The following is a 115,343-nucleotide window of genomic DNA, read 5'->3' on the forward strand; positions in this document are numbered from 1 at the left end:
GTTCATGTGATGACTAACTATCCAAGCTGGTTGATCGATCGCCTGCAACAGAGTCAAGGAACTCATGTGGTAACGCTCAATGCAGAAATGACTATGCAAGCAGAGCGACACTCCCCCCTTGCTAAGGTTATTCAGAATGCCGATCTAGTCATTCCTGATGGAGCAGGGGTAGTTCTTTATTTGCAGTGGCTGTTGTGGCAGAATGTTCAAAGAATCCCAGGTATCGAACTAGCAGAAGCACTGTTGCGAGAACTTGGGAAAACGAACTCCAACGCAAAAGTATTTTTCTATGGTGGAGCACCTGGGGTAGCTGAGAAAGCGTCGGAATTTTGGACTTCTCAAATCCCAAATTTAAATATAGCAGGTAGTCATTGCGGCTTCCATTCACAAGAAGAGGAAGAACAGTTGCGGCAAACTCTTGCCCAACTACAGCCACAATTAATTTTTGTTGGTTTAGGAGTTCCGCGTCAAGAGTTGTGGATTGCTCAAAACCGCCATTTGTGTCCCAATGCATTATGGATTGGTGTTGGTGGCAGTTTGGATATTTGGTCGGGTTTGAAAACCCGCGCTCCTGCTTGGTTGGGAGATAACAATTTAGAATGGCTGTACCGACTCTACCAAGAACCTTGGCGCTGGCGGAGAATGTTAGCTTTGCCGGAATTTGCCATCAAAGCCTTCGTTTACAGGTTTTTTCGTTCATTAGTTAGTGGATAGTGGATAGTTGTTAGTTGTTAGTTGTTAGTTGTTAGTTGTCTACCAACCACTATCCACTATCCACTAACTAATTTAATTCTTTATTTTGATATTCCCAGGCAAAACCTGGGAATACTTATTTTGTACTGACTTCTATTGTTATCTTTATGAATCCTTTACGGCTTTATAAAACTGTAACCCTAGTAGATTACATAAAGTACCAATTTGAAGAAAGAATGCGACACATCTTTGAGTGAAATTAAGTCTCTGTAAGACTTTCACAATCTAAAATCCAAAATCTAAAATCCAAAATGGTATGAGGAGTGTTTGCGCTTCATGAAAACTGCTGTAACAACTAAAGAAACGACTGACCAATCTGTACAGGCTCAAGACAGCAAAACTCAACAGCCCAATGATACGACTGCGGTGGTAGTACAATTGCGATCTGTCTCAAAAACCTACACTAACGGCTGTCACGCTCTTGTAGACGTGAATTTAGAGATCAAAAAGGGAGAATTCTTATTCGTCACAGGATCTAGTGGTTCTGGTAAATCCACTCTTTTAAAAATGCTTTATGGCGATGAGAAACCCACACAAGGACGCGTGATTATTAATGGATGCGACGTAACAAATTTACGAGGCGATGGCTTATCAATAATTCGGCGTTGCATTGGCATTGTGTTTCAAGACTATAAATTGATTCCACAAAGAACAGTGGCGGAGAACATAACAGTTGTGTTACAAGCTCAGGGATATACCCGTAAAGAGATTCAACGACGTTTAGAACCTACTTTGAAAGTAGTGGGTTTGCTTTCCAAAGCAGACTGTTTTCCCGACCAACTTTCTGGAGGCGAGCAACAACGAGTTAGCATAGCCAGAGCAATAGTAGCAACGCCACCAATTATTCTGGCAGATGAGCCAACTGGAAACCTCGATCCGGATAATTCTTGGCAAGTTATGCAAATTCTCCAAAAATTAAATTCTTTTGGAGCCACGGTAATTGTCACAACTCATGACGAGCAGTTAGTGCGGCGATGCAACCGTCCTGTAGTTCAAGTTCAACATGGAAGATTATATAGAAAATGTTAGTGGTTAGTGGTTAGTGGTTATTTGTCTACCCACAACTAGCAACTAACAACTAACAACCAACAACTAACTAATAACAAAAACTAAAGTCATCAAGAGTAAATTGACCGTCGAAAGCGCTAAAAGTGACACGGTGAATGCCAGTGTCTGATACAGATAGTAAGGTATTGGGAGATGCAGTCTCATCAGAATTGGCAAGGTTAGCCCCAGGAAGTACTGTTTGAGTGAGCATTTGATTTTCGCGATCGTATGCTGACATTAAAAGCCGTTGTGAACTTGTGACAAAAGCACTTACAAAGTGAACGGGATGTAAAAAAGTGGCTTCTAAAAACCCGCTTTTAGGAGCTCCCATCAATACCATCAAACCAGAATGGGTGGGAAATGCTGGGTTTGATGGTTGTATTGCTATACAATTGTTAAATATGACGCCCCACTGCTCGTACTGCCGCTCTACAACTTCAAAACATCTTAAATCCTCCAAATTTAAATAGATACAGGTAGGTACATCAACTACCTCATTCTTTACAGTTGATTTTCTTTGACCCTGTGAAGTAGAGTCTACAATTTGATTTGGGAAATCAAAGTCGTTAATAGTAAATTTACGGTCTTCTAAACTCAGCTTTTGTTCTAAGTGAAGACTAGCCTGCTTTACCACGACACCCCGCCTTGTCATTTTTTAGAGAACAGTTAGATTATTAATTACATAGAATGTCATCTGAAGAATGAAGTGAAAAGTATGAAATATGAAATCAAGGCAAAGCTTTGGACTATAAACGATGAAGTCTTCATCTGTTAGACTTTACCTTTTCTTTATCTACTTCCTTCAATCAGTGACCAATGACCAGTGACCAGTGACCAATGACCAGTGACCAATGACCAATTTAAACAACCATTTACATTATCTAGGACGTACACGAATATCAGTAATGTTTCTGAAAGGCTAACACAAAAAGTTACTGACTAACTTCAACCTTAAGTTTCATGTGCTACCAGTATATAGATTGATATAATAGAGTTTGTTGACTTAAAAACCTTTCTAGGTAGAAAAAATAAATATTAGTTATAAGTAATATGGTGTATAGATTTTATAGATGTATTTTAGATTCCAATAAGTAGTAGGTAGATTGCATCTTCCTAAAGAGGTAGGTCAGAGTTGAGATCGGAATGAAACACTAGAAGTAAGTTAGTTGTTAGTGGTTAATAGTTCCCACTAACAACTAACAACTAACAACTAACCAAAATTTATGTATCAACCACTGGGATTTGAGCAACGTTCTACAATGACTTCATTAGGTATAATGACTTACTATACTAATGAAGGTAAGCCTTGGGAAAATAACACGGAAAAGGAAACTTTAGTGTTTTTGCACGGTTTTGGCGGTGGATCTTCTGCCTATGAGTGGTCAAAAGTTTACCCAGCATTTGCAGCTGAGTATCGAATCATTGCACCAGATTTGATAGGTTGGGGCAGATCGGAACATCCGGCACAAAGTTATAGAATTGAGAACTATTTAGATACTATCCGGGAATTTTTACAAAAAACTTGCGCTCGCGCCGTAACAGTCATCGCTTCTTCTCTGACGGCAGGGTTTACAATCAGAGTTGCGATCGCTCATCCTGAATTATTCAAATCCCTCATTCTTACGACACCTGCAGGACTTGCTGACTTTGGTGAAGATTATTCCCGCAGTATCTTTGCCCAGATAGTCAGTATCCCTATAGTTGACACATTGCTTTACAACACGGGAATTGCAACAAGTGGAGGTATTCGCAGTTTCTTAGAGAGAAGGCAATTTGCCCAACCAAATCGGGTATATGAGGAAATTGTTAATGCTTACTTGGAATCCGCACAGCAACCCAATGCAGCGTATGCAGCCCTGTCTTTTGTGCGTGGGGATTTATCCTTTGATTTATCACTCTACATTCAACAACTAACAACTCCGAGTGCAATTATTTGGGGGCGAAAGTCTGAATTTACAGGTCCTGAAATTGGTCGGCGCTTTGCCCAAATGAATCCGAAAGCCATTCGGATTTTTCAACAACTAGATGATGTGGGATTGACACCGCAGTTAGAACTACCTGCAGTGACAATTGGTTTAATCCGAAAATTTTTGCCAGTTTTAGACCAGTCATCGGTTTAAGGACAATTTAATATGCAAGTTTAAGGCTTACATAACGATTTAAGCTAACATTTTCCTCTGCTGCTTCTATAGCTAATCTACGATGAAGCTCTGGAGGAATACGAACTTGAAATTTACCACTGTAGTTTTTTTCTGCAATAGGTTCTGGAATCCTCTCGTCATTTGCTTCCATATCAGCTACTACATCTTTTACCAAGTTTATAATACCTTCGATAGCAGTAGTCCGATTTTCATGGAGATAAGATAGACTAGGAAATTCAGCACACAGTCCTACAAATTCTTGATCCTCGGTTGACCAAGTAACTCTATATGTGTAGTGGTCGCAGTTAACCATCTTTCATTTCCTCCATTTTTTCAATCGCGGCTAAAACCTGTTTAACTTGATAAGCCTTTGCTTTTCCATTCTTTTCTTGAATGTTAACGCGTGGATCTCCAGCCCAAGGTGTTTTATAGACACAATGACTTGTTCCTTGCTGTCTAGGTTCTCCAAAATAATGATTGCAAACTTTCACTAAATCGGTAAAGTTTACATTCTTAGGATTATTCTTTAACTGAGCAAGGAGTTTTTCTATTTGTGCCATACGTTTATACCAAGTTGTAGTAAAAAAAGTAGAAGTTTCTACAAAATGACATATTAAAAAGCAACTTGGCATTAGTTTTCTCTTTATTATAGTATCAATATTGATACTATGTCAAGCGTTATGTTTTGAAAAATGTCGAAGACTGCAAAATCTCCACTGTATATAGGTTTCAGGCATTTTCTGCAAATTCTGCATCATAAAAAAAGAGCAATTACTACTCTCGTGCTGGTTCATCCCCGACCATTTAGCTAGTACGGTCATATAGTAATAATTTCGAATAATCGTAATATAATGCTTAAAAGCGATTATTCCGAAATTATGCCATATATTACACCTCAAGAAGCATCCAGAGTTACTGGGTTTCATGTAAAGAATGAGCGCTAATTGGGCAGATGAAGGCGTTGTCCTGTATCAAATCTGCTACAGGACATAGACGTTACGATCTAACCACTCTCAAAAAAATGATTGGAAAGGATGAGAGGGCGGTTGTTCTTTATGCGCTTAGTATCTACTCATTCTCAGAAAGATGATCTACAAACTCAAATTGACTTTCTGAGAATGAATCGTGCCGAGAGTGAATTAATATCTGAGATTGGTTCCGGATTAAATTTCAAACGTCGTAAATTACTATCAATACTAGAGCGAGTCATTAAAGGTGAAGTCAAGGAGTTAGTAGTAGCGTACCATGATAGACTTAGCCGATGCAGGATTTGATTTGATTGTTTGGCTATGCGCTCAATTTGATTGTCAAGTTACTGTATTAAATGAAACTAAATTATCCCCTAAGCTTGAATTAGTCCAAGACATTTTAACAAGATTGCATTCATGAGCACGCTAAACTTTATTTTTTGCGTAAATATGAGAAAAGCATCTCTTAGACTGTCGCCAAAGAGTCTACTAAAAATGAATATTTAATGAAGTTTGCCGAAAGTTACGAAAACACCGATTAGGTATTGTATATTATTAATATTTAAATAAAACTTAGGAGGTGATTGAACGAATGGCAAACAAGAAACAAAGGCGAAAGAAAGGATACATAGAGTCTCAAAAGACAATTAAATTGTGGGTAGTAGATAACGTGCAATATAAAGATAATGTTGCTAATTATATTATTCCTACTCGGGAAAAGTACGCAGAAGTTACTAACTTTTATGCAGATATTTTATTAGCTGATTTGGATTTACTTGAAACAAAAGCCGAGGACTTGTATGCCGTTCTAGAAGGATTAACGATTATTAACAAAAATAGGGTAGAGGTTCAATTTCCTTTACAAGGGGATGTTCCCTCTGACATGCGTCGGGCTTGTATTAAGAAAGCTTTTGGAGTTGTTAAATCCTGGTATTCTAATTACAAAAAATGGGAAGTTAAAAAACAGAAAAAGTTAGCGTTAGGAAAAAAGTTTAGCGATCAACCTCCAGTTCCACCTAGAGACTATAGTCAAATGCATCCTGTACTTTATTCTGGGATGTACAAAGACTTTGATGGTACATCCATTATACTGAAATTATGGACTGGTACATCATGGGCATGGATTAAACAACCTATTAACTTAAGGGGACAGTCTTTACCTGATGGTTGGGATTGGGGTTCACCAACTTTGATTTTAAAAGATAAACTTCATTTGCACTTTCCCATCATTAAACAGATATCAAATCCAGGAAAGATTAAAGAACAAGCACAGAATTCAGACGGAATTACTATTTGTTCAATTGATTTAAACCTTGATGGAACGATAGCCGTAGCAAGCATTATAAGTTCCGACGGTACAGGTAGTGTTCAGGAGTTAGCCACTCTGTTTGTAAACCGAAATGACACTATTCAACATCGTAGGAAGCGCGAACTTGGACGCATTGCTAGAGCTTATTCACGTACTAATAAAGGTTTTGGTACTAGTAAAAAGGGAGATTGTTCTAAGCGATTCAAGAAGATTAAAAATCGAGATGATTATGAATCTCATCGGATTAGTAAACGATTAGTTGAATTTGCACATAAGCATGGAGCGACAGTTATAGTATTTGAATGTCTGACTAATCTTAGACCAGAGCAAGCAAAATATAGTCGTCGTAGTAACCAAAAACGTGCTTATTGGTTAAAATCTAAAATCGTTAAACGAACTCGATACAAAGCTTTTCAATTGTATGGAATTCTTACCTCTTTAGTTAGTCCTAAAAATACTAGTAAGGAGTGCGCATATTGTCAGAGTAATGTTTCTAGAATTAGTGTGACAATTTCCGATGTATTTGCTGAAATAGTAAATCTAGCAATTATAAATTCTGACGGAAAAGTTTTTTATAATATTGGCACTCCTAATTACCTCTGTTCAAGCAACATTAAGCATAAAGGAAATGCTGACTTGAACGGTTCCAGAAATGTCGGGTTAAAGTTCTTACGTAGATACTTTGAAAACCCGAAAATAATGACGAAAAGCCTCGTGAATGGTACCTCCGGACAGGGAACCGTTCCATCGGTCGTCTGAAAAGGCGGGGTTGGGTTAAGATCCATCGTTGCAAGGTGGCTCCTTGCTTTGATTTTAATCCAGGGTTAGTGGCGCTACCCATTTGGTTCTAAAGAGTTGAAACCTCGTACTGGTAAAGAGCAAGTCTCTTGAATGCTAGGGATGGCGGATTCAAAGAGCCAGAGAAATGATGAGAAAGTAAGATTTAAGCCGATTTTTCGGAATTATCCCAATTTCCTGTGTCACAGAGATGCCATGACAATACTGCTCGGTTAAGAGAAACCGGGTTTCTCAACAACGGACTATCCATCAAAACAAAACAGGACTTACGCAAAAATTGCTAGAAACCTTGATTTATCGAACCGCCAAGACGCCAAGAGCGCCAAGAATTCGTAGAGCGTGCGTAGTCCTACAAAATTGACACTCTACTAGAGTGGTGATTGAGTAAACTTATAGCCGCCTGCTGTCACCTCAAGAGTACCTTGTTTCCAACCTTGATAAATTGGTATTTTCTTACCTTGAGCATTTTGATATACAGCGTAATGATTGCGCCAATCATGAAAATTTCCATTGCGCCAAACTTTTGGTAATCCTTGAGATTGATGCTGAAGTTTTACCTTTCCCAAAACACCTTTATATTCAACAGATTTATTGCCAATTTCACTTAAATCCAAGCGAGATTTATTTAGTACAGATTGTTGAAATTTATCCCAATTACCGTATGTTTCTTTCTCTCCTATTTCCAGAGCAAAACCGCTAAATTTGTTATTACCTATAGCAGTTAAAATTTGGTTATCGGGGTATTTTTTAAGAATTTTCTCAGTTGCTGTACTGCTAATTCCTTCTATATTAAGATGAATAGGTGTAAGTGCTAACCATGTTTTTTCATAGCCAATAAAAGTTATGCCTTTTTTGGTTTCTAATTTCACAGATTTAGGTAAAAAAAACTGAAATGGTGCTTTAGGTTTATCGTTAAGCCAAATGATTAAATTACGGTACTGGGCAATGCGATCGCCACCAATAGACGAAGAAGAGATTTGAGTCGGATCTGTCCCCGTTGCAGCAATAAAATAATCAACGCCACGCGTAGAATTAAACGCCATCATCTTAAAACCATTCCAGTCACCGCCAGAACCTTGAGCTAAAGTCCCTATTTGGAAGGTGTTTCCAAAATACAGAGTTTCGTGAAATTCAGGTGCAGCATCACCGCCCGGTTTCCAATTTTCATAGGTTGGTTTGGAATTAAGCAATTCGAGTGGCTTTTGAAATTGCTTTCGCGCTAGGGAAACAACTGCTGAAGGTGGACGATAGGTGCTAGTTATCAAATGCACCAAGTCAGGGGAAGGATTAGGATCTGCAAGAGGAGAATCACCAAAGTACAACCCCAACTCATGGGTAGCCAGAGAACACCAAACACAGTTACCCTGATTGTAATCGCGCTTGGAAGGCCCGCCAAATCCACCCCGCCAATATTTAACAGCACCAGACATCAAAAACCAATCCAAAGCGGATTTAGCAAGAGATTTTACCTCAGGGTCTTTGGCAAAATCGTAGAGATTGACATAAGTTGAGATCGCATGTCCCAAGTAATTTTCAGAATCCCATTCGCCCTGTCCTATCTGGTAGAGAGTGCGAACATTTCTTCTGATACGTTCTTTGTAAAGCTTGCGAGTCGCTTCATTTCTTGTTTCTTCGGCAAATAAGTACACAGATATTTCCCGCATTGCTTTTAAATTATCTGTGTTACGACAGTCTACCCAAGTGTCGCAATTGTCTGTGGAGTTTGCCCAAAACTGGCGACGGTTGGGAAAGCGTCGTGTAAGCGGATCTACCTCTGTCCAAACCTTCATTGCCCGTTTCATCCTCTGGCGGTAGGATGGGTCAAGATACTTGCCAAAGTAAAAGTATTTGCGGACTTGACCTTTGAGAGTAAAACCAGAGTAGAAATCAATCCCCAATGTATGAGCGTGACTTTTAGCATCCGCATCTTCAGATTGAAGAAAGGAAATAGCCTTTTCTCGGTTTCCTGCAAGAAAACCAATCATTGCTTTGGGGTAGGATCTTTTTTCACTCTCAAAAGATGTAGTGCCATATTTGCTGTCTGTAAATTTTGTCAGGACTTCCCTAGACCGCAACTGAAACTCCTTTTCCATTTGCGGCGTCCAGTGATTTTCTGCTTTAACCAGGGTGCAGCCAATGGAAAGACATATTAATGATATGGCAACGGCTTTGATAATGTTTATCATAATGGTTAGTGGATAGTGGTTAGTGGATAGTGGTTAGTGGTTAGTGGTTACCAGCAACTAACAACTAACAACCAACAACTAACAACCAACAACTAACCTATTTGTCTTGCAGTCTGACATCAATGACAGTGCTGTTAAAATTGTAGTTAAAGCCGTCTAACTCAATTGGCATACCAATTTTGACTTTACTGTTACCTAACACTGGTCCATCTGCTGTAACTTGGGCTTTGCCTTGTAAAGTCAAAAGCATATCCGTACTGAAATTATTAGATCTTGTATCTGGTAATTCTTTTACGGAACCGTCAGGTTGGGGAACCATAATAGTTCTTGGTAGTACTTGTATCGATTTAATATCAATCGTTCCGTAGGGTTGATTGCGGATAATCACTTTAGTCTTACCACCTTTTTCAAACCCTCGTGCGTATAATTGTTCCGGGTCGCGGACATTTAATCCCCGAACAACTAAGTCTACTTCGATAGGTACTGTTTTACTACCAACTTGAGCAACAGAACCAGAACCACCAGGGAATAGGAAGATGCCGAATATAACAAGCAGAATGACAAGTAAAGCACCGAAGTCGAGGATGCTAATTTTACCGAATAAACGACCTTTGGAATCTAAAATAGCCATAACAAGTTTTTCTAATAATGGTAGCAGTATGTCTTTAGTTAGAATGCAGCACTTTTATCTATTTTGCAGGACGAAAAGTTATTGAGTGCTGGAGATCGTGCAATAGTCTATCACAACTAGGGAGTGGAGAGTAGGGAGTAGGGGGTGGGGGTAGAGATTATAAGAATTTTCCATTCCCCATTCCCCATTCCCCACTCCCTATTCCCAATTTTTAATATGCAACTCATAGGGAGAGAAATTCGTCACATAGTTTTACTTCTACTCAAACTCTCTTGAAACCGGATCGTTATGAACAGGAACCGCTTTTCTACAAACTCTCGTTATTGGCGACGGAATTGGTTTTATCCGTTAATTTCCTTAACAGTATCTTTAATTTTGTGCTTAAGTACACCAGTAAAAACCTGGGCTGGTATTGAGCGCTGGATACCGACATTGATACAGGGCGTACAAGTCATTCAGCTTTCCAACATATCTCCTCGTCAAGAGGTTGAGCTTGGTAAGCAAATGAATCAACAATTAGGTCGTGAAGTCAAATTTTACCGTAACTCCGCAATTAGCGATTATGTGGAACAAATTGGTAGGCGGTTGGCTGCTAACAGCGATCGCAGCGAGCTTCCTTTTACCTTTCAAGTTGTTGACGATAACAGTATCAATGCTTTTGCCACAACTGGGGGATTTGTATACGTTAACACGGGCTTGCTAAAAGCTTCGGAAAATGAAGCGGAACTGGCAAGTGTGATGGCTCACGAAATTGGTCACATTACTGGGAAGCATTTGGTAAAACAAATGCGACAAAGAGCAATTGCAGGTGGTGTAGCATCAGCAGCAGGGTTAGATCGTTCTCAAGCAGTGGCGATAGGTGTAGATTTAGCCTTGAATCGTCCGCGCAGTCGTGAAGATGAATATGATGCAGACAAAAGAGGCTTGAGAACTTTAACACGCAGTGGTTATGCTCCATCTGGTATGGTTTCTTTCATGCAAAAACTTTTGAAAAAAGGTTCTGGAACTCCTTCATTTTTGAGCACTCACCCCGCAACAGGCGATCGCATTAAAGCACTGGAAAGTGCCATAGCCTCTCAATCTGGTAATAGCAGTGCTGGTTTGGATAAAGCCGCTTATCAAGCAAATATCAGAGCATTACGTTAGTTATCATATCGATTTTGGATTTTGGATTTTGGATTTTGGATTGCGACTAACAACTAACCACTAACCACTAACAACTAACTAATTACACTCTTCGCCCTCTGACATCTTGCAACCTCGAATCCGGCTGGATCGACAAATGCCAACCCTTCTTTTAGTGGTAGAGTGCGGAGACACTTGTTTAAGACATTGACTTGGTAGACCAACCAATTTGTGATGTCAAGGGCTGTCAACCAGCCACTTCGGGGATGATAAGCACCTGTATCTATATCCAACCATCCTTTGCCTTGTGCTAGCTGACCGGGCGTTACTCCTGGTAAAGTAAAGGTGATTGTATGACCGACAATAATTAATTTATCGGCAAAGTAGGGTTTGTCCATGCTGTGAAACTTGTCTCGCACCCAGCACATCTGATCGGCAGTTTGTTCTACAAGGGGGATTGAGGGATCGACTCCAGCATGAGCTAACAAAACATCTCCCAAGTCAAGATATGTGGGTAAAGCTTTGAGCCATTCGACATGGTCTTCTGGGATTGTGGCTTGTTTGTAACTAGCGACTGTTGCTTGACCGCCACTGCACAGCCATGCTTGTACTATTGACGTAGGAGCTTGTCCGCTAGTTAGAATATTTAATAGCATATGCTCGTGATTACCCAACACGCACTCGTAGTGGTTGTTCTTAACAAAATCCACAACTTGCGAGCTTTGCGGTCCACGGTCAATTAAATCTCCGAGAAAATATATTTTATCGTCTGATATGGGGGCGATCGCGTCTAACAAAGTCATCAAACTTTCGTAGTGACCATGCACATCCCCAATAATGATTCGGCGGTAATTAGTTGCGCTCATCAGCTCTGTGTTTTAATAACTTTGCCTAATACTTGTGCTACAGTTTAAGCTAAATTGATTTCGTAAAGACGAGTTACAAATAGCTTAAAAAATTATATTTAAGGTAATTATGCCCACATCCTGCTAGTATGTGTCACTATAGCAATTAATTTGTGACAATTTAGTAAGTTCAGAACCCCAACTTCTTCATGCAGTCCGGAGTTTTAACTTTTCACGAATGATTTAGGATTGCTATAGCCTCTGTGAGCAGGGGATCTGGAAGAACGATATCCAATATAATTTTCAAAAAAAAATATATATAGGAATTATAAATGATTTATGAAAAAAATCTTAGTACTGTAGGGAGGGCTATGCCGCACACATAAACCTTGTTTACGGCATAGCCCTCCCTACGTATATTTCAAAAATCAAATAGGAGTCCGATAGCTGTTAAATTATGCTCTTTATAAAACTAATTCATCTATATTGATCCGTGAAATTTGCTAGTGGTTAGTAGAGGCGCAAGGCTCTGCGCCCGTACATAGCTCACTACTCATCACTAACCGTCTTCATAAACAGCAATAAAGTATTAACTAATGTTTAACAGTCATGGGAAGGCGAACAACAAAAACAGATCCAACTCCTGGTTCACTTCTGACAACAATTTCACCACCCATCATTTGGCAAAAGTGACGGCTAATTGCTAACCCAAGTCCGGTTCCTCCATACTTTTTAGTGGTTGAGGCATCTCCCTGAGTAAAGGGTTGAAAGAGCTGCTGCTGTTGGTGGTATGTCATACCAATACCAGTATCTTCAACCGTAAAAGTGATAATTCTAGCAGATCCATTTTCACGCAAACCCTGCTTTTCTTTCTCTATCAAAAGCTTGACTTTACCATTTTTGGTGAATTTGGCAGCATTACTTAACAGGTTATACAGAACCTGTCTGAGTTTGGTCTGATCGGTATGCATCACACCAAGTTCTTCTTCAAAATAAACTTCTAGAACGTTGCTGTTTTTTTCTACTAACGGCTTCACTGTCATAACGATATTATTAAGCAATGTTGCTAGTTCAAATGTTTCAGGGTAAAAGGTCATTTTCCCCGCTTCAATTTTTGAAAGGTCGAGGATATCGTTGATCAGTGTTAGCAAATGCCTTCCTGCACCATTGATAGATTCTAGGTCACTGATAAAATCTTCTGCCATGCCAAAATCTGCAGCATCATCTTTGAGCAGTTGGCTCAAACCAATAATGGCATTTAATGGTGTGCGTAACTCGTGGCTAATATTAGCAAGAAATTGGCTTTTTGCCTTACTAGCTGCTTCTGCGAGTTCTTTTGCCTGTTGTAGTTCTTTAGTCCGTTCGGAGACTCTCTCAATTAAACGGTTCAGAGATTTGGCTAGTAATCCAATTTCATCCTCAGTGCTGACGGGTGCTCGCAAATCAAAGTTAGATTTCTTTGCCACCTGTTCGGCTACTTGCGTGACGAGGATGACTGGTTCGGCTATGGCTCTGGAAGTTCGCCAAGCTATAATTGCGGCGATCGCCACTGATAGCAGCATACTGACTATAACAATTAACCGCTCGACTCCTTTTGCCACCTCTACGTCTTTTGCTATTTCTTGCTCTTGTTCTTCCGCAGTCTGCAAAATATTACTCAATTGCAGGCGCAACTGATCGAGTCGGATAGCTGTTTCACCACCCATGATTTCTAGTAATTGCTCTCGCGCAAACGAAGTGCTCTGTGGCTGTTGAGGCTGCTTTTCAAGCTGTTGTAAAACAGCTTCTATTTGCCAAATGTAGGAATCTAAGTTACTTTCATAATCATGTATGACGGTTCGGAGAGTGCTTTCGGTAGCTGCTAACTTTCCTGGTTTGCTGTCTAAAAATTCTGTAATTTGTTGTTCTAGATGTTTAGCGTTGTCAAAATTCTTAAACAGGTCAAATCTTTTGTCGGAAAGCCGTTCTGAGTCTTCTAGGACAGTAATTATGTTCGAGCTGTGTAACTGTGCGCCTATTAAGGCATTCCTATAGGTAGCCAGCATTTGTGTCTGATACCGGGCGTGACTTAATTGCCCAGTCTCTATTCCTCGATAATAATTAGCAATAACCAGACCGGTCAGAGAGCCTAAAAAACCAATGCCAATCGCTAAAAAGTAGCCATAGCCAATCTTTTGATGGATTCGCCAAGAACTGGCTTTGAGTTTCCCTCGGGAGGGAAACTCAATAGTTGGGAGTTCGTCGGTAGAGGGCTGATCGGCTGACACTTGTTTTCTTTCTATATTGCTGTCAACAGAGGTTGGTTTTTGAGTTTGCATACCTCAAATTCTCCTTGCCCTCCCGCAAAAAACTGTGTATCTATACAGAGGTTGCAATTTTATTAATGAACTTGTGATTAACACCTACCACTTTATCTTCTTTTTTATCAAAATTAAGGTGGTTATCAACTTTAGAGATCGGGGGGAAATTTTTAAATAAAGACTAAGTTTTGAAGACTTATGATACATTTCTGATAAAGTGCCTTTATTCTCGCAGATGACAAACTATTCGTAAATTAGATCCATTCCACTTTTGTGGGCGGAGGATATGTAAACTTTTATGAAAAATTTACTTTGTTGTTTGCTTTTTTTTGCTAAATTTCAGCATTTAGCAAACTCTCCCACTTAATGGCAAGCCGTGCTTTTTCCCTGTAAGTATTTATTCCTTTCATGTCTGGTCACTATTATAGTTGGCATGTCCTCCATTATATGAGAGCGATCGGGATATGCACATTTTTAACAGTTGTTGAGTATAAACAAAAGACTTCTCAATAAAAAAATATCTAATTTGTCAGATGGGCATTCAAAAAATAAATGATCCGGGAAAGGCAGCTTTGCTGAGGGCAGAAGGGAAGAAAGTATTGAAGGTGATGGCAAATCCCTCTGAACCTGGCTGCCTCCTGCCCAAGGGGTCTAAAACCCCAGAATGTGGGACGGGCGTCCCCGCCCGTCCTGTATGAATTTAATTTTGGGACATTGTTTATTTGGAAGTCCCTTATGCAAGCGCAGCTGAAAGCAGATGATCGACAGCTTGCTTCAGCGTCTCTACCTTATCAAGACGCTCCCAAGGTAAGTCTAAATCGTTACGTCCCAAGTGACCGTAAGCCGCGACGTCCTGATAAAAACGTCCGCCTCGTTCGCTTGGTAAGTTACGTAGATTAAAGGTGTGGATAATACCTGCAGGACGCAGTTCAAAATGCTGTTTAACCAATTCTAGCAAGGTGTCGTCATCAACTTTACCTGTGCCAAAAGTATCCAACATAATACTTACGGGTCTTGCAACACCGATCGCATAGCTTAGTTGAACTTCGCATTTTTCTGCCAAACCAGCAGCGACAATGTTTTTCGCTACATAGCGACAAGCATAAGCAGCACTGCGATCTACCTTAGTGGGGTCTTTGCCAGAAAAAGCGCCACCACCATGACGAGAGTAACCGCCATAAGTATCAACAATGATTTTGCGTCCTGTCAGACCGGAGTCTCCCTGAGGACCGCCAACGACAAACTTACCTGTGGGGTTAACCAAAAAGCGAGTTTGGTCATCTGGCTGAACATCAATGTCTACAAAAACAGGCTCAACCACTGCTGACCACAGGTCTTCCTTGATCTTGGCTTGTACTTCTGTTTCATCTGTAATTTCACCGATAGTCGCCGAGTGCTGGGTAGAAATCAGAATGGTATCGATACCAACTGGTCGTCCATCCTCATAAGCGATGGTGACTTGTGTTTTTCCATCAGGGCGTAGGTATGGCAAAACACCTGTTTTGCGAACAGCAGCTAATCTGCGGGCGATACGGTGAGCAAGGCAAATAGGCAATGGCATGAATTCTGGGGTTTCGTTGCAAGCGAAACCAAACATAATCCCTTGGTCGCCAGCCCCAACCGTGTCAAAGAGTTCATCGCTACTTTGCTCGCGGGTTTCTTGAGCAGTGTTGACACCTTGAGCGATATCAGGTGACTGTTCGTCTAGAGCGACCATCACTGCACAGCTGTTAGCAGAAAATCCGTTATCGGCGTTAGTGTAGCCAATTTCCGCAATTTTCTCGCGAGCAACATTTACGTAGTTAACATTGGCTTTAGTGGTAATTTCTCCTGTAATTAAAACCAAGCCAGTGTTCACAACAACCTCAGCAGCAACACGGCTACTTGGGTCTTGAGAAAGCAGGGTATCTAGAATTGTATCGGAAATCTGATCGCAGATTTTGTCAGGATGACCTTCGGTCACTGACTCGGAGGTAAAGAGATAACGACGAGACAATGTAATTCCTCCTCAAGAAGGTAAGAAGAGCGGACTGAACTAATGTGCTCAATTCAACCGCTTTGATTTGCAATCATAACAAGATTTTCACAAACGGTAATTAGTTTTATACTACTTTTCTCAAAAACCTTACCTAAGTACGATTTTTTGAAAAGCGAGAAGAGCTACCCTACTTTGTTATCGTGGTTTATGAATTGAAAATTTATCGCTGTAAAGAATTTGACGGTTGGTGAAGTTAACTGAGATCCCCGACTTCTTTGAGAAGTCGGGGATCTAGAGCGCCAATACAGTAATGCAAAAAACCCGGTTTCTCCAAGAAACCGGGTTTTTGTTGTTCATCAAAACAAAACTGACACTCTACTAGACTTTAGCTGCCAGCTGTGCTTCTTTAGAGGTTAAACGCTCGTAAGCAGCACGCATTTTCAGACCAGTCAGGACTTGGAATAAACCAGTACCATTGTTAGAGCCAGGATACTCGCGGTGTTGGAGTAACAAGTGAGTCATCTCACCTTTGTACTTGGTGGAGGTCTTACTCAAATGAGTCTCAATGTAAATCACTTCTTCTAGATTGTCAAACTGACCATCTATCTCCAATACAGAAACATAGCGACCGTAGTATACATCTGAACCGTAGTACAGCTGCATACCGGGGTAAGAACAGGTCAGTTTGCGTCCGCAAGGAGTCCACTGAATGGTTGAGCCTTCATCAAACAAGTAGATTGGCTCAAACCCTTCCTTACCTTCTCGCTGGAGCATGCGTACCCGCAGAACTTTACGTTCTTTGTCATCTTTGATAAGATTGGTTGGCAAGACTTGTAGAACCACATCGGCAAACTCTCTTTGCGGTTCAATGTATTTTGTAAAGTCTGGCTTGCGGGAATTAATCTGAGCTAGGACATCTTCATAGCGGTGACCGCGTTCTGCCATATCACGCTGAATTTTCCAAGCAATCTTAACTTCATCGCTAATGTCAAAATAAACGCTAAAGTCAATCAGTGCTCGCACACGCTCGTCATAGAGAGGATGCAGACCCTCAACTACAATAATGTGGTTGGGAGCGATGTTCTCTGGTGGGTCGATAGCGCCGGTCTCGTGGTTGTAAATCGGCTTCATAATCGATTGACCTTCTTTGAGCGCTTTGATTTGCTCGTACATCAGGTCAAAGTTGTTTGCTCTTGGGTCAAGTGCAGTAATGCCTGTTTCTTTGCGCTGTTTGCGATCTAATGAGTGATAGTCATCCAAACAGATGACAGTCATCAAATCTTCACCGAATAAATCCATTAGGCGACGCAAAAACGTAGATTTACCGCACCCGGAGTCTCCGGCTACTCCAATTAACACCACGCGTTCCGGCTTACTAGTCATAAATCTCCTCTTGATACTAAATGATGAATCATTCAATAATTTTTTCGTTTCGTTTGAATTTCGTTTCAATCCTCGTTTCAATCCTCAAGCCAGGAGTATACCCCAATGGTCTATCCTGCGTCTTCGCCCTCCAACAACGCGTTAACAAATTTGACGGGGTTCAACCGTAGCAGTTTTTACCCGCCTAATATGACCAACTTTGTTGCTGGTAAGTATTTAATCCTAGTGTTAAATTGAATTGTAACAGAAGGGTGTTGTCTATACAAGGTTGATTAACCTTGATTTGATCTCCTAAATTTGTGAATTAAAGGAGATTGAAGTAAAAGTCAGATATCCACACCAGTTGGATATCGGTAAAAATACACTGCTTGTGAAGGTATACCTTTAAGTTTACTATGTGTCGTCTTAATGTGGCTTTTTGTTTTGGAGAATCTTGGAAGATTCAGCAACGTTCCAGACATCTCCAGCCAAAAATTATGGATTTTATTAAGGTGTGATAAAAATCACAAATTCTTGTCTTGTGACTTTAAAGTCTATGCCCAACAGGATTTTACGCGTTTTCCCTAGAAAGTAACAGTGGTTGACAGATTTTTAACATCAAGTAAAACTAAATTGTAGTTGTGTCTGCTGGGTCTACTTCTACCAGAATTTTGTTACTGAACTGACTCCGTGTTGTGGAATGCTCCCTAAGGGCGGATGTAAAATTCAGTAAATGGTGTTCTGCGGGAAAATCCTCAGTTAATTTCCGAGGAAACTGTAAGACACTGGTACTCAATTTTGGGGAAGTCAAATAAATGACAATTGTTTTTGATTTAGATTTTTCAAAAAGATTGGTAATTGATGTTTCCCAATATTGAATGCCTTTCGATCTGTGCTCCCAATGAATGACGAGAAGAGATCTCTCCTCTGTTGAGTGGTACTTCTCGAAAAAAACATTAAATTGACTCATTATTAACATTCTCTCAAGGACTTATCCTCTACCTTAGAAGGTCAGGGATTGTCGGAAATCCTGGTCTAAACAATCTATTAGGATAAAACCAAGAGATTGTTAGATCTTTAATCTGAACAGTATAAGTCCCTAGAGAACTCGTTCTTAACCCAGACACGGTGAACCGTCCCTACAGGAGAGTTTCTCGTTGCAGGCGATTGGAGAATCTAAAAGGGAAATGGCGGTAACGCCAACAATGAGGAAAACAGGACTATTCGTCCATAGCCCCTTCCCAACCATAAGAGAACTTCGCTCTCTAAAGGGAAGAATTTCGATAAACAGGTGTGTTTTGCGAGTCTGAGGTGAGTGTACGTAATAAGACATCGGCAAAGAAAGACCACTTTTCCCATTCCTGGAAAGCAATTGCTCCAACTCGCTAGAAGAGAGAGCACTGCACTGCTATTGTGGTGAAAAGGGTTTGTATGAGAATAGGTTAAGTAGAGATCGGAGTGGTAGAAGTAATGTACATCAAAGGTGCCGTTGAAGGTGCTGCCAACACAGAATTAGGTAGCCGCGTCTTCGTATACGAAGTGGTGGGTCTGCGTCAGAGCGAAGAAACTGACAACACGAACTACCCAATTCGTCAAAGTGGCAGTGTGTTCATCAGAGTGCCTTACAACCGCATGAACCAAGAAATGCGGCGTATTACTCGCCTTGGCGGCAAAATTGTTAGCATCCAGCCCGTAAATCTTTTACAAGAGCTGAATGGGCAAGCTCCCAATAGTAACGCCACATCTGGTGAGAATGCTAGCAGTGAAGCAAATGGTAAAGCCACACCTGTAGCTGAGCAACAGCCCAAGAGTAAGGACAACAAAGGCAAAACCATGACTCAAGCGAAAGCCAAAAAAGACGTCCACGCTGACGTTCCCGTAAACATTTACCGCCCCAACGCTCCTTATATCGGTAAAGTTATCTCTAATGAGCCGTTGGTTAAAGAAGGTGGTATTGGTCTTGTTCAGCATATTAAATTTGACATTTCTGGTGGCGATTTACGATACATAGAAGGTCAAAGTATCGGCATTATCCCTCCTGGTGTAGACAAGAACGGTAAACCAGAAAAGCTCAGACTGTACTCCATCGCTTCAACCCGTCATGGTGATGATGTAGATGACAAAACAGTCTCTCTTTGCGTGCGCCAGTTAGAATACAAGCACCCAGAATCCGGCGAAACAGTCTATGGTGTGTGCTCCACACACCTGTGCCACATTAAACCAGGAGATGATGTCAAAATCACAGGTCCGGTTGGTAAAGAAATGTTATTACCAGCAGACACTGATGCTAACGTCATCATGATGGCAACAGGAACAGGTATCGCGCCCATGCGTGCTTACCTGTGGCGGATGTTCAAGGATAACGAAAAAGCAGTTAACCCAGAATACCAATTCAAAGGTTTCTCTTGGTTGATTTTCGGTATTCCTACAAGCCCCAACATCCTTTACAAGGAAGAACTCGAAGAGATGCAGCAACAGTATCCCGATAACTTCCGCCTCACCTACGCTATCAGCCGCGAACAGAAAAATGCTCAAGGGGGTAGGATGTACATCCAAGACCGAGTAGCAGAACACGCTGATGAACTTTGGCAGTTAATTAAGAACGAAAAAACCCACACTTACATCTGCGGTTTGCGCGGAATGGAAGATGGAATCGACGCAGCCCTCAGTGCTGCGGCTGCTAAAGAAGGCGTAACCTGGAGCGACTACCAAAAAGAAATCAAGAAAGCAGGTCGCTGGCACGTTGAAACATACTAATTTAGTCATTGGTCATTAGTCATTAGGCTTTTGACAAAAGACTGTAGACCAAATAAGAAATATAATAAGTAGGTAGGGTTTATACCTTACCTACTATTATTTTTGTGTATTTAAACACACATTTTTAGCGCAAGCGAATCCATTATCCGCGTTCGTCTGCGTTCATCAGCGGTTTAAAATAAAAATTTGGTGAAAGCTTGTGGGTGTAAAGCTGGGAATACTGGGATTGGGAACTGTGGGGACAGGTACCGTGCAGCTATTGCAGGACGGTACTGGTCGTCATCCACTATTGCAAGAAATAGAAATATATAAAGTGGGAGTACGATCGCTTGATAAATCCCGTGCTGTCACTCTACCAAAATCAGTATTGATGACAGATTTAGACGCAATTGTCAACGATCCAAAAGTAGATATTATTGTCGAAGTCATGGGGGGATTGGAACCAGCGCGATCGCTCATCTTAAAAGCCATTGAAAATGGCAAGCATATCGTGACAGCAAACAAAGCAGTGATATCGCGATTTGGCGAAGAAATCTTCACATCAGCCAATAAAGCTGGGGTATACGTCATGCTAGAAGCAGCCGTAGGTGGAGGTATTCCGGTTATTCAACCCCTAAAACAATCATTAAGTGTTAACCGCATTCAAAGCGTTACAGGCATAGTCAACGGTACAACAAATTACATCCTGACACGGATGCAGCTAGAAGGCAGCAATTTCAGCGATGTTTTAGCTGATGCCCAAAAACTGGGTTACGCTGAAGCAGATCCTACCGCCGACGTAGAAGGCTTAGACGCAGCTGATAAAATCGCCATCCTCGCCTCACTCGCTTTTGATGGAAGAATCAAGCTAGAAGACGTTTACTGTGAAGGAATTAGGCAAGTCAGCAAAACAGATATTGCCTACGCCGAAAAACTGGGATTTGTCATAAAACTTTTAGCGATCGCTCAAACAGTCATCCCCCCCTCCTCAAATCCCCCCATTTCTGTAAGAGTTCATCCCACCTTAGTGCCAAAAAACCATCCCCTAGCAAGCATTAATGGTGTAAATAACGCCATTTTTATTGAAGGTGAACCCATAGGACAAGTGATGTTATTTGGTCCTGGGGCTGGGGCGGGTGCAACAGCCAGTTCTGTATCATCTGATATACTAAACTTAGTAGCATCACTGAAAACAAGTACAGCATTACCTAATCCACTTCTTGGTTGTAGGCATCAACATTACTGTCAAATTACACCAATGGCAGAACTCGTCACGCGGTTTTATGCTAGATTTTTAACAAGAGACCAATCGGGAGTCATTGGTAAAATAGGAACCTGCTTTGGCGATCGCGGAGTCAGTTTAGAGTCAGTCGTCCAAACTGGTTTTCAGGGAGAACTAGCAGAAATCGTTGTCGTCACCCATGATGTTCGAGAGGGAGACTTCCGACAAGCGCTCGCAGAAATTCACAGCCTCCCTGCCATAGATAGTATTCCTAGCGTGTTACGAGTTCTTTAAATGAAAAAGGGAGTGGGGAGTAGGGAATAGGGAGTAGGAAGAAGAAAAATTTTTATTTGTTTTGGTGTATGAAAGTACATGATAGCTACTTGTTTCATAATTCATAATTCCATGGATAGTGCAAAACGTATAGCAACTCTCAACCGCATTCGCAAACTCAGCCGCCTCATGGATACATCTTTACGTATCCCCGGTACTGGCTTTCGCATCGGACTAGATCCAATTATTGGATTAATTCCTGGTGCTGGCGATATCGTCAGTACAGGGTTTTCGGCTTACATCATTTTTTTAGCAGCTCGTTTTAACATACCCCCGAAAGATTTATCCCAAATGATTTTTAACATTGCTTTAGAAGCAGTGGTTGGTACAGTCCCTTTGGTTGGTGATTTATTTGATGCTTTTTACAAATCTAACATCCGTAATTTGGCAATTTTAGAAAAACATCTCGCGATCGTTGAACCAGAATTAGAAAAAGTTGCTTCTGAGTTTGAGGAGCTTGCTAGTTAAAGATATGCAACTTTCTGTTGTAAGGTCTTGCTCTTGATCCTTAACCTTGTGGGAATTCTCGCTCTTGTGGGATGGGCTTCTAGCCCGTCTCATAGAACGCAGGCGAGCGAGGAGGGAGTATCCCAATTTTGTCAAAATACCTAGCGAATAGAATTCGCGGCTATACAAACGAAGTCCGTCTTCGCGGACTAAATTATCAAGGGGTGTAAGACGCGGATTTAGTATTACGCATCAATTGAGATTATCTGGATTGCCGTAATTTTTACCCTGCTTGAGTTCGCGCCTGCTTTACCATCGCAATCAAAGTGTGATGAGCGTCTTCTGCGTCTGCTAAAACATGGTCAAATAGAATGCGGACTGGTACGGCTTCCCCATTTACCTGTGCTTTGAGATCCATACCTTCAGCGTCAATAGAAATCATTTCTGCTGCTGTTGCATCCGCTAAACTCCCAAAAGCTTGGGCATAAAGGGCTACAGCATTAGCATGATCTTCGTTCATATGATTGCAGATGCGCGAACTCACTTCTGAGGAAAACTGGAAAGACATGGCAAACTCCACGTTTGTGCTAGATTTTCTAGATTATTTTAGTCGATATACGTTTTTTTAAGACTCACGATATCCGCCCCGACGTTCAGCCAGTTCTTGTTCAATTTCTGCTTCGTTAAGTAATGTTAGCCCAGAAGCGATCGCTCGAGTACGAATTTCCCACAATTTCTTAGCTAAGGGTGTTTGTGGAGTATATTCTGATTTTGGTGCTGTTGCGTCTGATTCAAATTTCAGCGCTTCAACAAACTCAAAAATCTTTTGCTGCTTTTCGGGTGTGAGTTCTTGGCAACGTTCCAGTAATTCTTCTTCTTTCTCCATAATTCACCCCATTATAAGAGCAGTTGCTGAAAGCAAGCCATGGAATTCTCTGACTTGCAGTGTATGAAGTTTAAGATTATTGTACTTAAGCAGAAGGTAATTCCGGAAAGAGCTAGAAAGCTAGTGTTGCAAAATGATGTAACAGTTTTTTTACAGATGTCAACTGCAAATGAAGGATGGATTTTCATCCTCATGCTGAATAGTTACATAGATACCAAATTATAATGTAGAAAATACAGGTATCAATATGAAGGCTGTTTTTGGCAAAAGAGAATCTATTGGTAATAGTACCAGATTTAGGACAGACAAAGATTGGGAAATGTTAAAACTAGAATTAGACAATTTTTTCAAAAATGATGATGAATGGGTGAATGATTGTTGCACTCGCACTAACTTTAACGAGGATAATGTTTAGCTAAAAACTCCTCAGCCTCAGCGCGATCGCAAATTCTTCCATCCAAAGTTGCTGCTAGTAAATCATCCAGCATTTGTCGAAACTGTGGTCCTGGTTTGTAGCCAATTTTCTTTAAGTCATTACCATTAAGAATTGGCTGAACTCCCGACCAAACTGTTAAGTATTTCCAAATTTTTTGTCTTATAGATCGCGGACTTTGAACGGCAATTAAAATCAGCATAGGTAAATCGTATTGCCGTAACAATTGCACGACTTGACTGGGAGATATTTCTGCTTCTCCCCTTTCTGTTTTTGCAGAAAGAGTTTCCACATTTTCCTGCGCCTTTGCCAGATTCTCCAACCGAAGAATACTGTCATCTGGCAATTGAAGATTTTTTGCCACCAACCCCCTATGTTCTGGTAACAAATGAGCAATCAAAGCTGACATACGCATTTGCCAATGGATGAGAGTTTCTTGAGGATCGTACCGCCGCAAGCAGCGTTCCAACAGACGTAATTGCCGCAGGAGTTCTTCATCTAAATTCAGGGTATGATGAATGCACTTTAATGCTCCCAAGTCTCCCAACAACTGCAATGCTAATTTCCAATAGGGAGCTTCCAAAATATGCTTTAATTCTGCCTTAAGTCTGGTTTGCAATGCTGGTGCTTTGCTATTTTCTCGCGCAGTACGGTCATAAACACCACTGTTAATAGCGTAGCGGATATACTCGTCTGTTTGGGGTTCTAAGTGAAATCCCAGTCTGACGGCAAAACGCACGCCACGATAGATACGGGTAGGGTCTTCAATAAAACTGTTAGCGTGTAATACCCGAATTTGTTTTGCTTCTAAATCAAGCAACCCGCCAAAGAAATCGAGTAATTCACCAGAATTGGGAGATGTTAGCCGCAGTGCCATAGCGTTGATGGTAAAATCGCGACGATACAAATCTTGACGAATTGAACTTGCTTCAACTTCAGGGTTTGCGGCTGGATAAGGATAGAATTCTGTTCTAGAGGTGGCAATATCAACCCACAGTGAATCTAATTCTGGGTCTTTGTGCCACAATAAAGCTGCCGTTTGAAAAGCGCCATGAACTTCTAAACGTGCTGTTGTGTAAATTTGCTGGAGGGCTTTTGCCAATTCTACACCTGCACCCACGTCTGCTGCTTTGTGAAAACCATCAACCACCAAGTCAATATCTTTAATGAGCAGAGTCCCAGTCGCGTCTTTTGCTAAGAGTAAATCCCGGACTGCTCCCCCAACAAGATAGAGATGCCAACCGCGTTTTTCTGCTTCTTGTGATGCTTTTGTTAACAATTGCCACAGTTGAGGAGCAAGCCGCGATCTCAGTTCCTCTAAAGTAGGAGATTTAAGGTTCTTGTCTCCCCCTCTCCCCCTCTCCCCCTCTCCCTTTCTCCCTTCCTGGTGCAATTGCCGCAAAACATCAGTTCGAGTGACAATACCTACTATCTGCTCGGTTTCTAATACTGGTAAGCGTCCGATATCGTATGTTACCATCAAAGCTTCTATTTCAGGCAGTGTAGTATCTGGAATAATTGTTTTCATATTAATTGTCATGTATCCTTTGACAGGAGCATGACTAAAGCCGTGATGCAGGGCAATATCCAAATCCCGTCGAGAAAGAATACCTAACAGTTTTCCCCGATCATCAGCAACACACAAACCAGAGTGTCCGTAGCGCAATAAAGTGCGTTGTGCTTCCGCAATGGTGGTTTCTGGACGAATGGTACGCACTGGAGAGGACATTAAGTCCCTTGCAGTGGGTGGATGGGGGATTGTTGCTTTTAACTTTTCTAAAAGTTGGTTGAGTATTTCTTCGGTGTTTACGCCTCGCAGGTTCAGTGATGCTGCTTGGGAATGTCCGCCACCACCTAAAGGTTGAAATAATTCGTTGAGGTTGACACCTTTGATTTGGGAACGCCCAATGACTGTGAGGCGGGATTCACCTTCAGAAACAGGAGATTCATGACAAAGCAGCAAGGTGTCTATTTCTGTTAACTCTACTAATTGGGAAGCAAGACTTGACAAACCAGCTACAAAACTTTGTGTTTTTAAAGTCACCCAAGCAATTTTTTGTCCTCTAACATCTATTTTTTGTAATTTTTCCAGCGCTATCTTTAATAGATGTTGCAATTGAGGCGATAATCCAGGGTCTACATACTGGTTCAGGACTGATAAGCTAGCCCCTTGCTGCATTAACCAAGCTAAAGCTAGAGCATCTCGTGGTGTAGCATAATCAAATGTCAGGGAGCCAGTATCCACGTGAATCCCTAACGCCATCACAGTGGCTTCTGCAGTTGTTAAGTAAATTTGCTGTTGCTGCAATTGCTCTACGATGAGAGTTGTGGTAGCTCCTACAGGAGAGATATGTAACTCTGTAGCGGGAATATCTCCCTGTTGTTCTTTGTGATGATCGTAAATTTTTATTTCCTGAATGTGAGGCAAACCCAGCCACTCAGCAGTTTTACCCAGGCGATCGCGCTGTTGTGTATCGACCACAATCAAGGAACGAATTTTCTTTGGATTGACTGAACGCCGTTCAATCAACTGATACTCATCGCGATGTAATGCCAAAAAATCCCTAACGGGTGGATGCGATCCACCACTCAGCACAATTTTACTGCCCGGTAGCAAGCGTGACAACCCCACTGCTGCTCCTAAGGAGTCAAAATCTGCTGTTGTATGACAAAGAATTAAATCCATAGTCACTGGTCACTGGTCACCGCTCACTGGTCACTGGTCACTGGTCACTGGTCACTGAATTACTGATCAAAAGTGTTGCAATTTCTGCTAGTTTAACAAATAAGGAAAAACTGTCAGTGCTTGTCTGTACAATATTCTATCTTTAGTAATCTGCTGTTTTGGGAGAAGGGAAAATGACCATTATATTCCAAGTTGCGCTGCTGGCTCTAGTTGCTATGTCTTTTGTTCTAGTGATTGGCGTCCCTGTTGCTTATGCCACTCCACAGAACTGGAATGAATCTAAGAGACTTCTTTGGATTGGTTCTGGTGTTTGGATTGGTTTAGTGTTCTTGGTTGGCGCATTAAACTTTTTGGTGGTTTAATCGAGGACTGGGCTAGGGATTAGGGTTAGGGGTTAGGAGTTAGGAGTTAGGAACTGAACATAAAGCTCAATCCAAAATCCAAAATCTAAAATCCAAAATCCCTAATTCCCAATTCTGCTCCTATACTTGTATGCGAAGGATATTAATTGATGAATTAGAAGCTCATGGCAGTTTTCGAGGGAACTTTTACTCAGACGGAACCTTTGCGATTTGCATTGGTGATTGGTCGATTCAATGACCTAGTGACCGCTAAGTTACTAGAAGGCTGTCAAGATTGCTTGAAACGCCACGGCGTAGATCCCAATCCTCACGGCTCTCAAGTCGATTATGTTTGGGTACCGGGTAGTTTTGAAGTTCCGGTTGTGGCTCGTCAATTGGCACTCTCTGGTCGCTACGATGCAATAATTTGCCTGGGTGCTGTTATTAAAGGGCAAACTCCTCATTTTGATTACGTATCTTCTGAGGTTGCTAAAGGTATTGCTGCTGCTGCTTTTCAAACTGGCGTACCAGTGATTTTTGGGATTTTAACAACCGATACCATGCAACAAGCTCTAGAACGGGCTGGGATTAAAAGTAATCATGGCTGGGATTACGCCATGAGCGCTTTGGAAATGGCTAGTCTTATGCGACAGTTACGTTCTAACCTTGCAGAACCTTTTGGTGGTAATTCGCTATCCCCTGCATCTCTAAAGAGTGCTGCTGGGAGTTAGTTGTTAGTTGTTAGTTGTTAGTTGTTAGTTGTTAGTTGTTAGTCGAACCACTATCCACTATCGACTAACCACTAACTAATAACAAATTTCAAAAAAGGTGTTGACAACCCAAAGATAATCTGAAATACTAAATAAAGAATGAAGTTGCGGGTATAGCTCAGTGGTAGAGCGTCACCTTGCCAAGGTGAATGTCGCGCGTTCGAATCGCGTTACCCGCTTTGTAGAAAGGCTTGTTGTTTACACAGCAAGTTTTCTTCAGTTTTAAGAGGTATCTCTGAAACAAGAGAATCAACTTCTTGTCAACTGGACTTCTAGCCCGTTCTAGAGCGTCGGTTCAGCTAATGTCAAAAACCCGGTTTCTTGAAGAAACCGGGTTTTTTGCCTCCTTTTTGAATACTGTACCGGCGCTCTAGTAATGTGTTGCTTTCCCGACACTTTTAGCAATGCTTGATTTTTTTAACTGTACGTAATATAATTTATCAAATATTAAACCTCCTTAATAGAAAGTTCCATTAAGGAGGTTTTACAGCAGCAAAAGACTTGTACACCTGCTTTCCCCTAGAAATCGTCTAGAAACTGGCTAAGGCGGCTGATCACGGGGTCTACCTCTTCTAAAAGAGGGGGTGGGACAGCAGCATTAGCGGGGGGAGGAGTACGCTCGATAACTTCAACAACTTGTGCCGCTTGAGTTAGAGGCTGTACTGTTGAAACTTGATTCATCATGATTGCCAGCTGTGCAACTTGTTGACTGAGTTGTGTCAGATGGCGTTCCATTGTCTCCAATCGATGAGACTCTTTGGCAAAAAAACGTTCCTCAAGACCAACTATTTGATTCTGCATCTCGGCGATTTGTGTTTCAACCCCTAGTGGTGTTGCAGTTTGTATTGCTGTTGGTGCAGGGGGTAATGCCGTTGGTGTTGGTGTTGGTGTTGGTGTTGGTGTTGGTGTTGGTGGTGCTGTTGCTGCTGGTTTAGGGGTAGGTCGTACAGATTCCGGTACGCACAAAGATTGCCATAAAGCTTCTTTACAAAGATCGCTGAAAGTCTTTTCTGGATCTTTTTCCAATTGACTTTCGACGAGGGCTAATAAGCTCTCGTCAGCGACCCCTGGGTTGAACGTAACGGATTTAACTACCTTTTTTGACCATTGGAACATCAGTATTAAGCCCTAGCAGAGCGTGCAGAGGATAATTGTGCCTCTCCATAAATGTACTGCCCTAAAGCATTTGCCTGCCGTGATGGGGCAGCTAAATGTGCGTTGATTTTAGCCTCTTTCAGGAGGCGTTGAACATCTTCCCAGAAGAATTCTCCACCACCTCCAGTTAGGATAACATCGGTCACGCGTTCTGGCAGCCATGCTAACACGCGGCTGCAAATTTCGCGAGAAAACATCTCAATAAGGTTGGGCAGAAAATCATCTAGGTTAGTTGGCTTGCTCGAACCTCTTGGACGGTAAAAGCGATCGCCTTTTGGACGGTTAACTGCGGCAATCAGAGACAAAGATTGGCTATCTGCACCTTCAATTTCAGCTGCCACCAGTTCGTAAAACTTGCTCATTCCAAAATCTTCACTCTTGGAAGCACCTCGGGCAAATCGGAAGTTATCAACCATCAAACAATCAGTTGTTTGATGTCCAATGTCAACAATTGCCACCGAAACTTTCGTAAAATCAGGCATTACTGTACCAGTCTTTTTGGGTTGAGCTTCGCACCACAGCAAGCTGCCATAACCTTCTGGCATGACCCAAACCTTGGTAATGTTTAGGTTTACGGATTCACCGCGAAAGTTCATGATGTGAGGACCAGAAAGCTGGCTAATCAATTGAGCTTTTTCCCGTTCAAATTGCTCTTGAGAAAGGTAAGGTAGTCCCAGTACGACTGAGATTTCGTCCTTAAGTTTGAAGTAACCAGCCGCCGCTAGGACTTTTATGAGGGCGTCTTCTACCTTAGATTGACCGACACCTAAATTAGCCCCAAAATCCGCAGCTAACTGACCAACAGCATAGCCACTACCTTGGTACTCCAGCCAAAGATCCATTAAGGGATCGGTAGCACGGGCTTCAAAAACACCCCCGCGCACCTGTTCCATTGACATTTCTTTGACGTTAGCGGAGACAAACATTACATTATTGGGTTCGCGACTGACGCAAGTTTTTGTAGAAGTGCGTCCTAAGTCAACACTCAGAATCTTTTTCCCCGTGCTACTAGGGGTGGGTTGAGTTGGAGTTGCGTTGATGGGTGTAGTTGCTGAAACCCTGTTCATGGGGATAGCGGCAGCATTCATAGGGGTGGCGGCGGATGGTTGGTCTGTCATGAAAGCTCCTAGTCGTTTATTAGCTCTAACAAGTTATCATGCCCATCTTACAAAAATGCGTGCATCAGAAAACCCTGATTCTGCTTTAACTCGCTTGAACTCTGCCGAATACGAGAGAATAGTTGAGCAAAGATTCTGACACATAGCTTTCACAGATCCCCTAAAGTGAGAAAACAGTGAATTGAGATTGAGGGCTAGCTACGCTTGCTTTTGGGGAAACAACACATAACTGTTTTATAATTTTATGCAGACAAATGTGTTTACCGTCTCCTGTGTTTTTGCCTACGTTTCACTACCCAGGCAATAAATGCCACGATGAGAACCGCAAGAACAATTTTAGATACAGGAGCTAGGTACTTGTCCACAAGTTCATACTGGCTCCCCAACGCATATCCTGAGTATGTTAGCAAACCTACCCAGGCAGCGCTACCTAATGTAGAGTAAATTATGAAAGGTAGCAAGGGCATATTGCTAATACCAGCGGGAACGGAAATCAGTGTCCGAACTCCTGGTACGAGGCGACCAATCAAAACAGCTTTTGTACCTTGCCTATTAAACCAAACTTTAGCTTTAACAATATCTTTGCTCGATACACTCAACCATTTCCCGTATTTGTCTGCTAGGGCAAATAAGCGCTGTTCCCCCAGAAATTTCCCCGGATAATACCACACCAGCCCCCCCGCCACAGAACCGACCAGCCCTGCAAAAAATACACCAAGGACATTAAGCTTAGCCCCTGGCAGATTGGATGTGTATCCTGCCAAGGGCATAATCAGTTCCGAGGGAATAGGAGGAAATAAGTTTTCAAGAAACATCAGCAGGGCGATTCCCCAATAGCCTAGAGATTCGATAATCTCTTTTATCCAATCCGTCATCAAATTATTTCCTAAAGTTGCTTGGTGAGTGATTTTAAACTTATCGATTTTATACGTTCTGGTTTACGCAGTTCATGAGAACTACTTAAAAGACTATTGCAATAAGCGTATATTACCCCTGATATTAGTCAAGGTATCAAAAATAGTTGCATTGGGGCAAGGGGTTAGGAGTAGGGAGTAGGGAGTAGGGAGTAGAGAGTAGAGATCGGAGAAAGAACTTAATGACAAACTCTTCCCCTACGCCTGAACCCCTAACCCCCATTCCCCACTCCCCACTCCCTACTCCCTATACTATAGGAGTCAGTGATTGTACCCTTGATTCAGATTGCCAATCCAACGGATTCCAAACCCGCTCTTCTAGAGCCATTTGCTCAATTAAGCTTGCTAATCGCAAGGCTTTGAGCGCTTGTTCTCCTCCAACAGAGGGTTGATTGCCACCACGCACGCAATTGACGAAATGTTCTAATTCTGCCCCCAGCTTATCAGTATTGCTTGTGTAAACTTTTTCAATTACACCATCTTGCCTGTACAGCACTTGTCGATAATCATTCATTGCGTTGGCAGGGGTTTGCCTGTGGATCAAAATTTCATTTTTAAGAAAATCTGCCTCTGTAAATGAGTTTTTACAATGGGCGACAATGCGGCGGATTTTGCAATGAGTCACTTTACTTGCTGTCAAGGTAGCAACGATACCATTGGCAAAACCTAAATTGGCAGTGACATAATCCAGATAACCAGAATCTAAGGTACGATTACCGCTCGCTGTTAACTTAACAACTGGGGAAGAAGCTAATTCCAGAAGTAGGTCTATATCATGGATCATCAAATCCAAAACAACGGAAACATCATTTGCCCGAGTTGAGTAAGGACTCATGCGATGAGCTTCTAGCGCTAATACTTCCTCGGTTTTCAGCACCTTACTCAATTCTAAAAATGCTGGGCTGAATCGTTCAATATGTCCCACCTGAAGAATGCACCCAGTCTCAGCTGCGGCGTTGACTAAAGATTCTGCTTCAGATATGCTGGCTGCTATTGGTTTTTCGATCAGTACGTGAATTCCTGCTAACAAGCAATTGATGCCTACGGCGTAATGCAATCGGGTAGGAACAGCAATACAAACTGCATCCACAAGAGGTAGTAAGTCGCAGTAATCTTCAAAAAAACGTGCTTTGTATTTACTAGCAGTTTCTAAGCCTCGTTCTACGTTAATATCAGCCACACCCACCAGTTCAACATCTTTCATCGAACTCAGTATACGGGCGTGATGCTGTCCCATATTGCCCACACCGATCACGCCTATGCGGACCGAACGTGGGTAGTTGCGCTGTGCTTGACCATTGTGTTCTCCTGGCAACATACTTCTATTTTGCACTCTTATAATCTCCTCAACCACCAAATATAAAGACACTACGCTCATTGGCTCTCATACTAATTTGCCAATGATGAGTCGTCTAAAACCATCCAGATGGTAACATAGAGGTTCTTATTATGAAGAATTTCAAAGTTTCATGTGAGTTCCCGCACTTTGGGTTAGTTTTATGCATTGAGTTTAAAATGATGCTTTTTTGCTTTTTTGAATAATTATGAATAGCAAAAATCTATGACGTAAGTGAACTTCCTTAGGTTGCATTGAAACAATGAATTTTAGAGCCCATAGGCAATGGGCAATTGCGTATTGAATATTTTTAAACAATGCCCGATGCCCGATGCCGGATTCCCCATAGCCCCTTATCCCCATTCCCTAAAATGAAAGCTGTTATTCTATTATCAGGCGGATTAGACTCTTCCACTGTTCTGTACCAAGCCATGGCTGATGGTTGTGAATGCTATGCCCTGTCCTTTAATTATCGGCAGCGTCACCAACGAGAGTTACTATCCGCATCTGCGATCACTACCCGTGTTGGAGTCGTACAACATCAAGTGGTCACGTTCGATTTAAGTCAGTGGGGCGGTTCAGCACTGACAGATAGCTCTATCGATTTACCCCAGAAGCGATCGCTCTTGGAAATGTCTCAAAACATACCAATTACCTACGTCCCAGCCCGCAATACCATCTTTCTCAGCTTTGCCCTTGCCTATGCCGAAACTATAGCCGCCGAACGAGTTTATATTGGCGTTAATGCTTTGGATTACTCTGGATATCCTGACTGTCGTCCCGACTATCTTCAGGCAATGCAGGAGGTGTTTTGTTTAGGAACAAAGCAAGGGCGATTGGGACATCCTATCAATATCGTTGCACCCTTGATTGAACTGAAAAAAACCGAAATTATCCAACTTGGCAATCAGTTAGGAGTTCCGTGGGAACTAACTTGGTCTTGCTACGCAGGAGGTGAGGTGGCTTGCGGAGTTTGCGATTCTTGTCGCCTGCGTCTCGCTGCTTTTGCAGAATTGGAGCTAGTTGACCCTTTGAATTACTCTACCCGCCGTATCTGTACTTGATGCAGGCGAGGTCCGGTAACTGAGACTACCGTAAATTCAAGATTGTCATAGAGAAAGGTTTCGCCAAGAATCGGAATTTTTTGCAATTGGTAAAGCAAAAAACCTGCTAAAGTTTGATATTCTCTGTTCGCGGGCAAATGAAAATGCAAGACCTCATTGAGGTCTTCTAGATTGATTTGTGCCTGGACTAGAAATGTTTGTTCATCGACAATTTTGATGAGCAAGTCACTGGTATTTTCTGATTCGTCCGGTTCGCCAATAATCTGGGCTATGACATCATGAATGGTGAGCAGTCCCACGGTACCACCAAATTCATTCACTACGATCGCCATCGCTGGTTTTTCCTGTTGCATTACTGGCAAGAGTTCACTTAAGGGGGTGTATTCTGGTACAAATCTTGCGGGTCGTAACCAAGGTTGAATTTGCGTTTCTAAAGTCAGTTTTCCTACAGTTAAGGGTTTTATCAAGTCTTTGAAGTAGACAAGACCGCGAATATCATCCAAAGATTCTCCAGCCACTGGGTAGCAAGAGTGACCAGTGGCTATCATTCTTTGCAAAAAAGTAATGAATGTAGCATTTTTAGGTAGCGCTATAATGCTAGTACGGGGAATCATCACTGTTTGTACGGTCACCTCCCCAAATTCAAAGACGTTGTTCAACCATTCCCTCTCTTCCTCCTGCAAACCCGTGGATTCTCGTTCAGTAGAAATGATCAGTTGCAGTTCTTCGGATGTAACGGGGGATCGCCAGCTTTGTCCTGTGTATTGAATACCAAATAATCTCAATAACCACCGAGTTGATTGATTGAGTATCCAAATAAAGGGGCTAAAGAACCTCACAATTGCTCTAATAGATGGTCCTAAAAACTTGGCTAGCTGTTCTGAATAGAGCATGGCTATTGATTTGGGGCAAAGTTCCCCCAAAACTATTTGTAAGTAGGCTATGAGAACAAAAGCCGTTGGGATTGATAAAGAATGGGCAACAATGCGACTCATACCATCAGGTAAGGGCAAAGATAGCAGCCACAACTTAATCGGAGTGACAATCGTACTTTCCCCAATCCACCCAAGCGCCAAACTCGAAAGGGTTATGCCCAATTGCGTTGTAGATAACAATCGGTCAATGCTGCGTTGCAAACCCTCAACAGCGATCGCTTGTATATCCCCAGACTCAACTAGTTGACGGATACGCGATCGCCGCAATGTCACCATTGAAAACTCGGCTGTTACAAAGAATGCATTGATAGCAATTAGCAGCAGTACTGACAACAACCGCAGCCCTACATCTGTCCAACTTAAATTCGGAAAACCACTCACGCCCAAGCTCGTGTTAAACTGACGCCCCTAATGATAATTTTGGATTTTGGATTTTGGATGCGTGGATTAGCTCTTAAGTAATCCAAAATCTAAAATCTAAAATCCAAAATTCTTTTACCGATCCACAGGAATATTAGATACCTGTAGCTTCAGCCTTTGCTCCGGATAGTCCGTTAGAGAAAGTGAGATATTTTTCACATCGTCAAGCACAGCTGAAGGAATGCTTATCGTACCAGAATATGTTGGTCCGTTGGCAGGTAGTTCTGAGGGCAATCCCTCCGTACTAGCACTTAATGTGCGTCCTTTGTCGTCGGAAACATCTAGGAAACTGTACAAGAAGCGGACGGAGTCCTTACCCTTATTATGCATCTTCACTCTTAAAAGTAAGGCACCTCCAGAATAGCGAGCAGATTGTACTGACATACTGACACCTTCGCTTTCGGAATTTACTGGAAATCCTTGTTGTGGCTTTTCTTCAGCAACTTCTACAGGTTTTTGCTCTGGTTTGAGCCTATTACTTTTCGTTTCCTCGTTGTCTTTGTCTTGCTTTGCGATTTTAGTAGTTTTTTTGCCGTCAATTCGTGCCTTGACAACTTTTAGAATCTCATCTTCCCTAAGCAATGTGACCCCTGCTTGCTGTGCAGTAGCTGACTTACTGCTGGCGAACTTAGTAGTAGGACGGGCATCAGGTGTAGTCACACCTTTTAGAGCGGCGCTTCCCAAAGTAAAGCCCCAAAAGGCGCTTATCGAACCAGCCCCCAACATTAAGATTAACAAAATCAAAGTTAAAAGTACTGTAGAATTCAGTTTCATAAGATATAACTCAAGAATACTCGTATATTCCAAAATATTGAAGCTATTAACTTCAAGCTTAAAAGCACGCGATCGATATTAGTCTGCCCTATCCTACTGTTAAATTATTATGCAGTATCAAAATCTGATCTTGTTAAAATCTAATATGTTCCCTCTTAGTTGTCATGTTTTGTAGACATATGCTACACTGAATAAGATTTAACCAGGGTTGGCCGAGCGGTTGAGGCAGCGAACTCATAATTCGCCCCAGGCAGGTTCAACTCCTGCACCCTGGATTTAACAGTGACCAGTGACCAGTGACCAGTGACCAGTGACCAGTAACCAGTGACCAGTGACCAATGACCAGTGACCAGTGACCAGTGGCCGGAGAGCGATTCATTCTCGTTCCCAGGCTCCGCCTGGGAATGCCTTCGAAGAGGCTCAGCCTCCCGTTTTTTAGCCACACCAAGCAGAGCTTCATAGACCAAGTAACTTATCATTTTCAACCGTAACCAACATTTGGTCACTGGTCACTGGTCACTGGTCACTGATTATTGTTCAAATCGAAACTCAGTTCCCGTTCTGAGCTTGTTAGAGTTCAGTGCAGGAGACATGAGAATGGACGAAGTATAAGGATTTGGTAAATCTGGAGTCCGGATATAGGGGTCATGAGTTGCTTGCTGGTTGAGAGTATCGCGATACAGGATATTCATTAATTCAGCATCTCGCGCAATTTCGTGTTCTGGAAATGAATTGCGGAATAAAGACCCTTTACCCAGTATGAAGTCTATCTGACGCCAGATAGACTGGTTGCGATAAAAATTGGGATCGTTTTTGAAAAAAGCCCGTTCAAAGACATCGTTGGTTGATTCGTAGTTAGGTGTTTCAGTTTCGGCGGTGACAACAGCCGGAAAACTCATAGTAGCAAGTAACACCAATAGACCACCAAGGTATCTAAATTTTGTACTCATCATTCATCGCTCCTCAACATTTGCGCGAATTTTAACTTATGCTTAATTTCAGAACTCCTCAGAGTTCATCCTCTTGGTGTAGCATAATTTTTTACCTGCTGTCATGACTTATCAAGCCGAAACCCTTACCCAGTCATCTATCTGGGCTACTACTACTGATTTGGCAATCCTACGCCAACAGTTGCTCAATTTGTTCTGTCAACTGGCATATCAGGAGGGTGACTTTGTTCTGAGTTCCGGACAACAAAGTTCTTACTACATCAATGGCAAACAAGTTACGCTGCATCCTCATGGTGCATTGGCAATTGGTCGTATCCTTCTATCGCTTCTACCAATAGATACGCAAGCAGTTGCAGGTTTAACATTGGGGGCAGATCCAATTGTAAGTGCAGTGAGTGTTGTTTCTGCCTATGAAAATAGACCAATTCCAGCGCTCATAGTTCGCAAAGAAGCAAAAGGACACGGAACGAGAGCGTATATTGAGGGTCCCAATTTACCAGAAGGTGCCAAAGTCGTCGTTTTAGAAGATGTTGTAACCACAGGAAAATCTGCCATGAAAGCCGTCGAACGGCTTCAAGCGGCAGGTTATGCTGTTAATCGCGTGATTTCGTTGGTCGATCGCAAACAAGGTGGAGCAGAATTTTATCAATCTGTAGGGCTGCAATTTGAAGCCGTATTCTCAATTGAGGATATTCAACAGAGGTATCGGGAATTGGTTAGTGGTTAGTTGTTGGTCATTTGGGCCAAGCGACTTCCAAATAACAATTCAACTTTCTCTTATGGTGCGGGCTTCTAGCCTGCCAATAGCACTCTTGTGGTGCGGGCTTCTAGCCTGCCAATAGCACTCTTGTGGTGCGGGCTTCTAGCCTGCCAATAGCATAGGACGGGCGAGGACGCCCGTACCACAATCCATACTAACCACTAACCACAGCCTTATCCTTTGCCAAAAACTTCTCAAGTTCTGTGAGTGCATCAGCATCAACTTTGGTTTGCATGGGACAGAACTTGGGACCGCACATCGAGCAGAACTCAGCCGTTTTGTAGATGTCGGCTGGTAAAGTCTCGTCATGATATTCTTTGGCTCTGTCAGGATCGAGAGATAATTCAAACTGACGGTTCCAGTCAAAATTATAACGAGCATGGGACAATTGGTCGTCCCTGTCTCTCGCTCCGTGGCGGTGTCTGGCAATATCAGCTGCATGAGCTGCTATTTTATAGGCAATCAAACCGTTGCGTACATCTTCAGCATTGGGCAAACCTAAGTGTTCTTTTGGTGTAACATAGCATAGCATAGCTGTTCCGTACCAACCAGCCATTGCAGCCCCAATGGCGGAAGTAATGTGGTCGTAACCGGGGGCAATATCGGTTACCAATGGTCCCAATACGTAGAAGGGTGCTTCAGAACACTCTTCCATTTGCTTCTTGACATTAAACTCAATCTGATCCATGGGAACGTGTCCCGGACCTTCTACCATGACTTGTACGTCATGTTCCCAAGCTTTGCGAGTCAATTGTCCTAGGGTTTTTAGTTCTGCTAGTTGTGCTTCATCAGAAGCATCATGGAGACAACCAGGACGCAGTGAGTCACCTAAGCTAAATGACACATCGTATTTCTTAAAAATTTCAATGATGTGTTGGTAATGGGTGTAAAGCGGGTTTTGCTTGTGATGGTGCAGCATCCACCTCGCCAAAATACCACCACCGCGAGATACTATACCCGTGATGCGATTTTTTACCAAAGGCAGATGCTCAATTAAAATCCCGGCGTGGATAGTCATGTAATCGACTCCCTGCTGGGCGTGTTTTTCTATGACGTGGAGAAAGTCGTCTGGTGTTAAGTTCTCTATTTTACCATGGACACTTTCCAACGCCTGATACACTGGTACAGTTCCAATTGGTACTGGTGAAGCGTTAATAATGGCAGTGCGAATTTCGTCCAAATTACCGCCACCAGTGGATAAATCCATGACAGTATCAGCACCATACTTCACAGACAGATGCAACTTCGATAGCTCTTCTTCAATATTGGAAGAGTTAGGAGACGCGCCAATGTTAGCATTCACTTTACATTTGGAAGCAATGCCAATACACATTGGCTCCAAATTTGTGTGGTTAACGTTAGCTGGAATAATCATGCGTCCCCGTGCCACTTCGTCTTTAATGAGATCGACGGGAAGATTTTCCCGTTGAGCAACGTAGTGCATCTCTTCGGTGATGACACCCTGACGGGCATAGTGCATTTGTGTCACATTGCTATGCCCATGCCGCTTGGCAACCCATTCTGTCCGCATATATTTTGATTACCTCATAAACAGCTTCCCTCCGCCGGTATTACCCGGATTCAGGTTTTAAGGGTGTAATCTCAGCCTTTTCATGCAGGCACCCCCAGCTTGTGTAGAAGATTCTACCATGAGCAGTGAGCAGTGACCAGTAACCAGTGACCAGTAATTTCTAATATCAGTCAAAATTAAAAAAATGACTTAATTTTTGCTTGCGGGATGTTTCTCCGAACCTGTTTTGTGGAACGCGCGGGCGAGGACGCCCACCCCACAAGATAAAAAATTTAAGTAAGTCAGCAAGAAAAAACACAAATATGTAACTAAACTTAAAATTCAGCAAATTCCGTTTGTAGTTGAGCTTTAGCGCATGCATCTTACACTACAAACCAATAAGTAATGATTATTTGTGCCAACTTACCTATTTCTCGGAAATCCCTGAGTAGAGTTGATGCCATAATAATAGACATCAGAGAAATCGTCCTTTGAGTTCATGCTTTTATGGAAGATTCTGATATTCGCACAACTTTGAGTGGCAACAAATTTGTTACTCGTGCTTTACATCGTGAATTAGCTGCTCAAAAACGAGCAGAAATTGATGCTGCTTTTGCAAAAATGGCAGATGATGATGAATATCACACAGAATCACTTGCGATCGCATGCGAGTTTGCTAAATCTGACTGGGAAGCGTTTCAGATAGGTGAATCTTAAGGAGATGAGGTTGTGCGGACTTTCCGTGGCCTTGGCATTTTTCATTTTCAGTAAATTTACTAGCAGGTTCAGAAACATACAAGTTGCATAATATCTAAAGGTATAAGTAATGCTGTAAGAACTAGATTATGAATATTGATTGGACAACTTTGTTAAAATCTCAACAAACAAATTTTATAAATAGACTTCATGATGGAATAGAAAATTTACTGACATACGAAAAAGCAGGAATCTATGGTGAGATGAAGACAATAGCTGGCAAAGAGTTAGACGAGATTCGAACGTTTTGCTGGCAAATGGTTGCTAAATTTAGAGCTTTGAATAATTTTCCTCAAACAATATTTGTCAACCATATGAAGGGAAAGATAGGTGAAAAAATTGTAGAAAAGTGTTTAGGAGATTTAGTCAGTCGTGTTAGATATGACGTAATAGTAGAGACTGGTGATGGCAAGATAGATCTTACTTCAGATACTAATCACAACATTGGTATACAAGTTAAAACTCGCTATGCTAGTGTTAATGAAGTTGAATGGTGGATTAGTAACGAGGAATTAGAAATCAATCAAGCTATTGTATGTGTTTTAATTAATAAAGAATCTAAACCAGATGAACGCTTTGATGAGTTTAAATTGGAGTACACTCCAATTATGGCAGGTTTTTTACCTACAAATATAATAATAAATATGATTGGTAACAATACTCTTGAAACAGAAAGTAAAAATGGAGAATCTTTCGTTAAAATACCTATAAATAAATTATTTCATGGAAGTGGCTTACAAAATTATTTAGTATCTTTAACAAATGATGCAAGAACATTTGTGAATTTAGGTGACAATTATGCCAAAAATAATAATTTTGAACAAGCTATTGAAAACTATACTAAGGCTATTAATCTTGATACTGATTGTGCGGAGGCTTATCGGAAAAGAGGTATTGCTTATTGGAGATTAAAAGAAAAACAAAAATCAATTGACAATTTAGTGGAAGCTACTCAAAAATATTTAGCACAAGATAATGTTACTTCTGCACAAGAAGTACTTGAACTACTGAAAAATATTCAAATTGGAGACAATTATTCTTCTGCATCTTCTAATTTTATATGGAAATGTATACAGACTTTTGATAATTCTGCTCCAATTCTAACTCTTGCTGGTAGCAAAGATAGTCAAATTTTTGTAGGCGGTAGTACTGATGGCATTATCAAAGTATGGAATCAGCAAACAGGAGAACTCATACACACAATCTCTGCTCATACAAACAAAATAAACTCTGTTGTTATTAGCTCCGATAATGAAATGATTGTAAGCGGTAGCGCTGATAGAACCATGAAGGTATGGAATTTAAAAACAGGAGAACTCATACGCAAACTTCCTCATCCTCCAAACATAGTTTATGGAGTTTCTGTCAGTCCCGATTGTAAAATCATAGCTAACGGTAGTAGTAACGATAAAGTTTATCTATGGAATTTACAGAGTGATGAAGAACTGAATAGGTTTTCTGAACATAAAGGTCATGTTTACTCGGTTGCCTTTAGTTCTGATGGGAAAACTCTTGCTAGTTGCAGTAGCGATAGAACAATTATCATCCGAAGAATAAATAGTGATGAATATTTCCAAACTACTGCTGGTGAATATTGGATTCGGAATATTGTAATTAGCCCTGATGGACTCTTTTTAGCTAGTAGCAGCGATGATGGAAAAATTGAGATTTGGGATATAGATAACAATCAATTAAAATCCCGGTGTCCCTTAAAAGAAACTGTTGGCATTTCTCAGACAAATGGTACGAATCGTAACAGCGCTAGCCCAGCTATCGCTATTAGTCCAGATGGAAAGTTTCTCGCTGGTTGCGGTCAAGAAAAGAATATCCATTTATGGAACCTGAGTACAGGAGAACTCGTACATACTCTTTCTGAGCATTTAGGCAAAGTGACTTCTATTACCTTTATTGGTTCTGATAGTCGGACTATTGCTACTGCTAGTGATGACAACAAAATTAAAATTTGGCACTTAACTTAGGGACTTTTCAATAAAAAAATGTTCAATCTACTTCTTGTGAGGCAGGTATACTTGGGTATCCTTACCTACCTATTTTATAGGACGGGTTAAGAGCAACATCCCACAAGTTCTGAAACCCACGTAGGTGGGTTTTGTTTGTGTAGCCGCGAATTCTATTCGCCTTCGTCTTCTCAGATATACTCTTAAGCGCAATGCCTCATGCCCAATTCCCACCGATACATCATATTCAACAAACCCTACGGAGTCCTGTGCCAATTTACCCAAGACACGCCCGATCGCAGTACTCTAAAGGATTATATAGATATTCCCGACGTATATCCCGTGGGGCGTTTGGATTGGGATAGCGAGGGTTTATTGCTTTTAACCAGTCACGGGCAATTACAACACCGCCTTAGCGATCCTCGGTTTGGACACGAACGGACTTATTGGGTACAAGTGGAACGAATTCCTGATGCGGCGGCTTTGATTCAGCTTGAGGAGGGTGTGGTCATTCAAAACTACCGAACTCGTAGAGCTAAAGTCCGAATGTTGCTAGCAGAACCTGATTTACCAGAACGCAATCCACCTATTAGATTTCGTAAGAACGTGCCAACTGCTTGGTTGGAAATGACTTTGACGGAGGGCAAAAACCGCCAAGTCAGACGAATGACGGCGTTTATTGGCTTTCCAACATTACGGTTGGTTAGGGTGAGTATAAATCATCTAAATCTGGATGGGTTGCAACCCGGTCAGTGGAGGGATTTGACTTCAGATGAACTAAAAATTTTGTTAAACTCTGTGGTTAGATCTAACAAACCGCACAAGTAAAATATATAGCAATCTTATTTGGTATTTAAGAAAATACTGAGCCTCACCAAACCCGGTATCTCCAAGATACCAGGTTTCTTGCTATAGTACAATTTAGGCAAGCGATCGCAGCTAGTGTATATCTCTGGCTGAATTGCTAGGTGGTTTTGAGCAGTAAAAAGCTTGCCGTACTAGATAAATAAATATCTGTAAAAATAAGAACTGCTACAAAAATTCACTATATAAACCACAATATTTTGTAAGACTACTGTAGGCAGGGGCTGACAATTGTGGCACCTTGGATTGTAGCGGTCTGAAGCACCTTGGAACGGGAATGAAGGAACTTCCACAATGCTGATATGCCCTCAGTGTAACTTTGAGAACCCCAATACCAACAGATTTTGCCAAAATTGTGGCGATTCACTAACTCATCGGGTCTGTCCGGAGTGTAGTGCTGATGTTGCTTTGGATGCACAATACTGCGATAATTGCGGTGCCGAATGCGGAACAATTTTGTGGGCGATTGTTACTAAAGAAAAAACGGAGGATTGGGAACTGGGGACTGTAGGACAAGAGGACAAGGAGGTAAGGGGAGAAGAGGACATAGAAGATCCTCCCCCCTCTCCTTCTCCCCCTCTCTCCCCTTCTCTTCTCCCCGCCCGGTCTTATTTAGATGGTCAGCAGCGATATCAAATCTTAGAACCATCGCTCGTTCTGGAAGATATCCCCTTTAATACAGAAGTTGGTGTGAGAGTTTTAGATTGCCAACCTTACCAAAGGACTCTTCTGGAGGTGATACTGCTGAATGACGAACAGGGAGTGGGAACCTCATCCCTTGGGACTGGTGAAATTCCCAGCCTTGCTAGCCCTTATATCGTCTTACAACCTTTGTGTCATTTGGGTATACCGCCGATTCACGATACTTGGCAGCATGATGGCTTGCAGGTGATACTAGTTGAGGATCGATCGCATTGGCAGTCTTTACTTGATGTCTGGCATGAAGAAACAATAAGTTCATTGCAGATTGTAAACTTTTTTTACCAAATGACTCAACTTTGGCCAGTGTTAGAAAAAGTCAACTGCCGTCAAAGTCTTTTGAAATTGTCTAATTTGCGATTGGATGAAGATCAATCGCTGGCGCTACAGCAATTGTATATTGAACCAGTCCATGAATATATTACAGAGGTGCCATCAGAAGATGAAATAGCTTCAACAGGCGATGTGAAAGCACAACCGTTCTCAGTGCAAACTCTAGGGCGGATGTGGCAAGCTTTGTTTAGGGAATCTCAACGCACTCAGTTTGGTTCTATTTTGCATTTATTAGGAGATTTGGAACTGGGTAAAGTTCAGTCTCTAGAACAGTTACAATCGCGATTAGAAGCGATCTCTTCCGAATTGCAAGGTCTTTCTTCTACAAGTTCTTCTTCACCTACCCCTGAATTACCACAAAATACCGATTCACGGACTATCTTGCAATTGGAAGAGGAAGAAGACACTGACTCAAAAGTTGATGATATGCCAACAGTTGTTCTACCCATGCAATTAATGAGCTTGGATTATGCGGGGTTGACGGATGTCGGGCGTCAACGCGACCATAACGAAGATTACTTTGGCATCGAAACAGAGATTTATAAATTGGAGTTGCCAAATAACCGGACTTTACAAGCACGAGGTTTGTATGTTCTCTGTGATGGAATGGGGGGACATGCAGGCGGTGAGGTGGCTAGTGCTTTGGCTGTCAGCACCTTACGGCAATACTTTCAAACTCACTGGGCTTCTAACCAAATGCCACCAGAAGGTGATATTCGTCAAGCAGTGCGACAAGCGAACAAGGCGATTTACGATGTCAATCAAAAAGACTTCCGTTCTGGCGTTGGGCGCATGGGTACGACCCTAGTGATGGTGCTTGTTTATGATACTCAAGTGGCTGTCGCTCATGTGGGAGATAGCCGTCTCTATCGTGTAACTCGCAAAGGAGGATTGGAACAAATAACGGTAGACCATGAAGTGGGTCAACGGGAAATTTCTAGAGGAGTTGAGCCTAGCGTGGCTTATGCTCGCCCTGATGCTTATCAACTCACCCAAGCTCTGGGTCCTAGAGATGATAATTATATTATTCCTGATGTGAAGTTTTTAGAAATAAATGAGGATACCCTATTTATTCTGGCTTCCGATGGTTTGTCGGATAATAATTTACTCACATTACACTGGCAAACTCACTTACACCCTTTGCTCAGTTCTGGTGCCAATTTAGAACACGGTGTCAAAGCTCTGATCGATCTGGCAAACAATTACAATGGACATGATAATATCACTGCTGTTGTTATCCGGGCAAAGGTTCGACCAAATATGGAGCAACAGTAGTGGATTTCGGATTAGGTATTAGGGAATGAAATATCGCCTATGGTCACTCTGACCTTGTTAGAACCGCAACAAAAAACACCCCTCCAGCAGTGGGACTTTCAAGACAAAACTGTTATCCGGATTGGTCGTTCGGCTGAAAATGATATTGTTTTGAGCGATAATTTGGTTTCTAGATATCATCTGGAACTAAAGCGAACGAGTCTTACCCAGTCTAGCAATTCTCTTGATGGTTCTTGGCAAGTGACGAGTAAAGGCACAAATGGCACTTTTTTGAATGGTGTTTTGGTGACTCAGGCGTTGGTTCCCGATAACTCGTTGTTGCAATTGGCACAGGGAGGTCCTATTCTGAAATTCCAAATGAATGGGGATGCAAAACAAAGTTTTCAAGTCTCACCCCATAGTTGCACCCATGAAGGCAATTCTCCTAACAATTTATTTTGCATCCACTGCGGTCAGCCCCTCAATGTACTCCATACAATTCGCCAATATCAGGTATTGCGAATTCTAGGACAAGGGGGGATGGGGACGACTTATTTGGCTTGGGATTCTGTAGGAAAAGTTGCCGAGCGATCGCTCTTAGCGCCAGCTGTACCCGGCTTATCGCCACTGCTTGTATTGAAGCAGATGAATGCCGATATGGCAAAAATTGCTAAAGCTCAAGAATTATTTGAAAGAGAAGCACGCACTCTCCAATCCCTGAGCCATCCTGGCATTCCTAAGTATTATGATTTTTTTGTGGAAGGTGGGAAGAAGTATTTAGCCATGGAATTAGTCCACGGGATGGACTTGGAGAAACTGATCTATAAAAGAGGACCTGTGACACCAAGTCAAGCGATTGGTTGGATGATTCAAACCTGTGATATTTTGGACTACATTCACAGCCAAGAACCTCCTCTTATCCACCGCGATATTAAACCTGCGAACCTGATGGTACGCAATTCTAATAATCGTATTGTCGTACTGGATTTTGGCGCTGTTAAGGAAATTGGCACAGCACCAGGAACCCGCATTGGCGCGGAAGGTTACTGCGCCCCCGAACAAGAACGAGGACAACCCGTAACTCAATCGGATTTGTACGCCATCGGTCCGACGCTGATTTTTCTGCTAACTGGTGAAAGCCCTTTTAAATTCTACCGCCAAAAGGGGAGAACTTTTCGGTTTGATGTGGCAAGTATTCCCACGATTACTCCCAAATTAAGGGAATTTATTGACCGTGTTACCGAACCTTTACCACGCGATCGCTATCAAACAGCCAAAGAATTAGCAGCAGGGTTGTATGGGTGTCAATAATAGTTAGTGGTTAGTAGTTAGTGGTTCGGATTGCACAACTAACAACTAACAACTAACAACTAACCAATATTACTCTTCATCCCATGCTTCGACAGACAGCAATTCGCTCACTGGATCTTGCATGCTAAAGCCGTAGTCCAGCAGATCTTTTTTCCAATGCTGCCAGTCGTTGCCGAAGAGCAATGCGATTTTCCAAATGCTATCTGTGGGCTTGATAATTTTAGACTCCACAAGTGAATGCACATTACGTTGCAACTTCACCATTGGGTGAATAACTTGTTGCTTACTACTCATAACCTCGATTAGTTTCTGATTTGGTTTGGTAAATGCTTAATCAAAACTGCTTTCTGTTTTGGAATTATTCCGTCGCGTAGAGTTTCGTACTTTGGCAAAGCAAGTCTTAACCTTTTAACTATATCATAGCTTACCCTACTAAGGTGCGGTTTAATTCGGTTTTGTACGGTAATTACCACCAACTAGGTTAAATTTGCCTCTACTCCATCATAGGGGACGCCGGTTTAAAAAAATCCGTCTTCCTCTACTTGCACAGATAATTCGCTGTGGTATGACTTGCAAAACAGTATTTGCTTTTTTCACCATAATGTATGCAGTTTTTTCAAACCTATATATTAAGGGACTGTTCAGGCTTCTGGCGGGGGATTGAGAATTTTGCAACTAAGTTGGGGATATGCCCATTAATTCAGATGTTATCTAGAAGGATATCGCAAACATTTGAAATTGGATAGGACTAAAATAAAACTTTATAAAAATTTAATTTTGGGAATGGGGCATTAGGCATTGGGCATGGGGCATTGCCTGTTTTCATCAGTTTTGGGGTACGCATTTCATGATGGTTACATACTTAAGAAGATCTATCTCCGTACAACACTAGAACTGGGCTATAAAAAATTCAGTAGCAACAGCATCATTTGCATCTATCAATAGTGATATTATGAAAAGTATTTCAAAATTTTGTGTTTCTATGTCATCTTGCTCGCTACTAAGGACAGGCCTTGACGCCCATCCCACAATCGGGGACAATTCAATTCTTGGAAATTTCTAAGTTTGGTCAATGAAAATGCCTGCCAGATCCCCGACTTCTCAAAGGATACAGCTGGCGATTAGGGGGTGACACCCCCCAATGACGAGAAATAAGCTATTTCAGCGCTATTTCAGGACGCGATCGCATTCCGAGTATCGTCTCGAAACGCCTATAAAATCGTTGGGGTGAGGGGTCAAACCCATCATTCGCCAGCTGTATCCTCAAAGAAGTCGGGGATCTAGACCAGCTTAAACTATCCAAATTAATGTAGTAGACCAATAGTACTACAGTCAACAGAAAAACATAGCTTTCAAATTTTTCGCGAAAAATTCTGACTGAGATGTTAGTTTGTCTGTGGTGGTGGGTACTCTCATAACGGGAGGGTTGCGGTACTTAAGTATTAACCACCGCAGCAAATACGGAAAGCATGGCTAGTACAGGGGAAGAATACTTAATTACTCGCCAAAAGCAGATTGACCGAAGAAAAAGAATTGTAACATGGGTATCCATCATATCTTTTGCAGGTTCTGGGATGGCTGCAGTTGTTCCCGCATTGCAAAAGATAACTCAGAATGAAACACAGCAGAAAGTAGAATCACCAGAAGTATCATTGAAACAACAAGCGCAGGGTTTTGAGCTAGTTTTACAACGGGAACCTGAAAATGTAGTAGCGCTAGAGGGGTTGGTCAAACTGCGTATTCACTTTAAGGATGTTCGAGGGGCGATTCCACTCATGGAGAAACTCGTAAAATTACATCCCACTAGACAAGATTACAAAACTGCATTAGAGCAGTTAAAGAAAGAAGTGAGTAAGAGCAGTCATTAAACCAAAACCAAAATTTTTAAATTTCTAACGTTTAATTCTAATTTTACTTTATGTCACTATTTTTACCCTATTTGAAGAGAACTGGTTACTTAGACAATATTCATATTACAGTATGTATCATTGGTTCTCGTAAGTTAGTTAGCCAAGATGATTATGGAAGCCAGTCTTGGCAAATTTTTGCACCGAATCTGACCATATACGGTTTTGATGCTGACACAGATATATGCAGCGATGCAAATAACGATCTTACAGCAAGAAACATAAATTGGACTGAAAAGCATATACCCCTTGCTCTTTGGAACTGTACGGGTAAAGCGAAACTTTTTGTCACTCAATTTCCTGGTTGTAGTTCCTTATACCCTCCTAGCAATTCATACATTAAGCGTTTTGCTGGCAATTCAGAACTCATAAAACTAGTTTCTACTTCGGAAATTGAAACAACAACCTTAGATAATTTTTGTCATTCAGAAAATATTGGTGAAATTGATTTTATTCAACTTGATGTCCAAGGTGCAGAATTAGGAGTTTTAGAAGGGGCAACCAAAATTTTAGAAACTAGTACCTTGGGTATTATCACTGAAGTAGAATTCACAGAGATATATACAGGACAACCTTTATATAGTGATGTAGATATTTATCTCAGAAAGCAGGGTTTTAGTCTGTTCGATCTGAGCCACACACATCGTGATATTCGCAAAAATATACCTTTAGTATCACAAACACACCAAGGAGCGCTGATTTGGTCAGATGCTTTTTACTTTCGCGATTTAATAGGAGAAAACTTAACCACAAATCTTAAAACCCCTGAGAAAATTTTGAAATTAGCTTGTCTTGCTGATGTTCTGAGCTTTCCCGATTATGCGTTGGAACTACTAGTGCATTTAACACTACACTATGGGAAAGACGAAAAATATAACTTTGCTGACTGTATTATTGAAAGTTTAGCTTACGTTACAGGACTGACTAAGCAAAGTGAAAAACTTGCTTCTTTACCTATAATTAAAAAAAAATATGCGTATAGTAGTAGTTACAATTCTAAATTTATTGCTCCCAATTCTGAATCGTTCTCGAACTATCAATTTTTACAAAAAGGTGCCTATCAGTTTTTGCTTCTTGGAGAGTACAAGCAAGCAGCTAATCTGTACGAGCAGGCAATTGAGCTTGAACCTAATATAAAATCTAACTATTGGTATTTAGGATTATTGCTATTCCTCCAAGGTCAAGAAGAAGAAGCACAAGTAACTTGGTTTGTAGGATTTTCACAAGCTAAAACAGGAGACAGTGATGACTGCATAGCAGAATTAGTAGAAGTTTTAAAAACAGAAGTAAAACGACGTATTGCATTAAAAGATCGCTCTGTAGCTTTGGCTCTTGAAGAACAGATCAAAGCACTTGCACCTGAGTCTTCTCTAATTAATAGTAGTATAATCAAATACTCTCATTTGGATGAAGAAAGCATAATTAAAAAATATTTAAATACAATAAATTTTGTACGCGAGTATTGTGTAGATATAGCTGCATCTGACGGACTAACTATGTCGAATACCTATTTTCTTTTTGAAAAAGGTTGGTCGGGCTTGGCCGTAGAATGCGATCGCGAAAAATTTGCTGCGCTAGCTAGTAACTATATTGACTTTTCCAATGTTAATTTAAGTAAATTACTAGTCACCCCAGACAATATAGTGTCTTTACTAGAAGCCAATCAGATTCCCAAAGACTTTGGGTTGTTGAATCTTGATGTAGACGGATATGATTACTTTATTTTAGACAAACTTTTAACTGCATTTCGTCCTACTATTATCTGTGCTGAAATCAACGAAAAAATTCCACCTCCTTTAAAATTTACTGTTAATTGGGATTCTAGTTATGTTTGGGAAAATAATCATTTTTATGGACAAAGTATCTGTCAGTTGAATATTTTGTGCGATCGTTATGAATATGCACTTGTAGAATTGCATTATAACAATGCTTTTTTAATTCCAAAAGAGATTAGTCCTTATCCTTCAATTTCGCCAGAAGAAGCCTATAAAAAGGGTTATCTTGAGCGTTCAGATAGAAAACAAAAATTTCCTTGGAACGCTGATATAGAAGAACTTTACAGTTTATCGCCAGAAAGAGCTTTAAATTATGTAAATAGATTATTTTCAAAATATCATAAAAAGTTTTCGTGCGAACTTTGATTTTTTCAAAGAAATGCTATATCGAATCTTTAAAATATGTTTTTAAGATTCGATAATAGCAAAAATAAGAATTGAAACATCATGCTAAATTCACATCATGAAAAATATCATGACTCAGTATCAGAAAATTCAAGAATCCGTTGAATTAGTCAAAGGATTCATGGTTCCAGGACAAGAAGAGTATTTGTTTAACAAAGTCAAATTGCTGGCCAATGATGCCATTATTGTTGAAATTGGTTCATTTAAAGGACGCTCCACAGTTGCTATGGCTTATGCTTGTATAGGAACTAATAGAAAAATTTATTGTATTGATACCTGGGACGGTAATGATTCTGACTTCCCAGACCGCAATTTTTTTGATATCTGGCAGCAAAATATTCAAAAAAATGGTTTGGAGCAATACGTAGTTCCATTACGAGGTGACTCCCATGATATTTTAAGTCGGTGGAATGATTTAGCAGATGGCAAGTTAATTGATTTTATTTTTATTGATGGTTCCCACCAGTACTTAGATGTCTTGAGAGATTTTGAATTATCCTTTCCAATGGTGAAAGATAGTGGATGGATAGCATTTCATGACGTTATACATACATGGCCGGGACCGGAACGCGTATGGCATCATATTGCTAAATGTCGTCTTGTCAATCACGAGTATTCTTCAACACTTGCGTGTGGACAGAAAAATTTGAATGCGATCGCCTCTACATCAGTTCTAGAATTACCCATTCATTTCTTTACTATTGTTCTTAACGGTCAACCATTTATCCTCTACCACGCTGAAATTTTCAAGCAACTACCTTTTAAATGGCACTGGCATATTGTAGAAGGGGTGGCGGATTTAAAACACGATACTGCTTGGAGCATTCAGGGAGGAGGACATATAAGTGATGAAATCCACCGTAATGGTTGCAGCCATGATGGTACTACAGAATATTTAGACAAACTAGCGCAGCTTTATCCCGATAACATCACAATTTATCGCAAGCCAGAGGGTATTTTTTGGGATGGAAAACTTGAAATGGTTAATGCGCCACTTACCAATATTCAAGAAGAATGTTTGTTGTGGCAAGTGGATGTAGATGAACTATGGACTGTAGAGCAACTATGCACTGCCAGACAAATGTTTATCAAAAACCCTAATAAAACAGCTGCTTTTTATTGGTGCTGGTATTTTGTAGGAGAAAATTTAATCGTTAGTACTCGTAACTGTTATTCTCAAAATCCCCAACAAGAGTGGTTGCGAAATTGGAGATTTAAACCAGGGTATTTCTGGGCGGCACATGAACCCCCAATCTTAGTAGAATCTCAGCCCAACGGTCAATTGAAAAATGTCGCTACAATTAATCCTTTTTTGCATGAAGAAACAGAGCATTTAGGTTTAATTTTCCAACATTTTGCTTATGTAACTCAAGAACAATTAAAATTTAAAGAACAATATTATGGCTATCGCAATGCTGTTTTCCAATGGGCAGCCTTGCAGGAACAAACTCAATTCCCAGTTCTGCTTCGTGATTATTTTCCTTGGGTTGGAGATCGAACTCTTGTAGATACTGCACTTGCATATGGTGTGGTACCAATTGCTCAAAGAGAAGATAGCTCTACTAATTGGCGGTTTTTACAACCAGATATCATACAGGGAGAAATGACAAAGATTACAAAATCAACACCTGTCATCCTGGTTGATGGAGTATTTTTTCAGCTTTATCAAACTGGTATTGCACGCGTTTGGAAATCTTTGTTAGAAGAATGGGCAAAGAGCAATTTTGCCAAACACATTATCGTACTAGATCGAGCGGGAACTGCTCCCAATATTTCTGGCATACGTTATGTGACGGTACCGCGCTATGACTACAACCATACCGAGGCGGATCGAGAAATGCTCCAACAGGTGTGTGATGCTGAAGGTGCTGATGTATTTATCTCTAGCTACTATACTACCCCCACTACAACACCTTCTGTTTTTCTCGCACACGATATGATTCCCGAACTGATGGGAGCTGATTTAGATTATCCCATGTGGCGAGAAAAACATTACGGAATCGAACACGCATCTGCCTTTATTGCTGTTTCAGAAAATACAGCACGGGATTTGGTGAAGTTTTTCCCGGAAATATCTTTGGAGTCTGTCACAATAGCTAAAAATGGTGTTAATCGCCAAATATTCTCGCCTGCGGCTCAAGAAGATATAAATTTGTTTAAAACCAAATACGGTATCTCAAAACCTTACTTTATGCTCGTAGGTGGTGGTGGAGGGTATAAAAATAGCATTCTCTTCTTCAAAGCTTTTGCTCAACTTGTCAGCAAACAAGGATTTGAGATTCTTTCTACAGGCATTGGCGGGTTGCAGGACTTAGATTTTAGAACCTACACATCAGGAAGTCTAGTGCATATGCTGCAACTGAGCGATGCGGAGTTGGCAACAGCCTATTCTGGTGCTGTGGCATTAGTCTACCCATCTATTTATGAGGGTTTTGGCTTACCTATTCTAGAGGCAATGGCTTGTGGTTGTCCTGCGATTACTTGTCCTAATGCCTCTCTTCCAGAAGTCGCAAGCAAAGCAGCTCTATATGTCAATAGCAATGATGTGGAAGGATTAGTAAGTGCCTTATGTGAGGTACAAAAGCCTAACATCCGTAAATCTCTCATTGCATCTGGGTTGGAACAGGCGAGACAGTTTTCTTGGTTAAAAATGGCGGAAGTCGTCAGTACAGCCTTGATTGATGTGAGTCTCCTGCCTTTAAAGCTTAACCAAACTAACTTCATTATCTTCCCCGATTGGTCGCAGTCTGAGGATTCTTTGGGTGAGGAGATGCAAAGAGCGATCGCAGCAATCGCAACTCATCCTGAATGCGAGCATATCACTCTACTGATCGACACTACCGGGATTTCTCATGAAGATGCCGAACTGTTCTTATCTGGCGTGACCATGAATCTGCTGATGGAAGAGGATTTAGATGTTAGTGAGGGCTTAGAAATTTCTTTACTAGGAGAGTTATCTGAGATTCAGTGGCAAGCTTTGCTACCTCGTCTTCAAAGAAGAATTATTTTGACACAAGAAAATAAACAGGCGATCGCAACTGCAAAAGTCGAAAAGATACCAGCTTTCAATACAGACAGATTCAAACAAGAAAATATTATTGTAATTTAAATCATGAAATACCAAGAATTTGTTGAACAATTGCTCGAATTTGAACAACAGCAAGTTGTCATAGATGAAGTTCATACAGAAGCGCTTTCGCTATACCATGGCAGACAATATTCCGAGGCAGAAAAAAAGTTTAAACAAGTCTTAGAATGGGATGAAAACCATGCAGCTGCTTGGCTGAATCTTGGTACTTTGTACTATGCTACAGAACGTTATGCAGATGCACTGGAAACATTAATTAAGTGTTTGGAAATCGACTCATCAGGTGCTATTCAGCATTACAGTATAGGTTTGGTACTTGAGAAAGTTGGTGCAATTCCTCAAGCTATTCAAGCTTATCAACAAGCCATTGCTCTCGATCCTACTTGGATAGATGCCTATAACTCATTAGGTAATATTTTCTGCGAGGCAGGAGAGTTAGAGCAAGCGGAATCAATATATCGACAAGCAGTCGCTGTGAAACCAGAGCATTTTGGCAGTTATCTGAACCTGGGGAATGTATTGCTAGAACAGGAGCATGTTGATGAAGCTATAGTAGCTTATGAAAAAGCTTTACAATTAAAACCTCGGAACCCGGATACTCTCTACAATTTGGGTGTTGCATTTGAAACAAAAAACGATTTTGCGGAAGCAGCGCTTAACTATGGTTATGCTTTTTATAGACAAGGAAAATATCAAGAGGCAATTAACCATTACCAGATTTTTTTAGAAAATAAAACAGGAGATGAGTTCTGCTACGATGCTTTAGCAGAATGTTACAAATCCCTCAATCAATGCGAACAAGCAGTTCAAACCTATGAAGATGGACTGAAAATTTATCCTAGGTCGAGTTTTCTGTATTTTCAATTAATCTCATTATTACATTTTTTTGGAAAAACACGAGATGCGATCGCTCTTGCTAAAAAAGCGTCTCAGTTATTACCAGATGTTTTAGTCTTTAAACTTGAAGAAAAGCGTCTTCTACCAATTCTTTATGAAAATGAGGTAGACATTGAGTTTTATAGGCATAGATTTGCTACCAGTTTAGAAGAACTCATTCAGCAAACTTCTTTGGAGACCCCTGAAGCAAAAAAAAGGGCTTTAGAAAGTGTAGCGAGTCGAACAAATTTCTACTTACAGTATCAGGGTAAAAATGATATAGATCTGCAAACACAGTATGGGCAGTTTGTTCATAAAGTGATGGTAGCTAATTATCCCGAATGGGTTAAACCATTATCTAAACGACCTCTTCAGAAAAATGAGAAAATTCGCATCGGTTATGTTTCTGACTTTCTGCGAGGACACACTGTTGGTAAAGAGATGCTTGGTTGGCTGCGGAATCGCAATGAACAAGAGTTTGAAGTTTATTGCTACTATATCAATAATAAAGTAGATTATTTTACACAGCAATATCGGTTGTATAGTAACTATTTCCATCATATTCCTGAAGATTTACAAGGTGTTTGCCAGCAAATTATTACAGACAAGTTGGATGTTTTAGTGTTCCTAGATATTGGTATGCATCCACAAGTGACACAAATGGCTGGTTTGCGTCTTGCACCCATACAGTGTACGAGTTGGGGACATCCGATTACTTCAGGTATTCCAACAATTGATTATTTCCTATCTAGCGACCTAATGGAGCCTGAAAATGCTCAAAAACATTATTCAGAAGAATTAATTTGTTTGCCTAATATTGGCATTTCCTATGCCAAACCAATGATTCCTGAAACTAAAAAATCTCGTGTGGAATTTGGTCTAAGAGAAGAAGCAGTTATTTATTTATCCTGCCAATCTCTTTTTAAATATCTTCCCCAATATGATTATATCTTTCCAGCAATTGCACAAAGAGTTCCGCAAGCGCAATTTGCTTTCATAGCTCATGGAAGTGCTTATATTACTGAGATATTTCGGCAACGTCTTCAGTGTGCTTTTGCTCAAATGGGCTTAGATAGCGAACAACATTGCATTATATTGCCACGAATAAGTTGGAGTGATTACTGTAATGTCAACTGTATTTCAGATATCTTTTTAGACACTCTTAGTTGGTCTGGTGGGAATACGACACTAGAAGCGATCGCTTGCAATTTGCCCATTGTCACATATCCTGGTGAATTTATGCGCGGGCGTCATGCCTACGGAATATTGAAAATGCTGGGAGTAACGGATTCTATTGCTCAAACTGAAGCTGAATATATAGATATAGCCGCAAAATTAGGGCTTGATCGAGACTGGCGAGACAGCATAGTTAAGCGGATGGTAGAGCGTCATTCCTCTCTTTACGACGACAAAATTTGTGTAAAAGCATTAGAAGATTTTTATCGGCGTGTAGTACGGGAAGCTTAAATAAAATTGCAAAAATTAGCTCAGGAGACCAAATTATGTCTGTTTTTGTTCCCATAATTAAAGAACAAGGTTTGTTAGAACAAGTCGAAATGACAGTGTTTATTGTCGGCTCTCGTAAGATATCATCAAAAGATGACTATGGTGCAAGTCCATGGAGCATTTTTGCTCCAAATCTGACTATTTATGGGTTTGATGCTGACGCAGAGGCTTGCGAAGCAGCTGAAGCTAAACTTGCGTCTCAACAAATCAACTGGACTGAAAAACATATTCCTATAGCACTTTCAAAATCTGTAGGAGAATCAACACTTTATGTAACAAAAGGAGTCCATTGTAGTTCTTTATATATTCCTAACGAGTTTTATATAAAGCGATTTCATGGAATGCAACATGGATTCAAATTAGATTATCCAATGAAAGTTCAAACCACTAGTATAGACACTTTTTGTCAAGAACAAAGAATAGAGGAAATTGATTTTCTCCAAGTTGATGTTCAAGGCTCAGATTTTAATGTTCTCCAAGGATCTTCAGAAATCTTAAAGCGAAGCGTTCTTGGTATAGAAGTCGAGGTTGAATTTTCTCAGTTGTATGTTAACCAACCTTTATTCTCTGACATAGATGTCTATTTGAGAAAAAATGGTTTTGCATTATTTGATTTAATAACTAATGATAACTGGTGCCGTCGCCCTCGTGCTATTTCTCCCATTTGTTCGCCTGTTCGTACCGGTCAACTACTTTGGGCTGATGCTTGCTACCTTCGGGACCCACTTGGAGAAAATACTTTTGAACATATTAAACAACCAGCCAAAATCCTGAAATTAGCTTGTATCGCTGACGTTCTTGGTTATCCAGACTATGCTTTAGAGTTATTAGAATATCTCACTGTTCAATATGGTAGGTTACCGCAGTATAACTTTGCCCAGACTATCATTGAAAGCTTATCTCAATTTCCACAATTAGTTGAACAGGGATTAGATTCTTTACCTGTTGTAGGTAATATTCTTCCTTATTTGAACTGATATATAGCAATCTTACATAAGTTGTGAGAAAATACTAAACCTTATACACCCGGCATCTAAAAGATACCGGGTTTCTTTATCTTAATAAATGATTTAAGAATGCCAGATCTCAAGTTTTACTTTCAACATAAATCTGCCACATTTCCTCGTAAGCTTTCTCCATTTCACGAGTAAACTGTTCGGCATTCCATAAAGGTGCGGAGTGGCGGGATTGCCTTAATTGTGAAAAAACTTTTTGTCGTAAGCCAGAATCTTTACCCATGCGAATGCCCCACTCTATATATTCTTCATCGCTCCAGGCAATGCCTTCGCTAATTCCTGCATTCACCATCATGGTATAGCTATTACGAGCAGCAAATTGTTCTCCTACTCGCGTCACTAAAGGAATTCCCATCCAGAGAGTTTCCAAGGTGGTGGTTGCACCGTTGTAAGGATAGGTATCTAATACAACATCGGCAAGCCCTAAATTTGCTCGGTGTATTGCCTCTGAAGCCACCATTGGCAGAAATCTCAAGCGATCGCTATCCACTCCTTCTTCAGTTGCTATCTGATAAAAAAAGTTTTGAATCGCTTCTTGTTCTCCCAATCCTTTAATCAAGAAGTAACTATGTGGCACTTCTTTTAAAATCTTCATTTGCAGTCGCACCGTATCGGGATGCCGCTTGCAACCGCCTTGAGCGCTAAGATAAACCACAGCATCACTGGGGATATTAAGATCCTCTCGGCGTAAAGTAGGAACCCCCACCTCAAAACCATCCACAGCTATATAAGTTTGAGGCAATCGCCAAATTTTTTCTGAGTAGTCATCTTCAGCATTGTCTGGTAATACATAAGGATCGGCGATAAAATAATCGACTGCAGGAATTCCCGAAGCATCCCAGCCCAACCAAGTTGCTTGAATCGTCGCTGGTTTTAGCGCCATCACTTCTGAGCTTATGTCTAATGTGAGGCTATCTAAATCAATTAAAATATCTATTTCATCCCGATAAATTTGCTCGGCAATCTCCTGACTATTAATCCCCATTTTGTGGACTGTTTCAAACTGACGGATATACCAATGCTGTAGGGGATCTTCTTTTTGCTTGTAACTAACAAAGTAACCATACAATTCAAAACTTTCGCGGTTGTGATGTTCCAATAGCCATCGAGCCAACCACCCTACTGAGTGCTGTCTTAAGCAATGAGAAATATAACCTACTTTTAAACGTCTATTAGAATCTAATATTTGTGATGAGAATTGGCACGGCTTTCGATCATACTTGACTTTTTCATCAGCATGATTTTGCAGATTCCACTGACATAAAGCTGCCAATTGATTCTGGATTGTGCGATTCTGCTTTACATCGTCGCGAAAGTATGGGTAAAAAAATGTTGAAAGAAGTACCCGTGAAATTTGAGCAGTATCATCTAATATTGGTTGATCTTCTACTAGAGCATTTAGTAGTGCGTCGTGACGCTGTACAACTTCCCTCGCCTCCTGCCAATATCCACCAGCATTCATCAAAGTTCGTAACAGCAAATGATTGGCATACACTCTATCCGCTAATGACTCGTTCTGCAATATCGAATAGCACTTCTTAGCTGTCTCTATAGCTTTTGTATAATTGCCAGAATTCTGATAAAAAGCAGATAAATGTCGCAATAATTCTGTATCTTCAGAGTTGATTTGCAAGCATAACTCTGCTAGCTTCACTGCTTGTGATGGTCTGCCAAGGGAGTATGCAACATCAATTGCTGCTATGAGAATGACAGCAAAATATTTAGGTAAATGCTTTAGATGAGACAAACACGCTTCTGCAAATGCGTGGGATGTTAGGTGTAACGGATCGCACTCTAAAACCTGTTGTAGGACTTGCATTAAGTGTCCTATTTCCACTTCTCCTGGCTTCTTAGATTTCAGCAAATCGATAATTTCCCAAGAAGCGAGTTCATCTACAGTAAAGGTTTCTTGTGCGATCGCAAGCTGGATGAGATGTAACAAATTGTTAACATCACTAGGTTGAATTTCTTGGATTTGATGCCGCAGTAAATAAGCAGTAGAACTATCTGCTATTCCTTGTCGTCGTTGAGCTTCTGTCTGCAGCACCAGAAGTAATTCCTCATTCCACTGTTCAACTTGTTCCGGTTCACCTTCCATCATTCCCAACAACCAAGTTGTCTGTGCTTCTGTCTCTTGTCCTTGTAGTAAAAACATTAAACCCAAAGACCAGTAGTGGGATTTGACCTCAGGTTCTATCTCTATAGCTTGTTGATAAAGACTTACAGCCCGATAGTAGTCATCTTGTACTAGGCATTGATATGCCTGCTTCTGCCAATTAGCGAAATCTGTCAAAGAGCAGTCAAAAGTCATTTTACACTCTATTTTTAATTAACAATTAAATGGAGTGAGCAGCTTGCACTACTCACCCCAAGGACATATTTGCTCCAATATAAACCGCATCTCTTTTCAATGCGATTACCTATATACTAATTACTTCACTGTCTTCATAGCGCCAGTCGCATCGTTAGGACAAGAAGGGTTATTATTGCCATTAGTTATGTCAACACCATTAGCGATATCGGTTGTTGCTGGGTTAACGCTCTCACATAGTACTGCAAGAGTAATTGCTTCATTGACACCGTTAACTGATTGGTTTGAGGTATATACAACACCAATGTAAGACTTCAGCGCTTTTTTAACGGATCTAGCTTTGTTAGAGACATGGCTACCAGTGTTGGCTGCTGCAGCGATTTCGTATTTGTAGTTGTCAGTTTGTGTTCTGATACCAAGAGCTAGTTCGTTTAATTCTGTTGTAAAAGCATTGTTATTTTCCAAAAAGAAAGCCTGTTGTGCCCGGTTCATAGAACCAATATTTTGCTTTGCTTCTGACTGTCTAGCTTTACTAACTTGGCTTAAGAGAGAAGGTAAAGCAATAGCTGCTAGTACACCAATAATAATAACTACAACTAGTAGTTCAATTAGAGTAAAACCTTCATCTTTTTTATTGCGGCGGTTCAGGTGGTTGAGGAATTTAACTTGTAGTTCTGGCTTAAGCATGGGGGTCTCCTTAATGTCTTTCTTTCGCTTCAGAGGTTGGATTGCGGTGTTATAAAAAGAACTTACCCTTCCCATATCTGTTTCATATCACTTTTAGTAAAAAATCTTTTTTAGTGGAAAAAGAACAAGTCTTGGTAAGTTAATTACAGTGTTCCCAATTTTTTGAATTTCTAACACAAGAACAACGATCGCTCTTAAAAAAACTCTCTCCCACCTTGCAAGGCATCCCTGAAAAAAAATATTGACTTTCAGTTTTCCCACCACTACAGTCTGCTATGCTATACTAAGTCATAGTCGTTATGAGTTTATTTAAAACTATCATGACCAACCCGACAGTAGAAAACGTAGTCATTATCGGTTCTGGTCCAGCAGGTTACACGGCTGCTATCTACGCTGGACGAGCTAACCTCAAACCTGTGGTCTTTGAGGGTTTCCAAGCTGGGGGATTACCTGGAGGTCAGTTGATGACAACAACTGAAGTTGAAAACTTTCCTGGTTTCCCCGAAGGAATTACCGGACCCGAACTGATGGATCGAATGAAAGCTCAAGCAGAACGCTGGGGTGCTGAACTATATACAGAAGATGTTATTGAAGTTGATTTCAGCCACCGTCCTTTTACAGTCCGCTCTGAAGAACGAGAATTTAAAACCCACAGTATTATTATCGCCACTGGCGCAACTGCAAAACGTCTGGGGCTACCCCTTGAGCACGAGTTTTGGAGCCGGGGTATTTCTGCTTGTGCGATCTGCGACGGTGCTACACCCATTTTCCACGGTGCAGAATTGGCTGTGGTTGGTGGCGGTGACTCGGCTGCAGAAGAAGCAATTTACCTCACCAAGTATGGCTCTAAAGTCAATTTGCTGGTACGTTCTGACAAGATGCGAGCTTCTAAAGCCATGCAAGACCGCGTTTTAAGTAACTCCAAAATTGTCGTTCACTGGAACACGGAACCCGTAGATATTTTCGGTAACGAGAATCACATGGAAGGTGTCAAAATCCGTAACACCAAAACAGGTGGCGAAAGCAAACTGCACGTCAAGGGGTTATTCTACGCCATCGGTCACAAGCCCAATACCTCCTTATTTCAAGGACAACTGGAACTGGATGAAGTAGGTTACATTCTCACCAAACCCAATTCTCCAGAAACCAGTGTAGAAGCTGTTTTTGCGGCTGGTGACGTACAAGACCACGAGTACCGTCAAGCAATTACTGCTGCAGGTAGTGGTTGTACAGCAGCAATGTTGGCAGAACGCTGGTTGTCTTCTAACGGATTGATTCAGGAATTCCATCAAAAACCGGAAACTCCAAATAACGAACTAGAACATCCCGCTAAGAAAACAGAAGAGCAGCAAGAAAGCGAATTTAATATTGAGACAACTCGCCATCAAGGAGGTTATGCCTTACGCAAACTCTTCCATGATAGCGATCGCCTTCTAATTGTCAAATATGTTGCTCCAGGCTGCGGTCCTTGTCACACCCTCAAGCCAATCCTCAACAAAGTTGTAGATGAATTTGATAGCAAAATTCACTTTGTCGAAATCGATATTGATAAAGACAGAGACATAGCCGAAAATGCAGGTGTCACGGGAACCCCTACAATTCAGTTCTTCAAGAATAAGGAGTTATTGAAAGAACTCAAAGGAGTCAAGCAAAAAAGTGAGTATCGCCAATTAATTGCTAGCAATTTGTAGTGCTGTGGCTTCCCCATCATCTGACTTTTGTTCTGTTCTTGTTTTTATATAGCAAAAGACGATCCCCCCAAGCCCGCCTTAAAAAGAAATCCTCAAAGTCCCCCTTTTTAAGGGGGATTTAGGGAAAACGTTACAGAGGCTTGTAAAATTCATGCGATAGCCATACTAATATTGAAATTAACAGAGTAGTTAAAGCCACCCTTTCCTATAAGGGGGAAAAACTGAAAACAATCAGGAAGAAAGTCCAGTGGCTAAACATCAGTCCAAACAGCGCTCCCAAAAACACGTCTCTAGCACAGGGACAGAGCCTACTGAAAACTCCTTTGGGATGCAACTCCAAGAATTGCTGAATCAGAAAAAATATCGGCAGGCATTGGAAGAAATCAAAAAAATTCAGCGATCGCACCCTGAAATTGAATTTACCCCCAAAGAATCAGAGATTTGGTTTCTGCGGGGTCAGCAGGAATTTCAAAAGCAAGATTTTAAACAAGCAGAAAAATCCTTTGGACGCGCTCTAGAATTGGGTCTGGTGGGAGATGTGTACTACTGGCAAGCTAAATGTCTGTTGGAATTGAATCGATTGGACGCATCTCTCAATTTACTCCGCGATGCTTTTGAAGCAGGCAACCTCATCAAAGACTACAGCATTTGTTATCTCAAGCTCTTATTGCTTAAAGGAGATACTGCCACAGTTGAACAGTTAATCAACCAACAATCCAAACGGTTTAGTGCTGCCCAACTCCACTGGATACGAGGGGTGCTGGCTCTCAAGCAAGGACAACCAGAAGCCGCTTTGACATCCTTTCAAAAAATTAAGCGCCCCATCACACCTGGAGATTTACCAAATGCTTGGATTATTTACAGCCAGCAAATGAGTGGTAATTGGAATGCTGCTGCTAATCTGTTGGGGTTGGAGTCATCTAAATACATCTTCGACAGACCAAAGTATTTAGAAAATCCAATTTTAGAGCGATTGGCAACTGCCCAACAGGCAAAGACAGGAGAACTACCCCTAGAACCCCGGAATCTGGAACGAGAAGATCCACTTATCCAAGACGCACGATCGGCGTTGACGATTGTACAGCTAATTAATAAAGGTAATCATCATGATGCTGCCCATGCATTGCTACAAAGAGAACGGCGTTCAAATCGCTTCCCGGAAATAGAGAGTCTGCGAACACCTCTGTTAACCCTAGCAGGTCAACAGGCACTTACCCAAGGACAAACAGAATGTGCAGAACTATTTTGGCAGCCTTTGTTAACAGAAACACCCTTCAACCCCCAGTTGGCAGTCAACCTGTTACAAGTTTTGGATGCTAATGATTCTGACAAAAAACGCCAAAGTGTTTTAACTCAATTTTTGCGGTGGTTGGAGCGGGAAGCGAAACAAAAACCACAAGAATGGCCGGATACACGCTTAAAACCAACTTTAGCTCATCTACACTGTTGGATGGCAGATGCTTACATGGTAACAGATCGCGGACGCGCTGCTTTAGGAGCTTTGCAACAAGCAGAACGCATCTGTCCCACATCGCCAGAATTATTGGGGCGCAAGGGACTCATTGCGGCTATCGAGGAAAATTATACTGAAGCGATCTCACTGATTACCCAAGCTATTGAAGGCGGGTGTCGATATGAAGAAACTTACAATGCCTTACTGACTTGTTGGGAAGAACTAGGAGACAAACAAGCACTGAATGAAGCCCGTCGCCGTTTTGGTAAGTACTTTGGCGACATAAGTGTTGAAACTGAAGTAGAAGTATTACCTTGGGTAGATGCTCTATCTACGTTAAGTTATTCCTTATTTAGTCGTTTAGTGCAGGGAGAAGACAAAAAAGACCCAGCTATACGTGCTTGTCAGATATTCGTCAATGCAGTACAAAGTCAGCCCAATTCCGGTGGTCGAGTTTCGTTGCACCAAAAAGCAGCAGTCGAAGCATGGGATAGTCTGCTGCAAAAATTATCTGGAAACGAGCAAATTCCCGTATTGCAGGCGATCGCTCTTTCTACCCACCTCTTCGCCAAACGGGAAAAAGGCATTGCCGCTGTAATAAATCAGTATCTACAAAAATTGTTCAACCTATCAACAGAACACCCAGAAGCCAGAATTGCCCATTTAGTTGTCTTAGCTGTCAAAGAAAATAGTCCCCAAAAACTAGAGCTTCCCGTGCGTGCTTACCTGGACACCACGCCCCAACCAGGTAATACTTTAGCAAACATTCAACTTCAAGCACGTCGTTTTGGCTGCATTACCACACTAGTTCCAGCCTTAGAAGAAGCACTCCGTCGAGAACCTCAAAACCCATTGCTGCTATTAGCTAGAGCTACTACCTACCCCGTCGAGCATCCAAAATACGAACAATTCAAGCAAGAGGGATTTGAATTAGCCCGTCGCCTACAAGATGCCAAAGCTTTACAAGCATTTCGGGAAGAACAGGCGTTTCTCTCCGCTCAAGAAACGGCTAGCATCATGCCAGATCCAGAGGAATTTGACAATCTAGATATGTCAAAAATGGACGATCTCTTAGAAAAGATGCTTCACAAAATGTTTGGCAACAAAGTTCCTAAAGCCGAGTTTGAACGGATGCTTCCAGAACTCAAGCAACAGATATTAAACACTATGCCCGATTTCTCAGATGATGATGAGGAGGAGGAAGATGATGATGATGAACTAGATTTAGACTTTTTATTTAGAGACTTCCCATCTTCATCTACGAAACGAAAGAAGAGAAAAAAAGGTTTTCAGGAATTGTTGTGAAGGGCATTGGGCATTGAGTAATTAGTTATCTCCCCTGCTCCCCTGCTCCCCTTCTTCCCATTCCCCATTCCCCATTCCCCATTTCCCATTTATGACATCCCACTACGAAAAATTAGGAATTTCTCCAGGAGCTACTCCCGCCCAAATTAAAGCAGCGTATCATGCCAAGCTGCGGGAATTTCCTGCTCATACTTATCCAGAAGAATTTAAGGCAATTCGAGAAGCTTACGAAGCACTTCGCAAAGGAGCAACAACTCAACATGAGGATTTCTTAAAAATGCGTCCCCTAGAAGCAGAACTGAACCCAGAGATATTAAAACAGGTGCAAGAAAAAGCGATCGCTCAACTAGAAGTTAATCTAGATGATTTAATTCGTGCTACATTCTAAACTAGAATTGTTAGTTTAGTTATCAAGTATGTAAACTGGAACTATGACAAATAACAAATAACAAATAACAAATAACAAATAACAAATAACAAATAACAAATAACAAATAACAAATAACAAATAACAAATGAATAATGACAAAGAAATTTTATTTGCCAAATTTTTAGATTATTTACACTCAGAACAATCATCCCCTGAGTATTTGGGTGAACCACCAGAATCTGCTAATTCTTTCGATCCCTATCAAATGGTGGCAGAATGGACTGCCCTCCGCCATGAACTCAAGCAACAGGGTAAATTATTGCATTCTACTCAAGATGCTCTGGTGCAAGCATTGGAAGTCACTCGTGGAGAGCGAGAACAGCAGCAAATACGTCAGGAAGAAACCCAAAAACAGGCATTGGGACAATTTGAGCAACAGCAAGAGAAACTATTGAAAGATTTGCTTGGTATCCTGGATGCTTTAGATCGGGCTTGTATTTACTGGCAAGAAGAGTTAGAAGTGGCAGATAATACCTCTAATCAAGACTCTACGGTACAAAAAAGCTTTTGGGAAAAGCTAAAAGATTGGTTTTCTGGCAAAGAGTCTCAATCTACGGCGACCCCAAAATCACCAACATCAGAAACCTTAAGTGAAATTTTAACCAGTCATCAACAGGGTGTGGAGTTAATTAGGCGATCACTTTTAGAAATATTACGACAAAGACGTGTTGTTCCCATTGTCGCCCAGGACAAACCATTTGACTCCCAGACAATGTATGCTGTAGGACGTGAATTAAAAACAGATGTTAGAGAAAATACTGTAATCAAGGAAGTAGTACGGGGTTATTTATGGGGCGATCGCGTGCTTAGGGAAGCACAGGTGATTGTAGCAACAAGAGTTGACTCCTAGTACACAATTAACCAAACAAAATCGGACATTATTTGACATCTTGCGAGTGATAAAATATTTGTGTAGTTTTGACATATACAGGATAATAGGAACAGTCCAATTAGCGTGTTCAACCTTTCATGCAGTTTGAGTGGGATGCGGCAAAGAATTTAGAGAATATTCGTAAGCATGAGATTGATTTTGCCGATATTCCTGAAATGTTTGAAGGTCCAATGCTAATTGAGCTAGACGATCGTTTTGATTACGGCGAAGACCGTTGGTTCGGTATCGGTTTCCTCGGTAACGGCGTAGCGGTTGTGGTTTGGACAGAACGACAAGATGACGTAATTCGGATCATTTCAGCACGAAGGGCAAATCGATATGAGCGGCAAAGACTTGAGCAATACCTCTCGTACTAATTGGGCAGCACTGGAGATCGTGGACGATGAAGGGATTGATTATTCTGATATTCCACCGTTGACGGAGGAGTTTTTTGAGAAGGCAATTTTAAGAATTCCTACGCCTCAAGCGCAGCAGTTAGTAAGAATTGAGCCAGATGTATTGAAGTGGTTTCAGTCCCAAGGCGGAGAATATAGAGTTTTAATCAACTCAGTCTTGCGTCGTTACGTTGAAAGTCATGGCGAACAGTCAGCAATATGAAAGCAGTTGGTATTGACTTAGGCACAACAAATTCCGAAGTGGCGATTGTCGAAAACGGACAAGTGCGGGTATTGCCAGGTGAAGATGGCGACTTAATTTTACCTTCCTGTGTAGGATTTAGCGATACGGGAAAACTACTCGTAGGACGCGAAGCACTCCGTCAGTACGCAGCAGCACCCGAACGCACCGTGAAGTCAATCAAGCGGTGGATGGGAACTGACCACAAAACCACGTTAGGAGATAAAGAATATTTACCTCATGAAATTTCTGCTATTATTCTCCGCGCCCTGAAACAACGGGCTGAGAATGCTTTGGGAGAAACAATTACCCAAGCAGTGGTTACGGTTCCAGCCTACTTTACGGACGCTCAACGACAAGCAACTAAAACCGCTGGCGAGATAGCTGGTTTGGAGGTACTGCAAATTATCAACGAACCAACGGCGGCGGCTTTAGCTTATGATTTGCGCTCCGAAGAGACAGAACGGGTTGTCGTTTATGACTTAGGAGGTGGTACTTTTGACGTGTCAGTAGTTGAAATTACAGGCGAAGTCACAGAAGTCCTAGCCAGTCATGGTAATAACCGCTTGGGTGGAGATGATTTTGACAGGCTTTTGCAACTTCATCTAGCAGATTTATTCCGCAAACAGCATGGCGTGGATGTGCCAGATGATGCAGCCACCCAGGCGCGTCTTTTGCGAGCAGCAGAGCAGGTAAAAATTGACTTGAGTTCCCATGCTTTTGCCACAGTTCGGGAAGCTTTTTTGGCTAGTAAAGGCAAAACTCCACTACATTTGGAGACAGAAGTAGCGCGAACAGATTTTGAAAAATTGATTCGCCCGCTCTTAGAAGAAACCTTAGAGGCTATTGACCGCGCCCTCACAGATGCGAAATTAGAACCAGAAGAGATTGATCGCATTATTTTAGTTGGTGGTTCTACACGCATTCCTCTAGTGCAACAAATGATCCAAGAGGATTTGGGACAAACTCCTACAGATGGTATTCAACCAGACCTTTGTGTAGCGTTAGGAGCCGCTTTGCAAGCTGGGGTACTGATAGGGGAAGCTGTGGATGCTATTCTTGTAGATGTTATTCCCCATTCTCTGGGCATTGCTACGGCTGTTCCTACACCAATGGGTATTATGCCAGGGTATTTTAGTGTCATTATTCCTCGCAACAGCGTTGTTCCCGTTTCTCGCTCTCAAGTTTATTCCACTGTGTTTGATGAACAAGAAGTAGTAGAAATTGAAGTTTTTCAGGGTGAAAATGCGATCGCCGAGGAAAATGTTCCTCTAGGTTCCTTTAGAGTCGAGAACTTACCACCACAACCAGCAGGAAGCATTCAAATCGAAGTTCACTTTGACTTCGATCTCAACGGTATTCTCACTGTTACCACCACCGAGAAAGGTAAGGGTCAACAAGGGACACTGGTAGTAAATAATGCAGGTATAGAAAAACTTTCTAGCCATGAACTCAAGCAAGCAAGGACAGATTTAGAGGCATTATTTAAAAATGATGAAACAATTGAAATCTCCTCAGAAGATATCAGCGATGCAGTAGAAATCGCACCAGAATTAGCAGGACTTTTAGACCGCGCTCAACAAGCACTTCTTACCGTAGACGCAGAACAAGCAGAGGAATTACAAGATTTATTAGACCAGATTAAAACCGCGATCGCTGACAATAGTGCAGAATTACCCCAGTTACAAGAAGAACTAGAAGATTTTCTTTACTACGCCAGTACCAATGAGTCTCAAGAGTGAGAAATATGAAATGTCCTGTCTGTGGTGCAGTTTATCGTCCTATAAAGGGAGGCGGAGAATCTCCCTTACTCAGCACTGCTTCTTCCTCCCCAAGTTGCAGGCGCTGCAAAGCAGATTTGTCTGACTTGTTCCGTTTGCACGACCAAGCCATCTGGTATCACAAACAAGCACTACATTTATTGACACAAGGGCGTTATCCAGAAGCTGTAGCGCACAACAATCAAGCTCTAGCTTTGTATTACAGCAATGCAGACTTCCATGCATTGGCTGGTAAATTATCAGCATTGCAAGGAGAATTTCGAGAAGCGATCTCATCTTGGCAACAAGCACTCAAGTTTGACCCACAAAATGTCATTGCTTGTAATTGCCTGCACACGATCGAGCTAATGGCAAAAAATTATTATACGTAAAAATATCGACAGAGGAACGTGCAAATGAGATCTATGTCAAATTAATTTGTGTGTTGGCACCATTGCAGAAAGCTACCCGATATGTAAAATGATCCCTTGTATTCAGAAGTTATTAACCCCAAATTTATATAAATGACCGTTACAAAAACTCCTAAACCACAATTTTTTCGCTTTGCTAAAAAACCTACCCTGTCCCAGCAACTCATGTGGATCGGGCTAGTCATTACTCTATTTTTCATCTTTATTGCCATCTTTACCCCTATATTTCAAAACTTGGGATGGATTCAAGGTCCCACGTCTACCAAGAACAACCTCGTTCAGCAGCCACCCTCGCTCCAACATTGGTTTGGCACAAGCCGTCAAGCTTATGATGTGTTTTCCCGAACTCTGTTTGGTGCTCAAGCGGCTTTACAAGTTGTGGTGCTAGCGACAGCGTTAAGCATGGTCATTGGTGTTCCTTTGGGGATGGTCAGTGGTTACGCCGGTGGTAAATTAGATAAAGCTTTGCTATTTATTATGGATAGTATCTACACTTTACCAGGGCTGCTGCTTTCAGTTACCCTGGCGTTTGTTGTAGGAACTGGAATAGTCAATGCGGCGATCGCTATCAGTATTGCTTACATCCCTCAATATTACCGTGTTGTCCGCAATCACACTGTCAGTGTAAAAACAGAGGTATTCATTGAAGCAGCACAAGCCATGGGTGCTAATACATGGCAAGTTCTTTCCCGGTATCTATTTTTCAACGTTATTCAAAGCGTACCCGTTCTCTTTACCCTGAATGCTGCTGACGCCATTTTAACTTTAGGAGGCTTGGGCTTTTTAGGGTTAGGGCTACCTCCTGGAGCACCAGAATGGGGACAAGATTTAAAAAGAGCATTGGACGCACTACCCACAGGTATTTGGTGGACTGCTCTTTTCCCTGGGTTGGCTATGACATTAATGGTTGTAGGGCTATCGCTGCTAGGAGAAGGTTTAAACGACTTTGTCAATCCCCGTTTGCGGAAACAAATTCGGCAATAGAGTCGATTTTTGTTAAGCTAGCTTGAAAAAGGGAGTGGGGAGTGGGGAGTGGGGAGTAGAGGAACAAGGGTTTTCATGATTGGCTGTGAGATTTTCCTGTGAATGACTATCCTGAAATTAATATTTTGTAGAATTTTGATATTCGGAGAAAAACTTGGAAATGAAGACGCTAGCAGAAATCGAGCAAATTCTGAGACAGAGCAAGCCTATCTTGCGCGAGAACTACCAGATTACACAGCTTGGTATCTTTGGTTCTTACGTTCGTGGTGAACAAACTGAGAATAGTGATGTTGATGTACTTATCGACTATGAGTATGCGCCTACATTGTTTAAACTGGTTGAAGTCCGCGATTATCTCAGCAACTTGATAGGTATGAAGGTAGATATAGTCACAAAAAATGGTTTGAAGCCCAGAATTCGAGAGCACGTATTATCGGAAGTCGTTTACGTGTGATGCAGCATGACGGGACGCTCAATCTCAGAATTTCTCCAAGATATACTGGATGCCATTACGGACATTGAAACATTCACCGATGGAATTGATTTTGAGACATTTCAGGCAAATCGGGAGAAACTTCTAGCCGTTGTCAAGTTAATTGAAATCTTAGGAGAGGCAGTCAAGCAAATTCCTGATAGTGTTCGTAGTCAATATTCTCAAATTCCTTGGAAAGCGGTTGCTGGTATGCGAGACGTGCTGGTACATGAGTATTGGGGAATGGATGTGAATGTAGTTTGGGCAACAGTCCAAGAAGGATTACCACCCTTAAAAGCGGTAATTGTCGAAATCAAGACAAATCTGTGAAACTCTCTATACATTCACCACTCACCAAGTTTGTCAATACCAATTTGAAAAAAGTATATGGCAGGCAGTTGGATGAAATTGAGTCCAGTCAAGGCTTTCTCAATCCAAAATCCCAAATCTAAAATCCAAAATGGTATAACCTAATTATTTGTTCTATTATTACTTAGAGTTTTGTATGAAAGATAACTTATCTTTAATGGCAGCTGCTACTGGTGGTTTTATGCTTTCTGTTGCCCTGTCTGGAATCCTACATGGCAGTCCGGTATTGTCATCGCAAAGGCAACCCAGTTTTTATTCTCTGACTGTAACCACCTTTCGCCCCGCAACTCGTGAGAAAAACGAGGATGTAGAATTTTTTAACGATGGTGGGAATGGGTGATAAAAGGTTGCCTTCTGCCAATATGCTCGGAAACTGCTTTGTACAAGGATTGATAAAGTGGAAAATTCTCAAGTAATTGGTATTGACTTGGGGGGAACGGCAATTAAACTGGGGCGTTTCGCTAGTGATGGTTCTTGTTTGCGATCGCTCACTATAGCAACGCCTCAACCTGCAACACCACTGCTAGTTGTAAAAGCTATAGTAGATGCGATCGCTCAAGTCGATCCAGAACAACAAGCAAGTGCCATAGGAATTGGCACTCCGGGACCATCAGATGCTGCTGGACGCATTGCTAAAATAGCTATCAACTTACCAGAGTGGCGCGATGTTCCTTTAGCTGATTGGTTGGAAGCAAAAACAGGCAAGCCAACTGTTGTGGAAAACGATGCGAATTGTGCTGGTTTGGGCGAAGCTTGGCTGGGCGCGGGGCGTCGGTTTAAAAATTTTATTCTGCTAACACTAGGCACTGGGGTAGGTGGAGCAATTATCCTGGATGGTAAACTGTTTGTTGGGCATTACGGAGCAGCAGGTGAACTCGGATTAATTACCCTTATCCCAGATGGTCCAATATGTAACAGTGGAAATCAAGGATCTTTAGAGCAGTATGTTTCGGTAACTGCCATTCGCCGCCGCACGGGAAAGGAACCAGCAGAATTAAGTACTTTAGCAAAAGCCGGAGATATCAATGCATTGACATTTTGGCAAGAATATGGTAGAGAACTCGCGACAGGACTGGCAACCCTAATTTACGTGCTGACACCAGAAGCGGTTGTGATTGGTGGTGGAGTCAGCGCGTGTGCCGAATTTTTCCTACCATCAGTGTATGCGGAAATTGAGCGACGAGTAGTCCCTGCTTCACGCGTTGGGCTGCATATATTGCCAGCAGAATTGGGTAATGCAGCTGGAATGGTAGGTGCAGCGAAGTTGGCGTTTTTGAGATTAGGAGCTAGAGATTAGGCATTAGTATTTTTGACCAACAACTAACCCTACTCCCCACTCCCCACTCCCTACTCCCTACCTAACCCTTTACTTCCCACAAATAACCCGTTGTCTTTTGAATATATTCCACCACAATCTCATAAGACTCTGGGTTACTGACAGGGTGGATGATAATAGGAATAGTACTATCAGGCAACCAAAAAGTTATCCTACCGTTTGGTTCTTTACAAAAAGAACTGATTTCGTCAAGGTTAACTATATACTCATTTCGTTCATAAACGATTTTTACCCAATAACCTCTGTTGAATCCCACTCCCGTTACGTATTCTATAAAGTTCAGAATTTTTTGATAATCTTCTAAGTTATTTTGAGGGTTGACAATAATTGGAATGGCGCAATCGGGTAACCAGAAAGTAATTCTACCGTTACGTTCATGGCAAAAAGCAGTCACACGCTCAAAATTGACTACGTATTCATTTCTTTCATAGTAAATTTTTACCCAGTACGCCACAAAAGTTCCTCATTCAAAAATTGTTAGTTGTTAGTTGTTAGTGGTTAGTTGTTGGTAGCTACTAACCACTAACCACTAACCACTAACCACTAACCACTGCTTGCTGTGTCTCAAAAGAGGGGTTGGAACGCACAACGGCAGCTTGAATAAAACCTTTGAACAAAGGATGAGGTGCGCTAGGACTCGATTGAAACTCAGGATGAAATTGGCAAGCAATAAAGAAGGGGTGTTTGGGCAATTCAATAATTTCTACAAGACGCCCATCGGGAGAAGTTCCACTGATGACATAGCCTGTGTCTATAAACAAATTGCGGTAAGTATTGTTGAACTCATAGCGATGTCTGTGACGTTCGTAAATGACTTCTTCTTCATAAAGCTTGTAAGCTAGGGAATTTGGCAGTATGCGACAGGGATACAAACCCAAGCGCATTGTTCCGCCCAAATCAATGACATCTTGCTGCTCTGGTAACAAGTTGATGACTGGGTGATCGGTATGGGGATCGAATTCAGCACTGTTGGCATCTTTTAATCCCGCAACATCTCTTGCCCATTCAATCACAGAACACTGCATTCCCAAGCACAAACCCAGGAAGGGAATTTGGGACTGACGGGCATATTTTATTGCTGTCATCTTGCCATCCACTCCTCGGACGCCGAAACCACCAGGTACAACTATGCCATCTACACCTTCCAAATAGTTTTCATATCCCTCGGTTTCCAATTTTTCTGAGTTCACCCAACGTAGGTGCAGTTCGCTACTAATCGCTATTGCTGCATGGCGCAGTGCTTCTACTACAGAAAGATAGGCATCGCTTAACTGTACGTACTTACCTACGATCGCAATTTCTATTTGATGTGTGGGGCTGTGCATCTTCTGCACTAACGTCTGCCACTGTATCAAATTCGGTGTCCGTTGCTCCATATTCAGCAATTCTAGAGTTTGCTGCGCCAATCCTTCTTTTTCTAGAATGAGCGGGACTTCATAAATACTTTTGGCATCTTGAGACGTAATCACGCATTCCACCGGAACATCACAAAACTCAGACAATTTGTGTTTTAATGATGTAGGTACTGGGCGATCGCACCGACAAATTAAGATGTCGGGTTGAATCCCAATAGATCTAAGTTCTTTTACTGAGTGCTGCGTGGGTTTGGTTTTCATTTCACCTGCTGAAGCAATCCACGGCATCAGTGTCACGTGCATATACAGTACGTTATGCCGTCCTACATCTTTTCGGAATTGGCGAATTGCTTCTAAAAAGGGCAATGATTCTATATCTCCTACCGTACCTCCTATTTCTGTAATAACTACGTCGGGGTTGGTATCTTTAGCAACTCTCACAATCCGCTCTTTAATTTCATTAGTAATGTGAGGAATAACCTGTACCGTGCCGCCATTATAATCACCGCGACGCTCTTTGTTAATCACAGCTTGGTAAATTGACCCCGTAGTCACGCTGTTCAGCCGCGACATGGAAGTATCGGTGAAACGTTCATAATGTCCTAAATCCAGATCTGTTTCTGCCCCATCTTGAGTCACAAATACCTCACCGTGTTGGAAGGGACTCATTGTACCGGGATCGACATTAATATAGGGGTCGAGCTTGAGAATTGACACAGAGTAATCACGAGATTTGAGTAACCGTCCCAGACTTGCTGCTACAATTCCTTTACCAATACTAGAAACAACCCCGCCAGTAACAAATACAAACTTAGTCATAAGATTTCAAATGCCTTGCGACTCTCAAAAATATATCCAGTCATTGTGACATAGTGAGTGGGGAGTAGGGAGTGGGGAGTGGGGATTTGGATTGGGAATTACCACCAACCACCAACAACTAACAACTAACCCCTACTCCCTACTCCCCACTCCCTACTCCCTAACTTTTGTAAACTATTATTCTATCTTGACGTGAAATCATTACTAGGATTAGTCATAATAAGTTCTATAGTTACCTCAAACATAGTTTTGGCTCAAGAGCAATCCCTGAAGATTGTTTATCCTCCAGCTACGCACCAGACGAGCGCCAGCAAAGTATTTTTCATTGGTACAGCACCATCCAATGGACAAGTTTTGTTCAATGGTAAGCCGATCGCTCGCAGCAAAGCTGGTCATTTTGCCCCCAGTTTTCCCTTAAAATTAGGAGAAAATACTTTTAATATCCGCTATCAAGAACAAGAAGTCCAAATTAGGGTAACAAGAGTTTCTTCTCAACCCGATATACCGCAGGGACTAACCTTTGCTCAAAATTCTCTAACTCCTGCGGTAGATATTGCAAAACTTCCAGGGGAACTCATCTGTTTTAGCGCAATAGCTGCCCCAGGTGCTAATGTTTCTGTAAAGTTGGGAAATCAAACAATTCCTCTCTTACCGCAGCAACAAGTGACGCAACTTCCACCTAACTCTGCTGCTTTAACCGGGCAAAATCAACCTTCTGTTCAAACTAACACGGGTAAGTATGCGGGTTGCACGACGGTGGCGGTGGCTGGCGATTTGGGACAACCTCAGTTTCAACTGACGTTGGATGGTAAAACGATCGCTCAACCAGGTTCTGGAAAAATCACCATTCTCTCACCTACACAATCGGAAGTTGTTGAGGTAACAGCAGACTCAGGGGTGGCTCGCACGGGACCTAGTACGGATTATTCTAGACTGACACCTCTACCAAAAGGCACTCAAGCAACAGTCACAGGTAAAGAAGGTGAGTGGTTGCGCTTGGATTATGGCGCTTGGATTAATAGTAAGGAAACTCGTGTTCTTACGGGGGCTGTTCCCCCACGTACAATTATTCGGAGTGTGGGCTATCGCACTCGTTCCGGTGTGACGGAAATGGTTTTTCCCCTGCAAGTACCAGTTCCTGTTAGCGTACAGCAGAGCGATCGCAATTTTACCCTCACTCTTCATCATACAACTGCCCAAACTGATATCATTCGTTTGGATGATGACCCTGCGATCTCTCGCTTGGATTGGCAACAACTACCGACTTCCCAACAGGGAGGACAAGGTGGAGTGCAATACTCTTTTCGCCTCAAATCAGATCGACAGTGGGGGTACAAGCTGAGGTACGAAGGAACAAGTCTTGTTTTGGCTTTACGTCATCCTCCTAATGGTAGAGATGTGAAAAAACAAAAATCGCTAACAGGGATTAAAATTTTGCTCGATCCGGGGCATGGAGGGAAAGAATCGGGTGCAGCTGGGCCCACTGGTTACTTAGAAAAAGATGTTAACTTGATTGTCTCTAAATTATTGCGCGATGAGTTGGTGAAGCTAGGGGCGACAGTGGTGATGACACGAGAGGACGATCGCGACGTTTCTTTAGCAGATCGAGTCGCTGCGATCGATAAAGAAGAGCCAACTGTTGCCTTCTCCGTACATTATAATTCTTTACCAGATGAAGGTGATGCTGAAAATACTAAGGGAGTGGGAACTTTTTGGTATCATCCCCAAGCTCACAACCTAGCAGTTTTTATGCATAACTATATAGTCAAAAAGTTAGGACGACCTTCTTATGGTGTGTTCTGGGATAACTTAGCACTCACACGTCCCGCAAGTGCGCCTTCCGTCTTGTTAGAGTTAGGTTTTATGAGTAATCCTAATGAATTTGAGTGGGTAACTGACTCGAAAGAGCAAAAGAAGTTAGCAAAAGCCGTCGCTGATGGAATTGTTGAGTGGTTTGCAAATGATGCTAAACGTTAAAAATCACACTATGTAAAGTTTTTAATAATTCCTGTGCTGTGTAGGGTTTGGGCAAAAATGTTGCTATGGTAGATTTTGTCTCAAAGGGGACTTGTTCGCTTGTTGCCAGTCCACTGACAGCAATAATACGTAGAAGTGGGTTCATTTTTTGTAATGCACAAATGGTAGTCGATCCATCCATGTTTGGCATCATCATATCGATAACGGCTGCACTAATTTTATTTTTATACTGAGCATAAACTGCTAATGCTTCTATACCATCACTAGCAGTAATGACTTGATAATTATTGTTTTCTAAAGTAACTTTGGTAATTTCTCTCACAGCCGCTTCGTCGTCTACAACCAAAATCCATTCTCCATATCCTGCGGGTATTTCTAAATCCTCTACCTCCTGTGTTTCTACCATTTGAACAGCTGCTGGTACATACATTTTAAATTTTGTCCCTTTACCTACACTACTTGATACAGTGATAAAACCACCATGACCTTTAACAATTCCTATCACCGTTGAAAGCCCAAGCCCTGTTCCTTTGCCAAACTCTTTTGTTGTGAAAAATGGTTCAAAAATTCTATCTAAGAGTTTGTTGGGAATTCCTACTCCTGTATCGGTGACTGTGAGAACAATATAAGAGCCTTCTTTAGCATCAAGATGCATCCTGGCAAAGTTTCCATCAATCAAAACATTCTTAGCAGAAATTGTTAAAGTCCCACCTTTTGGCATTGCATCTCGCGCATTCAGACACAAATTCATCAAGACTTGATGCAATTGGGTGCTATCACCTCGCACGGGGAATAAATCTGCCTCAACTTCTGTTTGAATCGTTATGAATTTGGGAAAGGTTTGCTCGACAATTTGCTTCATTTCTGAAATCAAATGCTTGATTTGGAGGACAGTGCGATCGCCTTCAATCCCCCGTGCAAAAGAAAGCACTTGTTTCACCAAATCACCACCACGTTTTGCATTATTTTCTACAATTGTCAATATTTGCCTGCTGCGTTCATCATGAGATTTTGCTTTCAGCATTTGTACTGACATTAAAATGGGAGAAAGGACATTATTGAGATCGTGAGCAATTCCACTCGCCAGGGTACCTATACTCTCCATGCGTTGAGCGCGTAAAAATTGCTTTTCCAGTTGTTTTTTCTGAGTAATGTCAGTGTCCACAACAAGAATAGATTTTGGTTGAGAATGCTCGTCTCTGACTAATGTCCAACGACTTTCAACTATAATTTCTTTACCAGATTTAGTAATTTTTTGTAATTCACCTTGCCAAGAACCATTCTCTAAAACGCTATCAAAAATTTCTAAATGTTGCAGGCAAGGTTCTCGATATAAAATTTCATTAGCATTCTTGCCAATCGCTTCTTTTGCTTCCCACCCGTAAATTTTCTCAGCACTTTTGTTCCAAAGCAAAAGAGTATTGTTTAAATCCCGCACAATAATGGCATCAGTTGCTATGTCAAGTAGTGCAGCTTGTTCGCGGATTTGCTGTTCTGCTAGCTTGCGAGAAGTAATATCTTCAAAAATATATAACCGTGCAAAATACTGGTCGTTTTCATCGCGAATGCGTCTGGAAAACCGCCGAATCACGCGACCATCCTTTAATAAAACTTCATCTTCGCAATCGCAAGTCTCGCTTGGTAAAGATTGGCAAGAAGTAAAAGGTGAGATGTCTGTAAATTGGGAGCAAACCTCTATCACATCTTGATGTTTAAGTCCACCGCATTCCATTTGCATTTTCAGGTGTTCAATGTTCCAAATTTCACAAAAGCGTTCGTTGAAATATAGAATTTCTCCATTGCGATGGTCTACAACATAAAATGCTAAAGGAGAAACGCCAGTCATTGAGCGCAAAAGTGCTTCTTTCCAGCGTAATGTTTCTTCTGCTTGCTTGCGTTCGGTGACATCCTCAAGAATATAAGCAAAACGCCGTGCTGTAGTAGAACTTTCCACGATTGTAGAGACTGTAGCCTTCAGCCATCTGCTATCTTCAAAAGTATGGTGAGGATATTCAAAGGTTACAGGTAATTGAGTACTTTCTGCCTGACGGTAGTAACCAAGCCAGTCGCGCACGGCTTTTTGTGACAAGCCCATATCATTGGCAAGGTGATTCCGCGTATCTCCTGGAGTTATGCCGAAGAATTTTGCTGTTGCGGCGTTATTGGAAATATGTAAAATGTCATCATTTACCAGTTCAACTACCCCCATCATCATCGGCGCACTATCAAAGAAACTGTGAAGGACAGATTCACTTTGCCGCAATGCTTGTTGTGCTTGCTTGTACTCTGTTTTAATAGTTGCTACTTCTGTTAAATTACGACGGAGTTCTAGTTGTCTCATGACCAAGCGAGCGATCGCTTTAAGTGACTCTACCTGTTCTGTCTTAAAATGAGGACGTGGTACATTATCAACTACGCATAAAGTTCCGATCGCTTCTCCTTCTGGTGTGATGAGAGGCACTCCCGCATAAAATCGAATGTAGGGAGCCGAGGTGACTACAGGGCTAGTAGAAAACCTTTCGTCAGCCCAAGTGTCGGGAATAATTAAGATATCAGATTGTGCAACACAGAAAGGACAAATACCTATATCTCTAGGCATTTCTTCCACATCTAGCCCGACTTTGGCTTTAAACCACTGACGGTTAGCGTCAATAAAATTGATGAGAGCAATTGGTGTAGCACACACTTGGGCAGCTAGGAATGCCAAATCATCAAATGCCTGTTCTGGTGAAGTGTCGAGAATCTGATACTGATGGAGAACTTTTAGTCTCGTTGCTTCATTTTTAGACAAAATAGAGTTCATTGATATTTTCCTAGTACTGCTGAATTCTGGCTAGAGAATACCCGTGACTTACAGTTATTGAGATCGCCCAGCAGGGATATTATTTAAAGTAATTGCTGAAAAGCACTGCCCATTAGAGAGAAAGACGAGGTTCTATAATTTTGTCACTTCAATTATACTAATACGTCTAAAGAAGGATGACGAGAATTTTCTTTAAATTACGTAAATTTTTTTAGACTAAATCACCTATGCGTGTTTGTGCTATATCTTTAACAAAATTTGACTCATGGGATGCGTGGATTTTGGATTGAGAGAATACTGTAGCTGACGGTATTACGCGATCGGCGCTCCATGTAACATAAGTAGGGTAGGTAATCCTAATGTGACTTACATGAATTTAGTTGTAACAGATCGATTTGCGACTCCTATAAAACCAAACGCCAAAGACAGCTTTGCTATTAACTTTGCGCCATTGTCTCTGGAAGAAGTCTATGCTAAAGCAGACGATCCAGCCAATGGTGCAGTAGTAGTTATGAGCGGCATGGTTCGCAATCAAACCGATGGTAAACCCGTAGTCGCCCTAGAGTATCAAGCTTATGAACCTATGGCATTGCGCGTATTTTACCAAATTGCTGCTGATATTCGACAGCAATGGTCTGATGTTAATCGTGTTGTCATTCATCATCGCGTTGGTCGTTTACACATTGGTGAAATTAGCGTTCTAGTTGCGGTAGGTTGTCCCCATCGTTCCGAAGCATTTGAAGCCTGTCGTTACGCAATTGATACTCTCAAACATAATGCTCCTATTTGGAAGAAGGAACACTGGGAAGATGGTTCGAGTAGTTGGGTCAGTATTGGCGCGTGCGAACATTAACAGTGACCAGTGACCAGTGACCAGTAACCAGTGACCAATGACAAATGACCAATGACTAATGACTAATGCCCAATACCCTAAAAAAACCCCCTTTCTTGTGAAAAGGGGGATAAAGTCACGGTGTTGTAGTTGTTGTCCTTACGGTTATCTATATATAGGTGACAGTAAAATTAGGTTATGCACAACTTAACTGACCAACGAAAACAATAGGTAGCGTACACTGGCTCAGGACTTACGCAGAAATTGCTAGAAACCCTGATTTATTGAACCGCCAAGACGCCAAGAGCGCCAAGAATTCGTAAAGCGTGCATAACCCGCATTTCTCACAAGTTAAGCGATACGGCTTCAACCGTTAAGCCTCTGGCTTATCGCATTCACCACAATCTTTACCCAGACTGTCTTTCGGGTATTTTTAGTGGGCAAGAATTTGGAGACAGTGTGAAATGCATAAATCTAGGTTTTATAAGGCTTTGAGAAACATGGTGAGAAATCCGGGATAAGTCCTATGGCTGTCTCTGACCTAAAGGTTTGGAGATTCGTTAAGAGAGTCTGTCGCAATACTACTCGGAGAAGACGAATTTGCCCTACAAACATTGAAAATTTTGCTAACAAACTTTAACCCCGCAGTATTGAGGTTCGTCATATCTCTCAAATATCTGATTGTCGAGCAACAAGTTGCTCCTTATACGTGGTTTCTGGGTTCAACCCAATTGAGATTGGTATCTTCTGAGGTATGGCTTTTCCTCTGCCCGCAGGTAAGGTCTTGTAACTTGTTTGTCTTTGTTTTATGGAAAATAAATATACAGTAATTAAAATTGCCCTTCAATTAAGTTGACCTTGCATCAATTATGCCACTTACCCAAAAAATTGTTCTCAGCGTCTTTACTGTGGATATGGCTAAAATAATGGAGACACATCTACGTATCGGCAGATGAAGAAGATCGAGCAAGCTGTAGGACACAATAAGTCTCAACGGATTATTCACCTTCCTCCTAACCGCCAAGGAGAACAAGCATTGAATGCATTCGTCAACCTGAAGGCATCAAAGCAATTAAAACAGTTAGCATTAAACCTGGATAGCGCTGTCCAAAAACTGGTCTTTGAAGCGCTGAATGACTTGTTTATTAAGTGTTTAAACAACCAATAGCTTGATGTTGATGAATACAGGTATTTAATTCAGGTGTAAGAGACTATGCTATCCGATGAGCAACGGCGTCTGTTAAGGAGACTCAAAGATGCTTTAATTGAGGCTTTTCCTAATAAACACGCACTAGAGGAAATGTTATTTTTTGAGATGGGGAAGAGCTTGGATACAATCGCAGGAGGTAATAATTTAAGTGAAATTACATTCAGTTTAATAAAAGCTGCACAAGCTCAGGGATGGCTTAGTGACTTGGTTCATGCTGCACTCGCATCCAACTCCGGAAATCGAAACTTGCAGACTGTTGCTATGGATTTTTTTGCATCAGAAGTAATTCCAGATAATCAAAATAATTTAGATAATATAAAGGTTATTCAACTTATTCAACAATTTATTAAAATCATAAATTACTTGACTCCCTCATTAGAAGAGTCTATTACATTTGAAAAACAACACACTACTCCTGAACTCCAGCAAAAACTTCAAGAATATACAAGAAGAATTGAGTTATTAAAGTCTTTAGATTTTCAACTTTTTTTTACAGCCGATGATTACATTAAACTTGGACAGGCTTTTCACTTTGAGTATCGCTATGAGGATGCACTAGCTTCATATGATAAAGCTATTACAATTCAGCCAGATGCCTATGTTGCTTGGTTTGGTAGAGGTAAGGCTTTGAAAGAGTTACAACGTAACGAGGAAGCAATTTTTTCGTATGACAAGGCTATTGAAATAAAGGTAGACTACTATGTAGCTTGGGTAAATAAAGGTGGTTCACTTAAGAGATTACAACGTTACGAGGAAGCAATTTTTTGTTGTGACAAAGCCATTAAGATCAAACCGGACTACTCTAGGGCTTGGTACAATAGAGCATGTTACTATGCATTGCAAGGCAAAGGCAATATTGATTTGGCTAATAAAAATTTAAAACAGGCAATTAAGCTCAGTTCAGGAACATATAGAGAAAGGGCAAAAATTGACCCAGACTTTGATGCAATTCGAGAAAACGAGCATTTTAAGAAAATGATTAATGAATAGCGCTGTTAAACACCTTCTGCTACAGGTAATGTAAAGTGAAATTCTGCACCTTGTTCTTTTCCTGGAGAAACTGCCCAAATTTTGCCGCCTAATTGTTCAACGATTTGGCGGCAAATTGCCAAACCCAATCCGGTTCCACCGATGGAACGTTGCATAAACCCTTCTTCTTGATAAAAACGCGCAAAAATGGCTTCTAATTGATTTGGCTCTATGCCGCGTCCCGTGTCTACAATAATAACTTCTAACATCTGAGATTTTTTTTCCTTGCCTTGAGTCCCACTCTCTTCTACATCGAGAACTTGAGCGCAAATTGTTACTTTTCCTTCAGAATCGGTAAATTTACAAGCATTGTCTAAAAGTTTATTCAAAACTTCCGTTAACCCATCGCCATCAGCAAGCACTAGGGGTAAATCAGAAGGCAATTCTAGAAAAATAGATGGTAAAGTTTTATCTGCTTGGGTTCTTCTCAAGCTGCTAATCACTAAGTCCAAACAGGTTTGGATGGAAACTGGTTCGATATGCCAGTTAAGCCAACCCCCTTCTAAACGAGAAAGAGTAAGAAAATCTTGAATCAGCCGCCGCATCCGTTCTGAATCAGCAAGGGCGGTTTGCAACATGGTTTGTTGAAATTCGAGTGGCATATCTGGTTCGTTAGCTATACTGTCCAAGCACACTTGGATGGTTGATAGGGGAGTTCGCAATTCATGCCCGATGATCGCAATTAAGTTACTTTGAGTTCTTTCTAATGCCGCAAGTTGGTGATTCAACGTTTCTAAATTGCTGTATGCTTGAGCTTGTATGAGGCCAACTGCGACTTGAGTTGCGATCGCTTCTACCAATACCCGGTCAGAATCATTCCAAATCAGTGGTTCTAGACCGCAGTGGTGCAGCTCTAAAATTCCCAACCACTTTTGATGATAGCGAATGGACACAACAAGACACGACCTGATGCCAAAGGCTTGAAGTTGCTTGCTCAAATCCGGATATGTTTGAATGCCCAAATCTTGGGTTGTGTCAGCGATCGCAACTGCTTTATCTTGAGATAAAATCGGCTGAAACAGGGGATACTTTCCTAAAGACCAAATTTGTCCCTTTAATGAAGCTAACCCATCAGCTAATGCTTCATATTCAATTGGTGTCGGTTTTTCTGTGGGATGATAGGGGTAAAGCAGACAGCGACAGGGGCTGAAAACTTGACTGAGTTCCTTCACCGTCACTGCAAAAATCTCTTCTGGATTGAGCGATTGACGAATAGCAGTGCTAATTGTGTTAATGAGGCGTTCCTGACGTTCCTTCTTTGTAATAGTGCGGTAAGCTTTGAGTTGCTTGTATTGGCTGTTTTGTAAATAAGTCACCAATCGGTCTGTAAACAATCGTGCATCAATTTCCAGTACCCGATTTTCTGCGGTTCGCTCTGAGTTAACTTGAGTCAAACAGTAGCGTTGCCGTGCTACTTCAACTTTACCAGCCAAGTCTGGTCTGTAGTTCAAAATCCTTTCCATTAAGAGGTTAGCCGCAGAAACACTCACTTCACGGTCAAATGTCCAAACCCCTTTAAATTGTCTTGCTTGATCTAAGGATGAACCATCCACAGGGGAAGCGTATTCTTGACAAACGATGCAAGCGCTATATTTCTGTCCGATAATTACAAGATGCCATTCTTGTGACATCGCATCTTCAGGATGGAAGGGAATTGTCACCAATGGATCTGAAATCTCCCTAAAATTAGCTTCCGGTGCAGCGAGGACATAAACTTGGTCTGTACGCTGAGCAATTCGCTGGTAGCGGCGGGTTTCTTGAAGGTAATAACTCTCTTGCTGAAAATTAGCAATCACTAGAGGCTTATCAATTCCTACCAATACCAAGTCTTCCATTGCATGAGAAAGCGCGGTCAAGGAAGATTTGAAATAAACTTGACACCGTAAATTTGGTACAGCCTGGAGTAAATCGTGCAGTAAGGAATTTGAAGTCTTCATCACCGATAAGCTGTAGAGTATGCTCTCTCAGAAATTTCTAGCAAAAATACAAGAGCTACAACCTAAGCTTGCCCCCTAAAAATATGACTATTATTACCGAGTTTGTCAATACTAATTCTGGAATGAATCATACCATCTGGGAGTGCTATTCATCAGCCAATCGTTATCAGCGAGGGCTTATGAGTAACTGGTCAGTGCCACTGTCATCGAATTGAGGTCAGCATCACACAGATCAGTTCTTAACAATATGGCTTTTGTCAAGTTTACGTTATACAAGTCCGCCTGACTCAATTTTGCACCCGTTAGGTTTGCTTTACTGAGGTTGGCACCTGCCAGATTTGCACTGCTTAAGTTAGCATAGCGTAAATCTGCACCTTCTAAGTTGGTGTTACTGAGGTCAGCAAAACTTAAATCGGCTAACCGCAAATCTGCCCTAGTCAGCACAGCCTGATGTAAGTCCGCTTTACAAAAATTTGCACGAATTAAATTAGCTTTATGTAAATTCGCCCAAATCATCAAAGCTTCAGTTAAGTCTGCCCTCCACAAATTTGCTTCCGCTAGATTGGCTTCGCTCAAAATTGCTCCGCGTAGATTCGTTGCTGATAGCGTCGCGCCAGTGAGGTCTGACCGACTAAGATTAATTCCAGTCAGACAGAATTCGCTTAGGTGAGCTCGTTGCAAGGACACCTGTAAAAAATCTCTATTGCCTGCCTTGTAGTGTGTTATGAGTTCATTAGCATCCATGTTACAAATTGCGAATATTGAGAACTTCAGCGCCGAGATAGGTTGGAACTAGAGTATTCATCTGTCACCACTGTTCGCGATTCACTAGTGTACTGCATGAATATTTTTGTAAACCTATATTAATAAATGTAACAAATCATTGAATATATTCAAGTTCTTGTCATGCTATTTTAATATTATTTTTATAATTTATATATAAAACAAACTTATGCAACCCATGTCAGCACATAGCGAGTGCTAAAAATTTGTATAAAAAAATACATTAAAGCCCATAGAAATGAGTTGCTACAAGAGTTTGGTCTTAACAAGCGTGCCATTCGGAAGCAAACCCATTTTTTGTTGTCTTTAATAAAGAGAAATCAGGAAATTAAAATTCAGTAAATTCCCCATTTTATCCATTATTAAGATTACTATCTACAGAAAACCGTTAAATTTTAATAACAAAAATTATATGTTGAAAATTAATAAATATCTTACGTTTTTAAAGAATAAATCTGAATTGACCTGATATATTTTTGATTACATTAATAGTCAAAAAAATGGATAAAGAAAAGAGTCGCGCATACTGGCGTGCCAATACTGCTTTAATCCGCAATCTTTTAATAGTGTGGGCGTCGGTATCCCTTGGTTTTAGTATCTTGCTGGTACAACCATTGAATACAATACGTTTCTTTGGTGTACCTTTCGGCTTTTGGATGGCACAGCAAGGTTCAATCCTGATTTTTGTGCTGTTGATTTTCATTTATGCTTTTCAAATGGATAAGCTCGATCGCAAATACAACATCAAAAGGTGAGGAAAAGCTGTGTCAGTTGAAGTTTGGACGATTATAATAGTCGGGCTTTCGTTCCTGCTCTATCTTTACATTGGATGGCAATCACGAGTTACGGATAGTAAAGGCTTTTTTGTCGCAGATCAAGGAGTTCCTTCAATCGCTAATGGTGCGGCGACAGCGGCTGACTGGATGTCCGCAGCTTCGTTTATTTCAATGGCGGGTCTTATTAGTTTTCTGGGCTATGACGGCTCTATTTATCTCATGGGTTGGACAGGAGGTTATGTGCTGCTGGCATTGCTGTTAGCACCATATCTTCGGAAGTTTGGTAAGTATACAGTACCTGATTTTGTGGGCGATCGCTACTACTCCAATATGGCTCGTTTGGTAGCAGTTGTCGCAGCCATATTTGTCTCCTTCACTTATGTAGCCGGACAAATGCGAGGAGTGGGCATTGTATTTAGCCGCTTTCTGCAGGTAGATATCAATACAGGTGTCATCATTGGTATGGTGATTGTGGGATTTTTCTCCGTGTTGGGTGGTATGAAAGGCATCACCTGGACGCAGGTCGCACAGTACGGCATCTTGATTGTTGCTTACTTGATTCCAGCGATCGCAATTGCTATGTTACTGACAGGTAATCCAATTCCCCAGTTTGCGTTTACCTTCAGTGATATTGCCAGTAAACTCAATCAACTCCAGGTTGAACTTGGGTTTAAGGAGTATACCCAGGCATTTGTGAACAAGTCCGCGATCGACGTACTATTCATTACCATCGCACTGATGGTAGGAACTGCTGGTTTACCCCATGTGATAGTCCGTTTTTATACAGTTCCTGATGTGCGAGCGGCTAGATTTTCCGCAGGTTGGGCGCTGTTGTTCATTGCTATTCTTTATACCACTGCGCCCGCCCTCTCCATGTTTGCCCGTTACAATCTCATCAATACCCTGCACAATAATACAATTGAGCAAGTGCGGCAGTTAGACTGGGTAAACAAATGGGAAAAGACAAAACTCCTGTCTTTTGAGGATAAAAACGGTGATGGGCGTCTTCAGTTAACTCCACAAAAAGACAAAACCGAAATTACAATTGACCCAGACATTATTGTGCTATCCACCCCAGAAGTTGCGAAACTTGCGCCTTGGGTGATTGCTCTTGTAGCCGCAGGTGGGTTAGCAGCTGCGTTATCCACAGCATCAGGGTTGTTGCTGGTTATTTCCAGTTCAATTGCTCACGATGTCTACTATCGTATAGTCGATCCGCAAGCCTCAGAACAGAAACGATTATTTGTTGGACGCATAATGGTAGGATTGTCCCTCGTCCTTGCTGGGTATTTTGGGGTAAATCCGCCAGGATTTGTAGGTCAAGTCGTAGCTTTCGCTTTTGGCTTAGCCGCCTCTAGCTTTTTCCCGGTCATTATCCTGGGCATTTTCGACAAGCGAACTAACAAAGAAGGCGCAATTGCAGGTATGCTAACGGGTTTAATTTTCACCATAGTATACATTGTAGGCGTTAAGTTTGTCGGTATGCCAGCTTGGTTCTTTGGAGTTTCTGCTGAAGGAATTGGCACTCTAGGTATGATTATCAACTTGATTGTCACTCTTGTGGTATCTCGCTTGACTCCTCCACCACCTATGGAAATTCAAGAACTGGTAGAAGATTTACGTCGTCCGGATATTGGTGAGGAACAAGGAGTTAGGACTGTGCATTAATACTTTTTTCTCTGCGCTCTCTGTTCCTCTGCGGTTTAAAAATAATTTATTGAACCGCAGAGGCGCAGAGTACACAGAGGGAAGAGGAGAGCCAGTGCATCAGTTCCATCAGTGTGGAAATACTTATAGGGGCAATTTTGTATATTATATTACATATACTTAAAAAATTTAAATTTGTAGAAAAGCAAAATTTATTCCGTAAAATAATGACTCATTGCTTTGATGATTGATTTGCTAAGTGGAGAAATAAATGGGGCGCGCAAAAAAGGTTGTTTTGGCATATTCTGGTGGAGTTGATACTTCCGTATGCATTCCCTACCTAAAGCATGAGTGGGGAGTGGAAGAGGTGATTGCTTTAGCCGCAGATCTAGGACAGGGTGATGAATTAGATCCGGTAAGAGAAAAAGCGCTGAAATCGGGTGCAAGTGAGTCTTTGGTGGCAGATGTTAAAGAGAGTTTTGTCAAAGATTACGCTTTTCCAGCCATTCAAGCGAATGCAATCTATGAAAATCGCTATCCCCTGGCAACTGCCCTCGCCCGTCCGTTGATTGTTAAGGTTTTAATAGAGACTGCAGTAAAATACGGAGCTGATGCGATCGCACACGGTTGCACGGGTAAAGGTAACGACCAGGTGCGCTTTGATGTTTCTAGCGCTGCTCTTAACCCCAATCTTAAGATACTGGCACCAGCAAGAGAATGGGGAATGAGCCGTGAGGAAACTATTGCTTATGGAGAAAGATATGGTATTCCCGCACCAGTGAAAAAATCTTCACCCTACAGCATAGACCGTAACTTGCTGGGAAGAAGTATAGAAGCAGGTGTTTTGGAAGATCCTAATGTGGAACCACTAGAAGAAATTTACGCGATGACTAAGGCAATAGCCGATACTCCTAACGAGCCAGAGTATGTTGAAATAGGTTTTACTAGGGGTATACCTACCGCAATCAATGGTGAACCTAAAAACCCAGTTGAGCTGATCGAACAACTTAACCAGATAGTGGGAAATCACGGTGTTGGACGCATTGACATGATAGAAAATCGCTTGGTAGGTATCAAATCGCGAGAAATATACGAAGCTCCTGCTATGACCGTGTTAATTCAAGCACATAGGGATTTAGAGAGCTTAACTTTAACTGCAGATGTGACTCACTACAAGCGTGGTATTGAAGACACATACAGCCAATTGGTTTACAACGGACTGTGGTACAGCCCACTCAAAACTGCCTTAGATGCCTTCATTCAAAAGACACAAGAGCGAGTTTCTGGAACTGTACGGGTAAAACTTTTTAAAGGCAATGCCACCATTGTTGGGCGGAATTCTAAGAATACCCTTTATACTCCCGATTTGGCAACCTATGGTGCTGACGATAAATTTGACCACAAGGCAGCTGAAGGCTTCGTTTACGTTTGGGGGCTTCCAACACGTATTTGGGCGCAGGGCAGTAAGGAGTAGGGATAGGGAGTAGGGAGTAGGGAGTAGGGAGTAGGGAAATCCTTGTCAAGATGGCTCATAAAATTTGGGTTCAGGCAGAAATTCCTCATCTTCTCTCTCTGTGCTCTCAGCGCCAGGGCGGTTTAAAAGTAATTTTTTAAACCGCCGAGACGCAGAGTACGCAGAGGTAAGAGGTGAGAGAACTATTGATTTCCTGAAGTTTTTACCCACCTTAGACAGGGCTAGCAATGCCCTACCTACTTTACCTTTTTCATGACTGGTCATGAAATTTTTTCATCGCGACTGCCTCGTGTTAGCTATGCAAAGCCAAAGATTAAAGAACTGTAAACTTAAGTATATACACGCAGACAAAGGGGTAATAAAATCGGAGGGAACCTGCTACAATTTATCGATGTCCTCAATAAAGTTTCATCGCCATTTTCCGCCGACAAAAAAATGACAAGATTTCCTTACGACCAATTTACCAAAAATTATCTCAAAGAATTGCTATCAACATCAGGTAATGTAGAAACAAGCCGGAAAGTAGCGGCAGAAATCAAGGAAATAGACGTTTATTTTGCTCCATCACCTCAAGAAAGCCTGGAGCGAGAAAAGTTGGGGTTGTTAGGTAAATTTGCTGCTACATCAGCAATATTTGAACCATTTAGAAATGCCGTCAAACGGGGAGAAGTCCGGAGTTGTCTCAATAAGTTATTTGACATCTTTGCGGAATTGGAACCAGAGGCGAACCGGAACAAAACGGAAATTGTGGAAGAGGAATTACCTTTGCATGTGGATTCTGTCACCGACAGCGTCTGAAGCCCAGTTAGAGGGATTTAGAGTTATATTAGATGAAGAAAACTGGTTACCTGGAGTTTATTTGTTTGGCGAGTGGTATCGAGCCGCAATTGTCGCAATTCATCAGTTACCACCTACAGAAGAAACACTATGGCTGAGGGTTTTGGGGAAGGGAAAAGTACAGCAACAAGCTATCCAAGAACTGCAAGCGTTATCTGAAGATCATCCCTGGCGGGAAGTAGCAATTGATTTATTGAGTAATCTCAAAACCATTTTAGAACTGAAACAAGATTTAGACCAAGAGGAGAGGGATTTAATTATGCAGTTATCACCTGTTTACGAACAACGACTTGCTGAAGCCAGAGAACAAGGAGTTCAAGCAGAACGGCGCAGTACGATAGATACTTTATTGAGAGTGCGGTTTGAAACTGTGGATGAGGAACTAGCAGCAGTGATTCAGCCAATCGTTGATTTACCTTCACAAGAGTATGCAGGATTGTTATTACAATTGCCTAATGTATCTCGTGAAGAGTTGTTAGCGAGATTCTTCAATAGTGACCAGTAACTAGTGGTCTTTTAAAATTGTGTACCTTTTGTCAATACCTCTAAAGATGTATACCCCTGACCTCTATCAAATAGATTTCTATGCCTGGACTCAAGAACAAATCAGCTTGCTCAAAGCTCAGCGATGGGAGCAATTAGATACGATAAACTTGGTAGAGGAAATTGAGACTTTGGGTAGGAAAGAGCGGCAAGAGTTAAGAAATCGACTGGGAATTTTGCTAGGGCATCTATTAAAGTGGCAATTCCAATCGGAAAAACGTAGTAATAGTTGGTTGGGCACAATCAGAGAGCAGCGTGTTCAAATCAAACTGCTTTTGGAAGATAGCCCCAGTTTGAAACCTTATTTAGAAGAGGTCTTCCTTGTTGCTTATGAACTGGGTCTAGCTTTAGCAATTCGAGAAACGCAATTGGGTGAACAGGTTTTTCCAGAAGTGTGTCCCTACACTCCAGAACAAGTTATAAATCCTAAATTCTTACCAGAGGCAAATTAGGTTTAAGGAGTGCGAAAGGCGATCGCGAAGCGCAAGCTGAAAGAGCGCTTATCGCCCGCTCGTTGGAGCAAAACCTTTGTGAGATTGGCATATAGGGGCGTAAGACCGCCGCGCCCCTACAGTAGCTAATGTTGGTTCTCATTCGTTAAAAAATCAAACGTTGAGGCGCTAAAAATGCTTACGCCATATGTAAGTCCTAATTTTTACCAATCCACTCCGTTACTGTAGGTGTTGTACGAGTTAATAATTTTCCTTTAGAAATGACATAGCTCGGAAAAGTGCGACGGCGAATAGCATCATAACGATCGCCTGCATCTAAAACTATCAGCGAAGCTTTTTTGCCAACTTCTACCCCATACTCACTTTCTATATACAGTGTTTTTGCTCCATTTATGGTGACCATGTCGTAACACGCATTAATTTCAGGCACTCCTGTCATTTGACAAACATGCACTCCCATGTGAGCTACATCTAACATACTACCCGTACCCAAGCTGTACCAAGGGTCTTGAACGCAATCATGACCAAAACTTACGTTGAGCTTTTGTTGCCAAAGTTCTTTCACTCTGGTGACACCTCTCCGTTTTGGATAAGTATCAGTTCGACCTTGGAGTGTAATATTAATGAGAGGATTGGCAATAAAGTTAATTTGAGCTTGTTGCAGAAAACCCATTAACTTGAAAGCATAGGCATTATTGTAAGAACCAAATGCTGTTGTATGGCTGGCGGTGACTCGCGCACCTACGCCACTGCGAATAGCGCAAGCAGCAACGACTTCTAGAAATCTCGATTGGTCGTCATCAATTTCGTCACAGTGAATGTCAATTAAGCGATCGTATTGCTGCGCTAACTCAAATATACGATGTACCGATCGCACTCCATCTTCGCGGGTCAATTCATAGTGCGGTATTCCACCAACAGCATCAGCACCCATTTTTAAAGCTTCTTCCAAAAGGGCTTCGTTTTCTGGTTTAGAATAAATACCATCTTGGGGAAATGCCACTACCTGCAAAGTCATCCAGTCTTTGACTTCCTCTCTGACTTCTAAAAGCGCTTGTAGGGCAATGAGTTGTGGTTCGCTGACATCAGCATGAGTACGGACATATAAAATTCCCCGTGCTGCTTGTTGTTTGAGCATGGCAACTGCACGGGTTTTGACATCTTCTAATGAAAGATTTTGCTTGCGCTCTCCCCAAATTTGAATACCTTCAAATAAGGTACCGCTTTCATTCCAACGCGGTTCCCCCGCAGTCAGTACTGAGTCTAAATGAATGTGTGACTCTACAAATGGAGGCGATACTAATTGTCCTTGAGCATCAAGTTCTACTTCTGTCGAGCCGGTGAGATGAGATGCGATCGCACTAATGTGACCGTCTTTAATCCCAATATCGACCAGTTCTTCTGGTAATCCAACTAATTTACCGCTACGCACTAATAAATCGTATTCCCAGTCCGTTAGTCTATCTCCACTTTCTAAAGGTGGTATACGTTCTTTCTTGCTTAGGTCATGCTCCTCTAAAGCTGTCCTCATTAACTTAATGCCTGAGTTGAAAGATTTTTGCTAATTCTAGCAAAGACTTTGAACTTAATTTGAACTAGCTTTGATTTTGTTGATCCCAAACCCCTTACTTATTCCATAGCGAACGCTTTTGAATTCTACTTGGTTTGTACTAGGGTTATAGAGGGTATAAGTAGCTTCTCCAAAAGTGCGTCCCACATTCCCTACACCAATAACTTGACGTGAGTTGATATTGGTAGTTTGGGAAGATTGGCTTACGAGAGTCGTCACTTCTGTCGTAATAGAACCTGATTGTAATTGATACTCAAAAGCCAAACCAGAACGACCACAAAACAAGTTGTTAGCTTGCATCCGTAACAATCTATCTAGCATTTGAATGGGAGGAGTTTCCGGAGTTAGTTCCTCGTCAACAGAAACTGTTGTACCGTGAATTAACAAACAATCTAACTCAAAAAAACCAAAATCAAGCGTCCTTATCCATTGCACGGTTTGACGGGAGACACAATCCCACAGTAACTTAACCGTGTCCCCTCCATATTTCGCCATTAACTCAGTTGGTTCCCCTGTCCCACCAAGACCGTGCAAAATCAAACACTGTTCCTCCCACCATCCTTTACAAACCAAAGGTTCTAATTCTCCACTCCTCGGATGACGCACCCGTTCTACCAGTTGTTCGGAAACATTTGTGGGTCCTACCACATCACCGATAATATACAATGCCTCTATCCAACGACTTTGACGCTTAATATCTGCTATCACAGCCTCATAAGCCGCCAAATTTCCCTCAATTCCACTCAAAATCGCCCACTTACTCATCTAACCACCAACCACTAACTACTAACTACTAACCATTACTTTGTACAAACATGAGTTGGGTCATCCGCCCGTTCCGCAAACTCCAAAGAGTTCGCCAAACGCCAAGCAAAAATTGTCGGTAAACCCTTTTCAATAATTGCTGCACAAGTTTTCTGATAATCGTAAGAAACTTCCCGCAACATCACTTCTTCAGTATCCGTGTCATAAATAACATAAGTGGCATTTGGTCGCCCATGTCTGGGTTCTCCTACCGAACCAACATTGATAATTCGCTTCAAGGGTGCATGAAAACTCTGAACTTTTTCTTCCACACATTTACTTTTGAGGCATACTTGTAAACTCCCTGCATTTAAAGTACGGACATAAGGTATATGTGTATGTCCGCAAAACAGCACATCTGCTCCTGTAGAAAGGACTCTTTCTAGCGCCATGAAAGCGTCAAGTTCTGGTAATAAATATTCATGGTTGCTGTGTGGACTACCATGAACAAATGCGAGGTTCCCCTCACGCAAACTGTGAATCAGCTTTGCTAAGTATTCGCGATTTTCTGGATAAATTTCCTGATTCGTCCATTCATGAGCCAGTTTTCCACGTTTTTCAGCCAGCAAAGAAGGATAACTACAATCGCAAGCATTCAACCCCTCGACAATATCTTCATCCCAACAACCAGCACAAGTTGGAATATCTAAAGAGCGAATTTTTGCCACGACTGCATTCGGGTAGGGACCATATCCTACCAAATCACCAAGACAGTAAATTTTCTCAGCTTTCTGTTTGTCGATATCGAGTAAAACTGCATCTAAGGCTTCATAATTACCATGAATACATGACATAACCGCTATTTTCACGCTTGTATCTCCTCAACTAAAATTTGTTTGACTTGTTGTTGGTATTGCCGAATGGCAACTTCTGACAAACAACAATCTTCTAAAGTTTGATGCATTGCTGCTTCATCTAAGTTTTGCCCCAACACTTCTATCCCACTGAAACGCTTTGGTCTACCTTCTAAATAGCGCGGTAGGTTTAACTCTAGAAAATCGGTTGATGGTACACCTAAGACAAAATCAGCGTAAAGACTTCGTCCATCAGCCACTTCAAAAACTCCCTTCGCACGAGCAACTTTACCATAAGCGCCGTGAGTAATTTCATACCAAAACTCATGTAAACTGTCTTCGTCGATGACTTCACCAGTAGTTAATACACGCCATAGATGAGTAGTGTCCGTATTGGTGTCAATAGCAGCACCTGGTAAAATTGCTTCTGCCCAGGAATACCAATCAGAATATTTATCTGTTAATTGTGGTGGAAAGAGCGCAACTTTCCAATAAGGTAAATTATTTAAAACTTGAGCTACTACTCCTAATTGCAAATAAGACCCCAGTTCTATATAAACCGCATTTGCCTTGGGTAACTGGTTGAAAAAATCAACTTGTCGATCGTCCCCAAAGACTTTAACGTGAGGTAATTCTGCTTTTAGGCGAGTTTGGTCAATAAGAATATTTCCACTTCCAAGACTAAGATATAGTGGCTCTTCATCACTAACGTGGTAATTTCCATCTGGAGTAGCTATGTGTTGATAGATCCAAGTTGTTTTTCCGACACCTGGTGGACCTGCAACAACAGTGATTATAGGTGTAGACATATTCTTAAATTTTCAATCAGCTTTGAGACGGAGACGGAATTCGTGCCAAAATTCCTCTTTGTAAAACTTCGGTCGCTCTTGTCGTGGGATAATACCATTATTATCAAAGAAAGGCAGAGGGCAGAAGGCATAAGGAAAGATTGTATACTTTTATACTTAATCATACCAAATATTTGTAAAGCGGCAAGTGAATTTGACTGATATCTAACTTTCGTCCAATAAAAACCACTTGATTTTTAGGTGGAGTAAGCCATCCATCAGCGTGTAAGTTGTAACGAAGACCGCTCATTTGAAAGATATGACGTAATTCACTATCACTAAACCACAAAATCCCCTTAGCTCGAAAGACCTCTTGTGGCAATTCTTCGGTGAGAAAGCTTTCAAATTTATGGACATCAAATGGTCTATCAGCTTGGAAAGATATTGAAACAAATCCATCATTTTCTAAATGATGGGAGTGATGTTCGTGATGCTCATGTTCGTGATGATGCTCGTGGTCATGGTCATGATGGTGTTCGTGCTCGTGAGTATCTTCAGCAACATTGGCAGTATACTCATCTGTTGGAGTTAACCCTACACCTAGAATTAATGGTAATGCCACCTCCCCATATTTAGTGTGCAGAATTTTCGCACCAAATTTTACATCATTGATAAAATTTTCTACTTCTTTTAGTTTTTCTGGAGTCACGAGGTCTGTTTTATTTAAAAGAATAATATCTCCATAGGTAATCTGTTTTAAAGCAGCTTCACTATCGAAATGGTTCGAGTCAAATCCCTCAGCGTCTACCACTGTGATAATGGAGTCGAGGTTTGTTAAATCTCTTAGTTCTGTGCCAAGAAAGGTTAAGATAATCGGTAGGGGATCGGCAACACCAGTCGTTTCAATTACCAGATAATCAATGCGGTCTTCTCGTTCTAAAACCCGATAAACTGCATCAACTAGACTATCATTTATTGTGCAGCATATACAGCCATTGCTTAGTTCTACCATATCTTGCTCTAGAGAAACTAACAATTGGCTATCGATATTAATATCACCAAACTCATTCACAAGTACGGCGACTTTTAAATCTTGTTTAGTGTTGAGAATTTGATTGAGCAGTGTAGTTTTCCCACTTCCTAAAAATCCAGTGATAATGGTAACAGGCATTCCTTGTTTGGGAATATCAAGACTTGAGTTTGAAGTTGGTGCTGTTAGTTGAGTCATAATCAATTCACACTTCTAGAAATTTCAAAATTGTTAGTGGTTAGTGGTTGGTTGTTAGTGGTTAGTAGTTGTTTTTAGCCACTAACCACTTTTTATCTCCCCATCTCCATCGGGTGGGGGTGGAATCCTCGCCAGAATCCCTTTTTGTAAAACTTCTGGTCGTTCCTGTCGTGCCACAATGCCATTATGGCTGGCATAATATTGTTCAGCAAGTTGCAGTATGGCATTAGCACTTTCTAATGGTGGTAAATCACCAAACATCAAGCTAGTTTTATTGAGTGCAGTAAAAGCTATAGCACAAGGTCTTTTACAAGCACTCAAACAGTCTACGGATTGAATCACAAACTCAGATTGCAAAGACCATTTTTCAGACAAACTTAACAATTGCTTGAACAAATGCCAGCCGCCTCGTTTACCCATGTAGTCGCGTTGAGTGAGAGAAAAGTAACAGGATTTGCAAACGAATAAAGCGTGTTTAGCCATAAGGAACGTATCTATTATGCCGAACTAGACGTGGTAAGAAATTTTGGCTTTTGTCTGTGCTTGTTTTTAAATTCCTGTTTTGGAGTCTATAGCTGCTTGTAACTGATGCAGAAGTTCATCCAGATTTAGTACACCCAAATCTCCGGATTTTCTAGTTCTTACACTCAAATTGTGATTCTCCACCTCTTTTTTACCCACGACAGCAACAACTGGAATTTTTTCTAACTCGGCTGTGCGAATTTGCTTGCCTAAACGCTCTCCGCTACTATCTACTTCTACCCTAATACCAGCTTTTTTTAAAGAAATTGCCACTGATTCTGCATACTCCCGAAAGTCATCGCTTACAGGTAACAGACGCAGTTGCACTGGTGCTAACCATAGGGGAAAATTACCAGCATAATTCTCAATCAAAATCCCAAAAAAGCGTTCCAAAGAGCCAAAAATAGCTCGATGAATCATAATTGGTCGCTGGCGACTCCCATCAGGGGCAATATATTCCATATCAAAACGTTCTGGTAAATTAAAATCTACCTGAATAGTGGAACATTGCCAGAGACGACCAATGGCATCTTGAATTTTGATATCAATTTTGGGACCATAGAAAGCACCACCACCTTCATCGACACTATAATTCCAACCTTTTGCATTCAAAGCTTGACTTAATGCTGAAGTTGCTAACTCCCATACTTCATCAGTCCCTACTGATTTACCAGGACGGGTAGAAAGATTCACTTCATAATTTTTAAAGCCAAAATCTGACAAAATCTCCTCTGTGAGATTTAAAACTCCTAAGATTTCATCGGCAATTTGGTTAGGCAAACAGAAGATATGAGCATCATCTTGGGTAAATCCTCTGACTCTCATCAAACCATGTAGCGCCCCAGAACGTTCATAACGATAAACTGTTCCTAATTCTGCCCATCTCAGGGGTAATTCTCGATAGGAATGTAGTTGATGCTTGTATGTTAATACATGAAATGGACAATTCATCGGCTTGATTTGATAAGCCTGATTTTCCACATCCATCGAGTCGAACATATTTTCTTGATAAAAGTCAAAATGACCCGATGTTTTCCATAAATCGAGGTTTGCTATATGCGGCGTGTAGAGTAATTGATAACCAGATTCTAGATGGGCTTTTCGCCAATAATCTTCAATAATGTAGCGAATGCTTGCTCCTTTCGGATGCCAAAATACTAACCCACCACCAGCATCTTCTTGAATGCTGAACAAGTTAAGTTCTTGACCTAGCTTTCTGTGGTCGCGACGTAAGGCTTCTTCTCTTTGTTTCAGGTAAGCAAGTAGTTCTTCTTTTGTTTCCCATGCTGTACCATAAATGCGTTGCAGTTGGGGTTTGGTTTCATCTCCTTGCCAATAAGCACCAGCAACATTCAATAATTTAAAGGCATCAGGTTTGATTTCACCAGTAAAGTTAATGTGTGGTCCTGCACACAAGTCCCACCAATAATTACCTGCTGGTTGAATATCTGTGACTAACAATGAAGATTGTGGTTTACCAGTATCGGGACTACCAATAAAATAGCGGGTAATTGTCTCTCCTGCGGGGATACGGTCTAATATTTCTAATTTTAATGGTTCGTTCAACTCAGCAATTTCAGTACGAATTTCCTCTCGTTGTACCTCCTCGCGGATGATGGGCAAGTTCGCTTTAATTATCCGCCGCATCTGGTTTTCGATTTTGCCCAAGTCATCGGTTGTGATGCTGACTGGACAATCGAAGTCGTAGTAAAATCCGTTTTCTGTGACTGGACCAGTTGCTAGTTTAGTCCCTGGAAATAGCTTTTGCACTGCCATTGCCATTGTATGGGCGCACGTGTGACGAATCCGCACGAGTTTTTCGCTGTCGTGCTGGCTTAAGTTGTCCTGGGACTGGGTTAAGGAACTGACCATATCTACGATATAATGACAATCGTTATTATGATAGCGCAAAATTTGTTGCTATTGGGGGACTAGATCGCGTATCGCGTATTGCTTGCAAGACCTGTCGCAAACATTTTTTGAATCGGTATAAGTTTAAAAAAAAACTTTTCTTGAAAACAGTTATCATTGTACGATTAAATACGAAATTAGTTATCATTACCTTATGACTTCCGAAACATCCACTTCAACTAACACAGCACCTGATGCAAGCAAGTTAACTTATCGTCCTCGTCGTCTGCGCCGTACTGAAGCTCTGCGTCGCATGGTAAGAGAAACCAACTTGACTGTAGACGATCTCATCTATCCCATGTTTGTGATGGAAGGTGAAGACCAAAAATTTGAAATCACCTCTATGCCGGGATGCTATCGATACACTTTAGATCTATTGCTTAGAGAAATAGCAGAAATTTATCAACTGGGCATCGGTGCTGTTGCACTTTTTCCAGTGATACCAGAAGTCAAGAAAGATGATACAGGTAGTGAAAGCTATAATCCAGAGGGATTGGTACAGCAAACTGTCAAGGCAATTAAACAAGCTGTGCCAAAAATATTAGTGATTACTGATGTTGCTCTCGACCCTTTCACGACTCACGGTCATGACGGCATTGTTGATGAAAACGGTATGATTCTCAACGATCCGACTGTAGAAATCTTGGTCAAAATGGCACTTTCTCAAGCCGAGGCTGGGTCAGATATGGTTGCACCCTCCGATATGATGGACGGTAGAGTGGGTGCAATCCGTAAAGCATTAGATGCAGAAGGATACATTGACGTAAGGATCTTAGCATACTCTGCAAAATACGCTTCGGCATACTACGGTCCTTTTCGAGATGCTTTGGATTCTGCACCCAAGTTTGGAGACAAGAAGACATATCAGATGGACGCAGCAAATGCCAGAGAGGCTATCAAGGAAGTAGAACTGGATATAGCAGAAGGGGCAGATATCGTGATGGTAAAACCCGCTTTAGCATACTTGGATATTATCCGTCAAGTACGAAACTTCACTCAACTCCCTGTAGCAGCTTACAACGTTAGCGGTGAATATGCAATGATTAAAGCAGCTGCTCAAAACGGTTGGATTGATGAGAAAAAAGTAATTTTAGAAACTTTGACCAGCATAAAACGGGCTGGTGCCGATTTGATTTTGACTTACTTTGCTAAGGAAGTTGCGTTAATGTTGCACAGGTGAATTGTGCTGGCATTCATTTGTGACGTGTAGTTCGCTCACGGCTAGACTAAGGATTCAGTTTAGCCGTGAAAGCGAATAGCGTACACAAGGTCATCATACTAGATAAAGCCGATTATACAAGGTTAGTGAAAATACTAGCCCCGATAGATCCGGCTACTCCTAACGCAATCAACAGGTAAGTGAAAAACTTACCAAATTCTGCCTTTTGTCCCAGTGCTTTATCTTCCTGACCTGCAGTGAAAAATAATGACCAGGTTTGGTTCACACCAATTTGCTGAAAATTGTTAAACTCCGGTCGAAATACAACTGGTCCAACCAAGTCCTTTTTGGGAAAATCAAAGTCAGTTATCATCGTAATTGCTCCAAATTTTATTTATACAGTTGGCTGTTATCACTTCAATTGTTTGCTGTCGATTGCTTTACAATCTGGTAAGCCATCCAATCAAACCGTGTCCGGTAAAAACTTCTAGCAGGATGAGGGAGACAAAACCAATCATCGCCAAACGCCCGTTGAGCATCTCTGCATACTCGGTGAAGCCGAAGCCTTGGCTTTGCTCTACATACATCTTGGGTTCAATGGCGTAGTTGTTGAGTCGGTTGCCTTCTTCTATTATGTAAGTGCGTGATGTCATGGTTTTTTTCCTTGTTTTGTTTTTATGTTAAGAATATTAACTTAATGTAACGAAATATTGCAACACTTCAACAATAAAAAAATTTGTGTCAAAACCGTATCTGTTAAATTCGGAAGACAAGACTTGACTTTAAGGAATATGTATTGTGCGTGTCAAATAAAAATGCTGTGCTTCTATCGTTACACCAGTTTGAAGAATGCGACAGATAATTGGCCCAAATCAAGTCTAGACATGACTTTCTCAATCCAAAATCTAAAATCTAAAATCCAAAATGGTATTACAGATGAAGCACAAAGCATTTACCGATCGCGGTTAAAGGAAGTGCATTGTCCTCCTAACCCGTTCGCGATCGCACAAGTATTTCGTTCCATCATTCCAATATATGTACCTTGCGGTGTACCTTTTTTACCTAACCCATCAGCCAACAATTCTTCTTCAGAAATTTTAACTTTTGCCTCATTAGCAACTGTTTTCAACACTTTATCGTTAGCAGTGACTTCAGCAAATACAACAGGAACGTCTTGCTTTTTAATACTTTCAGTTAAAGACTTGATTTTGCTAGCTGTTGGTTCTTCTTCTGTGGAGACTCCTAAGAGTGTATCGGTAACAGTTAAGCCATAGGCATTAGCATAATAACCCAAAGCATCGTGAGTTGTTACCAGGCGGCGCTGTGACTGAGGAATAGTAGCAATTTGTTTGGGAATCCAAGCATCAAGTGCTTTGAGTCGAGCTTCATAAGTATCAGCATTTTTGCTGTACTCTGCGGCATTTCCAGGATCGATTTTCGCCAAATTTGTTTCAATGAGTTGTACCATACCGATAGTATTCTTCACATCATGCCAAACATGGGGATCGGTCTCCGTTTTGCCGTCTTCAACAAGCGTAAGTTTCTTGGACGTGGCTTGGTCGTGAAGTGCAATTTTAGGAACGGATGTCTTTGTAGCCTCTACCATGCTTGCGATCGCAGGATCGAAGTTTAGACCAGCATAGAATACCAAATCCGCCTGTTCAATTGCTTGTCTATCTGACGGTTTGCCTTCATAGGTGTGGGGATCTTGGTCTGGATCGATCAAACAAGTCAAATTCACTTTGTCTTTGGCAACTGCCTCCACTAAGTTACACAATACACTGTGGGACGCAACAACTTTTGGTTTTGTATTTGTGACTGCGGTTGCTGGAGACGCTGTTGTCGTGGTAGATAATTCATTGGTGTTTTCACCAGTTTGAGTTTGGGACTTTGACTCGCATCCAGTGATTCCAACAATCATCGCTAGCAATAATCCTCCCCAGAAGAAATGCACCTTATTTTGCAGGATTACCAACATCAGTATTTTCTGCCTCAGACTAAAGGGTTATACCATTTTGAATTTTAGATTTTAGATTTTGGATTGAGAAAGTCTTGCTTGGACTTAATTTCACCCAACAATTTGTCTCATTTTTGTTTCCAATTGGGATTAAATGTACCACGATAACAATAATCGTTGTATAATTTTAATAACAATTTAATTTTGTGCCTGTTAAATATGTGATAAGCAATACGAAAATAATTATGCCGATCGCAACAAAAGAAGATGAGGGGGCGGATATCGATAGTTTAGAAAGTATGCTGAAAGTCTATAATTTATCAGTGCGTTATCGAGGAAACTTAGCGCTAGAGGGCATTAGCTTTACTGTAGAACCAAGCCAATCGATTGGTATTATCGGTCCTAATGGGGCAGGTAAAAGTACTTTAATAAAAGCCATGTTGGGGCTGATTCCAATTTGCAGTGGCAGTGTGAGGTTCTGTGGACAACCCCTAAAGCAACAGCTATCAAGAGTTGCCTACATCCCCCAACGCTCGGTCATTGATTGGGATTATCCTACCACAGTCAAGAAAGTGGTGATGATGGGGCGAACAGTACAAACTGGCTTGTTTCGCCGTCCCAGTCGTCAGTCGAGAGAACTTGTGAAGATGGCACTACAGCGAGTGGACATTTGGAACTTACGAGATCGCCCCATAGGACAACTGTCTGGCGGACAACAGCAACGGGTATTTTTAGCAAGAGCGATCGCCCAACAAGCAGACATCTTATTATTTGATGAGCCTTTTACAGGGGTAGATTATAAAACAGAGGAAATTATATTTGATATTTTTAGAGAATTAAAGACTCAACAAAAAACTTTATTAATTATCAATCACGACTTAGGAGATACCTTAAAGCAATATGACCAACTCCTGTTATTAAATAAGCATCTTGTAGCATGGGGTTGTAGAGAAGAAGTTATCACCCCTGTAAATATTCAAAAAGCATACGGACACAATTTTGGATTGACAACCCTATAAAAGCCATTAACCATTAGCAATTAGCCATTTATGAATTTGATACTTGAACCCCTTTCATTTGAATTTATGAGAAATGCCATCATTGTTGGAATTTTGATGGGCATTCTTTGTGCAGTTGTCGGAAGCTATATGATTGTGCAGCAAATGGGTATGATGGCACACGCAATTTCCCACTCAGTTGTTGCAGGGCTGCCAATAGCTTATGTTTTAGGGATATCTTTGTCAGTTGGGGCCGCGATCGCGGGAGTGATAAGTGCAATTATGCTAGCTGCAATTGAAGCTTATTCACGAGTAAAATTAGATTCTGCAATGGCACTGATTTTATCTGAATTTTTGGCAGTTGGAGTGACATTGATAAGTATCTTACCGGGAGCTAATCGCATTGACTTAGTTAATATTCTTTTTGGCAATATCTTAGGAGTTAACCGCGATGACCTCATATTAACCCTAATCTTGACTGGCTTTATTTTGTTATTAACAGCGTTATTCTACAAAGAACTGCTGTTTTACACATTCGATCCATTAGGAGCACAAGCTCAGGGAATGTCAATAAAGATATATTATGTTGGCTTGGTAACAGCTATTACCTTGACTGTAGTTGCTAGCTTGCAGACAGTAGGTTCGCTTTTGGTAATTGCCATGTTAGTAGGTCCAGCAGTTACCGCCTATTTATTAGTAAAGGAACTGCACGCGATGATGATTTGGGGTTCTGTATTTGGTGCAGTCAGTAGTGTTGTGGGAATGTATATGAGCTACTACTTAGATATCCCATCCGGTGCAGCTATAGTGCTGATTGTCTTTGGATTTTTTTTCTTAGCGTTTTTGTTCAGTTTTTCTTATCAACAACTTAAATAGCAATGACAATCGGGTTTCTCAATGAGTGACTCAACCAAGGCATTTAAAGCAGTTGCGGCTAACAAACCACCTCCCAATGTCCCTTCAATTGCGATCGCACCCACAGATAATTGCATCAGTTGCCTTTTAGCCGCCGGAGCATGACTAAAACCAATCGGCATTCCGATGACTAAGGTAGGGTGAATTTTCTGCTTTTGAATCGCTTCACAAACAGATAGTAGTACGCTAGGGGCATAACCTACTACGATAATGCAACCGTCAGAAACTTGCAGTAATTTTTCTTGCCATTCCTGATGTTGCCAAAATTCTTTCTCTGCCTCTGTTGCAGAAGTAATATGGGGGTTATCAATAAGTATTTCAACGTGACAGTTCAAATGAGCTAACCGTGTCATATCCAAAGCAGCAGCTACCGTTGGGATATCTACAACAATTTCACAGCCAGATTTCAAAGCTTCACGGCTAGAGGCAATTGCTTGTTGATTTAATCTTACAAATGATGCTAAGCTAATATCTCCACAAGCTAAGACAAGTTGAGAAATTAAGTCTTGTTCTATTTCAGAGCGGTTGGACAGATCGGGGAGCAAATGTTGTAACGATTCTTGAAAAGCTTCTGGATGAGCGTGAACCTGAGCATCTAATCCACGCCAAAGTTTTTCGAGTCCAGACAAACCCGTCTTTGTTTCCACCTCTAGTAACTTTAATTGCGCTAGAACCTCAGCTTGCATAATTTGGCAATTGCGATCGCGTCCCAATAACCCTTCTAATGCAGATGCAGTTTGCCGCAGTTGAGAAATTTGCTGCATCACTGACTGATATTGCTGCTGGAGTTGCGCCATAAAGCTAGCAGTGGCATCCGTTTCTGGTTCTACTTCCAAAATTTGACGGATGTGGTTGAGTTGGAATCCTTGCTGCTTGAGTGCCACAATACGTTGCAGTCTAATAATATCTTTATCCGTATAAAGACGATAGTTGCTCGAAGAACGCTTTGGTTGTGGCAATAATCCTAATTGATGATAATGGCGTACCATCCGAGGGGTGATTCCGCCACCGACTGCATCTGTAAGTTCTTTGATGGTTAGCGTTTTAGATATTGTGGAATTAATCATATCAAATTTTCTCTTCTTCAAAATCAACCAACTCTTGAGCAGTGCATTTCAAAGCGGCGCAAAGTTTAGCGACTCTTGGTAGCAATTCAACACCATTCCTGTTGTTTTCTTGGTTCCTTACAGTAGACTCAGTTACACCAATCAAGTCAGTAAGCTCTTTTAGTTTAACAAAAGCCATGAACAGCGCAATTACTTATCCAATCAAAAAGTTTAGGAACCGCAGATGAACGCAGATTGCGTGTAAATCATGCTTATTGCACGCTTCACAAAAAATTTTTGAAAGAGACAGTGTTACTTAAGTGGATAACTTGGTGTCTTGAGGAAAAACATCTTTTTTTAAGATTAATTTATTCAATACATTTACTAGCATTTATTCAATCAATTTAATCATTCCTATATTTTTCTATTTTTTAGAAGTAACAAAGTCTTTTCTACTGTAGTGACTCCTATCCCCTTTGTTGATAAAAATCTAGATAAGCTGCATATGCGCTCATCTTCCATCACCTTCTTAACTTTTTTCAGGTAAGCCTTTCCCAAACCAGTTACCTCTATAAGCTCTTCTTCTGAAAGTGAGAAGAAAGTAGATTTGAGTTCAGTAAAGATGTTATCGGGTGAGTCAGGATTGTAAATGTATATTTCAATGGGCAGGTCACATTGTCCAAGATATTTCTTCATAACTTCTAGTGATTTTTCTTCAGGGATCCCTCCATTTTGAGTTCCAAGAAGTGGAAAAGCGATTGAGGTAATTCTCTTTTCCACATATGTGTCTACAAATTTTTGCAAACCTAATTCAAGAAATAGAACCTCTGAAGGTTGTTTCCAATGCTTTTTAGTGGGAAAATTAAGAATCCATTTCTGCTCGGATTTATATAGCCACAGCTTACCAATATCAATGAGCTTGTTCTTGCAAATTTCTACATAACTCTCATACATTTCTGGATATCTCAAACGAAATTCTAATGCGATACCTGCTCCCATTACTCCTACACAGTTGATAGTGTTTACAACTGTTTTGCACTTGGAGGTAAATAAGTTTCCCTTAATGATTTTGAGGCTCATTAGTGTATATTAACCAATCTTTTCCGTATTCTTTAAAATAAACACTCATCCGAGTGTTTGGCTTATATTGTAGCTGAATATTACGGGAAGCTGTGACAGAGGTTGATTCCCCTAGCAAAACTTTAGAGATGTCATGGAATTTAGAACTAATTTCACGATTTAACAGGGTCTCTTGAGTAAATTTAAGATACAATTCCCCCTCGATCATATTGACAGAACTTTCATATTTCTCAATTTCTACCTCAAAATATTGTCCATGATTTGTAATTTTTATATAAGGATTTTCATGATAAAATAAACTTTTATCTAATATATCCTTTTCTTCAAAAACTCTGTGGGCGTATTTGGAATTTCTACCCATAAGATGTAGTAAAAGCTGCTTATCATGAGTGTTTCGACAGATAAGGCTTATGTCCTCTAAATTTAGCTTAGTAAAGTCAAGGTAATGATGAATAATAAATTCTTGTTGAGAGGCTCTCAAAAAAATCTCTTTACCAACCTCCTGTAATGTAGAGTAGACGTGATTAAAATCAAAAGACTCTTTCAAAAAATTTACACTATTTCCATAATGAGATCCTGAAGCAGCAAGGTTTCCATTACTAATACCACATTTACTACCATGTGTTTCCAGTACTCGTTCGAGATTTACGCAGAAGAAAATTGGTACGGGACACAGAGCATAAATTTTTCCTTTTCGCTTACCTAGTGATTCGTTATGCCATTGGGTAGGAGTTTTGGGTCGAAAATAAAAGCGTGCAAAATCTTTGACATCTTTACTAGTATGGGCAATCAAGCTTGCACCCGCCGAATCTCGAAAATTGTTGCACTTGTTCCTTGCTAGCAAGCGTTCGCCTTGAAGAATTGAAACAGCATTCTCAATATGGGTAAAGTGATAAATATATCCCTTCCAAGAAGAGGATTGTCGATTAAGCCCGTCTAGAAGCACACGCGCAAATGCTTCCTGTTCTTGTTGCGCTCGCTCTAAAGAAAAATCATTACGAGTGCAAGTTGATTGGATTTCAAAGAAAGGATTGTAAGCCTCGATTTCTTCATTTTCTCCAGATGTCTCTTTGGGTGGTTCTAGAGAAACAATAACTTTTTCTCGTTCAATGACTATTAATACCATATATTCGAGAATATCTATTATCTGTCGATGGCTGCCAAACCAGTAACCTTCACGGTTAGAATACAAGATTGGTGCTATTTCTTCTCGTTTTTCTCCTCGTAAAAGATAAACATACACTGCTTGACGCTGTTCATCAGTTTGTGCCTGTAACACCCAGATAACAATTTCATCTTTGGAAACACTGTCTCTCCTCAATCGACAAGCATAAAAGAAATTGAGAGCCGTCTGGTTATAGTCAGAGTGAAGAATGCGATCGTCTGGAGCAAACCCAACTAACAAATTTTCTTCAAGAGTATTGGATTGGCTGTCCAACAATTTCTGAGACGTGAGATAAGTGCCAGCCTTAGACAGAAAGCGCACTGTTTCTAAAAAGCTTTGCAGATGACTGAGTTCTGAAGATATATTGAAGCTATTAAAAAATTCTTTTGAAATAAGTTCGCCAATATAACTAGCCTTGTATAGTGTCACCTTTGGTTCATTCATTCCTATTTCGTTTTTCAAAACGTCAAGTAGCTGTAAGTCTGTAACTTTATAACGCCGTTCGTCAAAAGCTGCTTCTAACAGTTTCTTGACTTCTTCCCATCTCTCATGTGCAATGAGGTTACCCTGATACTGTTGCTGGAAATTAGACCAGTTCGCAACTTTTAAAAAACAACTTTGGTCTAAGAGTTTGCCTGTGACTCTGTATTTAACATTATCAAGCGAGATGAGTTGACGGTGATAACTGTATAAACCAGTAGGTAGCGACTGACAACGAGTAATCAAATAACCCATGGTGCGATCGCCTGTCAACATATTACGGATAATGTCAATTCCCTCGCTTTGGTCTTTCTGTTGCCAGCTAACTGCCAAAGTATTCCATAAGAAGTTCCAAAACTCGTACTCGTCAGTATTTGGAATACCTAATGTTGCTGCCAGTGCCTGCCAATTGTCTTCACTAGCGCGTCTGAGGTTATGAAGAACTTCCCCTAGACCCTTCCCTATGCGTCGTGCTAACTGACGGTTACGAGTGGATGACTTCACCAAGCTTTCTCGCCCTGGAGTAATATCTAAGTCAGCATTCAATACAAAACCAAGGAAAAGTTGTTCTCGTGTGGGTGCTGTTACCCAAAAAGTTGGAGTATCTTTAGGAAGCGCGGGATAGAGACGACCGTTTTGCTCAAAAATACCCAAAAGCAACGAAGCGTCTTCTCCCGGAATTCTAAAACATAGCAGTATTGATTCTCGATCGTCACTTGCCCTGCGATACTTACTGGTTTCTACTCCAGGAACATTTAAGACAGGAGATGGATTCCAAGATAAACGCTCTTCTGGATGCTGTTGGTTAATAAATCTACAAGTTTTTATTCCTTTTGCAAAAACTAATAAAATGCTAATAAGCTCTTGAAAATCTTTTACTATATCTTGGACATATCTCTTCTGCTCAAGAGCCAATTCTACAATCGTTGCATCGGGTAACTCAATATAATGCTGTAAGTATTCTCTGAGTTCGTTTGTTTTTTCGTGATTAAGCCGTGATGGTATCAGCCCACCTGCAACAGAAAATCCTAAATTCTTACTAAGCACGCAAGGTTGCTTGCAAGCAAGATAAATGCTTTTAAAGCCCAACCCAAATTTGCCCGTTACACCATCTCCTTTGTCGGAAATATTGAAAGTTAGCATTTTCTCTAAGTCGCGATCAAACCCCTTATCGCGATATTGTATTTCAGGGCGCTCTGGATGTTGAAAACAACCAATCGGTCTGCCAACATGGATAAATAAGAGCTTGTTGTCAGTGCATACTACAATAAATTGCTTTCTCTTTTCCTCCAATTTCTTCGTCGTTGTCATTCCCATCCACTCAATGACTGCATCATCTGCATTTTGAAATAACTCAAAGGCAATACTTTGCAAACGGTAGCCTTGCTCTTTTATCTTTGCTCGCACAGCCTGCCATAATTGCTCTCGCAACTGCTCACTTTCAGAAGACTCACTTTCTAGTAAATTAGATAGCTTAGAAATAAGATTTTCAATTTGCTCATCGAGCTTCTCTGTAGATTTTTTTTGCTGTCTCAGTTCTGCCCTCAAACGGCGCAAGTTATCCCAATGTGTTAAAATGCTATTGATTGCAGAACTCCGCTTGTGTGCGCCTAACATCCTCATTACAGATGGAGCGCTTTCTAGCAAAAGGTTTTTTGCTACTTGAATATCAAGCTGATCTGACTGACATAAATCCTCCCAAATCTCATCAAGTGACAAGGGAGTTAATCTATAAACATCTTTCAAAAGTACTCTTGTAGAGTTTTTCAACAGCTTGATTAATTCCGATGGAATAAACTCCTGGGGTTGAATTGGTATAAGTTCTATATCTGTAACGTCAGGTGCAAGTTTGCTAACGAAAAGATGGGAAGGCCGTTTTGTGTTGGCAAGGCTAACTTTAAAAGTATGTCCTAATAAGGATTGTACATTTCTCGTGCGATCGCTTGCTTGACCTACATGAATGCGAAAAACTCGATTTGGTATTGGTTTATCTTCAAATATCCTCTGACGTATATTGCCTAAATCTCGTTTACCCAAGTAACAGCTAGCGAGATGCTTGACATTACCTTCACCACCATACAGCAAACTTAAAAATGCACCAATTGGTTCTGAAGGGCAATGCAGATCCCAATCGTAGAAGTATTTTTTGAGCACACTATAATTTGTTTCTTCTACTGCTGATGTTAAAGTTGATAAAGCAGCCAAATTGGTTTTTGGTAACAAGTTCAGATAGGAACTCATAATTTCTGCTTGCGTGCTGTCTAAAACAGAAGCAGGATCGATATTGTCCATGTTACCCCAAGTCAATTGGGCAGAAGCCTGCCATTGGCGGTTACGGTTTAGTAGACGAATTTTTTCTATAATCTGTTGAAACCTATTGTACCGCACGGCTAATTCAAGATAGCAATTGAAAACCTTAAGAATACTTTCCTCTGGTTGAGAACTCGTAGAAGCAAGAGTTAGAAATAACTTTACAAGTTTTTCTTCATCAATCTTGCCTAGTAAGTTTGGCAGCAGATATTTCTTAAAATTTTCTATATTAATTTTTTTAGCCAAATTGCATACTGGTAAAAAACATATCTCCAGCTTGTTAAATACCTGAAAAATATCATCTATAGGATATTCGTCAAGCTCAAATTCTCCTAGTTGATACTCTAGAGCCTGTTTGAGCAATTCCCCAACTCTGGCTAAAGCTTTATCTTGAGTTATAAATAACTCCTGAGTCAACCATTGCCAGCAGCTTTCATGCTTGCGGATTGATGTTGTTAGCTGTGAAGACGCAACATAAGTAGAAGGCACTACTAACAGTAACTCTTCAATTTCATTTTTTATAGATGGGTAGTGAAGAACATTGTGAGGATGTACAGCTTTTCCTTGTGCGTCTGCAAGCCATGCAGTTGTCCTAAGACTACTGTCATTGTTGGTATTGAGATGCCGGAAATTGCTGAAAAGATAATTTAAGGCATCGAGAGTAATATGGAGATATTCATGAGGCTGACGCTGTCGTAAAATGAAAGAAATGATATCGTTCTCATACCACCGACAAAAGAGCTTACTTAACTTTTTAAAACTCTTATGAGTTCTAATTTCATCTGTAAGCCGTGAATATTCTGTATACTCATCAGGGCTTAAATCAACTAGTGCAGTTAAATGCTGCTTGAGTTCTTTGGGTATCTCGATAACTTGCTCTGGTGCGATGCACCGCTCTTCTAAGAACAACCATTTCTCTGTCTTGAGCAATAGCTCTAGGTCTTTTTGAATTTCTAAATCTTGAATGGCGTCCAAAATAACCATAGAGAAGCGGCTCCAATATTTGAGCGATTTCTCAGCTTGAGCCAATACCTTTCTAATGACAGTTTCTGCATTCCAATAAGTAAATAACTGGATAACCCAAGCATATGCGCTACTAGTTCGAACGGAATTTGGCAGAATCTTTTCAGGATATTTTGCGCCATCTAAAGAGGCGATCGCTTGCTCGTGTTTCACTAAATTGTCTGGCAGTTTTATAACATCTTGTGGACTGATTCCCCTTCCTTGACATGGTAACCAACTTGTAATTTGTAGCTCTGACCTCCATGATTCTCTTTCTTGGGGTGACATCCTTTGCAGTGCATCTAAAATCAGTTCCCAGTATTCGTGAGGATTTGAGAGCTTTAAAATTGTAGCGATCGCTGTTTGGGGAGTCCAACGTGGAATCCAATCTTGCTTGAGTTCTTGCTTGTTCTCTCGAATCAAAACGACATAATTCTGAAGTCGCTCATCAAAGGAAAAGTCTTGGTTTTCCAAATACATCTTATCTGCTTCAATGCGAACTAGCTGCCCGTTGGTTGCTTCATGTACCTGTAATGCCTTCCATAAGTCTTCATTAGTTGATCTTTGGTTGATATAGCGCAATAACTCATATCGTTCGGATGGGTCTAGTAAATGACCATCTACGCACTCTGGACTTAATTCTCGAATTAAATCAACAACTTGTTCGGGCTGTAATGTAGTAATCCCCAAACTTTGACGTTTAGCTGTAGGAATATGCTCAACTAATACAGAATGGAGCAAGCGCCAAGCCTCTCCTTTTCTTTGCAGAACCTGCTCACCGATTTTCTGCCACAGTGTACTTTCAGAGGAAGTGATATACAAAAGAGTTGTAATATCCTCATACTTCTGTTTATTCCCATGCAACAAATACCGCAGTTCCTTAAACATGATTTATTAACTCCCTTAAAAGATTAACTCGATTTTCAGAAATTGCCAGCTTTGGTTTTGTGGACAGCAGTTGCAAGCAGCTTTTAAATTCACATTTAGGTATACCATTCATACAAGGAAGTTTCTCTAAGACTCTCGCAAGTTTTTCATTAATAAAAATCAACTCACAGTTAGGAAATGCTTCTTGTAAAGCGTTAGCAATTGCTGTTTGCCAAGTTCCCTTAAACAGTAAATTTTTTTGATGCAATTTTTGCAATTGTAAGTACGTGTAAATATAGCTTTTCCTCTGACAGAGATTGAAGCCAAAAAATAACGGAGTATTTTGCAGATTATTAAAAATAGGTACTGGATCGCTAATTTGCTCGAGAATTTCCTCTACAAAGCTTTGAGAAACTGTTTGACTGGATAAGTCTGTCCTTAATAGCTCGCTCAGACAGTTAAGTATAGATATTGTTTGTTGACTACTAAGAATTCCACAACTAGAAGACAAAGGCGAATCAAAGAATGAGTAAATTAATAACAAATCCTCATTACGCTCAAGTATATATAATTTTCTAAAAACTTGTTGTATGGCCTGTTCTTTAGCCTGATTTTTAGCCAAAACTAATCGTTGTTCAGGTCGAATCAGCGCAATTAATTTTTTAAGACTTGAAAGCATTGGTTCTTGTCGAAGTGTTTGTAACTCCATTTTCAAAAACCCTTCACGAACAAGATTTTTTAAAAGTGTTTGTACTTGAGATTGATTGACAATATTTTTTGGTTGATTTAAAAAGCCAACAAGGTAATTCAAATTATCTACATCGGCATAAAATAAATGTATGGTTATAGATGCCAATACAGCACATATTTCATGTTCTTGCCACTTGTAAGAGATTTCATCGGATAGTAAATTAGGTTGCTTATCAAGAATTAGATAAGACTGTTCTGATAATTCGTGTAGTTTGGGAAAGGCTTGCCAATTAGGTGGAATACCAGGAAGCGATCGCACAATTGCATTAGCTGGGATTAACTCCCATGCACTACCGGAGCTTTTTATCCTAAATACCCACTGCTCGAAACTGCAAATACTTTGTTTGTAGGTTGAACTTTGGAAAAAATACGATTTACAAATAGCTTTGCAAAGATTTGATATCTCTTGATGAGATAGATTATGAGTTTTAGTGAAGTGGTGAAGAGAAGGTAGGAAAAGCTTTAAAGTTCCTTTGGTAGCAAGTAAGTAATTCCATTGAGCTATCATCTCATTTTCATTACTAGGAGTGTTTGGAACAACTCCACCATTACGTATATTTTGCAATCCTTCAATATATTTCCTTCCAGAATCAAGAAAGAAATAACCATGAAGAAAAATAGTAAAATCGTTATCCCCATCACAATCAACTTGCTCGTAAGCTTCTTGCTCTGCTTCTTGAGGACTAGACGTGTTTTCATCACTTGCTAAAGGAAGAAAAACCGACCACTGTAAAATTAATCTAGCTTTACATCTATTAATTAAAGATTGTTTAGTAAAAACAACAGCACAGTGAGGAATTGATTTATCAGGCTTACTTTCTTCTTCTGCATTTTCATTTATCGAAGACCTTTTAGTCCAAAAAGGAGATTGTTCCAAATCCTTCCAGAAATTATGAGATACTCTCTCTGGGCGTTGATTGAGTAATGATGCAAAATCATTAGCAGGTAAAATACTTTCTTTGCCTGCAAAATTTATTATCGATGTATTTGTACTGAGACGAACTTTACCTTGCAAGTCATGATCGTCAGGTACAATTTCTTCACTCTCCGTAGGATATAGAAAGCGTTCTAAGTCGTATTTGTCATCTAAGCAGATATTGAATTGCTGTTGTAAAGAACCGCTCTCATTTTCTATCCAGAACTTGATATCTTTAAGATAACGCAGTAATGGTAGTAATTGACCTATTCTTATTTCCATATCCGTAGGAAAGCTTTCCCTCACTACCCTTGTATCATCATAATAATTAGCAAGAATACAACGTTCGTCTGCCATTCTCTGACGAAGGGGAACCCATAAAAGAAAATAATGCAAGCACTCCGATCTAATCAGTTTTTGCTCAATCAAGAAATTTTCTAAATTTTGACGGTCTTGGTATGATAACTCACTCCATCCCGGTCGTTTCGCATCTAATCCTTCAGGGGTTGCCCAAGGATTAATAAATTCACTACAGCCTTCTGGAATACTCTCAGAACGAGCAATGTAGAAAAAGGCTTCACAAAAGTGAAAAATACTTTTCTGCCCCAACCCAAATTTTCCAATCTTTCCTCTATCTTTAGCATTTGCATCAATGCCAAAGCAAGAAATAGCTTCTTGGTCTAATTTGCTAAATGTACCGTTATTAAGGAAGAATAAAGCAGGCGTTTTGAGCAAGGGATGTTCAACTAAGTCAGTCAGTCCCCTCACAATGCCGAAATCTAAAGTGGTTGCGGAACCATCATTAGCATTCTGAATAATTTCTTTAATAATAGGAAAACCTTGCTTGTACCTCTCTCTTAAAAGGCTTTTAATAGTATTGACAATTGTTCCAGGTGGAGTTTTGTAACCTGCCATAAGTAATTACTGTTCTTTTGATTGGGTAGATGCTTAATGTAAAACTAATCTAAACGTTGTTTTTTGATATCCATTTTTTTGAAAAGTCATGACATAAGGTAGCGAGTTATAGCCCTCGCGTTGCATTTCAATAGAGTACACCCCAGATCAACTCTTCCTTTAAAGAGTGCTTGATGTACTCAGATGGAGTGTTTCTGTACCTCACTAAGTTGAAATTTGTTGTATATATCAAGCTATATGCTATCCGTAAGAATTTAACAACGTCATCCCTCGGAATTTACTAGAGACAAAATAAAGCTTGAATTAGGCATCATAGTAAAAAGAATCTTCATAAAATCTTTACTATTCTCTGTCATATGAGATTTATTCAATCAAGAACTTTACTTTTTCCTAAGTACAACAGCTTGAAATACAGAAAATTCATTGTTATATCAATACCTTTGCCAATATAGAAGCCTAGACCAATTTTGCCATTTTTGCCTGGTACAAAAACTTTTGCCATTTTCACCGAAAATTTCCGATCCATGTGTATTCTTGAGGTTAAATGCCAGAATCTCAATGTCTTGCCGTGCAGGCTATTGAATAAAAATTCCTTCCGGAAAACCTGAGGCTGTTTTTTAAAACTAATGATTTTTGCCTTGGAACAGCAAAACGGGCTTTCATCATTAAAGCACCACCACTTTACCCTTCAAAAATGGCGAAGGTATTGTATATATAATACTTATAATAGCCGTGCTATACACATATTGGAAAGTGCGATCGCACTCTCTTACAGTTTAACAAAAGCCATGAACAGTGCAATTATCTATCCCAGTTACTACCGAATTGTTAGATGTGAAAACGGTAGGTGGTTCATTAAAGGAGCAAAACTTTGCAGTCCTAATCACATTCCCATTGGGATGCAGGATGCAGAGAAATACAACATATCAAGTTATGAGTTATTGATTTCTTTATTTCGCATTAATGGAGGAAGAGCAGGGTATTATCTAGCTAACTTGCGCGATAAAAAATATTATTACTGTGGTCTCGACTTGGAGGATGCTAGACGCCTGTTACTTTCTCTTGGTATTGGTCGAGAGGAGCCGCGATGAACTCTTACTGATGGTAGAGCGATCGCTCTACCATCAGTAAGTTCTATTGATAGTTAAACAAGCTGCTTTCATATTTACCTCAACAACTGCATAATTCTTTGTAATTCTTCACGAGCTACTTGAAGTGATAATGGTGTCTTTTCATCTAAATTTAAATAATACTGATTTACCCAGTTTTCAACGTAAGGTTTGCAAGTTGATTCTTCAGAAAATTTTGAATATTCTGCTTCTTCGTCAACACTTTCTCCCTGTAAATAATGTATCCACGTTTCAACATTTCTTTTAGGTATCAATATACATATTGCTTCATTAAGCTGACGTAATTGTTGAGAGTCTGCTTTCAAAGCATCGTCTAGTTCCTTAAGACGTTCTTGTACAGTTTTGTTATCTGCATCAATGACTACAACCAATCCAATTGATAAATAGCTTGACTTACTACGGTATGCTTTGACCTCTGTGGAATATCGTTCCCTAACAAACTGTTCTCCAGACTGACTACCTTTCGGGCAAACCAGAGATCTAATATTTATAGTCGAAAAACCTATGTTATTTAATAAGTAACGAGTGAAAACTTCCTGCTGTCTGTCCTCACATAAAAGAACAATTTGTACTCTACGCTGGCTCATACAGCCAACCTCGAGCAATAAGTTCTGAAATTGGTAGTCCTGTAGACGCAGCTACTTCTTGACCAATCTTTTTTACTCTTACTGGAACATTACTTTGACGCTCAAACCAATATCCTATCGGTGATGCTAAAAGATAATTAATCAATTCAGGATGATGGGAGATGAGTAAAGCCTGCATTTTTTGTTCGCTACACAGGTCGTAGAGTTGGGTGAGCCAAGGTTGAATTTCTGGCAACGCTAAAAAGTTTTCTGGTTCATCTATACATAAAGTATAGTCTTCAGATTGAGTGCCATATAAGAGAGTATATAAAGCAATCAAAACTTTTTGTCCGTCGGACAGTTCGTCAAAGCGATAATCCATTAATTCTTGCTGATAAGAATCTAGAGAAAAACGTAATTTTAAAATTTTATATTCTTCGCTGAATCTCTCAAATTTAAAACTAATAAATCCGTCTAAAACTTCTTTTAAAACAATCATTATTTGTGCTATTTTGCCCTGATCTTGTGAAAGATAGCGATACCAGGAAACAAAATTTTCCATGTGTAAACTCAACCGGGTTTCTTCGCGATCGCTACCATCAACCATTAAATGTGGAATGATTTTGACAATAATGAACCGCTCCATACGTTCTTTAAACCATATTAGCTTCGTGTTATCATCTCTTAAAACTAATGAGGATAATATCGACCGAGACCAATCGAACGGATATACTGAACCTACAGAATAATCATCCTGGAAAAGTCGAACTTCGCCCGACTCAAACTTTAATAAAGGCTGATTATCATACCATAAGCGTTCATACTTAATACGGATCTTTTCCTGTTTATATTCAAGAGCCAGTTCATATTTATAGTTACCCCCATTTCCCAAAATTTCTAATTCAAAAAGCTGAATAGGTATTTTTTGCCAACGAGTACAGTCATGAGATTTGAAAATTTCCTCCACTTTAAAATCACCACTTACAAATACTTGTATTTTCTGTAAGACTTCAAAAATAGTAGATTTACCCGTTCCATTTCCACCTAAAAATAGATTGATTGAGTCAAAATTAAGTTCAAAATTTACCAAGCAACGAAAATTATTAATGTAAAGTCTCTTTAACATTTCATCCTCCATCAGTATTGTCATTTGTTCTCAGTAGGTTGGGTTGAGGAACGAAACCCAACATTTCCTCAAAAACGAAACCCAACATTTCCTCAAAATAGAAATATTTATTATATTGTGCTATCTTATTCTATCGATCCCTCGCTATCTAGT

The 115,343-nt window shown here is 40.9% G+C and carries 96 protein-coding genes, 2 tRNA genes and 1 riboswitch (1 of these 99 only partly in view); of the genes, 53 read left to right on the forward strand and 45 right to left on the reverse strand.

All coding sequences use genetic code 11. The annotated features are described in order from the left end of the window. Window positions 1–714, forward strand: the 3' portion of a protein-coding gene (locus WA1_RS12660) for a WecB/TagA/CpsF family glycosyltransferase (protein ID WP_026134848.1). The gene continues 42 nt to the left of window position 1, outside the view; the window shows 714 of its 756 coding nt (coding positions 43–756); the start codon falls outside the window, past its left edge; the stop codon is at window positions 712–714. A 315-nt stretch (window positions 715–1,029) separates the two neighbouring features. Continuing rightward, entirely contained in the window at window positions 1,030–1,782 is a 753-nt protein-coding gene (ftsE, locus tag WA1_RS12665; protein WP_017745109.1) for a cell division ATP-binding protein FtsE, read from the forward strand. Window positions 1,783–1,849: 67 nt separating this feature from the next. Here the strand turns inward: ftsE and WA1_RS12670 are convergent, their stop codons facing one another. Then, on the reverse strand, window positions 1,850–2,452 hold the full coding sequence (locus WA1_RS12670) for a hypothetical protein (RefSeq protein ID WP_017745110.1): 603 nt from the start codon (window positions 2,450–2,452) through the stop codon (window positions 1,850–1,852). Between the two features lie 571 nt (window positions 2,453–3,023). Here WA1_RS12670 and WA1_RS12675 point away from each other — a divergent pair. Further along, complete coding sequence (locus tag WA1_RS12675; RefSeq protein WP_017745111.1) at window positions 3,024–3,920, forward strand: alpha/beta fold hydrolase; 897 nt, start codon at window positions 3,024–3,026, stop codon at window positions 3,918–3,920. Between the two features lie 7 nt (window positions 3,921–3,927). Here WA1_RS12675 and WA1_RS12680 read toward each other — a convergent pair whose 3' ends face one another. Then, window positions 3,928–4,254: a type II toxin-antitoxin system HicB family antitoxin gene (locus tag WA1_RS12680; protein ID WP_017745112.1), complete on the reverse strand. Its 327-nt coding sequence runs from the start codon at window positions 4,252–4,254 to the stop codon at window positions 3,928–3,930. Beyond that, window positions 4,247–4,501, reverse strand: coding sequence for a toxin HicA (locus WA1_RS12685; RefSeq protein WP_026134849.1), 255 nt, complete (start codon window positions 4,499–4,501; stop codon window positions 4,247–4,249). The genes WA1_RS12680 and WA1_RS12685 overlap by 8 nt, the downstream gene beginning before the upstream one ends. 495 nt (window positions 4,502–4,996) lie before the next feature. Here WA1_RS12685 and WA1_RS61670 point away from each other — a divergent pair, with 495 nt between their 5' ends. Both WA1_RS61670 and WA1_RS12690 read left to right on the forward strand, forming a co-directional pair. Next, window positions 4,997–5,215, forward strand: coding sequence for a recombinase family protein (locus WA1_RS61670; RefSeq protein ID WP_158516635.1), 219 nt, complete (start codon window positions 4,997–4,999; stop codon window positions 5,213–5,215). A 286-nt stretch (window positions 5,216–5,501) separates the two neighbouring features. Next, on the forward strand, window positions 5,502–6,977 hold the full coding sequence (locus WA1_RS12690; RefSeq protein ID WP_066612866.1) for an IS200/IS605 family accessory protein TnpB-related protein: 1,476 nt from the start codon (window positions 5,502–5,504) through the stop codon (window positions 6,975–6,977). A 407-nt stretch (window positions 6,978–7,384) separates the two neighbouring features. On the opposite strand, the gene WA1_RS12695 is transcribed toward WA1_RS12690, so the two are convergent. After that, a complete protein-coding gene (locus WA1_RS12695; RefSeq protein ID WP_017745115.1) occupies window positions 7,385–9,109 on the reverse strand; it encodes a hypothetical protein in 1,725 nt (574 codons plus the stop codon). A 190-nt stretch (window positions 9,110–9,299) separates the two neighbouring features. Further along, the gene (locus WA1_RS12700) at window positions 9,300–9,833 is read right to left on the reverse strand and encodes a DUF4330 domain-containing protein (protein ID WP_017745116.1); all 534 of its coding nucleotides are present in this window, start codon (window positions 9,831–9,833) and stop codon (window positions 9,300–9,302) included. Between the two features lie 288 nt (window positions 9,834–10,121). Here WA1_RS12700 and WA1_RS12705 point away from each other — a divergent pair, with 288 nt between their 5' ends. Beyond that, window positions 10,122–10,979, forward strand: a complete 858-nt coding sequence (locus tag WA1_RS12705) for a M48 family metallopeptidase (protein WP_017745117.1) — start codon at window positions 10,122–10,124, stop codon at window positions 10,977–10,979. Between the two features lie 74 nt (window positions 10,980–11,053). Here the strand turns inward: WA1_RS12705 and WA1_RS12710 are convergent, their stop codons facing one another. From WA1_RS12710 to WA1_RS12725, 4 genes are all read right to left on the reverse strand, one after another. Beyond that, window positions 11,054–11,824 carry a metallophosphoesterase family protein gene (locus WA1_RS12710; RefSeq protein ID WP_017745118.1) on the reverse strand — a complete coding sequence of 257 codons (771 nt, stop codon included), beginning with the start codon at window positions 11,822–11,824 and terminating at the stop codon, window positions 11,054–11,056. Window positions 11,825–12,396: 572 nt separating this feature from the next. Beyond that, window positions 12,397–14,121 (reverse strand): sensor histidine kinase, encoded by a 1,725-nt coding sequence (locus WA1_RS12715; RefSeq protein WP_017745119.1) that lies wholly within the window; start codon window positions 14,119–14,121, stop codon window positions 12,397–12,399. 715 nt (window positions 14,122–14,836) lie between these two features. Beyond that, window positions 14,837–16,099: a methionine adenosyltransferase gene (metK, locus tag WA1_RS12720; protein ID WP_017745121.1), complete on the reverse strand. Its 1,263-nt coding sequence runs from the start codon at window positions 16,097–16,099 to the stop codon at window positions 14,837–14,839. 360 nt (window positions 16,100–16,459) lie between these two features. Further along, the gene (locus WA1_RS12725; protein ID WP_017745122.1) at window positions 16,460–17,464 is read right to left on the reverse strand and encodes a phosphoribulokinase; all 1,005 of its coding nucleotides are present in this window, start codon (window positions 17,462–17,464) and stop codon (window positions 16,460–16,462) included. A gap of 1,449 nt (window positions 17,465–18,913) precedes the next feature. Here WA1_RS12725 and petH point away from each other — a divergent pair. From petH to WA1_RS12745, 3 genes are all read left to right on the forward strand, one after another. Continuing rightward, on the forward strand, window positions 18,914–20,200 hold the full coding sequence (gene petH, locus WA1_RS12735) for a ferredoxin--NADP reductase (RefSeq protein WP_017745124.1): 1,287 nt from the start codon (window positions 18,914–18,916) through the stop codon (window positions 20,198–20,200). Window positions 20,201–20,399: 199 nt separating this feature from the next. Then, window positions 20,400–21,695, forward strand: coding sequence for a homoserine dehydrogenase (locus tag WA1_RS12740; protein ID WP_017745125.1), 1,296 nt, complete (start codon window positions 20,400–20,402; stop codon window positions 21,693–21,695). A gap of 111 nt (window positions 21,696–21,806) precedes the next feature. Further along, on the forward strand, window positions 21,807–22,202 hold the full coding sequence (locus WA1_RS12745) for a DUF4112 domain-containing protein (protein WP_017745126.1): 396 nt from the start codon (window positions 21,807–21,809) through the stop codon (window positions 22,200–22,202). 262 nt (window positions 22,203–22,464) lie between these two features. On the opposite strand, the gene WA1_RS12750 is transcribed toward WA1_RS12745, so the two are convergent. Then, window positions 22,465–22,749, reverse strand: a complete 285-nt coding sequence (locus WA1_RS12750; RefSeq protein ID WP_017745127.1) for a DUF2470 domain-containing protein — start codon at window positions 22,747–22,749, stop codon at window positions 22,465–22,467. Between the two features lie 57 nt (window positions 22,750–22,806). Further along, window positions 22,807–23,067, reverse strand: coding sequence for a hypothetical protein (locus WA1_RS12755; RefSeq protein ID WP_017745128.1), 261 nt, complete (start codon window positions 23,065–23,067; stop codon window positions 22,807–22,809). Between the two features lie 247 nt (window positions 23,068–23,314). Between WA1_RS12755 and WA1_RS59685 the strand changes: the two genes are divergently transcribed. Continuing rightward, on the forward strand, window positions 23,315–23,482 hold the full coding sequence (locus WA1_RS59685; RefSeq protein WP_017745130.1) for a hypothetical protein: 168 nt from the start codon (window positions 23,315–23,317) through the stop codon (window positions 23,480–23,482). On the opposite strand, the gene WA1_RS12765 is transcribed toward WA1_RS59685, so the two are convergent. Next, on the reverse strand, window positions 23,463–26,186 hold the full coding sequence (locus WA1_RS12765) for a CBS domain-containing protein (RefSeq protein WP_017745131.1): 2,724 nt from the start codon (window positions 26,184–26,186) through the stop codon (window positions 23,463–23,465). The two genes, WA1_RS59685 and WA1_RS12765, sit on opposite strands and share 20 nt — an antisense overlap. Before the next feature lie 173 nt (window positions 26,187–26,359). On the opposite strand from WA1_RS12765, the gene psbZ reads away from it, so the two are divergent. From psbZ to WA1_RS12780, 3 genes are all read left to right on the forward strand, one after another. Next, the gene (psbZ, locus tag WA1_RS12770) at window positions 26,360–26,548 is read left to right on the forward strand and encodes a photosystem II reaction center protein PsbZ (protein WP_017745132.1); all 189 of its coding nucleotides are present in this window, start codon (window positions 26,360–26,362) and stop codon (window positions 26,546–26,548) included. Between the two features lie 164 nt (window positions 26,549–26,712). Continuing rightward, the gene (gene ribH, locus WA1_RS12775) at window positions 26,713–27,258 is read left to right on the forward strand and encodes a 6,7-dimethyl-8-ribityllumazine synthase (protein WP_017745133.1); all 546 of its coding nucleotides are present in this window, start codon (window positions 26,713–26,715) and stop codon (window positions 27,256–27,258) included. A gap of 146 nt (window positions 27,259–27,404) precedes the next feature. Next, window positions 27,405–27,476, forward strand: a tRNA-Gly gene (locus WA1_RS12780). A gap of 340 nt (window positions 27,477–27,816) precedes the next feature. Here WA1_RS12780 and fcmC read toward each other — a convergent pair. The 4 genes from fcmC to WA1_RS12800 all read right to left on the reverse strand — a co-directional run bounded on the left by fcmC (window position 27,817) and on the right by WA1_RS12800 (window position 31,802). Further along, window positions 27,817–28,413: a filament morphology membrane protein FcmC gene (gene fcmC / locus WA1_RS12785; protein ID WP_017745134.1), complete on the reverse strand. Its 597-nt coding sequence runs from the start codon at window positions 28,411–28,413 to the stop codon at window positions 27,817–27,819. A gap of 5 nt (window positions 28,414–28,418) precedes the next feature. Beyond that, entirely contained in the window at window positions 28,419–29,570 is a 1,152-nt protein-coding gene (gene fcmB / locus WA1_RS12790; protein ID WP_026134850.1) for a filament morphology actin-like protein FcmB, read from the reverse strand. A 260-nt stretch (window positions 29,571–29,830) separates the two neighbouring features. Beyond that, window positions 29,831–30,445 carry a DedA family protein gene (locus tag WA1_RS12795; RefSeq protein ID WP_201789089.1) on the reverse strand — a complete coding sequence of 205 codons (615 nt, stop codon included), beginning with the start codon at window positions 30,443–30,445 and terminating at the stop codon, window positions 29,831–29,833. 286 nt (window positions 30,446–30,731) lie between these two features. Continuing rightward, complete coding sequence (locus WA1_RS12800; protein ID WP_017745138.1) at window positions 30,732–31,802, reverse strand: Gfo/Idh/MocA family oxidoreductase; 1,071 nt, start codon at window positions 31,800–31,802, stop codon at window positions 30,732–30,734. Between the two features lie 389 nt (window positions 31,803–32,191). Between WA1_RS12800 and queC the strand changes: the two genes are divergently transcribed. Further along, the gene (gene queC, locus WA1_RS12805; protein WP_017745139.1) at window positions 32,192–32,884 is read left to right on the forward strand and encodes a 7-cyano-7-deazaguanine synthase QueC; all 693 of its coding nucleotides are present in this window, start codon (window positions 32,192–32,194) and stop codon (window positions 32,882–32,884) included. Here queC and WA1_RS12810 read toward each other — a convergent pair. Both WA1_RS12810 and WA1_RS12815 read right to left on the reverse strand, forming a co-directional pair. After that, window positions 32,857–34,200, reverse strand: a complete 1,344-nt coding sequence (locus tag WA1_RS12810; RefSeq protein ID WP_017745140.1) for a hemolysin family protein — start codon at window positions 34,198–34,200, stop codon at window positions 32,857–32,859. The two genes, queC and WA1_RS12810, sit on opposite strands and share 28 nt — an antisense overlap. A 114-nt stretch (window positions 34,201–34,314) precedes the next feature. Next, window positions 34,315–35,013 (reverse strand): hypothetical protein, encoded by a 699-nt coding sequence (locus WA1_RS12815; RefSeq protein WP_017745141.1) that lies wholly within the window; start codon window positions 35,011–35,013, stop codon window positions 34,315–34,317. 202 nt (window positions 35,014–35,215) lie between these two features. Between WA1_RS12815 and WA1_RS12820 the strand changes: the two genes are divergently transcribed. After that, window positions 35,216–35,288: transfer RNA gene (locus WA1_RS12820), tRNA-Ile, on the forward strand. Window positions 35,289–35,543: 255 nt separating this feature from the next. Here the strand turns inward: WA1_RS12820 and WA1_RS12825 are convergent. Next, the gene (locus WA1_RS12825; RefSeq protein WP_017745142.1) at window positions 35,544–35,963 is read right to left on the reverse strand and encodes a hypothetical protein; all 420 of its coding nucleotides are present in this window, start codon (window positions 35,961–35,963) and stop codon (window positions 35,544–35,546) included. Window positions 35,964–36,066: 103 nt separating this feature from the next. On the opposite strand from WA1_RS12825, the gene pyrE reads away from it, so the two are divergent. Continuing rightward, window positions 36,067–36,690: an orotate phosphoribosyltransferase gene (gene pyrE, locus WA1_RS12830; RefSeq protein ID WP_017745143.1), complete on the forward strand. Its 624-nt coding sequence runs from the start codon at window positions 36,067–36,069 to the stop codon at window positions 36,688–36,690. A gap of 187 nt (window positions 36,691–36,877) precedes the next feature. Here the strand turns inward: pyrE and thiC are convergent, their stop codons facing one another. Beyond that, window positions 36,878–38,254 carry a phosphomethylpyrimidine synthase gene (thiC, locus tag WA1_RS12835; RefSeq protein ID WP_017745144.1) on the reverse strand — a complete coding sequence of 459 codons (1,377 nt, stop codon included), beginning with the start codon at window positions 38,252–38,254 and terminating at the stop codon, window positions 36,878–36,880. Between the two features lie 9 nt (window positions 38,255–38,263). Then, window positions 38,264–38,360: riboswitch (TPP riboswitch) on the reverse strand. Window positions 38,361–38,740: 380 nt separating this feature from the next. Here thiC and WA1_RS12845 point away from each other — a divergent pair. From WA1_RS12845 to WA1_RS12865, 5 genes are all read left to right on the forward strand, one after another. Continuing rightward, entirely contained in the window at window positions 38,741–38,950 is a 210-nt protein-coding gene (locus WA1_RS12845; protein WP_017745145.1) for a hypothetical protein, read from the forward strand. 128 nt (window positions 38,951–39,078) lie between these two features. Next, window positions 39,079–40,968: a WD40 domain-containing protein gene (locus tag WA1_RS12850; RefSeq protein ID WP_017745146.1), complete on the forward strand. Its 1,890-nt coding sequence runs from the start codon at window positions 39,079–39,081 to the stop codon at window positions 40,966–40,968. 198 nt (window positions 40,969–41,166) lie between these two features. Continuing rightward, a complete protein-coding gene (locus WA1_RS12855; protein ID WP_017745147.1) occupies window positions 41,167–41,775 on the forward strand; it encodes a pseudouridine synthase in 609 nt (202 codons plus the stop codon). Window positions 41,776–42,105: 330 nt separating this feature from the next. Further along, window positions 42,106–44,118, forward strand: coding sequence for a serine/threonine phosphatase (locus WA1_RS12860; protein ID WP_017745148.1), 2,013 nt, complete (start codon window positions 42,106–42,108; stop codon window positions 44,116–44,118). Between the two features lie 39 nt (window positions 44,119–44,157). After that, the gene (locus WA1_RS12865; protein ID WP_017745149.1) at window positions 44,158–45,408 is read left to right on the forward strand and encodes an FHA domain-containing serine/threonine-protein kinase; all 1,251 of its coding nucleotides are present in this window, start codon (window positions 44,158–44,160) and stop codon (window positions 45,406–45,408) included. A gap of 69 nt (window positions 45,409–45,477) precedes the next feature. On the opposite strand, the gene WA1_RS12870 is transcribed toward WA1_RS12865, so the two are convergent. Then, entirely contained in the window at window positions 45,478–45,702 is a 225-nt protein-coding gene (locus WA1_RS12870) for a DUF4327 family protein (RefSeq protein WP_017745150.1), read from the reverse strand. Between the two features lie 1,175 nt (window positions 45,703–46,877). On the opposite strand from WA1_RS12870, the gene WA1_RS12875 reads away from it, so the two are divergent. The 5 genes from WA1_RS12875 (at window position 46,878) to WA1_RS12895 (ending at window position 55,942) form a co-directional block, all read left to right on the forward strand. Then, the gene (locus tag WA1_RS12875; RefSeq protein ID WP_017745152.1) at window positions 46,878–47,276 is read left to right on the forward strand and encodes a tetratricopeptide repeat protein; all 399 of its coding nucleotides are present in this window, start codon (window positions 46,878–46,880) and stop codon (window positions 47,274–47,276) included. Window positions 47,277–47,326: 50 nt separating this feature from the next. After that, window positions 47,327–49,456, forward strand: a complete 2,130-nt coding sequence (locus WA1_RS59690; protein WP_017745153.1) for an FkbM family methyltransferase — start codon at window positions 47,327–47,329, stop codon at window positions 49,454–49,456. A gap of 109 nt (window positions 49,457–49,565) precedes the next feature. Continuing rightward, on the forward strand, window positions 49,566–52,604 hold the full coding sequence (locus WA1_RS12885; protein WP_272819126.1) for a class I SAM-dependent methyltransferase: 3,039 nt from the start codon (window positions 49,566–49,568) through the stop codon (window positions 52,602–52,604). 3 nt (window positions 52,605–52,607) lie between these two features. After that, entirely contained in the window at window positions 52,608–54,926 is a 2,319-nt protein-coding gene (locus WA1_RS12890) for a tetratricopeptide repeat protein (protein WP_017745155.1), read from the forward strand. 35 nt (window positions 54,927–54,961) lie between these two features. After that, a complete protein-coding gene (locus WA1_RS12895; RefSeq protein WP_017745156.1) occupies window positions 54,962–55,942 on the forward strand; it encodes an FkbM family methyltransferase in 981 nt (326 codons plus the stop codon). Between the two features lie 109 nt (window positions 55,943–56,051). On the opposite strand, the gene WA1_RS12900 is transcribed toward WA1_RS12895, so the two are convergent. Further along, window positions 56,052–58,292: an O-linked N-acetylglucosamine transferase, SPINDLY family protein gene (locus WA1_RS12900; RefSeq protein ID WP_017745157.1), complete on the reverse strand. Its 2,241-nt coding sequence runs from the start codon at window positions 58,290–58,292 to the stop codon at window positions 56,052–56,054. A gap of 120 nt (window positions 58,293–58,412) precedes the next feature. Then, window positions 58,413–58,979 (reverse strand): type IV pilin-like G/H family protein, encoded by a 567-nt coding sequence (locus tag WA1_RS12905; protein ID WP_017745158.1) that lies wholly within the window; start codon window positions 58,977–58,979, stop codon window positions 58,413–58,415. Window positions 58,980–59,299: 320 nt separating this feature from the next. Here WA1_RS12905 and trxB point away from each other — a divergent pair, with 320 nt between their 5' ends. The 13 genes from trxB (at window position 59,300) to WA1_RS12970 (ending at window position 70,678) form a co-directional block, all read left to right on the forward strand. Then, complete coding sequence (gene trxB / locus WA1_RS12910; RefSeq protein ID WP_026134852.1) at window positions 59,300–60,670, forward strand: thioredoxin-disulfide reductase; 1,371 nt, start codon at window positions 59,300–59,302, stop codon at window positions 60,668–60,670. Between the two features lie 247 nt (window positions 60,671–60,917). Further along, on the forward strand, window positions 60,918–63,428 hold the full coding sequence (locus WA1_RS12915; RefSeq protein ID WP_017745161.1) for a tetratricopeptide repeat protein: 2,511 nt from the start codon (window positions 60,918–60,920) through the stop codon (window positions 63,426–63,428). Window positions 63,429–63,519: 91 nt separating this feature from the next. Beyond that, window positions 63,520–63,816: a J domain-containing protein gene (locus WA1_RS12920; protein ID WP_017745162.1), complete on the forward strand. Its 297-nt coding sequence runs from the start codon at window positions 63,520–63,522 to the stop codon at window positions 63,814–63,816. Between the two features lie 127 nt (window positions 63,817–63,943). Further along, window positions 63,944–64,708, forward strand: a complete 765-nt coding sequence (locus tag WA1_RS12925; RefSeq protein WP_017745163.1) for a nucleotide exchange factor GrpE — start codon at window positions 63,944–63,946, stop codon at window positions 64,706–64,708. A 119-nt stretch (window positions 64,709–64,827) separates the two neighbouring features. Then, on the forward strand, window positions 64,828–65,106 hold the full coding sequence (locus tag WA1_RS12930; protein WP_017745164.1) for a BrnT family toxin: 279 nt from the start codon (window positions 64,828–64,830) through the stop codon (window positions 65,104–65,106). Further along, window positions 65,069–65,347 carry a BrnA antitoxin family protein gene (locus WA1_RS12935; protein WP_026134853.1) on the forward strand — a complete coding sequence of 93 codons (279 nt, stop codon included), beginning with the start codon at window positions 65,069–65,071 and terminating at the stop codon, window positions 65,345–65,347. The genes WA1_RS12930 and WA1_RS12935 overlap by 38 nt, the downstream gene beginning before the upstream one ends. Continuing rightward, window positions 65,344–67,107 (forward strand): Hsp70 family protein, encoded by a 1,764-nt coding sequence (locus tag WA1_RS12940; RefSeq protein WP_017745166.1) that lies wholly within the window; start codon window positions 65,344–65,346, stop codon window positions 67,105–67,107. Before WA1_RS12935 ends, WA1_RS12940 begins: the two co-directional genes overlap by 4 nt. Before the next feature lie 5 nt (window positions 67,108–67,112). Then, on the forward strand, window positions 67,113–67,517 hold the full coding sequence (locus WA1_RS12945) for a tetratricopeptide repeat protein (RefSeq protein WP_017745167.1): 405 nt from the start codon (window positions 67,113–67,115) through the stop codon (window positions 67,515–67,517). A gap of 132 nt (window positions 67,518–67,649) precedes the next feature. Further along, on the forward strand, window positions 67,650–68,540 hold the full coding sequence (locus WA1_RS12950; RefSeq protein ID WP_017745168.1) for an ABC transporter permease: 891 nt from the start codon (window positions 67,650–67,652) through the stop codon (window positions 68,538–68,540). A gap of 160 nt (window positions 68,541–68,700) precedes the next feature. Beyond that, the gene (locus WA1_RS12955; RefSeq protein ID WP_017745169.1) at window positions 68,701–68,994 is read left to right on the forward strand and encodes a nucleotidyltransferase family protein; all 294 of its coding nucleotides are present in this window, start codon (window positions 68,701–68,703) and stop codon (window positions 68,992–68,994) included. 6 nt (window positions 68,995–69,000) lie between these two features. Further along, complete coding sequence (locus WA1_RS12960; RefSeq protein WP_017745170.1) at window positions 69,001–69,342, forward strand: HepT-like ribonuclease domain-containing protein; 342 nt, start codon at window positions 69,001–69,003, stop codon at window positions 69,340–69,342. A gap of 175 nt (window positions 69,343–69,517) precedes the next feature. Next, window positions 69,518–69,721: a hypothetical protein gene (locus WA1_RS12965; protein WP_017745171.1), complete on the forward strand. Its 204-nt coding sequence runs from the start codon at window positions 69,518–69,520 to the stop codon at window positions 69,719–69,721. Window positions 69,722–69,778: 57 nt separating this feature from the next. After that, window positions 69,779–70,678: an ROK family protein gene (locus tag WA1_RS12970; protein ID WP_017745172.1), complete on the forward strand. Its 900-nt coding sequence runs from the start codon at window positions 69,779–69,781 to the stop codon at window positions 70,676–70,678. A 61-nt stretch (window positions 70,679–70,739) separates the two neighbouring features. Here the strand turns inward: WA1_RS12970 and WA1_RS12975 are convergent, their stop codons facing one another. Next, window positions 70,740–71,171 carry a hypothetical protein gene (locus WA1_RS12975; protein ID WP_017745173.1) on the reverse strand — a complete coding sequence of 144 codons (432 nt, stop codon included), beginning with the start codon at window positions 71,169–71,171 and terminating at the stop codon, window positions 70,740–70,742. Window positions 71,172–71,253: 82 nt separating this feature from the next. Then, the gene (locus tag WA1_RS12980) at window positions 71,254–72,891 is read right to left on the reverse strand and encodes a CTP synthase (protein ID WP_017745174.1); all 1,638 of its coding nucleotides are present in this window, start codon (window positions 72,889–72,891) and stop codon (window positions 71,254–71,256) included. Window positions 72,892–73,083: 192 nt separating this feature from the next. On the opposite strand from WA1_RS12980, the gene WA1_RS12985 reads away from it, so the two are divergent. Beyond that, window positions 73,084–74,868, forward strand: a complete 1,785-nt coding sequence (locus tag WA1_RS12985) for an N-acetylmuramoyl-L-alanine amidase (RefSeq protein WP_026134854.1) — start codon at window positions 73,084–73,086, stop codon at window positions 74,866–74,868. On the opposite strand, the gene WA1_RS12990 is transcribed toward WA1_RS12985, so the two are convergent. After that, complete coding sequence (locus WA1_RS12990; RefSeq protein ID WP_017745176.1) at window positions 74,858–77,671, reverse strand: hybrid sensor histidine kinase/response regulator; 2,814 nt, start codon at window positions 77,669–77,671, stop codon at window positions 74,858–74,860. The two genes, WA1_RS12985 and WA1_RS12990, sit on opposite strands and share 11 nt — an antisense overlap. Before the next feature lie 370 nt (window positions 77,672–78,041). Here WA1_RS12990 and WA1_RS12995 point away from each other — a divergent pair, with 370 nt between their 5' ends. The 3 genes from WA1_RS12995 to WA1_RS13005 all read left to right on the forward strand — a co-directional run bounded on the left by WA1_RS12995 (window position 78,042) and on the right by WA1_RS13005 (window position 80,703). Beyond that, a complete protein-coding gene (locus WA1_RS12995; protein ID WP_017745177.1) occupies window positions 78,042–78,524 on the forward strand; it encodes a molybdenum cofactor biosynthesis protein MoaE in 483 nt (160 codons plus the stop codon). A gap of 931 nt (window positions 78,525–79,455) precedes the next feature. Continuing rightward, the gene (locus WA1_RS13000; RefSeq protein ID WP_017745178.1) at window positions 79,456–79,671 is read left to right on the forward strand and encodes a ribbon-helix-helix domain-containing protein; all 216 of its coding nucleotides are present in this window, start codon (window positions 79,456–79,458) and stop codon (window positions 79,669–79,671) included. A gap of 45 nt (window positions 79,672–79,716) precedes the next feature. Beyond that, on the forward strand, window positions 79,717–80,703 hold the full coding sequence (locus WA1_RS13005; RefSeq protein ID WP_017745179.1) for a TPR end-of-group domain-containing protein: 987 nt from the start codon (window positions 79,717–79,719) through the stop codon (window positions 80,701–80,703). Window positions 80,704–80,708: 5 nt separating this feature from the next. On the opposite strand, the gene WA1_RS13010 is transcribed toward WA1_RS13005, so the two are convergent. Next, entirely contained in the window at window positions 80,709–82,679 is a 1,971-nt protein-coding gene (locus WA1_RS13010; RefSeq protein WP_017745180.1) for a DICT sensory domain-containing protein, read from the reverse strand. A gap of 177 nt (window positions 82,680–82,856) precedes the next feature. Continuing rightward, window positions 82,857–83,423: a pentapeptide repeat-containing protein gene (locus tag WA1_RS13015; protein WP_017745181.1), complete on the reverse strand. Its 567-nt coding sequence runs from the start codon at window positions 83,421–83,423 to the stop codon at window positions 82,857–82,859. A gap of 539 nt (window positions 83,424–83,962) precedes the next feature. On the opposite strand from WA1_RS13015, the gene WA1_RS13020 reads away from it, so the two are divergent. The 6 genes from WA1_RS13020 (at window position 83,963) to WA1_RS13045 (ending at window position 89,191) form a co-directional block, all read left to right on the forward strand. Continuing rightward, on the forward strand, window positions 83,963–84,217 hold the full coding sequence (locus WA1_RS13020; protein ID WP_017745182.1) for a DUF4212 domain-containing protein: 255 nt from the start codon (window positions 83,963–83,965) through the stop codon (window positions 84,215–84,217). A gap of 9 nt (window positions 84,218–84,226) precedes the next feature. Beyond that, the gene (locus tag WA1_RS13025) at window positions 84,227–85,906 is read left to right on the forward strand and encodes a sodium:solute symporter family protein (protein ID WP_017745183.1); all 1,680 of its coding nucleotides are present in this window, start codon (window positions 84,227–84,229) and stop codon (window positions 85,904–85,906) included. A gap of 250 nt (window positions 85,907–86,156) precedes the next feature. Further along, the gene (locus tag WA1_RS13030; RefSeq protein ID WP_017745184.1) at window positions 86,157–87,359 is read left to right on the forward strand and encodes an argininosuccinate synthase; all 1,203 of its coding nucleotides are present in this window, start codon (window positions 86,157–86,159) and stop codon (window positions 87,357–87,359) included. A 435-nt stretch (window positions 87,360–87,794) separates the two neighbouring features. Then, window positions 87,795–88,157 (forward strand): hypothetical protein, encoded by a 363-nt coding sequence (locus tag WA1_RS61330; RefSeq protein WP_336389802.1) that lies wholly within the window; start codon window positions 87,795–87,797, stop codon window positions 88,155–88,157. Further along, the gene (locus WA1_RS61335) at window positions 88,129–88,701 is read left to right on the forward strand and encodes a hypothetical protein (RefSeq protein ID WP_017745186.1); all 573 of its coding nucleotides are present in this window, start codon (window positions 88,129–88,131) and stop codon (window positions 88,699–88,701) included. Before WA1_RS61330 ends, WA1_RS61335 begins: the two co-directional genes overlap by 29 nt. Before the next feature lie 46 nt (window positions 88,702–88,747). Then, window positions 88,748–89,191 carry a DUF29 domain-containing protein gene (locus tag WA1_RS13045; protein WP_017745187.1) on the forward strand — a complete coding sequence of 148 codons (444 nt, stop codon included), beginning with the start codon at window positions 88,748–88,750 and terminating at the stop codon, window positions 89,189–89,191. A gap of 196 nt (window positions 89,192–89,387) precedes the next feature. On the opposite strand, the gene codA is transcribed toward WA1_RS13045, so the two are convergent. From codA to thrS, 7 genes are all read right to left on the reverse strand, one after another. Further along, on the reverse strand, window positions 89,388–90,722 hold the full coding sequence (codA, locus tag WA1_RS13050) for a cytosine deaminase (protein ID WP_017745188.1): 1,335 nt from the start codon (window positions 90,720–90,722) through the stop codon (window positions 89,388–89,390). 54 nt (window positions 90,723–90,776) lie between these two features. Next, a complete protein-coding gene (locus WA1_RS13055; RefSeq protein WP_017745189.1) occupies window positions 90,777–91,526 on the reverse strand; it encodes a metallo-dependent phosphatase in 750 nt (249 codons plus the stop codon). A 35-nt stretch (window positions 91,527–91,561) separates the two neighbouring features. Beyond that, the gene (locus WA1_RS13060; protein WP_026134855.1) at window positions 91,562–92,374 is read right to left on the reverse strand and encodes a metallophosphoesterase family protein; all 813 of its coding nucleotides are present in this window, start codon (window positions 92,372–92,374) and stop codon (window positions 91,562–91,564) included. Continuing rightward, window positions 92,371–93,168 (reverse strand): CobW C-terminal domain-containing protein, encoded by a 798-nt coding sequence (locus WA1_RS13065; RefSeq protein WP_017745191.1) that lies wholly within the window; start codon window positions 93,166–93,168, stop codon window positions 92,371–92,373. Before WA1_RS13065 ends, WA1_RS13060 begins: the two co-directional genes overlap by 4 nt. 160 nt (window positions 93,169–93,328) lie before the next feature. After that, the gene (locus tag WA1_RS13070) at window positions 93,329–94,375 is read right to left on the reverse strand and encodes a CobW family GTP-binding protein (protein WP_017745192.1); all 1,047 of its coding nucleotides are present in this window, start codon (window positions 94,373–94,375) and stop codon (window positions 93,329–93,331) included. Between the two features lie 81 nt (window positions 94,376–94,456). Beyond that, the gene (locus WA1_RS13075) at window positions 94,457–94,858 is read right to left on the reverse strand and encodes a DUF1636 family protein (RefSeq protein ID WP_026134856.1); all 402 of its coding nucleotides are present in this window, start codon (window positions 94,856–94,858) and stop codon (window positions 94,457–94,459) included. 66 nt (window positions 94,859–94,924) lie between these two features. Next, window positions 94,925–96,769 carry a threonine--tRNA ligase gene (gene thrS / locus WA1_RS13080; protein ID WP_026134857.1) on the reverse strand — a complete coding sequence of 615 codons (1,845 nt, stop codon included), beginning with the start codon at window positions 96,767–96,769 and terminating at the stop codon, window positions 94,925–94,927. A gap of 193 nt (window positions 96,770–96,962) precedes the next feature. On the opposite strand from thrS, the gene hemB reads away from it, so the two are divergent. Further along, the gene (hemB, locus tag WA1_RS13085; RefSeq protein ID WP_017745195.1) at window positions 96,963–97,988 is read left to right on the forward strand and encodes a porphobilinogen synthase; all 1,026 of its coding nucleotides are present in this window, start codon (window positions 96,963–96,965) and stop codon (window positions 97,986–97,988) included. Window positions 97,989–98,100: 112 nt separating this feature from the next. On the opposite strand, the gene WA1_RS13090 is transcribed toward hemB, so the two are convergent. The 3 genes from WA1_RS13090 to WA1_RS13100 all read right to left on the reverse strand — a co-directional run bounded on the left by WA1_RS13090 (window position 98,101) and on the right by WA1_RS13100 (window position 99,945). Further along, entirely contained in the window at window positions 98,101–98,340 is a 240-nt protein-coding gene (locus tag WA1_RS13090; protein WP_017745196.1) for a hypothetical protein, read from the reverse strand. A 67-nt stretch (window positions 98,341–98,407) separates the two neighbouring features. Beyond that, window positions 98,408–98,620 (reverse strand): chlorophyll a/b-binding protein, encoded by a 213-nt coding sequence (locus WA1_RS13095; protein WP_017745197.1) that lies wholly within the window; start codon window positions 98,618–98,620, stop codon window positions 98,408–98,410. A gap of 299 nt (window positions 98,621–98,919) precedes the next feature. Then, window positions 98,920–99,945 (reverse strand): metal ABC transporter solute-binding protein, Zn/Mn family, encoded by a 1,026-nt coding sequence (locus tag WA1_RS13100; protein ID WP_017745198.1) that lies wholly within the window; start codon window positions 99,943–99,945, stop codon window positions 98,920–98,922. Between the two features lie 224 nt (window positions 99,946–100,169). Here WA1_RS13100 and WA1_RS13105 point away from each other — a divergent pair, with 224 nt between their 5' ends. Then, a complete protein-coding gene (locus tag WA1_RS13105) occupies window positions 100,170–100,943 on the forward strand; it encodes a metal ABC transporter ATP-binding protein (RefSeq protein ID WP_017745199.1) in 774 nt (257 codons plus the stop codon). A 30-nt stretch (window positions 100,944–100,973) separates the two neighbouring features. Then, the gene (locus WA1_RS13110; RefSeq protein WP_017745200.1) at window positions 100,974–101,798 is read left to right on the forward strand and encodes a metal ABC transporter permease; all 825 of its coding nucleotides are present in this window, start codon (window positions 100,974–100,976) and stop codon (window positions 101,796–101,798) included. On the opposite strand, the gene WA1_RS13115 is transcribed toward WA1_RS13110, so the two are convergent. From WA1_RS13115 to WA1_RS13130, 5 genes are all read right to left on the reverse strand, one after another. Further along, window positions 101,783–102,904: a precorrin-8X methylmutase gene (locus WA1_RS13115; RefSeq protein ID WP_017745201.1), complete on the reverse strand. Its 1,122-nt coding sequence runs from the start codon at window positions 102,902–102,904 to the stop codon at window positions 101,783–101,785. The two genes, WA1_RS13110 and WA1_RS13115, sit on opposite strands and share 16 nt — an antisense overlap. A gap of 1 nt (window position 102,905) precedes the next feature. Then, window positions 102,906–103,082 carry a helix-turn-helix domain-containing protein gene (locus WA1_RS52715; RefSeq protein WP_017745202.1) on the reverse strand — a complete coding sequence of 59 codons (177 nt, stop codon included), beginning with the start codon at window positions 103,080–103,082 and terminating at the stop codon, window positions 102,906–102,908. A gap of 215 nt (window positions 103,083–103,297) precedes the next feature. Then, window positions 103,298–103,963, reverse strand: coding sequence for a macro domain-containing protein (locus tag WA1_RS13120; protein ID WP_017745203.1), 666 nt, complete (start codon window positions 103,961–103,963; stop codon window positions 103,298–103,300). Beyond that, on the reverse strand, window positions 103,944–109,808 hold the full coding sequence (locus WA1_RS13125) for a DarT ssDNA thymidine ADP-ribosyltransferase family protein (protein ID WP_017745204.1): 5,865 nt from the start codon (window positions 109,806–109,808) through the stop codon (window positions 103,944–103,946). Before WA1_RS13125 ends, WA1_RS13120 begins: the two co-directional genes overlap by 20 nt. Next, window positions 109,801–112,368 (reverse strand): sacsin N-terminal ATP-binding-like domain-containing protein, encoded by a 2,568-nt coding sequence (locus WA1_RS13130; RefSeq protein ID WP_017745205.1) that lies wholly within the window; start codon window positions 112,366–112,368, stop codon window positions 109,801–109,803. The genes WA1_RS13125 and WA1_RS13130 overlap by 8 nt, the downstream gene beginning before the upstream one ends. Window positions 112,369–112,994: 626 nt before the next feature. Here WA1_RS13130 and WA1_RS13135 point away from each other — a divergent pair. After that, window positions 112,995–113,459 (forward strand): hypothetical protein, encoded by a 465-nt coding sequence (locus WA1_RS13135; RefSeq protein WP_148662676.1) that lies wholly within the window; start codon window positions 112,995–112,997, stop codon window positions 113,457–113,459. 74 nt (window positions 113,460–113,533) lie between these two features. Here the strand turns inward: WA1_RS13135 and WA1_RS13140 are convergent, their stop codons facing one another. Continuing rightward, the gene (locus tag WA1_RS13140) at window positions 113,534–114,085 is read right to left on the reverse strand and encodes a hypothetical protein (RefSeq protein WP_017745208.1); all 552 of its coding nucleotides are present in this window, start codon (window positions 114,083–114,085) and stop codon (window positions 113,534–113,536) included. Further along, window positions 114,072–115,214, reverse strand: coding sequence for an AAA family ATPase (locus WA1_RS13145; protein ID WP_336389803.1), 1,143 nt, complete (start codon window positions 115,212–115,214; stop codon window positions 114,072–114,074). The genes WA1_RS13140 and WA1_RS13145 overlap by 14 nt, the downstream gene beginning before the upstream one ends. Between the last annotated feature and the right edge of the window lie 129 nt (window positions 115,215–115,343).

Source organism: Scytonema hofmannii PCC 7110 (assembly GCF_000346485.2).
Lineage (GTDB): Bacteria > Cyanobacteriota > Cyanobacteriia > Cyanobacteriales > Nostocaceae > Scytonema > Scytonema hofmannii.

Excerpts from the sequence above, each read along its gene's own strand:
- WA1_RS61670 (WP_158516635.1), top strand. The coding sequence starts at position 4,997 with ATGCGCTTAGTATCTACTCATTCTCAGAAAGATGATCTACAAACTCAA.
- codA (WP_017745188.1), bottom strand. The coding sequence starts at position 90,722 with ATGAGGACAGCTTTAGAGGAGCATGACCTAAGCAAGAAAGAACGTATA.
- queC (WP_017745139.1), top strand. The coding sequence starts at position 32,192 with ATGAAAGCTGTTATTCTATTATCAGGCGGATTAGACTCTTCCACTGTT.
- WA1_RS13055 (WP_017745189.1), bottom strand. The coding sequence starts at position 91,526 with ATGAGTAAGTGGGCGATTTTGAGTGGAATTGAGGGAAATTTGGCGGCT.
- trxB (WP_026134852.1), top strand. The coding sequence starts at position 59,300 with ATGACCAACCCGACAGTAGAAAACGTAGTCATTATCGGTTCTGGTCCA.
- thrS (WP_026134857.1), bottom strand. The coding sequence starts at position 96,769 with ATGGTCAGTTCCTTAACCCAGTCCCAGGACAACTTAAGCCAGCACGAC.
- WA1_RS12865 (WP_017745149.1), top strand. The coding sequence starts at position 44,158 with ATGGTCACTCTGACCTTGTTAGAACCGCAACAAAAAACACCCCTCCAG.
- WA1_RS13120 (WP_017745203.1), bottom strand. The coding sequence starts at position 103,963 with ATGAGCCTCAAAATCATTAAGGGAAACTTATTTACCTCCAAGTGCAAA.
- WA1_RS12850 (WP_017745146.1), top strand. The coding sequence starts at position 39,079 with ATGAATATTGATTGGACAACTTTGTTAAAATCTCAACAAACAAATTTT.
- WA1_RS12685 (WP_026134849.1), bottom strand. The coding sequence starts at position 4,501 with ATGGCACAAATAGAAAAACTCCTTGCTCAGTTAAAGAATAATCCTAAG.
- WA1_RS13130 (WP_017745205.1), bottom strand. The coding sequence starts at position 112,368 with ATGGCAGGTTACAAAACTCCACCTGGAACAATTGTCAATACTATTAAA.
- WA1_RS12690 (WP_066612866.1), top strand. The coding sequence starts at position 5,502 with ATGGCAAACAAGAAACAAAGGCGAAAGAAAGGATACATAGAGTCTCAA.
- WA1_RS12895 (WP_017745156.1), top strand. The coding sequence starts at position 54,962 with ATGTCTGTTTTTGTTCCCATAATTAAAGAACAAGGTTTGTTAGAACAA.
- WA1_RS13105 (WP_017745199.1), top strand. The coding sequence starts at position 100,170 with ATGCCGATCGCAACAAAAGAAGATGAGGGGGCGGATATCGATAGTTTA.
- WA1_RS12795 (WP_201789089.1), bottom strand. The coding sequence starts at position 30,445 with ATGACGGATTGGATAAAAGAGATTATCGAATCTCTAGGCTATTGGGGA.
- WA1_RS13045 (WP_017745187.1), top strand. The coding sequence starts at position 88,748 with ATGTATACCCCTGACCTCTATCAAATAGATTTCTATGCCTGGACTCAA.
- WA1_RS12965 (WP_017745171.1), top strand. The coding sequence starts at position 69,518 with ATGAAAGATAACTTATCTTTAATGGCAGCTGCTACTGGTGGTTTTATG.
- WA1_RS52715 (WP_017745202.1), bottom strand. The coding sequence starts at position 103,082 with ATGGCTTTTGTTAAACTAAAAGAGCTTACTGACTTGATTGGTGTAACT.
- WA1_RS13135 (WP_148662676.1), top strand. The coding sequence starts at position 112,995 with ATGATTTTTGCCTTGGAACAGCAAAACGGGCTTTCATCATTAAAGCAC.
- WA1_RS13015 (WP_017745181.1), bottom strand. The coding sequence starts at position 83,423 with ATGGATGCTAATGAACTCATAACACACTACAAGGCAGGCAATAGAGAT.
- WA1_RS13030 (WP_017745184.1), top strand. The coding sequence starts at position 86,157 with ATGGGGCGCGCAAAAAAGGTTGTTTTGGCATATTCTGGTGGAGTTGAT.
- WA1_RS12860 (WP_017745148.1), top strand. The coding sequence starts at position 42,106 with ATGCTGATATGCCCTCAGTGTAACTTTGAGAACCCCAATACCAACAGA.
- WA1_RS13075 (WP_026134856.1), bottom strand. The coding sequence starts at position 94,858 with ATGGCTAAACACGCTTTATTCGTTTGCAAATCCTGTTACTTTTCTCTC.
- WA1_RS13090 (WP_017745196.1), bottom strand. The coding sequence starts at position 98,340 with ATGATAACTGACTTTGATTTTCCCAAAAAGGACTTGGTTGGACCAGTT.
- WA1_RS13070 (WP_017745192.1), bottom strand. The coding sequence starts at position 94,375 with ATGACTCAACTAACAGCACCAACTTCAAACTCAAGTCTTGATATTCCC.
- WA1_RS13145 (WP_336389803.1), bottom strand. The coding sequence starts at position 115,214 with ATGACAATACTGATGGAGGATGAAATGTTAAAGAGACTTTACATTAAT.
- WA1_RS12955 (WP_017745169.1), top strand. The coding sequence starts at position 68,701 with ATGAAGACGCTAGCAGAAATCGAGCAAATTCTGAGACAGAGCAAGCCT.
- WA1_RS12700 (WP_017745116.1), bottom strand. The coding sequence starts at position 9,833 with ATGGCTATTTTAGATTCCAAAGGTCGTTTATTCGGTAAAATTAGCATC.
- hemB (WP_017745195.1), top strand. The coding sequence starts at position 96,963 with ATGACTTCCGAAACATCCACTTCAACTAACACAGCACCTGATGCAAGC.
- WA1_RS13125 (WP_017745204.1), bottom strand. The coding sequence starts at position 109,808 with ATGTTTAAGGAACTGCGGTATTTGTTGCATGGGAATAAACAGAAGTAT.
- ribH (WP_017745133.1), top strand. The coding sequence starts at position 26,713 with ATGGCAGTTTTCGAGGGAACTTTTACTCAGACGGAACCTTTGCGATTT.
- WA1_RS12995 (WP_017745177.1), top strand. The coding sequence starts at position 78,042 with ATGAATTTAGTTGTAACAGATCGATTTGCGACTCCTATAAAACCAAAC.
- WA1_RS13005 (WP_017745179.1), top strand. The coding sequence starts at position 79,717 with ATGCTATCCGATGAGCAACGGCGTCTGTTAAGGAGACTCAAAGATGCT.
- WA1_RS12725 (WP_017745122.1), bottom strand. The coding sequence starts at position 17,464 with ATGACTAGTAAGCCGGAACGCGTGGTGTTAATTGGAGTAGCCGGAGAC.
- WA1_RS12960 (WP_017745170.1), top strand. The coding sequence starts at position 69,001 with ATGACGGGACGCTCAATCTCAGAATTTCTCCAAGATATACTGGATGCC.
- WA1_RS13115 (WP_017745201.1), bottom strand. The coding sequence starts at position 102,904 with ATGATTAATTCCACAATATCTAAAACGCTAACCATCAAAGAACTTACA.
- WA1_RS61330 (WP_336389802.1), top strand. The coding sequence starts at position 87,795 with ATGACAAGATTTCCTTACGACCAATTTACCAAAAATTATCTCAAAGAA.
- WA1_RS12875 (WP_017745152.1), top strand. The coding sequence starts at position 46,878 with ATGGCTAGTACAGGGGAAGAATACTTAATTACTCGCCAAAAGCAGATT.
- WA1_RS12930 (WP_017745164.1), top strand. The coding sequence starts at position 64,828 with ATGCAGTTTGAGTGGGATGCGGCAAAGAATTTAGAGAATATTCGTAAG.
- WA1_RS12670 (WP_017745110.1), bottom strand. The coding sequence starts at position 2,452 with ATGACAAGGCGGGGTGTCGTGGTAAAGCAGGCTAGTCTTCACTTAGAA.
- WA1_RS13110 (WP_017745200.1), top strand. The coding sequence starts at position 100,974 with ATGAATTTGATACTTGAACCCCTTTCATTTGAATTTATGAGAAATGCC.
- WA1_RS13000 (WP_017745178.1), top strand. The coding sequence starts at position 79,456 with ATGAAGAAGATCGAGCAAGCTGTAGGACACAATAAGTCTCAACGGATT.
- WA1_RS12715 (WP_017745119.1), bottom strand. The coding sequence starts at position 14,121 with ATGCAAACTCAAAAACCAACCTCTGTTGACAGCAATATAGAAAGAAAA.
- WA1_RS13095 (WP_017745197.1), bottom strand. The coding sequence starts at position 98,620 with ATGACATCACGCACTTACATAATAGAAGAAGGCAACCGACTCAACAAC.
- WA1_RS12750 (WP_017745127.1), bottom strand. The coding sequence starts at position 22,749 with ATGTCTTTCCAGTTTTCCTCAGAAGTGAGTTCGCGCATCTGCAATCAT.
- WA1_RS12755 (WP_017745128.1), bottom strand. The coding sequence starts at position 23,067 with ATGGAGAAAGAAGAAGAATTACTGGAACGTTGCCAAGAACTCACACCC.
- WA1_RS12675 (WP_017745111.1), top strand. The coding sequence starts at position 3,024 with ATGTATCAACCACTGGGATTTGAGCAACGTTCTACAATGACTTCATTA.
- WA1_RS12800 (WP_017745138.1), bottom strand. The coding sequence starts at position 31,802 with ATGTTGCCAGGAGAACACAATGGTCAAGCACAGCGCAACTACCCACGT.
- petH (WP_017745124.1), top strand. The coding sequence starts at position 18,914 with ATGTACATCAAAGGTGCCGTTGAAGGTGCTGCCAACACAGAATTAGGT.
- WA1_RS12920 (WP_017745162.1), top strand. The coding sequence starts at position 63,520 with ATGACATCCCACTACGAAAAATTAGGAATTTCTCCAGGAGCTACTCCC.
- WA1_RS13020 (WP_017745182.1), top strand. The coding sequence starts at position 83,963 with ATGGATAAAGAAAAGAGTCGCGCATACTGGCGTGCCAATACTGCTTTA.
- WA1_RS61335 (WP_017745186.1), top strand. The coding sequence starts at position 88,129 with ATGTGGATTCTGTCACCGACAGCGTCTGAAGCCCAGTTAGAGGGATTT.
- WA1_RS12855 (WP_017745147.1), top strand. The coding sequence starts at position 41,167 with ATGCCCAATTCCCACCGATACATCATATTCAACAAACCCTACGGAGTC.
- WA1_RS12815 (WP_017745141.1), bottom strand. The coding sequence starts at position 35,013 with ATGAAACTGAATTCTACAGTACTTTTAACTTTGATTTTGTTAATCTTA.
- WA1_RS12765 (WP_017745131.1), bottom strand. The coding sequence starts at position 26,186 with ATGGATTTAATTCTTTGTCATACAACAGCAGATTTTGACTCCTTAGGA.
- WA1_RS12870 (WP_017745150.1), bottom strand. The coding sequence starts at position 45,702 with ATGAGTAGTAAGCAACAAGTTATTCACCCAATGGTGAAGTTGCAACGT.
- WA1_RS59685 (WP_017745130.1), top strand. The coding sequence starts at position 23,315 with ATGAAGGCTGTTTTTGGCAAAAGAGAATCTATTGGTAATAGTACCAGA.
- WA1_RS12710 (WP_017745118.1), bottom strand. The coding sequence starts at position 11,824 with ATGAGCGCAACTAATTACCGCCGAATCATTATTGGGGATGTGCATGGT.
- WA1_RS12825 (WP_017745142.1), bottom strand. The coding sequence starts at position 35,963 with ATGAGTACAAAATTTAGATACCTTGGTGGTCTATTGGTGTTACTTGCT.
- WA1_RS13065 (WP_017745191.1), bottom strand. The coding sequence starts at position 93,168 with ATGTCTACACCTATAATCACTGTTGTTGCAGGTCCACCAGGTGTCGGA.
- WA1_RS12745 (WP_017745126.1), top strand. The coding sequence starts at position 21,807 with ATGGATAGTGCAAAACGTATAGCAACTCTCAACCGCATTCGCAAACTC.
- WA1_RS13010 (WP_017745180.1), bottom strand. The coding sequence starts at position 82,679 with ATGAAGACTTCAAATTCCTTACTGCACGATTTACTCCAGGCTGTACCA.
- WA1_RS12885 (WP_272819126.1), top strand. The coding sequence starts at position 49,566 with ATGACTCAGTATCAGAAAATTCAAGAATCCGTTGAATTAGTCAAAGGA.
- WA1_RS12905 (WP_017745158.1), bottom strand. The coding sequence starts at position 58,979 with ATGCTTAAGCCAGAACTACAAGTTAAATTCCTCAACCACCTGAACCGC.
- WA1_RS12950 (WP_017745168.1), top strand. The coding sequence starts at position 67,650 with ATGACCGTTACAAAAACTCCTAAACCACAATTTTTTCGCTTTGCTAAA.
- WA1_RS59690 (WP_017745153.1), top strand. The coding sequence starts at position 47,327 with ATGTCACTATTTTTACCCTATTTGAAGAGAACTGGTTACTTAGACAAT.
- WA1_RS12990 (WP_017745176.1), bottom strand. The coding sequence starts at position 77,671 with ATGAACTCTATTTTGTCTAAAAATGAAGCAACGAGACTAAAAGTTCTC.
- WA1_RS12925 (WP_017745163.1), top strand. The coding sequence starts at position 63,944 with ATGAATAATGACAAAGAAATTTTATTTGCCAAATTTTTAGATTATTTA.
- WA1_RS12705 (WP_017745117.1), top strand. The coding sequence starts at position 10,122 with ATGAACAGGAACCGCTTTTCTACAAACTCTCGTTATTGGCGACGGAAT.
- WA1_RS12935 (WP_026134853.1), top strand. The coding sequence starts at position 65,069 with ATGAGCGGCAAAGACTTGAGCAATACCTCTCGTACTAATTGGGCAGCA.
- WA1_RS12945 (WP_017745167.1), top strand. The coding sequence starts at position 67,113 with ATGAAATGTCCTGTCTGTGGTGCAGTTTATCGTCCTATAAAGGGAGGC.
- WA1_RS13100 (WP_017745198.1), bottom strand. The coding sequence starts at position 99,945 with ATGTTGGTAATCCTGCAAAATAAGGTGCATTTCTTCTGGGGAGGATTA.
- WA1_RS12680 (WP_017745112.1), bottom strand. The coding sequence starts at position 4,254 with ATGGTTAACTGCGACCACTACACATATAGAGTTACTTGGTCAACCGAG.
- pyrE (WP_017745143.1), top strand. The coding sequence starts at position 36,067 with ATGACTTATCAAGCCGAAACCCTTACCCAGTCATCTATCTGGGCTACT.
- WA1_RS12695 (WP_017745115.1), bottom strand. The coding sequence starts at position 9,109 with ATGGAAAAGGAGTTTCAGTTGCGGTCTAGGGAAGTCCTGACAAAATTT.
- psbZ (WP_017745132.1), top strand. The coding sequence starts at position 26,360 with ATGACCATTATATTCCAAGTTGCGCTGCTGGCTCTAGTTGCTATGTCT.
- WA1_RS12980 (WP_017745174.1), bottom strand. The coding sequence starts at position 72,891 with ATGACTAAGTTTGTATTTGTTACTGGCGGGGTTGTTTCTAGTATTGGT.
- fcmC (WP_017745134.1), bottom strand. The coding sequence starts at position 28,413 with ATGTTCCAATGGTCAAAAAAGGTAGTTAAATCCGTTACGTTCAACCCA.
- WA1_RS12845 (WP_017745145.1), top strand. The coding sequence starts at position 38,741 with ATGGAAGATTCTGATATTCGCACAACTTTGAGTGGCAACAAATTTGTT.
- fcmB (WP_026134850.1), bottom strand. The coding sequence starts at position 29,570 with ATGACAGACCAACCATCCGCCGCCACCCCTATGAATGCTGCCGCTATC.
- ftsE (WP_017745109.1), top strand. The coding sequence starts at position 1,030 with ATGAAAACTGCTGTAACAACTAAAGAAACGACTGACCAATCTGTACAG.
- thiC (WP_017745144.1), bottom strand. The coding sequence starts at position 38,254 with ATGCGGACAGAATGGGTTGCCAAGCGGCATGGGCATAGCAATGTGACA.
- WA1_RS12940 (WP_017745166.1), top strand. The coding sequence starts at position 65,344 with ATGAAAGCAGTTGGTATTGACTTAGGCACAACAAATTCCGAAGTGGCG.
- WA1_RS13140 (WP_017745208.1), bottom strand. The coding sequence starts at position 114,085 with ATGAGCCAGCGTAGAGTACAAATTGTTCTTTTATGTGAGGACAGACAG.
- WA1_RS12900 (WP_017745157.1), bottom strand. The coding sequence starts at position 58,292 with ATGACTTTTGACTGCTCTTTGACAGATTTCGCTAATTGGCAGAAGCAG.
- WA1_RS12890 (WP_017745155.1), top strand. The coding sequence starts at position 52,608 with ATGAAATACCAAGAATTTGTTGAACAATTGCTCGAATTTGAACAACAG.